This window comes from Tenacibaculum sp. E3R01 (assembly GCF_003318185.1).
In the GTDB taxonomy this organism is placed as follows: Bacteria; Bacteroidota; Bacteroidia; order Flavobacteriales; family Flavobacteriaceae; genus Polaribacter; species Polaribacter halocynthiae.
Window position 1 is genome coordinate 1 of the sequence record NZ_QOCC01000019.1, and the last position, 115,343, is coordinate 115,343.

97 protein-coding genes, 2 tRNA genes and 1 riboswitch (1 of these 100 running past the window's edge) are annotated in these 115,343 nt (G+C 29.8%); of the genes, 36 read left to right on the forward strand and 63 right to left on the reverse strand.

The genetic code is table 11. The features are described 5' to 3' along the window. From DS884_RS05135 to DS884_RS05150, 5 genes are all read right to left on the reverse strand, one after another. A partial coding sequence (locus DS884_RS05135; RefSeq protein ID WP_233487114.1) for a cysteine peptidase family C39 domain-containing protein occupies positions 1-336 on the reverse strand: 336 nt, incomplete at its 3' end. Positions 337-427: 91 nt separating this feature from the next. After that, entirely contained in the window at positions 428-652 is a 225-nt protein-coding gene (locus DS884_RS05140) for a hypothetical protein (protein ID WP_143032767.1), read from the reverse strand. Positions 653-936: 284 nt separating this feature from the next. Continuing rightward, entirely contained in the window at positions 937-1,101 is a 165-nt protein-coding gene (locus DS884_RS18395; protein WP_158530817.1) for a hypothetical protein, read from the reverse strand. 116 nt (positions 1,102-1,217) lie between these two features. Then, positions 1,218-2,807, reverse strand: coding sequence for a vitamin K epoxide reductase family protein (locus DS884_RS05145; protein ID WP_158530818.1), 1,590 nt, complete (start codon positions 2,805-2,807; stop codon positions 1,218-1,220). Between the two features lie 117 nt (positions 2,808-2,924). After that, positions 2,925-3,611, reverse strand: coding sequence for a response regulator transcription factor (locus tag DS884_RS05150; RefSeq protein WP_093869910.1), 687 nt, complete (start codon positions 3,609-3,611; stop codon positions 2,925-2,927). 327 nt (positions 3,612-3,938) lie between these two features. Between DS884_RS05150 and DS884_RS05155 the strand changes: the two genes are divergently transcribed. Both DS884_RS05155 and DS884_RS05160 read left to right on the forward strand, forming a co-directional pair. Continuing rightward, on the forward strand, positions 3,939-5,474 hold the full coding sequence (locus DS884_RS05155) for a YifB family Mg chelatase-like AAA ATPase (protein WP_113786025.1): 1,536 nt from the start codon (positions 3,939-3,941) through the stop codon (positions 5,472-5,474). Positions 5,475-5,557: 83 nt separating this feature from the next. Then, the gene (locus DS884_RS05160) at positions 5,558-6,568 is read left to right on the forward strand and encodes a TlpA family protein disulfide reductase (protein ID WP_113786026.1); all 1,011 of its coding nucleotides are present in this window, start codon (positions 5,558-5,560) and stop codon (positions 6,566-6,568) included. A gap of 201 nt (positions 6,569-6,769) precedes the next feature. Here the strand turns inward: DS884_RS05160 and ahcY are convergent, their stop codons facing one another. Beyond that, a complete protein-coding gene (gene ahcY / locus DS884_RS05165) occupies positions 6,770-8,086 on the reverse strand; it encodes an adenosylhomocysteinase (protein ID WP_093869905.1) in 1,317 nt (438 codons plus the stop codon). Positions 8,087-8,147: 61 nt separating this feature from the next. On the opposite strand from ahcY, the gene DS884_RS05170 reads away from it, so the two are divergent. The 5 genes from DS884_RS05170 to arfB all read left to right on the forward strand — a co-directional run bounded on the left by DS884_RS05170 (position 8,148) and on the right by arfB (position 10,755). Beyond that, complete coding sequence (locus DS884_RS05170; protein ID WP_113786027.1) at positions 8,148-8,777, forward strand: 4'-phosphopantetheinyl transferase family protein; 630 nt, start codon at positions 8,148-8,150, stop codon at positions 8,775-8,777. Between the two features lie 83 nt (positions 8,778-8,860). After that, complete coding sequence (locus tag DS884_RS05175; RefSeq protein ID WP_113786028.1) at positions 8,861-9,121, forward strand: hypothetical protein; 261 nt, start codon at positions 8,861-8,863, stop codon at positions 9,119-9,121. Further along, positions 9,105-9,737, forward strand: coding sequence for a nicotinamide riboside transporter PnuC (gene pnuC / locus DS884_RS05180; protein WP_113786029.1), 633 nt, complete (start codon positions 9,105-9,107; stop codon positions 9,735-9,737). Before DS884_RS05175 ends, pnuC begins: the two co-directional genes overlap by 17 nt. Then, on the forward strand, positions 9,698-10,354 hold the full coding sequence (locus DS884_RS05185; RefSeq protein ID WP_093869900.1) for an AAA family ATPase: 657 nt from the start codon (positions 9,698-9,700) through the stop codon (positions 10,352-10,354). The genes pnuC and DS884_RS05185 overlap by 40 nt, the downstream gene beginning before the upstream one ends. Continuing rightward, positions 10,354-10,755, forward strand: a complete 402-nt coding sequence (arfB, locus tag DS884_RS05190) for an alternative ribosome rescue aminoacyl-tRNA hydrolase ArfB (RefSeq protein ID WP_113786030.1) — start codon at positions 10,354-10,356, stop codon at positions 10,753-10,755. Before DS884_RS05185 ends, arfB begins: the two co-directional genes overlap by 1 nt. A gap of 44 nt (positions 10,756-10,799) precedes the next feature. Here the strand turns inward: arfB and DS884_RS05195 are convergent, their stop codons facing one another. The 3 genes from DS884_RS05195 to DS884_RS05205 are packed head-to-tail and all read right to left on the reverse strand — an operon-like array spanning position 10,800 to position 14,269. Then, positions 10,800-12,341, reverse strand: coding sequence for an acyl-CoA carboxylase subunit beta (locus DS884_RS05195; protein WP_113786031.1), 1,542 nt, complete (start codon positions 12,339-12,341; stop codon positions 10,800-10,802). Beyond that, positions 12,331-13,779 carry an acetyl-CoA carboxylase biotin carboxylase subunit gene (gene accC / locus DS884_RS05200; RefSeq protein ID WP_113786032.1) on the reverse strand — a complete coding sequence of 483 codons (1,449 nt, stop codon included), beginning with the start codon at positions 13,777-13,779 and terminating at the stop codon, positions 12,331-12,333. The genes DS884_RS05195 and accC overlap by 11 nt, the downstream gene beginning before the upstream one ends. A gap of 1 nt (position 13,780) precedes the next feature. After that, on the reverse strand, positions 13,781-14,269 hold the full coding sequence (locus tag DS884_RS05205) for an acetyl-CoA carboxylase biotin carboxyl carrier protein subunit (RefSeq protein WP_093869896.1): 489 nt from the start codon (positions 14,267-14,269) through the stop codon (positions 13,781-13,783). A gap of 100 nt (positions 14,270-14,369) precedes the next feature. Continuing rightward, positions 14,370-14,471, forward strand: a riboswitch (TPP riboswitch). A gap of 146 nt (positions 14,472-14,617) precedes the next feature. Between DS884_RS05205 and DS884_RS05210 the strand changes: the two genes are divergently transcribed. Then, the gene (locus DS884_RS05210) at positions 14,618-16,969 is read left to right on the forward strand and encodes a TonB-dependent receptor (protein WP_113786033.1); all 2,352 of its coding nucleotides are present in this window, start codon (positions 14,618-14,620) and stop codon (positions 16,967-16,969) included. A 34-nt stretch (positions 16,970-17,003) separates the two neighbouring features. Here the strand turns inward: DS884_RS05210 and DS884_RS05215 are convergent, their stop codons facing one another. From DS884_RS05215 to DS884_RS05225, 3 genes are all read right to left on the reverse strand, one after another. Beyond that, complete coding sequence (locus DS884_RS05215; RefSeq protein WP_147239375.1) at positions 17,004-17,426, reverse strand: hypothetical protein; 423 nt, start codon at positions 17,424-17,426, stop codon at positions 17,004-17,006. 74 nt (positions 17,427-17,500) lie between these two features. Then, positions 17,501-18,472, reverse strand: coding sequence for a zinc metalloprotease (locus DS884_RS05220; RefSeq protein ID WP_093869893.1), 972 nt, complete (start codon positions 18,470-18,472; stop codon positions 17,501-17,503). A gap of 157 nt (positions 18,473-18,629) precedes the next feature. Next, the gene (locus tag DS884_RS05225; RefSeq protein ID WP_113786035.1) at positions 18,630-19,685 is read right to left on the reverse strand and encodes a zinc metalloprotease; all 1,056 of its coding nucleotides are present in this window, start codon (positions 19,683-19,685) and stop codon (positions 18,630-18,632) included. Between the two features lie 405 nt (positions 19,686-20,090). Between DS884_RS05225 and DS884_RS05230 the strand changes: the two genes are divergently transcribed. Then, positions 20,091-20,792 carry a Bax inhibitor-1 family protein gene (locus DS884_RS05230; RefSeq protein ID WP_093869891.1) on the forward strand — a complete coding sequence of 234 codons (702 nt, stop codon included), beginning with the start codon at positions 20,091-20,093 and terminating at the stop codon, positions 20,790-20,792. Positions 20,793-20,892: 100 nt separating this feature from the next. Here DS884_RS05230 and DS884_RS05235 read toward each other — a convergent pair whose 3' ends face one another. Then, entirely contained in the window at positions 20,893-22,104 is a 1,212-nt protein-coding gene (locus DS884_RS05235; RefSeq protein ID WP_113786036.1) for an aminotransferase class V-fold PLP-dependent enzyme, read from the reverse strand. Positions 22,105-22,194: 90 nt separating this feature from the next. On the opposite strand from DS884_RS05235, the gene DS884_RS05240 reads away from it, so the two are divergent. The 5 genes from DS884_RS05240 to DS884_RS05260 all read left to right on the forward strand — a co-directional run bounded on the left by DS884_RS05240 (position 22,195) and on the right by DS884_RS05260 (position 26,851). Continuing rightward, on the forward strand, positions 22,195-23,532 hold the full coding sequence (locus DS884_RS05240; protein ID WP_093869889.1) for a serine hydrolase domain-containing protein: 1,338 nt from the start codon (positions 22,195-22,197) through the stop codon (positions 23,530-23,532). A gap of 3 nt (positions 23,533-23,535) precedes the next feature. Further along, on the forward strand, positions 23,536-23,877 hold the full coding sequence (locus DS884_RS05245) for an SdpI family protein (RefSeq protein ID WP_113786037.1): 342 nt from the start codon (positions 23,536-23,538) through the stop codon (positions 23,875-23,877). Positions 23,878-23,892: 15 nt separating this feature from the next. Next, the gene (locus DS884_RS05250; RefSeq protein ID WP_113786038.1) at positions 23,893-24,975 is read left to right on the forward strand and encodes a helix-turn-helix domain-containing protein; all 1,083 of its coding nucleotides are present in this window, start codon (positions 23,893-23,895) and stop codon (positions 24,973-24,975) included. Between the two features lie 86 nt (positions 24,976-25,061). After that, positions 25,062-26,357: a hypothetical protein gene (locus DS884_RS05255; protein ID WP_113786039.1), complete on the forward strand. Its 1,296-nt coding sequence runs from the start codon at positions 25,062-25,064 to the stop codon at positions 26,355-26,357. A 2-nt stretch (positions 26,358-26,359) separates the two neighbouring features. Beyond that, entirely contained in the window at positions 26,360-26,851 is a 492-nt protein-coding gene (locus DS884_RS05260; RefSeq protein WP_147239376.1) for a hypothetical protein, read from the forward strand. A 1,104-nt stretch (positions 26,852-27,955) separates the two neighbouring features. Here the strand turns inward: DS884_RS05260 and DS884_RS05275 are convergent. Then, entirely contained in the window at positions 27,956-28,633 is a 678-nt protein-coding gene (locus DS884_RS05275; protein WP_113786043.1) for an SCO family protein, read from the reverse strand. Between the two features lie 161 nt (positions 28,634-28,794). Here DS884_RS05275 and rseP point away from each other — a divergent pair, with 161 nt between their 5' ends. Next, positions 28,795-30,144: an RIP metalloprotease RseP gene (gene rseP / locus DS884_RS05280; RefSeq protein ID WP_093869886.1), complete on the forward strand. Its 1,350-nt coding sequence runs from the start codon at positions 28,795-28,797 to the stop codon at positions 30,142-30,144. A 72-nt stretch (positions 30,145-30,216) separates the two neighbouring features. Next, positions 30,217-31,299, forward strand: coding sequence for a DNA polymerase IV (gene dinB / locus DS884_RS05285; RefSeq protein WP_113786044.1), 1,083 nt, complete (start codon positions 30,217-30,219; stop codon positions 31,297-31,299). Here dinB and DS884_RS05290 read toward each other — a convergent pair. From DS884_RS05290 to DS884_RS05305, 4 genes are all read right to left on the reverse strand, one after another. Beyond that, a complete protein-coding gene (locus DS884_RS05290; protein ID WP_113786045.1) occupies positions 31,296-33,218 on the reverse strand; it encodes a tetratricopeptide repeat protein in 1,923 nt (640 codons plus the stop codon). The two genes, dinB and DS884_RS05290, sit on opposite strands and share 4 nt — an antisense overlap. A 6-nt stretch (positions 33,219-33,224) precedes the next feature. Further along, on the reverse strand, positions 33,225-33,959 hold the full coding sequence (locus tag DS884_RS05295; RefSeq protein ID WP_093869883.1) for a LytR/AlgR family response regulator transcription factor: 735 nt from the start codon (positions 33,957-33,959) through the stop codon (positions 33,225-33,227). 337 nt (positions 33,960-34,296) lie between these two features. Further along, complete coding sequence (locus DS884_RS05300) at positions 34,297-35,445, reverse strand: cystathionine gamma-synthase (RefSeq protein ID WP_113786046.1); 1,149 nt, start codon at positions 35,443-35,445, stop codon at positions 34,297-34,299. A 12-nt stretch (positions 35,446-35,457) separates the two neighbouring features. Next, entirely contained in the window at positions 35,458-35,913 is a 456-nt protein-coding gene (locus DS884_RS05305) for a DinB family protein (RefSeq protein ID WP_093869881.1), read from the reverse strand. A gap of 47 nt (positions 35,914-35,960) precedes the next feature. Between DS884_RS05305 and DS884_RS05310 the strand changes: the two genes are divergently transcribed. Next, the gene (locus tag DS884_RS05310; RefSeq protein WP_113786047.1) at positions 35,961-36,308 is read left to right on the forward strand and encodes an arsenate reductase family protein; all 348 of its coding nucleotides are present in this window, start codon (positions 35,961-35,963) and stop codon (positions 36,306-36,308) included. Positions 36,309-36,343: 35 nt separating this feature from the next. Here the strand turns inward: DS884_RS05310 and DS884_RS05315 are convergent, their stop codons facing one another. From DS884_RS05315 to DS884_RS05330, 4 genes are all read right to left on the reverse strand, one after another. After that, positions 36,344-36,823, reverse strand: coding sequence for a DUF4252 domain-containing protein (locus DS884_RS05315; RefSeq protein WP_113786048.1), 480 nt, complete (start codon positions 36,821-36,823; stop codon positions 36,344-36,346). 86 nt (positions 36,824-36,909) lie between these two features. Continuing rightward, a tRNA-Gln gene (locus DS884_RS05320) sits at positions 36,910-36,981 on the reverse strand. A 95-nt stretch (positions 36,982-37,076) separates the two neighbouring features. Continuing rightward, entirely contained in the window at positions 37,077-39,521 is a 2,445-nt protein-coding gene (locus tag DS884_RS05325; RefSeq protein WP_113786049.1) for a DUF4114 domain-containing protein, read from the reverse strand. Positions 39,522-39,689: 168 nt separating this feature from the next. After that, positions 39,690-39,760 (reverse strand) — tRNA-Gln (locus DS884_RS05330). 170 nt (positions 39,761-39,930) lie between these two features. Between DS884_RS05330 and DS884_RS05335 the strand changes: the two genes are divergently transcribed. Both DS884_RS05335 and DS884_RS05340 read left to right on the forward strand, forming a co-directional pair. Next, entirely contained in the window at positions 39,931-43,047 is a 3,117-nt protein-coding gene (locus DS884_RS05335; protein WP_093869877.1) for a DUF2723 domain-containing protein, read from the forward strand. 4 nt (positions 43,048-43,051) lie between these two features. Next, positions 43,052-43,696 carry a polysaccharide deacetylase family protein gene (locus DS884_RS05340; protein WP_113786050.1) on the forward strand — a complete coding sequence of 215 codons (645 nt, stop codon included), beginning with the start codon at positions 43,052-43,054 and terminating at the stop codon, positions 43,694-43,696. Here DS884_RS05340 and DS884_RS05345 read toward each other — a convergent pair. Continuing rightward, complete coding sequence (locus DS884_RS05345; RefSeq protein ID WP_093869875.1) at positions 43,693-43,986, reverse strand: thioredoxin family protein; 294 nt, start codon at positions 43,984-43,986, stop codon at positions 43,693-43,695. The two genes, DS884_RS05340 and DS884_RS05345, sit on opposite strands and share 4 nt — an antisense overlap. Positions 43,987-44,071: 85 nt before the next feature. Then, on the reverse strand, positions 44,072-45,295 hold the full coding sequence (locus DS884_RS05350) for a metallophosphoesterase (protein WP_113786051.1): 1,224 nt from the start codon (positions 45,293-45,295) through the stop codon (positions 44,072-44,074). A gap of 160 nt (positions 45,296-45,455) precedes the next feature. Between DS884_RS05350 and polA the strand changes: the two genes are divergently transcribed. Then, positions 45,456-48,284: a DNA polymerase I gene (gene polA / locus DS884_RS05355; RefSeq protein WP_113786052.1), complete on the forward strand. Its 2,829-nt coding sequence runs from the start codon at positions 45,456-45,458 to the stop codon at positions 48,282-48,284. On the opposite strand, the gene DS884_RS05360 is transcribed toward polA, so the two are convergent. The 14 genes from DS884_RS05360 to DS884_RS05425 form a co-directional block, all read right to left on the reverse strand. Next, positions 48,281-48,844 carry a uracil-DNA glycosylase family protein gene (locus DS884_RS05360; RefSeq protein ID WP_093869872.1) on the reverse strand — a complete coding sequence of 188 codons (564 nt, stop codon included), beginning with the start codon at positions 48,842-48,844 and terminating at the stop codon, positions 48,281-48,283. The genes polA and DS884_RS05360 overlap by 4 nt on opposite strands. A gap of 660 nt (positions 48,845-49,504) precedes the next feature. Beyond that, positions 49,505-49,867 carry a Na(+)-translocating NADH-quinone reductase subunit F gene (locus tag DS884_RS05365; RefSeq protein ID WP_093869871.1) on the reverse strand — a complete coding sequence of 121 codons (363 nt, stop codon included), beginning with the start codon at positions 49,865-49,867 and terminating at the stop codon, positions 49,505-49,507. 2 nt (positions 49,868-49,869) lie between these two features. After that, entirely contained in the window at positions 49,870-51,225 is a 1,356-nt protein-coding gene (locus DS884_RS05370; protein ID WP_176974366.1) for a DEAD/DEAH box helicase, read from the reverse strand. 702 nt (positions 51,226-51,927) lie between these two features. Beyond that, complete coding sequence (locus tag DS884_RS05375) at positions 51,928-54,027, reverse strand: hypothetical protein (RefSeq protein WP_113786053.1); 2,100 nt, start codon at positions 54,025-54,027, stop codon at positions 51,928-51,930. Positions 54,028-54,031: 4 nt separating this feature from the next. Continuing rightward, on the reverse strand, positions 54,032-54,511 hold the full coding sequence (locus tag DS884_RS05380) for a T9SS type A sorting domain-containing protein (RefSeq protein ID WP_113786054.1): 480 nt from the start codon (positions 54,509-54,511) through the stop codon (positions 54,032-54,034). 157 nt (positions 54,512-54,668) lie between these two features. After that, complete coding sequence (locus tag DS884_RS05385) at positions 54,669-55,400, reverse strand: LytR/AlgR family response regulator transcription factor (RefSeq protein ID WP_113786055.1); 732 nt, start codon at positions 55,398-55,400, stop codon at positions 54,669-54,671. Next, positions 55,401-56,147, reverse strand: a complete 747-nt coding sequence (locus DS884_RS05390) for a sensor histidine kinase (RefSeq protein WP_113786056.1) — start codon at positions 56,145-56,147, stop codon at positions 55,401-55,403. After that, on the reverse strand, positions 56,140-56,790 hold the full coding sequence (locus DS884_RS05395) for a hypothetical protein (RefSeq protein WP_113786057.1): 651 nt from the start codon (positions 56,788-56,790) through the stop codon (positions 56,140-56,142). Before DS884_RS05395 ends, DS884_RS05390 begins: the two co-directional genes overlap by 8 nt. A 129-nt stretch (positions 56,791-56,919) precedes the next feature. Further along, positions 56,920-58,233 carry an NADH:ubiquinone reductase (Na(+)-transporting) subunit F gene (gene nqrF / locus DS884_RS05400; protein WP_113786517.1) on the reverse strand — a complete coding sequence of 438 codons (1,314 nt, stop codon included), beginning with the start codon at positions 58,231-58,233 and terminating at the stop codon, positions 56,920-56,922. Between the two features lie 2 nt (positions 58,234-58,235). Beyond that, a complete protein-coding gene (nqrE, locus tag DS884_RS05405) occupies positions 58,236-58,970 on the reverse strand; it encodes an NADH:ubiquinone reductase (Na(+)-transporting) subunit E (protein WP_093869864.1) in 735 nt (244 codons plus the stop codon). 60 nt (positions 58,971-59,030) lie between these two features. Next, the gene (locus DS884_RS05410) at positions 59,031-59,675 is read right to left on the reverse strand and encodes an NADH:ubiquinone reductase (Na(+)-transporting) subunit D (protein ID WP_093869863.1); all 645 of its coding nucleotides are present in this window, start codon (positions 59,673-59,675) and stop codon (positions 59,031-59,033) included. 2 nt (positions 59,676-59,677) lie between these two features. After that, a complete protein-coding gene (locus tag DS884_RS05415; protein ID WP_093869862.1) occupies positions 59,678-60,418 on the reverse strand; it encodes a Na(+)-translocating NADH-quinone reductase subunit C in 741 nt (246 codons plus the stop codon). 2 nt (positions 60,419-60,420) lie between these two features. After that, a complete protein-coding gene (locus tag DS884_RS05420) occupies positions 60,421-61,626 on the reverse strand; it encodes an NADH:ubiquinone reductase (Na(+)-transporting) subunit B (RefSeq protein ID WP_113786058.1) in 1,206 nt (401 codons plus the stop codon). A gap of 4 nt (positions 61,627-61,630) precedes the next feature. Next, positions 61,631-62,983 carry a Na(+)-translocating NADH-quinone reductase subunit A gene (locus DS884_RS05425; RefSeq protein ID WP_113786059.1) on the reverse strand — a complete coding sequence of 451 codons (1,353 nt, stop codon included), beginning with the start codon at positions 62,981-62,983 and terminating at the stop codon, positions 61,631-61,633. A 160-nt stretch (positions 62,984-63,143) separates the two neighbouring features. On the opposite strand from DS884_RS05425, the gene DS884_RS05430 reads away from it, so the two are divergent. The 3 genes from DS884_RS05430 to DS884_RS05440 are packed head-to-tail and all read left to right on the forward strand — an operon-like array spanning position 63,144 to position 65,915. Then, complete coding sequence (locus DS884_RS05430) at positions 63,144-64,364, forward strand: DUF5103 domain-containing protein (protein ID WP_113786060.1); 1,221 nt, start codon at positions 63,144-63,146, stop codon at positions 64,362-64,364. A gap of 51 nt (positions 64,365-64,415) precedes the next feature. Then, the gene (gene apaG / locus DS884_RS05435) at positions 64,416-64,802 is read left to right on the forward strand and encodes a Co2+/Mg2+ efflux protein ApaG (protein WP_113786061.1); all 387 of its coding nucleotides are present in this window, start codon (positions 64,416-64,418) and stop codon (positions 64,800-64,802) included. Continuing rightward, entirely contained in the window at positions 64,803-65,915 is a 1,113-nt protein-coding gene (locus DS884_RS05440; protein WP_113786062.1) for a DUF3667 domain-containing protein, read from the forward strand. It begins immediately after the preceding gene. A 4-nt stretch (positions 65,916-65,919) separates the two neighbouring features. On the opposite strand, the gene DS884_RS05445 is transcribed toward DS884_RS05440, so the two are convergent. The 4 genes from DS884_RS05445 to DS884_RS05460 are packed head-to-tail and all read right to left on the reverse strand — an operon-like array spanning position 65,920 to position 70,411. Further along, the gene (locus DS884_RS05445; protein WP_113786063.1) at positions 65,920-67,260 is read right to left on the reverse strand and encodes a hypothetical protein; all 1,341 of its coding nucleotides are present in this window, start codon (positions 67,258-67,260) and stop codon (positions 65,920-65,922) included. 5 nt (positions 67,261-67,265) lie between these two features. Continuing rightward, entirely contained in the window at positions 67,266-68,978 is a 1,713-nt protein-coding gene (locus DS884_RS05450) for a hypothetical protein (RefSeq protein ID WP_113786064.1), read from the reverse strand. Positions 68,979-68,986: 8 nt separating this feature from the next. Next, positions 68,987-69,658: a hypothetical protein gene (locus DS884_RS05455; RefSeq protein ID WP_093869854.1), complete on the reverse strand. Its 672-nt coding sequence runs from the start codon at positions 69,656-69,658 to the stop codon at positions 68,987-68,989. Between the two features lie 45 nt (positions 69,659-69,703). Beyond that, positions 69,704-70,411, reverse strand: coding sequence for an NRDE family protein (locus DS884_RS05460; RefSeq protein WP_113786065.1), 708 nt, complete (start codon positions 70,409-70,411; stop codon positions 69,704-69,706). A gap of 109 nt (positions 70,412-70,520) precedes the next feature. On the opposite strand from DS884_RS05460, the gene pruA reads away from it, so the two are divergent. From pruA to DS884_RS05485, 5 genes are all read left to right on the forward strand, one after another. Further along, positions 70,521-72,146: an L-glutamate gamma-semialdehyde dehydrogenase gene (gene pruA, locus DS884_RS05465; protein ID WP_093869852.1), complete on the forward strand. Its 1,626-nt coding sequence runs from the start codon at positions 70,521-70,523 to the stop codon at positions 72,144-72,146. Between the two features lie 146 nt (positions 72,147-72,292). Further along, positions 72,293-75,127, forward strand: coding sequence for a M16 family metallopeptidase (locus tag DS884_RS05470; protein WP_113786066.1), 2,835 nt, complete (start codon positions 72,293-72,295; stop codon positions 75,125-75,127). A 153-nt stretch (positions 75,128-75,280) separates the two neighbouring features. Then, positions 75,281-76,513: a DEAD/DEAH box helicase gene (locus DS884_RS05475; protein WP_113786067.1), complete on the forward strand. Its 1,233-nt coding sequence runs from the start codon at positions 75,281-75,283 to the stop codon at positions 76,511-76,513. A 90-nt stretch (positions 76,514-76,603) separates the two neighbouring features. Beyond that, positions 76,604-78,238, forward strand: a complete 1,635-nt coding sequence (locus DS884_RS05480) for a DUF1800 family protein (RefSeq protein WP_113786068.1) — start codon at positions 76,604-76,606, stop codon at positions 78,236-78,238. A gap of 34 nt (positions 78,239-78,272) precedes the next feature. Further along, positions 78,273-79,913 carry a DUF1501 domain-containing protein gene (locus tag DS884_RS05485; protein ID WP_113786069.1) on the forward strand — a complete coding sequence of 547 codons (1,641 nt, stop codon included), beginning with the start codon at positions 78,273-78,275 and terminating at the stop codon, positions 79,911-79,913. Positions 79,914-79,918: 5 nt separating this feature from the next. Here the strand turns inward: DS884_RS05485 and rsmG are convergent, their stop codons facing one another. Further along, complete coding sequence (gene rsmG, locus DS884_RS05490; RefSeq protein WP_113786070.1) at positions 79,919-80,548, reverse strand: 16S rRNA (guanine(527)-N(7))-methyltransferase RsmG; 630 nt, start codon at positions 80,546-80,548, stop codon at positions 79,919-79,921. Positions 80,549-80,672: 124 nt separating this feature from the next. Here rsmG and DS884_RS05495 point away from each other — a divergent pair, with 124 nt between their 5' ends. Together DS884_RS05495 and DS884_RS05500 are read left to right on the forward strand one after the other, a co-directional pair. Then, on the forward strand, positions 80,673-81,764 hold the full coding sequence (locus tag DS884_RS05495; protein ID WP_093869847.1) for a fatty acid desaturase family protein: 1,092 nt from the start codon (positions 80,673-80,675) through the stop codon (positions 81,762-81,764). 28 nt (positions 81,765-81,792) lie between these two features. Beyond that, positions 81,793-82,980 (forward strand): pyridoxal phosphate-dependent aminotransferase, encoded by a 1,188-nt coding sequence (locus DS884_RS05500; RefSeq protein ID WP_199488188.1) that lies wholly within the window; start codon positions 81,793-81,795, stop codon positions 82,978-82,980. An 86-nt stretch (positions 82,981-83,066) separates the two neighbouring features. On the opposite strand, the gene DS884_RS05505 is transcribed toward DS884_RS05500, so the two are convergent. The 14 genes from DS884_RS05505 to DS884_RS05570 form a co-directional block, all read right to left on the reverse strand. Continuing rightward, positions 83,067-83,333 (reverse strand): heavy-metal-associated domain-containing protein, encoded by a 267-nt coding sequence (locus DS884_RS05505; RefSeq protein ID WP_093869845.1) that lies wholly within the window; start codon positions 83,331-83,333, stop codon positions 83,067-83,069. A gap of 1 nt (position 83,334) precedes the next feature. Next, positions 83,335-83,712 carry a rhodanese-like domain-containing protein gene (locus DS884_RS05510; RefSeq protein ID WP_113786071.1) on the reverse strand — a complete coding sequence of 126 codons (378 nt, stop codon included), beginning with the start codon at positions 83,710-83,712 and terminating at the stop codon, positions 83,335-83,337. 6 nt (positions 83,713-83,718) lie between these two features. Beyond that, positions 83,719-85,128 (reverse strand): MBL fold metallo-hydrolase, encoded by a 1,410-nt coding sequence (locus tag DS884_RS05515; protein WP_113786072.1) that lies wholly within the window; start codon positions 85,126-85,128, stop codon positions 83,719-83,721. Between the two features lie 4 nt (positions 85,129-85,132). Next, positions 85,133-86,863, reverse strand: coding sequence for a SulP family inorganic anion transporter (locus tag DS884_RS05520; RefSeq protein ID WP_093869842.1), 1,731 nt, complete (start codon positions 86,861-86,863; stop codon positions 85,133-85,135). A gap of 19 nt (positions 86,864-86,882) precedes the next feature. Continuing rightward, entirely contained in the window at positions 86,883-88,169 is a 1,287-nt protein-coding gene (locus tag DS884_RS05525; RefSeq protein WP_093869841.1) for a hypothetical protein, read from the reverse strand. 3 nt (positions 88,170-88,172) lie between these two features. Then, entirely contained in the window at positions 88,173-89,195 is a 1,023-nt protein-coding gene (ruvB, locus tag DS884_RS05530; protein ID WP_093869840.1) for a Holliday junction branch migration DNA helicase RuvB, read from the reverse strand. A 154-nt stretch (positions 89,196-89,349) separates the two neighbouring features. Then, positions 89,350-91,119: a cbb3-type cytochrome c oxidase subunit I gene (locus tag DS884_RS05535; protein ID WP_093869839.1), complete on the reverse strand. Its 1,770-nt coding sequence runs from the start codon at positions 91,117-91,119 to the stop codon at positions 89,350-89,352. A 33-nt stretch (positions 91,120-91,152) separates the two neighbouring features. Beyond that, positions 91,153-92,160: a cytochrome c oxidase subunit II gene (locus DS884_RS05540; RefSeq protein WP_093869838.1), complete on the reverse strand. Its 1,008-nt coding sequence runs from the start codon at positions 92,158-92,160 to the stop codon at positions 91,153-91,155. 36 nt (positions 92,161-92,196) lie between these two features. Next, positions 92,197-93,765 (reverse strand): quinol:cytochrome C oxidoreductase, encoded by a 1,569-nt coding sequence (locus tag DS884_RS05545; RefSeq protein ID WP_093869837.1) that lies wholly within the window; start codon positions 93,763-93,765, stop codon positions 92,197-92,199. A gap of 24 nt (positions 93,766-93,789) precedes the next feature. Continuing rightward, the gene (locus DS884_RS05550; protein WP_199488189.1) at positions 93,790-94,335 is read right to left on the reverse strand and encodes a c-type cytochrome; all 546 of its coding nucleotides are present in this window, start codon (positions 94,333-94,335) and stop codon (positions 93,790-93,792) included. 11 nt (positions 94,336-94,346) lie between these two features. Continuing rightward, a complete protein-coding gene (locus tag DS884_RS05555) occupies positions 94,347-94,874 on the reverse strand; it encodes a DUF3341 domain-containing protein (protein WP_113786073.1) in 528 nt (175 codons plus the stop codon). Further along, complete coding sequence (nrfD, locus tag DS884_RS05560) at positions 94,864-96,264, reverse strand: NrfD/PsrC family molybdoenzyme membrane anchor subunit (RefSeq protein ID WP_093869835.1); 1,401 nt, start codon at positions 96,262-96,264, stop codon at positions 94,864-94,866. The genes DS884_RS05555 and nrfD overlap by 11 nt, the downstream gene beginning before the upstream one ends. A 27-nt stretch (positions 96,265-96,291) precedes the next feature. Continuing rightward, a complete protein-coding gene (locus tag DS884_RS05565) occupies positions 96,292-99,519 on the reverse strand; it encodes a TAT-variant-translocated molybdopterin oxidoreductase (protein ID WP_113786074.1) in 3,228 nt (1,075 codons plus the stop codon). Between the two features lie 31 nt (positions 99,520-99,550). Then, positions 99,551-100,843: a c-type cytochrome gene (locus DS884_RS05570; protein ID WP_113786075.1), complete on the reverse strand. Its 1,293-nt coding sequence runs from the start codon at positions 100,841-100,843 to the stop codon at positions 99,551-99,553. Positions 100,844-101,059: 216 nt separating this feature from the next. On the opposite strand from DS884_RS05570, the gene DS884_RS05575 reads away from it, so the two are divergent. Then, the gene (locus tag DS884_RS05575; RefSeq protein ID WP_113786076.1) at positions 101,060-101,422 is read left to right on the forward strand and encodes an SPOR domain-containing protein; all 363 of its coding nucleotides are present in this window, start codon (positions 101,060-101,062) and stop codon (positions 101,420-101,422) included. 25 nt (positions 101,423-101,447) lie between these two features. On the opposite strand, the gene DS884_RS05580 is transcribed toward DS884_RS05575, so the two are convergent. Then, positions 101,448-101,966 carry a CvpA family protein gene (locus DS884_RS05580; RefSeq protein ID WP_113786077.1) on the reverse strand — a complete coding sequence of 173 codons (519 nt, stop codon included), beginning with the start codon at positions 101,964-101,966 and terminating at the stop codon, positions 101,448-101,450. Between the two features lie 111 nt (positions 101,967-102,077). On the opposite strand from DS884_RS05580, the gene DS884_RS05585 reads away from it, so the two are divergent. Continuing rightward, complete coding sequence (locus DS884_RS05585) at positions 102,078-102,434, forward strand: hypothetical protein (protein ID WP_093869830.1); 357 nt, start codon at positions 102,078-102,080, stop codon at positions 102,432-102,434. A gap of 203 nt (positions 102,435-102,637) precedes the next feature. Further along, entirely contained in the window at positions 102,638-104,017 is a 1,380-nt protein-coding gene (locus DS884_RS05590; RefSeq protein WP_093869829.1) for a TlpA family protein disulfide reductase, read from the forward strand. A gap of 57 nt (positions 104,018-104,074) precedes the next feature. Here DS884_RS05590 and DS884_RS05595 read toward each other — a convergent pair whose 3' ends face one another. From DS884_RS05595 to DS884_RS05605, 3 genes are read right to left on the reverse strand one after another with little or no spacing between them, the layout of a single operon-like run. Next, positions 104,075-104,434: a YraN family protein gene (locus DS884_RS05595; RefSeq protein ID WP_113786078.1), complete on the reverse strand. Its 360-nt coding sequence runs from the start codon at positions 104,432-104,434 to the stop codon at positions 104,075-104,077. Continuing rightward, the gene (locus tag DS884_RS05600) at positions 104,434-105,417 is read right to left on the reverse strand and encodes an LD-carboxypeptidase (protein WP_113786079.1); all 984 of its coding nucleotides are present in this window, start codon (positions 105,415-105,417) and stop codon (positions 104,434-104,436) included. Before DS884_RS05600 ends, DS884_RS05595 begins: the two co-directional genes overlap by 1 nt. A 1-nt stretch (position 105,418) precedes the next feature. Then, positions 105,419-105,859 (reverse strand): GNAT family N-acetyltransferase, encoded by a 441-nt coding sequence (locus DS884_RS05605; protein WP_113786080.1) that lies wholly within the window; start codon positions 105,857-105,859, stop codon positions 105,419-105,421. A gap of 103 nt (positions 105,860-105,962) precedes the next feature. On the opposite strand from DS884_RS05605, the gene metG reads away from it, so the two are divergent. The 3 genes from metG (at position 105,963) to DS884_RS05620 (ending at position 113,450) form a co-directional block, all read left to right on the forward strand. Next, positions 105,963-108,017: a methionine--tRNA ligase gene (metG, locus tag DS884_RS05610; RefSeq protein WP_113786081.1), complete on the forward strand. Its 2,055-nt coding sequence runs from the start codon at positions 105,963-105,965 to the stop codon at positions 108,015-108,017. 208 nt (positions 108,018-108,225) lie between these two features. Beyond that, positions 108,226-110,646: a hypothetical protein gene (locus DS884_RS05615; RefSeq protein WP_113786082.1), complete on the forward strand. Its 2,421-nt coding sequence runs from the start codon at positions 108,226-108,228 to the stop codon at positions 110,644-110,646. Positions 110,647-111,026: 380 nt separating this feature from the next. Then, on the forward strand, positions 111,027-113,450 hold the full coding sequence (locus DS884_RS05620; RefSeq protein ID WP_113786083.1) for a hypothetical protein: 2,424 nt from the start codon (positions 111,027-111,029) through the stop codon (positions 113,448-113,450). A gap of 94 nt (positions 113,451-113,544) precedes the next feature. Here DS884_RS05620 and DS884_RS05625 read toward each other — a convergent pair whose 3' ends face one another. Next, positions 113,545-114,645, reverse strand: a complete 1,101-nt coding sequence (locus DS884_RS05625) for a serine hydrolase domain-containing protein (RefSeq protein WP_093869823.1) — start codon at positions 114,643-114,645, stop codon at positions 113,545-113,547. Between the two features lie 89 nt (positions 114,646-114,734). Further along, positions 114,735-115,343 carry the 3' portion of a LytTR family DNA-binding domain-containing protein gene (locus DS884_RS05630; protein WP_113786084.1) on the reverse strand. Its footprint extends 189 nt past the window's final position, so 609 of the gene's 798 nt are visible here — the last part of the coding sequence; its start codon lies beyond the right edge, outside the window; the stop codon is at positions 114,735-114,737.

Below are 115,343 nucleotides of genomic sequence, written 5' to 3' on the forward strand. Positions count from 1 at the left end.
AAAAGTAATAAGTCCATGAGCAGGATCCGATACGTATACAGTATCTTTCTTTATTTTATAAAGAACCACATAGTGGTTTTTATTCCAATGAATAATACAAGGTAATGGAGCTTCTCGAAGTTTGCTAAAAGCAAGTTTAATTCCTAAAGATTTAAACCCCATAGATTCAACTGCCTCACTCAAACCTAATAAACTACTTCCCTCTCGGGTTGTTTCACTTAGTTTTCTTAGTTGTTGTGTGTTGATTGTTTTACCATAATGCTTTGCAATTATTTTTATACACGTTGGGCCACAATCTTTTGCCTCGGTTTGCTTATAATTTGGAAATTTCTTCAAGTGGAATGTTAATAAAAACTGGGATGCATTATACCACCCCAGTCATTGATTTTTTAAAGTGGTTTCTATTTTTTAATAATAACGAAAATGTTTAAGCCCAAACATCTCCTCCTCCACCAGAGCCTCCACAATTAGGATGGTTATAAATTATAGATGGAAAGTTTAAGGTACAATAAGAACCTTGCCCACCATCTAAAACCCATGATGTTCCATTACAATGGTAACTACAAAGTCTTAAGCCTTTTCCTCCTCCATTAACTTCTTTTTGTTCAGTAATATTTAACTTTTTCCCTAAATTTAAAATTGATTTTTTCATAAATAATTGTTTTAATGTTTTATTAAAATAGTTTAACACAAACTCCTAAAGAGTTACAATAATCAAAGCCAAGCTTTTACACTCATCTTCAGAACCTGGATCACACATAGCAGGAAAACCTCCTATCACTTCCTTTTGTTCAATAGTATTTAACTTTTTCCTAAAAAAATTCGATACTTCATATCTATATTATTCTCTTATCATAAGTAATTATTAGAAATTTTTCTAATTTCATCCTCATAAAAAACACCTGTATAATAACAAGACTTAATTATCTTATTTTATTACCCACCAATAACAATACATTGTTGATTGCGTATTACAATACAATATCTATCAGAAATATTAGGACATAAAGGGATAAAACTACAGATACCTATACCTCCTTTAATTTTTTCTTGAGCCGTCTTATCTAGTACTTTTCCTAAATTTAAAATTGATTTTTTCATAATTAAAATAATAAGATTACTTTTGCGGCGAACATTTTAAGACACTCACCGAGTGTGTCTATTCTTCGCGAGAGAATATGTTTCAAATTCAAAGCCCTTTTTAGGGCTTTGTCTTTTTATACTTTACTTATTGTAATTTGACTATTTTCTTCTAGTTCTTCGATGAAGAAAATTAAGTCTGATCTATTGTATTCTTTTGGAAATGATCTTCCATTTATTAAAATTTCTGGAGTGAAATTAATAGCATTGTTTTTACACCATTCTTTTTCTCTTTCTAATTCAGATAAAAAGTAGTCACTATTATTAGTCGCTCCCCATTTCTTTAACCATAAATCAACATTACCATCTTCGTAAATCTCACTCATAGCTTCTAAACATTCTTTTTGTTTATTGTTATTATAGAGCTCTAATAATCGACTAGTTACTTTTACTGCATTACCACTTTTATCTTCAGTGTTTATATTAAAACGTATTCTTATTTTAACCGAATCATTATATTTATGTAAAATCTCATCTACTTGTTTATGAACTGGTTTACAATGACCACAAAAAGGATTGGTTACAACAACTATTTCTAAATTTGAGGTTGGATTTCCAAAAACAATCTCTTGGTTTTTATCAAATGTTGTATCTATTTGAGGGGATTTATTTAGCATGCCTTCAAACAAAGTGTAGTTTCTTTTAAATTTAACTCCCTCTATTTTTTCTTTTCGTAATTCTGTTACTTCAGAGATAAGAGGTTTTATATAACTCCATCCCAACCATGTACTTGTTCCTATAATTGCTAAAACAACATAATCACTAGGCACAAAGCTAGAAATATAAGTATTTGTTAGTACAGGAATTAATGCTTGTACCCATAATAAACCAACAATACTCAAACACAATAAACACCACTTTTTTACTACTGCATATTGATAATAAATTGAATATAATGTTATTGGAACAGCAACTAAACTTATTGTATAAGAAACAGTTGGTGTGGCTATTTCTAAAAAGGTTAAAAGGGTTAATGTTGAAAAGTATAAAATACTGAAGTCGCTTAGTTTATATCCTTTTATTATTTCTGCGCCTTTTGAAGTAAGAACTGCATCACAATCTTTTTTATCATCTGCTCCAGAACAAAAAGCATCGCCAATAGAAGTTTGCAAGCCTAATTCTTGTTTTACGATAGCTACACTAACCACAATTCCTACTATAGATAGCAATAAATGAGAAATACTAAAAACTGAACCAGTTGTTTTTAACACTAAGAAAACTGCTAACATACTTATGATTCCAAAACCTACATATTGAGGAATCTTACTAGTTTTTTTACTAGTTTGTATCGTATCTGTTTTCTCAACAGCTACTATAATCCCTGTAAACTTCTTTAAAAACTCTTCTTCTGATATCTTTTCTTTTTTACCTTCTGTGGTATATAAAATATAATCACTTTTCTTTTTTTCAACTACACTTAAGTTCTGCCCAGAACTATCATTTACTTGTACGATATAACAAGAAGGTAATTGCTCTAGTGTTTCTGAGTTAACAGGAACATCTGCTGCTACATTTTCTATATTAAAATGGTCTAACACTCCTGTTATGGCATGTAAACTAGGATACGATGGATGACTCTGTATTTGAAATCTTAACTCTTCTTTATCAAAAGAGATTTTATTTTTTCTAAGTAATTGCTCTACTAAGGAACTTAATGAATTCTTCAAAACGGTAGTTTTTAAGCTATTTTTAAGATTATTATCAAATTTATCTTTAAAAAAATATAAACTTGATTTTTTTTTGATAAAAAAAGTAAGGATAAACATTACTTTCAATTATTCAGATTAAATAAAGCCATTTTCTTTGGCTTTTAATATCAATTCTCTATGTCCTTTTTCTTTCACATTGAATATCTTTTTTAAATGTCTCTTTCTTTTTTCGATAGCTGCTATTGATAAAGGAATATATCCAAGCATATCTTTTACTTTTGCTCCGATAGATAACTCATACAATATTTTTCTATCAACATCGTCTAACAAAAAGTCAGTTGAAACTTTCTTTCTTAATAATTTTAAAACTGTTTTACTATAAAAAGGAGGATCACTTACTACTTCATTAATAGCTTTCACCAACTCTTTAAATGTAATATCACTCTTTATTAAAAAACCTTCAGGATTTATACTCCTAAAAACACTATGAATTCTATATTTATTATCATTAGTAGTAGATAAAATCACTTTACAACTGGGAAACATATCTCTTATTAAGATTCCTAAATCTTCTCCTGATATTATCTTTTTATTATTAGACGGAAATAACTTTAAATCTAGAAAGACTAAATCAATTTTTTCCTCCCTATCATAAAATGTTTTTATGATTTCACATGCATCATCGCAGTTGTGGATCGTAATAAAATCAAAATCATATTGATTATCATTATAATTACTCACATTAATGAATGCCCTTTTATATGCCTCACACATTAATGGGTAATCATTAACTATTAGAATAGTCAATTTTTCTTTTCTCATAAAATAAAAATTTAAAATAAGTACAATAGCAATTGTAAACCTAGATAATAGAGAGTAATCTCTACTTATAGGAAGTTATAGTTTCTTGAAATGAAACTTAAAAATAAGATATAACCGAACCTTAATATCTTTTTAAATAAGTTATCAAAAAAAGAAAGAAGGTTTGTAAAGTTAGAGATATTACTGATTAATTCAAAAAGCAATAAGGCTATTACATATTATTTAACTTTTTAAATTTAAAAAAATTATATCAATCACCTCTTTTTTAACCTAATAAGAAGTTAAAACTTGTTTAAAAAAATATATCTTTAACAAAAAAGAAAAAAAATGCTAGTAAAAATCTATGGATCTGCCGTATTTGGCATTGAAGCAACTACAATCACGGTTGAAGTAAATATTGACAAAGGTATAGGATATCATTTAGTAGGCTTACCTGATAACGCTGTTAGAGAAAGTTCTTATCGAATTTCAGCAGCTTTAAATAACAACGGTTACAAACTTCCAGGTAAAAAAATTATTATAAACATGGCTCCTGCTGATATACGTAAAGAAGGAGCATCGTACGATTTAACTCTTGCTATAGGAATTCTTGCTTCATCTAATCAAATACAATCTAAAAAAATTGACCAATACGTTATAATGGGTGAACTTTCATTAGATGGAAGCTTACAACCTATAAAAGGTGCATTACCAATTGCGATAAAAGCAAGAGAAGAAGGCTTTAAATATTTAATTCTTCCAAAAAAAAATGCAAAAGAAGCTGCAATTGTAGATAATTTAGAAGTCTTAGGAGTTGGCAATATTTTAGAGGTTATCAATCATTTTGATAATAACAAAAAAATTGAACCAACTATTGTTGATACAAGAGCTGAATTCTATAAACATATTGATTTTCCTGAATTTGATTTTTCTGATGTTAAAGGTCAAGAAAGTATAAAACGTTGTATGGAAATTGCTGCAGCTGGTGGACATAACATCATTTTAATTGGTCCTCCTGGATCAGGAAAAACAATGTTAGCAAAGAGATTACCATCCATTTTACCTCCAATGACTTTACATGAAGCATTAGAAACTACGAAAATTCATTCTGTTGTTGGTAAAACCAAAAATGAAGGGTTACTTTATAACCGACCTTTTAGAAGTCCTCATCATACTATTTCAAATGTTGCCTTAGTTGGTGGTGGTCAATATCCTAGGCCAGGAGAAATTTCACTTTCTCATAATGGTGTGTTGTTCTTAGATGAACTTCCAGAATTTAAAAGAGACGTTTTAGAAGTTATGCGGCAACCTTTGGAAGACAGAGAAGTGACAATTTCAAGAGCAAAATTTACAGTTACCTACCCTAGTAGTTTTATGTTAGTTGCAAGCATGAACCCTAGTCCTTCAGGGTATTTTAACGATCCAAATGCTCCAATTACTTCATCTCCAGCAGAAATGCAACGCTATTTAAGCAAGGTTTCTGGTCCTTTATTAGATAGAATTGATATTCATATTGAAGTTACCCCAGTTCCTTTTGACAAACTATCAGATGAAAGAAAAGGAGAGAATAGTAAAAGTATAAGAGAACGAGTTACTAAAGCTCGTGAAAAACAATCTACGAGGTTTAACGATTTTGAAAACATTCATTACAATGCTCAAATGAATGTAAAACAAATTCGAGAATTTTGTAAACTATCTGAAGAAAGCAAACAACTTCTTAAAACTGCTATGGAAAAACTAAACCTTTCTGCTCGTGCTTATGATAGAATTTTAAAAGTATCTCGTACTATTGCTGATTTAGATGCTGCTAATAGTATAGACTCAAACCATATTGCTGAAGCTATTCAATATAGAAGCTTAGATAGAGAAGGTTGGTTAGGGTAATTATACTTATATACATTTACTTTTCATCAATATTTATTACCTTAGTCGTCTACTATAAACTATTAATTTTAAATTAAACTAAAATGAAAAAATTAATTTACCTAGCAATTGCCTCTATTGCTATAGTTTCTTGTAAACAAGAAGCGAAAGATTATGTTACTTTTTCAGGAAAAATAACAAATAAAAATTCTGACTCTATTGTTGTTGCAAATCGAGCAGGCTTTAAAAGAGTAATAAAAGTTGACGAAAACGGTGCTTTTAAAGACACTATGAAAGTAGTTAATGGAGTTTATTCTGTTTTTGACGGTAAAGAATTTGCTACAACATTTTTAAGAAATGGTGATGATATAAAATTAACATTAGACGCTAAACAATTTGATGAAACTATTTCTTATACTGGTAAAGGTGCTGGCGAGAGTAATTTCATAGCAAAAACTGCTTTAGCTCAAGAAGAGTTTTTCAAGGATGAATCTCTTTTCAAATTACCTAAAGCTGAATTTGACGCTAAAATAAAATCATATATAGATGGTTTTAATTCAAGACTTGTAGCAAAACCATTAGATTCTGCTTTTACAGCGAATCAAACAAAAAACATTTCAGGTCTTAAACCGTATTTAGACAGTAGATATGCTCAAGAAAAATACATGGCTGAAACCTTAGCTAAAGGATTAGTTTCTCCAAAATTTACAGAGTATGAAAACCATAAAGGAGGAAAAACTTCTTTAGATGATTTAAAAGGAAAATACGTTTATATAGATGTTTGGGCAACTTGGTGTAATCCTTGTAAACAAGAAATCCCTTATTTAAAGACCGTAGAAAAGAAATTTCATGATAAAAACATTGAATTTGTAAGTGTTTCTATCGATCAACAAAAAGACCATGCTACTTGGGTAAAAATGGTTAATGATAAAGAATTAGGTGGAGTTCAATTATTTGCTGATAATAACTGGAATTCTAAATTTGTAAAAGACTATGCTATTTCTGGAATTCCAAGATTTATTTTAGTTGATCCAGAAGGAAATATTGTAAATGCAAATGCTCCAAGACCTTCTAGTCCTGAATTAGTTAAGTTATTTGAGTCTTTAAAAATGTAATAGACACAACTAATAAACACAAAATATGCAAAAAACTCGCCAATAGGCGAGTTTTTTAGTTAATCTAAATATTTTCAAGCAAATATAATAGCCTTAAAAATCTTGTGTTAAATCAACAAAAATTTTAGTTATAAAAAAGATTAACTCCATAAAAAAACCTCTCAAAATGAGAGGCTTTAATTTAATAAAATAAATTATTAATTAGTATCTATAATGTTCTGGTTTAAAAGGACCTTCAACAGTAACACCAATATAAGAAGCTTGATCTTCACGTAATTCAGTTAACTCTACACCAATTTTAGCTAAATGTAATTTTGCTACTTTCTCATCTAAATGCTTAGGTAACATATATACTTCATTTTCATAAGCATCACGATTAGTCCATAATTCAATTTGAGCTAATGTTTGGTTAGTAAATGAGTTAGACATTACAAAACTAGGGTGTCCAGTTGCACATCCTAAGTTTACTAAACGACCTTCAGCTAAAATAATAATGTCATTTCCGTTTACATTATACTTATCAACTTGCGGCTTAATAGTATCTTTAGTATGTCCATGGTTTTCATTTAACCAAGCCATATCAATTTCATTGTCAAAATGTCCAATATTACATACGATGGCTTTGTCTTTTAATGCTTCAAAATGACGAGATTGAACGATGTCTTTGTTACCTGTTGTAGTAATTACAATATCAGCATTACCAATAACAGTTTCTAATTTTTTTACTTCAAAACCGTCCATTGCAGCTTGTAACGCACAAATTGGATCAATTTCAGTAACAGTAACAATACTTCCAGCTCCTTTAAATGAAGCAGCAGTACCTTTACCTACATCACCATACCCACAAACAACTACACGTTTACCAGCTAACATAATATCAGTTGCTCTACGAATTGCATCAACTGCAGACTCTTTACATCCGTATTTGTTATCAAACTTTGATTTAGTAACTGAATCATTTACGTTAATCGCTGGCATAGGTAATGTTCCAGCTTTAACTCTATCATATAAACGGTGAACACCAGTAGTAGTTTCTTCTGATAAACCATTAATTCCAGCAGCTAACTCAGGATACTTATCTAATACCATATTAGTTAAATCACCTCCATCATCTAAAATTAAGTTTAATGGCTTTTTATCTTCTCCAAAAAATAAAGTTTGCTCAATACACCAATCAAACTCTTCTTCTGTCATATCTTTCCAAGCATATACTGGAGTTCCAGCAGCAGCTATAGCAGCAGCAGCTTGATCTTGAGTAGAAAAAATATTACACGAACTCCAAGTTACCTCAGCACCTAAAGCTTGTAATGTTTCAATTAAAACCGCAGTTTGAATTGTCATATGTAAACAACCAGCAATTCTTGCCCCTTTTAAAGGTTGCTCGTCTTTATACTCTTCACGCAAACTCATTAAACCTGGCATTTCAGCTTCTGCCAATTCTATTTCTTTTCTTCCCCAATCTGCTAAAGAAATATCTTTAACTTTGTATGGTACGTATGCAGCGGTATTTGTGCTCATATTTTTGTATATTTATTATCAAATTTTCGAACTGCAAAGTTACAAAATAACTTTTTAAATTATGCCACTTTACAAAATAGTAACAATTAGTAATAGCACTAAAGCCTTGATTTGGAAGATTGAAGAATCATTTAATGATTTGTTAAAAGAAATTCAATTAACCGAAAAAAGCGCTGACAGACTAAATGGAATGAAATCTGAACTGCATCAAAGAGGTTTTTTAAGTATTCGTCACTTATTAAAAGAGGTAGGATATACAGATAATGATTTAATTTATGATGAATTTGGAAAACCGCATTTAAAAGACGGAAAACATATTTCAATTACCCATTCTTTTACTTTTTCTGGTATTATTATTTCTGATGAAAAACCTGTTGGTATTGATATTGAGAAAAGAAGAGATAAAATTGTAAAAATTGCTCATAAGTTTACTCCAATTGAAGAATACAAATCAATTGCCAATCACGATGCTTTAGTAAGTAAACTTACCATTGTATGGGGTGCCAAAGAAAGTTTATATAAAATATACGGGAAGAAAAAATTATTGTTCTTGGAAAACATTTACATTGAAGACTTCCCTTTTAACAGTAATAAACAAACCACTGGTAAGATATTATACGAAGGTATAACCTCACATTACGATATTCATTTTTTAGAAATAGATGATTTCACCTGTGTTTATGCGTATTAGTACCTCTTTTTATAAAAAATACTTTTAAGAATTTTTCAAGTAGTTAAGTTTGTAACTTTACAACTTATTGTAACACGTAGTATATGAAAATATCTGTTGAATTGACTTTAACCCCACTTCAAAATGAATTTGAAGAACCAATAATAAACTTTATTAAAAAACTAAGAGCATCTGGTTTAACTATACTTGAAAATCCATTGAGTACTCAAGTTTATGGAGATTATGATAAAGTAATGCAGTTAATTACTTCCGAATTAAAAAATTCATTTGAACTCATAGACAATGGAATCTTATTAATGAAAATTGTAAAATCTGACCGTAGTAACTATGAACCAAATTTTTGATTTTCTTTTTAGCCAATACGCTAACTCTTCTACACTTGACATTTCTCTTGAAATTATAGCTGTTTTTTTTGGTTTCTTATCTGTTTGGTGTTCTAAGAAGAATAACATTTGGGTATTTCCAACAGGAATGATTAGTACTTCCATTTTTGTATACTTATTACTAAAATGGGGATTACTTGGTGATATGATGATAAATGGTTACTATTTTGCTATGAGTGTATATGGTTGGTATATATGGACACGTAAAGTAGATGCATCTCATGTTACTCCAATATCAAGAACAACCTCCAAAGAAAAGAAAATAAGTATCCTTATTTTCTTCACTACCTTAATTTTTGTGTATGCTGTGTATACTTATTTCGACAAATGGAATAATTGGACCGCATATGTTGATACGGTTACAACAGCAGTATTCTTTGTAGGTATGTGGCTTATGGCAAGAAGAAAAATTGAGAACTGGATTTATTGGATTATAGGAGACCTTATATCTGTTCCTTTATATTGGTATAAAGGCTTTACATTTACTAGTATACAATATTTCTTTTTTATATTCATTGCAATTTTAGGTTATATAGCATGGAAAAAAAATATAGACAACAACAAATCAACCTTGTAAAGGTTGTATTATTTGGACCAGAAAGCACCGGTAAAACAACACTTTCTGGGCAATTAGCACGTCATTACAATACAGTATGGACACCTGAATTTGCACGTGAATATTTGCAAGACAAATGGAATAACGAACGTAAAACTTGTGAACAAGAAGACATACTTCCTATAGCTGAAGGTCAAATAAAATTAGAAAATGAATTAGCTAAAAAAGCAGACAAAGTATTAATTTGCGATACTGATTTATTAGAAACTAAAGTATATTCTGAAGAATATTATGGAGGATTCGTTGATCCTGTTTTAGACAGCGCTGCCCTATCTAACACCTATGACATTTACTTCCTAACATATATAGATACTCCTTGGGAAGCCGATGATTTACGTGATAAACCCGAAGAACGAGAAGAGATGTTTAAAGCTTTTGAAAATACATTAAAGAAATACAACAGACCTTATGTTTTATTAAAAGGAGACAAAGAAACTCGTTTAAAAAAAGCAATAACTATTATTGATAATTTACTTTCTAAAAAAGAAAATTTATATTCTTTTTCTGATAGTTTAACTGATTTAGATATGCATTTTATGCATCAAAATATTGATTCTAATAATTTCTCTTTACAATAGTGAATATTACTGAGTTAATAAGAGAGCTTACCTTCAAAGCTACAAGAAGTTCTGGTGCTGGTGGACAACATGTAAATAAAGTTTCATCAAAAATTGAACTATCTTTTGATGTAAAAAATTCTATAGTACTTTCTCCTAGAGAAAAAGAATTACTTTCTAAAAACTTAGCACATCGATTAACTAAAAATCATTTCCTTATTTTATTTTGTGATGATACTCGTTCACAACACCGAAATAAAGAATTAGCTATTAAAAGATTTATTGAATTAATTAAGCTCAATTTAATTCGTCCTAAAAGTAGAAGACCTACAAAACCTACTAAAAACTCTATAAAAAAAAGGGTAGAAACTAAAAAGAAAAATTCTTTAAAAAAAGCATTACGTAAAAAACCTAAAATATAATATTGCATGAGTTTATTAAAATAAACTCATGCAATTACTATTTATTACAAAGGAATATTCCCGTGTTTTCTTTTGGGTCTTTCCACTTTTTTACCTTCTAACATTGCAAAAGCTTTTATTAACTTTCTTCTTGTTTCTTCAGGTAATATAACTTCATCTACAAATCCACGTTCAGCAGCTGTATAAGGATTTGCGAATAACTCAGCATATTCGGCTTCCTTCTCTAATAATTTAGCTTCTTTATCTTCAGCTTCTGAAATTTCCTTTTTAAAGATAATCTCACTTGCTCCTTTAGCTCCCATTACAGCAATTTCAGCAGCAGGCCAAGCAAAATTCATATCAGCCCCAATGTGTTTAGAGTTCATTACATCATAAGCTCCTCCATAAGCCTTACGAGTAATCACACTAATTCTTGGAACAGTAGCTTCACTTAAAGCATATAATAATTTTGCTCCGTTTGTAATAATTGCGTTCCACTCTTGATCTGTTCCTGGTAAAAACCCAGGTACATCAACCAACACTAATAAAGGAATATTAAAACAATCACAAAAACGCGTAAATCGAGCTGCTTTTTTAGAACTATTAACATCTAAACATCCAGCTAAACTCATTGGTTGATTTGCAACAATTCCGATACTTCTACCACCTAAACGAGCAAAACCAACTACAATATTTTCAGCATAATCTTTATGTATTTCAAAAAAAGAGTCAGCATCTGCAATTCCATTAATAACCTCTTTCATATCATACGGTTTATTTGCATTCTCAGGAACTATACTCGCTAATTCTTCTCTAAACTCATCTCCTAGCGTAAAAGGAATTTTCTGAGTCGTTTCTTGATTGTTTTGTGGCATATAACTCAACAATGTTTTGACATCTTCTAAACATTGTACATCATTAACAGCTGTTAAATGAGTTACTCCTGATTTTGTTGAATGAGCACTTGCTCCACCCAATTCTTCAGATGTTACTTCTTCGTTCGTTACAGTTTTAACAACATTAGGTCCTGTAACAAACATATAACTAGAATTCTCTACCATAACAGTAAAATCAGTCATCGCTGGTGAGTAAACTGCTCCTCCTGCACAGGGTCCCATAATAGCTGAAATTTGAGGAATTACTCCTGAAGCTTGTACGTTTCTGTAAAAAATATCTGCATATCCTCCTAATGAGCGAACTCCTTCTTGAATACGTGCGCCTCCTGAATCATTTAACCCGATTAAAGGAGCTCCTATTTTCACAGCTAAATCCATTATTTTACATATTTTTTCAGCATGAGTTTCAGATAATGACCCTCCAAAAACAGTAAAATCTTGTGCAAAAACATATATTAAACGTCCATTTACTGTACCATATCCAGTAACTACACCATCTCCATAAAACTTTTGATCTTCCATTCCAAAATCTTTAGTTCGGTGTGTTACTAAAATACCTACTTCTTCAAAAGAACCTTCATCTAATAAATAATGTATTCGTTCTCGTGCAGTAAGCTTTCCTTTTTGATGCTGACGGTCGATTCTTTTTTGACCTCCTCCTAACTTTGCTTCTGCTATTTTTTCTTGTAATTGTTCTATTTTAGATTTCACGAGTTGGTACTTTTAAAATTTGTTGTTCTTTTAAATACTGTTGTAATGCTATTTTAGCTGCAATTTTAGCCTCAATCTTGAAGTTTTCTTCTAAACTTTCAGGTGTATAAAACTTTTTCACAAAATGTGTGTCAAAATTACCTGAAATAAAAGCATCATGTTCACAAACAAACTTACCAAAAGGTAATGTAGTTTTTATTCCTTTTATTTTATAGTTAACAATGGCTTCTTTCATTAACTCAATGGCTTCTTCACGGGTTTCACCATAAGTAATCAATTTTGAAATCATAGGGTCATAATAAATAGGAATTTCCATCCCCTCTTCAAAACCATCATCTACACGAATGTTTTTTCCAACTGGTGCTTGGTACTTTTCCAAAACCCCAATACTTGGGCTAAAACCTTCTAATGGATCTTCTGCATAAATACGTAATTCCAATGCATGGCCTTTAATTTTTAAATCTTCTTGAGTAAACGACAGTGCTTCTCCTCTAGCTATTTTTATTTGCTCTTCTACCAAATCTACTCCAGTTATCATTTCTGTTACTGGATGCTCTACTTGCAAACGAGTATTCATTTCTAAAAAATAGAAATTCTTATTTTCATCTAACAAAAATTCAACGGTACCAGCTCCTAAATAATCACATGCCTTCGCTACCTTTATTGCAGCCTCTCCCATTTTTTGACGAATTTCTGGTGTTAATACACTAGAAGGTGCTTCTTCAACTACTTTTTGATGACGTCTTTGAACTGAACATTCACGTTCAAATAAGTGTACTACATTCCCATGACTATCTGCGAGTACTTGTATTTCAATATGGCGTGGAGAGCCCACATATTTCTCAATAAAAACTGAACCATCACCAAAAGAAGATACTGCCTCAGATATTGCACGTTCCATTTGCTCTTTAATATCTGCTTGTTTTTCAACAACACGCATCCCTTTTCCTCCTCCTCCAGCAGACGCTTTAATAAGAATTGGATACCCTATTTCATTTGCTACTTTTTCAGCATAAGACACATCGGTAACGGCTTCATCTATTCCTGGTACCATAGGAATGTTATATGCTTTTACAGCTTCCTTAGCTGCTAACTTACTACCCATTACTTTTATAGCTTTTGATTTTGGACCAATAAAAGTAATTCCACTTGCTGCTACAGCCTCGCCAAATGCGGCATTTTCGCTTAAAAAACCATATCCAGGATGAATTCCATCTACACCTAATTCTTTAGCAACTGCAATAATTTTATCTCCTAACAAATACGATTCATTAGAGGGTGCTGGCCCTATACAAACTGCTTCATCAGCAAACTTAACATGTGGTGATTTTCTATCTGCTTCTGAAAAAACAGCTACAGTTTTAATTCCCATTTTTTTAGCTGAACGCATTACTCTTAACGCAATTTCACCTCTATTTGCAACTAATATCTTCCTCATTTTACGCTTCCATTTCAATTAAAACTGTATTTTTTTCTACTTTATCTCCAACTTTAATGTCTATCGATTTAATAATCCCGTCTCGTGGAGCTAATAATGTATTTTCCATTTTCATAGCTTCAAGTACCAAAATACCTTCATTTTCTTTTACTTCCTGGCCTACAACTACATCAATAGAAACAATAAGTCCTGGCATTGGAGCCTTAACATCATTCTCTTTCTTTTCTAAAGAGGCTTCCATTCCTAACTCATTAATTAATATATCTAACTCATCAGAAACTTTTATTTCGTACACATTTCCATTAATTTGAATTGAGTACTTTTTCTTATTAAAATCACTCTTAAGAAGCGCTGCTTCAAAAGTTTGATTATTCTCTATAACGTGATAACTTTTATTTGATTTTTCAACAATATCTAATGAGTTTATTTCATTCTCATTAAAGTTAAAATCATATAATTCATTAACGTTTATTTTAAATGGTTTATTCATAAATAAAAATAGATTACGACTACTAAAGTATCAAATTAAATCTTGACCTAATAATTCTTTTTAATCATTTCTAATTCAAAAATCCGTCATACATTTGTGCCGTTCTCATAAAGGGGTGCCTTAAAAATTAAAATTAGGCTGAGATCATACCCATTGAACCTAGAACAGGTAATGCTGTTTAGGAAAATGAATGTCATATACAAGTAATTAAAAAATTACGATACTAATTATTGGTGAAGAAAATTACACTTCATCAATGTTATAAAATGGCAGCTAATTATTCAATAACAAACCATAGAATAATTACCTCTTTTTATTCCATTTTATTTTAACAAAAAAATGAGACCGATGTCTTTTATTAAACAAGTGAAGAGAGTAGCTTTTTTAATGGTATTATTTGCAACCTTAACTGCAAATGCACAATCTTTTATTTTATCAGGTAAAGTAGTTGATAGTAAACAAAAGGGCTTAGAAGGAGCAACTGTTGTTGTAAAATCTATCAAAAAAGGAACAATTACTGATTTTGAAGGTGGTTTTAAATTAAAATTAGCAAAAGGTACTCACTCTATTGAAGTGTCTTATGTTGGTTTTAAAACATTAATACAGAACGTTACGTTAACAAGTAACGAAAATTTTATTTTTCAATTAAACTCAGACACTGATCTTTTAGATGAAGTTTTAGTATCAGCAGTACGTGTAAAAGCAGACGCTCCTGTTACTCACTCTAATTTATCAAAAAAAGAGATTGCTAAACGTAATTTAGGACAAGATATTCCTATCTTAATGAATTACTTACCTTCTGTAGTAACTACTTCAGATGCTGGTGCTGGAATTGGTTACACAGGTATTCGTGTGCGTGGTTCAGATGCAACACGTGTAAATGTTACTATTAATGGTATTCCTTATAATGATAGCGAAAGCCAAGGAACTTTTTGGGTTAACATGCCTGACTTTTCATCATCTACACAAAGTATTCAATTACAAAGAGGAGTAGGTACATCAACGAACGGTGCTGGTGCATTTGGTGCTAGCTTAAACGTACTAACTGATAGTGACTCTGATGAAGCTTATGGTGAAATAGCTACTTCATTTGGTTCATTTAACACACAAAAATACACTGCAAAAGCTGGTACTGGAAAATTAAATGACCATGTTAAGTTTACAGGACGTATTTCTAGAGTTAGATCTGATGGATTTATTGATAGAGCTTCTTCAAATTTAAAATCTTATTTCTTACAAGGAAGTTATGTTGATGATAATACGTTAATTAAAGGACTTGTTTTTGGAGGTCATGAAATTACATATCAATCATGGAATGGTGTTGATGCAGCTACTTTAAAAACTAACAAAACTTTTAATTCTGCCGGTGCTTTATATGATACTAACTGGAATGTAATAGGATATTATGACAATGAGGTTGATAATTATAAACAAGATCATGCTCAATTGCACTGGAACCAAAAGTATAATGATAACTTATCATCAAATATTGCGTTGCATTATACTTTTGGAAGAGGATTTTACGAACAATACAAACAGGATGCAAATTTTTCAAGTTATAATTTATCACCTATTACTATTGGAGGTCAAACTATTAACTCTACTGATTTAGTAAGAAGAAAATGGTTAAGAAATGACTTCTACGGAATTACCTATAATTTAAATTACAAAAATGATTATTTAGATATTCTTTTTGGAGGTGCATGGAATCAATATAAAGGAGATCATTTTGGTGAAGTTATTTGGGCTCGCTATGCATCATCAAGTGAAATAAGAAATCGCTACTATGATAACTATGGAAATAAAGAAGATTTTAACCTTTTTGTAAAAGCTACCTATAAAATGAGCGATCAATTATCTTTATTTGTTGATCTTCAAAATAGAAACGTAAACTATAAAGCTAACGGAGTACAGCCTAACTTAGTAAACGATACATTTAATTTTTTCAATCCTAAAGCAGGATTCAATTTTAAATTCAATGATAATAACAGCTTATATTTTTCATTTGCACGTGCACAAAGAGAACCTAACAGAACAGATTACGAAAATGGAAATCCAAAACCTGAAAAGTTAGATGATTATGAATTAGGATGGCGTTTTAACTCAGGTAACATTAAGGTTAATACAAACGTTTACTATATGGCGTATACTGACCAATTAGCGTTAACTGGTGAAATTGACAACGTAGGATCTTTTATTAGGGCTAATATTGGTGAAAGCTATCGTTTAGGATTAGAAGTTGATGCTTCTATAAAAATAACTGATTATCTAAACGTTACCCCTAATTTTACAATTAGTAAAAACAGAAATGTTGATTTCAAAGAAACTACAGGAACTATTTTAAATAACTTAGGGAATACTAGTATTTCATATTCTCCTGAATTTATTGCTGGTAATGCTATTAATGTACAACCTATACAAAATTTAAACATAGCTTTTTTATCTAAATACGTAAGTTCTCAATTTATGAGTAACAATGAATTTAAAGATTCAAAGTTAGATGGTTATTTTGTGAATGACTTGAATATTAATTATACTATAAATACAACTTCTATATTCAAAAATATTGTTATATCAGGATTGATTAATAACATTTTCGATACAGAATATAGCTCTAATGGATACATGTGGGGAACAACTCCATATTATTTTCCACAAGCTGGCACAAACTTTTTACTTGGAGCCACGTTAAAATTTTAATCATAAAAAAACCGAGCAAATTGCTCGGTTTTTTTTATTCTGCTTTATTCAAACTAAAAAGCAGTTTTACTATTTTTTTTAATTCATTAGGCGGATACCCTTCATCAAATGTTGAAGATTTGTATGATGCTTCTCCAGTTTTTACAGCTAAGTTAGCATGCAAAACACGATCTGTAGCTCTTTTATTACTAGGTGCCTTTAATGAGTTTATATTCTTAAGTGATAAATCACTTAACATCTGAACAAGCTTATCTCTATTTACTTTAGATAAAGGAACTTCTTTTGTTTCTTGATTGTTTTTAAAGTATACACTATTTTGAGTTACTTTAATAACATGCTCACTTCCTCTTGTTCTTGCTTCGTAAGTAATTTCAGTAAAATCATTTACTTTTTCTTGTGCAAAACTATTCATCGCCATAAAAAATATGATTGATGTTATTTTTAATAAATACTTCATGTTCCTTTTATTTTGTGATAAATATAAAAAAAGGTGCCTAAAAAGACACCTTTTTAATAAAATAAATATTTTTATTAGTCAGCCATAGTAGCTCTAAATCCTCCTGGAGCAAAAACTGCATCCATTCTTGTTTTTTGACCTTGCGTAAACATGTACATACAATTATCATCAGAATAGTCCATGAAATTCATTGTCATATTATTACTACCACACTCATTTGTAGGATAAGAAGGACAACCTCTACTTGGACCATCTGCATCTGGTGTATCAGCAACAAAATCACTAGCACCACATCCTCCATCGCCCCAAATATGACGTAAGTTTAACCAGTGTCCAACCTCATGAGTTGCTGTTCTTTGGTTTCTTCCAACAAAAGGAGCAGCTAAAACAACTCCATCAGTAGACCAGCTACCTCCTGGAAATTGTGCATATCCTAAAATTTGACCTGTTTGATATGGCATATAATTAACTATCCAAATATTTAAAAATTCTTGTGGATTAACTACATCACTACCTCCTGAAGAAGCAAATTTCATAGAATCATCTGGTCTCCAACGTCTTTTCTTTTTATTTTGAACTCTAATTACACTTTCAATTACAAAATCAACTTCAACATTCGCTTCAACACCTGCAAATTCAGCTGGTAAAGATCCTCTGTTTGGATTTTGAAGGTTAAAATCTTCATTCATTGCTGTTATTTGATCTTGCAATACTGCCAATGACACGTTTTCACTAGAACGCTTATAGATTACGTGAAACACCACTGGTATTTGAATTTTTCCATTTACTAATCTTTGAGAAAACTCACCTTTTTTTACTTTAGAAACATATTCATTAGTAAAACTTTCAACAGCTTCCATTTTACCTTTTAAAGATGGATCATTATTCATGTTTTTACCTAAAACATCCATTGTAAAACATTGCTTTTCTGCTTTTTGCAATGAAGTTGTCTCAGTAAATTCGCTTTCAATAGGGTTTTGCTCATTGGTTTCACATCCAATTAAAACACTAGCAACTACTGCTAGAGATAAAATAAGTTTTTTCATCTTTTAAAATTTTAAATTTTAATTAATATTAGTTAAGAGTTTAAAAAACACTAATACTTTAATGATTACTTAATAATTAAGACAAGAGGGAAACTTAATAAGTATTATTAAAGAAGGGATATAAAAAAAGCGCTATTTTCATAGCGCTTATATATTTTTAGTTGATCATTGAAGCTCTAGCTCCACCAGATTGAAAGATAGCTCTCATTCTTGATTTTTGACCTTCTGTAAACAAACTCATACATGCATCATCCGTATAATCCATATAGTTCATTGTCATATCATTTGAACGACAGTTTACAGTTGGATATGATGGACATCCATAGTTAGGAGCATCAGAAGAAGGAGTATCAGCAACGAAATCATCTTGACGACATCTACCATCACCCCATATATGACGTAAGTTTAAATAATGACCTACTTCATGTGTCATAGTTCTACCACCATCAAATGGAGAAGAAACATAACCTGTTGTACCAAAATATTGTGGTGCACAAACAACACCATCAGTAGAAGAGTTTCCTCCAGGAAATTGTGCATAACCTAAAATTCCACCACCAATATTACATACCCAAATATTTAAGTGAGTTTCTGGTGTTACAGGAGGATAAGCTGACTTTACAGCATCATTAGTTCCCCAAGAAGTTCTAGAATTAGAATATCTAAACGTACCTGCTAATGAGAAAGTAAATTCTGAATCAGCAGCAACCCCTGCAAATTCTGAAGGAGTATTACTAGCATCAGAATTAGTTTTTCTAAAATCATCATTAAGCACACTCATTTGAGAAGCTATTTGAGTATTACTAATATTTTCGTTTGAGTTACTATACACAACATGTACATAAACAGGAATATTGATAACACCTAAGTTGTCAGGTGTAGTTCCACCGCCACCGCCACCGGTACCATCGCCGCCGTTTCCATTTCCACCACCGTTACCACCTTTCTTACCAGCGATTAACTTTCTTGTAGCGTACTCAACATCGTACATTTTTTTGTAAAGCTTTGGGTTTTCTTTAAGCTGTCTGTTTAGAACTTTCATTGAATGACATTGATCATTTCCCCCTCTATGTTGAACTTCATCAGTTTGAACATAGAAATCACTCATGTCAACCGGCACTTCTTGACCTAAAACTTCGTCATTCTTTGACTCATCTTGACACCCCATTAGAACAGCAGTTGCTACTGCCATTGTTAAAAAAATTTTTCTCATGTTAATAAATTAAAATTAATTATATACTGTTTGTCAAAAAACCATCTATAAAACCTAAAAGGTTAAAGAAATGTTAACTTATTACCGAAAAGATAAAATTAGAAGGGTTTTCTTAACGATTTGCAAGATGTAATCTTTTTTTAATAATAAAAACACTTTTTTTTAACAACAAAAATGTATAAGAATCCTTTTAAATATCACTACTGAGCTCCTTTTAACAAATTCATAAAACCAAACGTTAAAATCAAAAAAGATTGAAAAAACGTCAAATAATCACTTAAATAATTAAAAAATTAAACAAATTAATGCAATTCTGTTGCATTTTAAACATTAAAAACAACAAATAATAAACTAACTTTTTAGTATTAGTTATTTATAAATATCTTTACAGAAAATTAAATATTTATGGAAAATTCATTCAACAACAAAGTATTAGTATCTCAATTATCAGGAGCAGAAAGAATCGCTTTTTACAAAAAGACCTATGCGCATGTAGCTGGTGGTGTATTACTTTTTGTTTTATTCGAATACTTATTACTACAAAACGCTACCATTGTAGAGTTTACGTTATCTATGACTCAAGGGTATAAATGGTTACTTTTATTAGGTGGTTTTATGCTTATTACAAACTATGCTGAAAGTACTGCTTTAAAAACTACAGATAAAAATTTACAATATTTAGCATATGCAGGTTATACTTTTGCTCAAGCTTTTATATTTATTCCGCTTATTTATATTGCAATTTCTTATACTAACAATTTTGACTTATTAAAACAAGCGGCTATAGTAACATTAGGGTTGTTTGCTGGTATTTCTTCTATTGTTTTTATTACAAAAAAGGATTTTTCTTTTATTAGTGCAGGATTATCTATTGGCTTTTTTATTGCTATTGGTTTAATGATAGCTGGTATGTTATTTGGATTTAACCTTGGATTATGGTTCTCTGTAGGAATGTGTGTATTAGCTGGTGGTTCAATATTATATCAAACATCAAACTTAGTTCATAAATTTTCTAATGAAGATTATATTCCTGCTGCAATGGGATTATTTGCTTCTTTGATGCTTTTATTTTGGTATGTATTGCAAATTTTCATGTCAAGAGATTAATAAAAACTTATAACAAAAAATAAAAAAGCAATGTAATTTACATTGCTTTTTTATTTATATCATTTTTTGATTTCAAACAAATCTTATCTAAATCAATTAGTTAAGACAACATCATTTTTGCTTTTTTAACAGCATTCACCAAAATATCAATTTCTTCTTTTGTATTGTAAAAAGAGAAAGAAGCTCTTATTGTTCCAGGAATACAATAAAAATTCATTATAGGTTGAGCACAATGATGCCCAGTTCTAACTGCCACTCCTAATTTATCCAAAATAGATCCAATATCATACGGGTGAATACCTTCTATATTAAATGAAATAACAGATGCTTTATTGGTAGTTCCATATATTTTTAATCCATCTATTTTTTCTAACTCTTGAGTTCCATAAGCTAACAATTCGTTTTCTTGTTTAGCAATGGTATCAAAACCTATTGAATTCATATAATCTATAGCAACTCCAAAAGCAATACCTCCACAAATATTTGGAGTCCCTGCTTCAAATTTATGAGGTAAACCTGCATACGTAGTTTTTTCAAAAGTTACTGTTTCAATCATCTCTCCTCCTCCTTGATAAGGTGGTAATTTATTCAATAGCTCTTCTTTTCCATACAAAAGTCCAACACCAGTAGGTCCACACATTTTATGAGCAGAAGCTACATAAAAATCAACATCCAACTCTTGAACATCTGGCCTAATATGAGGACAAGCTTGTGCACCATCAATCAAAACATAAGCACCAAATTTATGAGCGGCATGAATCATTTCTTTAATTGGATTAATGGTACCCAAAGCATTAGAAACATGATTACAAAACACCAATTTTGTTTTAGAATTTAATAGCTCATGATAAGCTTCCATTTCTAATGAACCATCTTCAGCCATAGGGATTACTTTTAAAACTGCTCCTGTTTTTTCACATAGCATTTGCCACGGAACAATATTAGAGTGATGCTCTAAAGATGAAACAATTATTTCATCTCCTTCTTTTAGTAATGAAGCAAATCCAGATGCAACAATATTTACACTATGTGTTGTTCCAGCTGTTAAAATTATCTCATAAGAATGTTTAGCATTAAAGTGCTTTTGAATTTTAAGACGTGCCTCTTCATACTTATCAGTAGCTTCTTGACTTAAAGTATGAACTCCTCTATGAATATTTGCATTGTAATTAGAATAATAATCAACAATTGCATCTATAACTATTTGTGGAGTTTGTGAAGTAGCACCATTGTCAAAATATACTAATGGCTTTCCATGAACCTCACGATTAAGAATAGGAAAATCTGCTCGAATTTTTTCTATACTAAACATATTATCATCTAATTTAAAACAAAGGTAATACTTGGTTTTTAAAAATGAGAACAATCAATTAAATTATTACATTTGCTAAAAACATTGATAATGAAACTCCTAAAAAGAATACTTCTTATTATTTTAGTTATAGTAATAGCTGTAGTTTTTTATAATTACTCTAAGTTAAACATATTAGCAGGGTATTCAGCAAAAAACACCGCTTCTTCAGTTTTTGTTGCAGGCCGAAATTTAGCTTTTACTGATAGTACAGACAATAATTTTTCTCCAATTAATTTAACTTCAGATAAAATTAATTTAGAAGAAAAATCAGCAACAGGTTCTGCTTTTGGCTTATTAAAAAGAAAAGCTATATACAGAAAAGGGTTAGGAGCTGTTTTAATTACTGACGATTTTGACACCTCTGCACCGTATTTAACACCTAATAGAGAAACTTCAGATAACTTAACTCCATACCCTTATGGAAACGCACCTCAAAAAGATTCGGTTTTTGCAAATATTGACTACAATAAGCTACATAATACTGTTAGCTCTATATTTAACGAAACCAATAAAACTAGAGCTGTAGTTGTTCTTTACAAGGATAAAATTATTTCAGAAAAATACGATAAAGGTTTTACTAAAGATTCAAAGTTATTGGGTTGGTCTATGACAAAAAGTATAACCTCAACCTTGTTTGGAATTTTACAATGTAAAGGTGGAATTAATGTCATGGATAAAGCTCCTATAAAAGAATGGCAAAATGATGATCGTAAAAACATAACCATACATAACCTGCTTCAAATGAATTCAGGATTAGAATGGTTGGAAGATTACAATACAATTTCTGATGTAACAAAAATGTTATTTTTAGAAAAAGATGTTACTAAAACCCAAATAAACAAACCATTAGTTGGTAAACCAAATGAAACTTGGAATTACTCCTCTGGAACCACAAATTTACTATCTGGTATTTTACGTAGTCAATTTTCTTCACATCAAGAATATTTAGATTTTTGGTATAGTGCTTTAATTGATAAAATAGGAATGAATTCTATGATTTTAGAAGCTGACATGAGAGGGAATTATATTGGTTCTTCTTATGCTTGGGCTACCCCAAGAGATTGGGCTAAATTTGGATTATTGTATTTACATAATGGGCATTGGAATGGTAAAAATTTATTTGATAAGGATTGGGTTACCTATGCAACCACACCAACACCTACCTCTAATATAAAAAAAGAAGGTGGTTACGGTGCTCAAATATGGTTAAACACAGCTAAAAGATATCCTGATGCTCCTACAAACATGTATTCTTTTAACGGATATAAAGGACAAAATGTATTTATTTTACCTGATCAAGAATTAGTAATTGTTAGAATGGGATTGACTAAAAACGCAGATATTAATGTATTTTTGAAAAATATAATTTCATCTATAAAAAACTAATACATGAATCCTTACTACTACGTATTATCAATTAATGGATTACTATTTATATTTAGTATTGTCTTTTATTTTTTTCCTCCTAAAAAGATAAATTCTTTTTATGGGTACCGTACTAATAAAACAATGAAAAATGAAGCTGTTTGGAATTTTGCTAATACCTTTTTTACCAAACAATTTTTAATATATGCCACTATTTCTTTAATAGCTTCTTTGTTACTTGTTTCTATTAATGCTAAAATAAGCTGGCAACCTATGGCTATTATGTTATTATCGTTAGCAGTTTCTGTAATAAAAACAGAACAAGAAATTACTAAAAATTTTGATGAAGAAGGGAATAAAAAGTGATAATTTTTAATTGCTATGGATACTAATTTTAATTTTTTTAATAGCTTAATAATAGGGGGAGTTATACATGGAGTTATTTTTGCTTTTATTATTTTATTTAATAAAAAACATAAATCTATATTAAATTCACTACTGGCTCAAGTAGTATTATATCTTTCATTAAGTAATTTATATTATTGGTTTATAGACACTAATTTATCTAGTCAGATCCCTTATTATGATATTTTATATATCCCATGGTATTTACTAATTCTTCCGACATACTACACTTTCGTTTCAAAATACTTAAATAACACACCAAAACAATATATTCCTTTTTTTATTCCTTTTTATGTAAGCTTATTTATTAATTTATGTATATTAATTTACATTGTTTTCTATAAAACTAACACTTCTTATACTCTCTTTTATCATATAGAGGAATATTTATCAGTTGTTTTTACAGTTCTCATAATTTATAAAACTTACATTCTAATAAATCAATATACTACTAAACATAAGAAATATATTATTAATGAAGTAAAAAAAGAAACTAAATGGCTAGTACACTTATTACTTTTTGGTATATTTATTTGTGTTTTTTGGTCGTTAACTATAGGTAAACTTAATTCTGAAATCAGGTACATCTTATGGTTAAGCATCTCTTTATTGGTATATTGGTTAGGGTATAACGGTATTTATTATAATGGCATTTTTAATCAAAGAACTGCGTTGAGAGAAGCTACAACAAATAAAATTATTGAGCAGCCAAAAGAAGACAAAGAAAAAACTTCTTGGATAAAAGGTATAATTGAAAATCAAAAATTATACTTAAATCCTAATTTTGGGTTACCTGAACTTGCAAAAGAAACTAATTTAAACGAAAGTTATCTTTCTCATGTTTTTAATAAAAACTCTACTATCAATTTTACCTCTTATATTAATAAATTACGGGTTAAAGAAGCTGAAAAATTATTAAAACACTTAGACTATAAAGAATATACAATAGTAGCAATAGCTTTAGAAGCTGGTTTTAATTCTAAATCTGCGTTTTATACTAATTTTAAAAAAGAAACTAGTAAAACCCCTATTCAATTCAGAAAAGAAAACTTGTCCTAATTTTTTAGAAACTAAAAAAACAAGACACCTATACACTCTTAAACGTATATGTTTGCTATGAAATTAAAAACATACTATAAAAATTTATGAAAACAACAAACCTATTAAAAATTGCAATTGTACTATTCGGACTTTCATTTTTACTATGGAATTGTCAAGATGAACAACCTCTCACTTCACCAGATAATACAATTAAAACAGTTGCTATTAACGAAGCTTTAGAACACCTAAATTTATTGACTGTTAGTCAAAGGTCAAAAAATCAATACTTAACTGATATAAACACTAAAAGTATTAATTATCAAAAAATAAAAAAAAGCAATGAATTATTAGCTGTTATAAATGCTAAAACAATATACAAAGGAAGGTATAGTAGAGTTTTAGTTTTAAAAGTTAATGATAAGATAGAAAGTGTTCTTTTTAGTATGACACCTAATACTGAAAAAGAAAACAAATTATACACCGGAGAACTTTTAATTACCGATTTATCAGGTAACTTTATTAATGGATATAGAGTTAAAAAGAGTAAATTGGTTGCACAATTTGTAAAAAGGGGCAATACTAAGTTATTAAGCAGAGGGGAAACTTGTCCTGATCATGGTGAGTGCACTGAAGGCTCAAACTGTGTCTTTTGTACTCAAGAACTAGAAGAAGTTGTAATTAATAGTAACAGTGGTTCAAACACTACACAACATGTACCTGTTACTGGGTTATACGACTATACAGGTACTGAACAAGGAGGAAACTCTGGAGATGGAACTATGAGTTGGAATTTTGGCTCAGATGGAGGGGGTGGCAGCACCGAAAGTATTGTAATTGAATCCCCTGAATCATCAATAGAAGACATTGAAGAATACTTAAAATGTTTTAACAAAACAAAGTCTGCTAAATTGACTATTTATGTAAACCAACCAATAGCAAATAACGGATCAGCATTCACTACTGGAACAGACAAAGCTGGCCACGCATTTATAAGTATAACTCAAGGAGATATAACAAGAGTTTACGGATTCTATCCTGAAGGAAATGCTAGTCCATATAGCCCCAACGGAACATTTATTTTTGGAAACAATGAGAACAATCTATTTGACGTTAGTATTTCTTTTAACATCAACTCAGTTTCTTTAAACAATATTATTAATGATGCAAATAATTATACCTCTAACTATGATCTAAACACGAACAACTGTACTGACTTTGTTATACAAACTGCTGGCCTTTGTGGAGTTAACTTACCTGATCCCCAAAGTTCATGGCTAAATGGTGGAGGAAGTAATCCAGGTGCTTTTGGACAAGCATTAAGAAATATGAATCTCCCATCTGGTATGACTAGAAATACTAGTGGTGGTAGTGCTAATTCTAATAATGGAAAATGTAATTAAAAATGAGAAAAACAAGTATTTTTTTTATCATGATATTTTCATTACTTTTTGTTTCATGTAAAACAAAAAGTAATGAAAAAGCAAAAGCAGAACTGACTTTTAAATCAATTTCATTTATGAGTGCCTATGGTGCAACCGATAAAGAACTAAATGATTTAAACAAGAAAATAGATGATGTACTATTAAATAAAAGAAATGAAATTATTTCAGAAGAAGAAAAATTATATCAGTACTTTGGAAAACTAAGAAATTTAAACCTATTAGAAAAACCATATATCTTTCTCCGATTTAATAAAGATTCTATACTACCAGTTTATTTATCAGAAAATGAATTTAATAAAGTAAAAAACTTTAAACAAATAGATTTATTCAAAGAGGGAAAAAAAGTAATAATAGAATTAGACCTAGTGAAAAAAAATAACACTATTTATTATTCAAACAATATTGTTTCAATAATAAAAGTAAATGGTCGTTCGCATTCTAATGGTAATTAAATAAATCTTTTTTATTACATCATAACAAAACATGCTTAAATTATAAGACTAAGCATGTTTTGTTGATTTAACATCCCTGCTTCTGAATATGTTGAAAGCTATGGTATAGGGTAATCAGGTCCAACACCTGCTAAACTTGGTCAATATATGAGAGACGATCCTACCTAGCGGAACTATACGAAACCCCAATGGTGGTAACTCTCCTACTAGCAATGAATGTCAATAAATTATTTTAAAAATAAAAAAAATATGCAAAATAAAATATCAAATTATTTAAAAATTACTTCAATTTTAGCAATTTCTTTTATTCAATTACCGTCTCAAAAATTCTCTTTACCATTTGGTATAGGAATCTTTCTTACTATATTCGAGAGAATAAGCGAGTTTGATATTTCATCAGACTTATTATTAAGTTTATTATTTATATTGGGTTTAATTTTGTTATTTTTCAGAAATAAATGGGGTATATTAACTGGTTATGTACTTTTGATTTTTCCACTATATTTTTATATAAAAAACCTATCACATCAAAAATTTGAGATGTCTTTTTGGATACCCTTACTTATCTTTATAACGACATCTATAACTGTATGCTTTTACAAATTCAAAAAAAAAACAAATAGCAGGAATAATTAATGGAAACTTTTAAAAAAAATAAAGAATTTATTTTTGATAATATAAAAATGGGAGATTTTACCTTTTTTAATGCTTTTTTTAATAGTCAAAAAATCATATTATGAATTTAAAAACAAACTTTATTCTGTTCATTATTTTAATTTTTGCTCACATTTTTGGAAGTAGAAATATAACATTGAATATTTATAGTACTTATTATGTAATTAATTTGATGCAACTTATTGTTGCTTCTCTTGTAATTTTTACTGGTATACAATTGTTAATTAATATATTCAAAAAAAATAAAAAAATTAACTAAAATTATTAATACTGATTATTTCTTTTGAAGTAAATAAAAAAAAGAAACTGTTTTTATCACTAAACAGTTTCTTTTTACTCTACTTATTATTATTTATAGCCTTATAGCGCTTCAGACACAAAAATTAAATAAGCCTAAAGAGTATTTTTGAAAAAATAAAAAATAACAATCTATTTTTTATACTCTTCTTTTAGCAAAGTAATATCGTTAATAATTTTTTGCATATTCTCTTTTTTGGTACCATCATAAATACCACGAATACGACGTTCCTTATCTATTAACACAAAATTCTCGGTATGAATCCAGTCATTCTCATCACCATTACCTTCATCTAATACAGCAAAGTAATGTTTACGAGCTAAGTTATAAATTTCTTTTTTTTCTCCTGTAGTTACATTCCACTTCCCATCAATAACCCCTTTTTTATTAGCATACGCTCTTAAAACAGGAACACTGTCCATAACTGGTGTTACCGAATGTGATAAAAACAAGACTTCTTTATCATCTTTAAAATGACTTTGTAATTCAGTCATATTTAAAGCCATTATTATACAAATAGTTTGGCAACGGGTAAAAAAGAAATCGGCTACATAAATTTTATTTTTATAATTCTCTTGAGTAATTGTTTCTCCATTTTGATTTATTAAAGAAAAATCTCCAACTGTATGATTTTTAGATTTATTTCTAACAGAGGCGTCTACTAACTTCGGATTTATATCAACTGGATTATAAATTGGTAATTTCTTATCAACTTTTACTAAATGATAAAAAACAGGAAGTGCTATTGCTGAAAAAACAAGTAAAAAAATTAATGTGCTTTTCGATTTTTTAAAGAATTTTAAGTCCATTCTTCTGAAATTTTATACAAAAATACGACTAAAAACAAGTATTCTATATTCATACTACAAAAAGTTTGTTAAATCAATGAATCCCTCCTATTGCAAACTTTTAGAACTCTTTTTAAAAACGTACATTTGTCAAATTTTAAATTTTAGAAATAAACCTATTTATGGAAATTTTAATAAAAGCATCACAATTTATTTTAAGCTTATCGCTTTTAATTGTTCTTCATGAGTTAGGCCATTTTATACCAGCCAAACTATTTAAAACCAAAGTAGAAAAGTTCTACTTATTTTTTGATTACAAGTTTTCTTTATTTAAAAAGAAAATTGGTGAAACTGTTTATGGTATTGGATGGATTCCTTTAGGTGGTTATGTAAAAATTGCTGGAATGATTGATGAAAGTATGGATACTGAGCAATTAAAAGAAGAACCTAAACCATGGGAATTTAGATCAAAACCAGCATGGCAACGTTTAATTATTATGTTAGGTGGTGTAGTTGTTAATTTTGTGTTAGGTATTTTAATATATATATGCCTAATGTGGGGATATGGTGAGAAATTTTTACCTAATGACAGCGTAAAAGATGGTGTTTGGGTTCAAGACCAACTAGCTGCCGATTTAGGATTGCAAACTGGAGATAAAGTATTGTCAATTGATGGTGAAAAAGTTAATAAATTTAGAGAACTAACAATACAATTTATTAATGGAAATACATATACTGTTGAACGTAACGGAGAAACAATAGAGAAAAAAATCCCTACAGATTTTATTTCTAAATTAGTTGATAGAGGAAAAGATGCTGGACCTTTTTTAGCTGTTAGATATCCATTTGTTATTGCTAAAGTTCAAAAAGACTCTTTAAATGCTGGGGTTGATATTTTACCAAAAGATATAATCACAGCCATTAATGGTACTTCTATTACTTATTATGACGAAGCTAAACCTATACTAAAAAACTTAAAAGGTCAAGATATATCGATCACTTTAAAAAGAGGTGAAGAAACTAAAAATGTTCCTGTTAAAGTATCAAATCATGGGAATTTAGGTGTAATGTGGACTAGTGTTTCTATGTCTAATTTAGAAAAATTAGGATACTACAAATTAGCGAGTAAATCTTATACATTTACTGAAGCAATTCCTGCAGGAACAAATAAAGCTTGGAGTACCTTAACAAACTACATCAAGCAAATGAAAAAAATAGTAAACCCTAGTACTGGAGCTTGGAAAGGCTTAGGTGGTTTTAAATCGATAATGGATATCTTTCCTGTAACATGGAGTTGGCAAGCATTTTGGAATATTACAGCTTTCTTATCAATCATGTTAGGTTTTATGAATTTATTACCTATTCCAGCATTAGATGGTGGTCATGTAGTATTTACCTTATGGGAAATGATTACTGGTAAAAAACCAAGTGATAAATTTTTAGAATATGCACAGGTAATAGGTTTTGTATTTTTACTAGCATTATTACTATTTGCAAACGGAAATGATATTTTTAGGTCAATTTTTAAATAAGTTACCATAATACTCCTATAAAAACTCCCAAAGAAAGTTAACTTTCTTTGGGAGTTTTTATATTTTTACTGTATAGACTTACAACCTCCATATAAAAAAATAATTCATGTTGATATGGATGCATTTTATGCTTCTGTAGAGCAGCTTGACAATCCCGAGTTACTGGGTAAACCTGTTGCTGTTGGAGGTAATGAAATTAGAGGTGTTGTATCTGCTGCTAGTTATGAAGCCAGAGTATTTGGCGTACGATCAGCAATGAGTGGCGCTTTAGCAAAACAAAAATGTCCGCATTTAATTTTTGTAAAACCAAGATATAGTCGTTACAAAGAAATATCATCGAAAATAAGAGCTATTTTTTATGACTATACTGATTTGGTTGAGCCTTTATCTTTAGATGAGGCCTATTTAGATGTTACTGAAAATAAAAAAGGTATTTCGTCAGCTAGTTTAATTGCACAAGAAATTCGTCAACGTATCTGGGAAGAATTAGAATTACGTGCTTCTGCAGGTATTTCTATTAATAAATTTATAGCCAAAGTAGCTTCTGATATTAACAAGCCTAACGGACAAAAAACAATTAAACCTAATGAAGTTATTGACTTCTTAGAAAAACTCCCTGTAAATAAGTTTTATGGCGTTGGAAAGGTAACCGCAGCTAAGATGCATAACTTAGGGATATTTACTGGTTTAGATTTAAAGAGAAAAAACTTAGAAGAACTCATTAAACTTTTTGGGAAATCTGGCTTACACTACTATAACATAGTAAGAGGTATGCAGAACAGCAAAGTAAAACCTAACAGAATTCGTAAATCTATAGCTGCTGAAAGAACTTTTAATGAAAATATTTCTTCAGAAATATACATGATAGAACGGCTTGATGCAATAGCAGAAGAGTTAGAAAAAAGAATGCTTCATTCTAAAACCAAAGGAAAAACATTAACCTTAAAAATTAAATATAGTAATTTTACTCAACAAACAAGAAGTAAAACTGTTTCTGAGTATATTCATTTAAAAAAAGACTTTATGCCTATTATTAAAGAGCTCTTATATCAAGAGGAATTAAAAGAATCTGTTAGGCTGTTAGGTATATCATTTAGTAACTTAGATACTGATAAAAAAGATCCAGTTTGGATACAGTTATCTTTTGATTTTTAACTAAGTGGTATTTTCAATGATACTTTTGTCCCAGCTGGAGAATTATTTTTATCAGTTAAATCAGTATAAACTAATGAATAACAATTCTTAAACTCATCTGTAAAGTTTTGCAACCGTTGTTTTGTTAACTCAATACCTATTGACTTTCTTTTAAGTGATTTGTTCTTTTTTATTCTTAAAGCTTCCTCTCTCCCTATCCCATTATCTGATATATCAATTTGTATAAAATCATTGGATACTTTAAGTACAGATAAGCTTACTTTTTTTATTCCTTTTTTTGAAGACAAACCATGCCATATTGCGTTTTCTAAAAACGGTTGTAAAATTAAAGGAGGTACTTTTACTTTGTCTAAATTTATTCCTTCATCAATATTTTCATGATAAACAATTTCATTTGAAAACCTAATATTTTCAATACTCATATATAGGTTCATTGTTTTTAACTCATCACTTAGAGGAACTTCTTTTGTTTTTGATGATTCTAAAATACTTCTAATTAGTTTTGAGAATTTATTCAGGTAATAAACTGCATTTTTCTGTTCATTATTTATAATATAAAGTTTTATCGAATTAAGCGCATTGAACACAAAATGAGGATTCATTTGATTTTGTAGTGCTTCTTGCTCTAGCACCAGTATTTTTTTATCATTACTTAACAAACGTTGGCCATAGATAGCATACAGTAAAACACCAAATAAAGCAATTGAAACTAAAGCTATTATTAAAATATTTCTATTTCGAGTAAGCTTTAATTTAGTAATCTCATTTTCTTTCGCTAAACTTTTTATTTTATTATTTTTTACTTCATTATCATACTTATTAATCAAGTTATTCACATAAAGAATATTCCTATCATTAAATGTTTTATGAGTTCCTACAATAGATTTTTTATAAAAAACATACGCTTTCTCAAAATCTCTCTTTAACCTATAAATTTCTGATAAATATTCATATGATTTATTTGTATTAGTAGGAATACCATGCTTTAACGAAATACTTAAAGACTTGTTTACATTCTTTTTACCTTCATCAAGTTTCCCTAATTTTATTTGACAATAACCAAGGGTGTTGTAAATTCTAGATATGTAAAATTTGTTTCCTATTTGTTCAGATAAAACTTTTACTTCTTCAATATATTTTAAAGCCTTTTTATATTCACCTTTTAAAATTAAAACATTACTAATACTATTATGACATATAACCTTACCTATTCTAGATTTATTTTCTAAATTGTATTGTAACGACTTATTATAATTAACCAATGCACTGTCTAATTTTTCTAAATTTTGGTATGCAAATCCAATATTTTGGTGATTAATTGCTAGTCCTCTTTTATCTTGTAACTCTTGTTGGGTTACAATTGCTTTTTCAAATTTTTCTAGCGCTAATTTATATTGCTTCAGTTTTAAATATATATTACCAATACTATTTTCACATACACTTTTACTTATTTTTATGTCTTTAGTAGGATTGGGTATTTTATTTACTAACTCAAGAGCAAATTGATGATAGTTTAAAGCACTTCTTATTTTATCTTGTCTTCGATAAACAACCCCTATTTGATTTAATACAACAATTTCTGCATTTACCTTTTTAAACTCTCTTGATAAATTAAGCGCATTTAAATAGTTTTCAATTGCTTTTTCATAGGTTGTTTTATTTCTATGATACCTACCTAATAAGGTATAAGAATAAATTTTTCCTAGAATATTTTTACTCCCCTTACTTTTTTCTAATAGGAAATCTATTTCACCTTTTCCAAACTGCGTCTTATTAAAATAATGCTGTACTTGAAAATAGTCATTAAAGTCTTCTTTAAAAAAAGCTTTAATCATAGTTTCACTCTCAACAGGTTGATCTTGAGAATATCCACTGAAGTTTATACAAAAAAAGAAAATATATAAGGGAAAGAGTTTCATTAAATTTTAAAATTTGTCTAAAAAATCTGATTTTTTCTGCCTTGAAACAGGTATTTTATGATTGTTTTCTAAAATAACATAGCCATCTGATTTTAAAAACTCTTTTATCTTATTAAGGTTAATAATAAAAGAATTATGAATTCTAAAAAAATGATCGTCAGGCAACAAGATATTAACTTCTTTTAATTTTTTAGTTATTACTATTTTTTTATTATTTATTGTATGTATTGAACAATAGTTTCCATCAGATTCAACAAACAAAATTTCTGATTCCTCTAAAAAAACAAGTTTTCCATCGGTATTAATTGTAATTTTACGTCTATTAAACTTCTCATTAAAACTTGATAATATTTTATCAAACTTACTTGTACTACTAGTTTTAGAATAGTAATTTTTTATTCGACTTAATGTTTCTTCCAAGTCATCAGAATCAACAGGCTTTAACAAGTAATCAATTGCTTGGTTTTTTAATGCTTTTATAGCATACTCATTATAAGCAGTTGTTATTACAACCGCAAAATCTTTTCTCTCTAGTTTTTCTAACAATTGAAAACCATCCATAGTTGGCATTTCAATATCTAAAAATAAACAATCAAGAACATTTGAATTGATATATTCAATTGCTTTATCAGCCTCAGTAAAAGTTTTAATAATTTCTAAGTCATTATTAAAATTAGACAATTCCCAGGTAAGACCTTGAATTGCCTTAGGCTCATCATCTACAATAACTGCTCTTATCATATTATAGTATTTGTATCAAATGTAACCTTTAAAAAGCTAAAATTAAAATTGAAAAAACCTCATTTTAGTGCCCTCACATCATAAATAATACATCTCATAACAAATTATATGCAAATTATACATGAAGATATGCAAACTATACATTAAGCCTATATTAAATTATTTTTTAATCTCATATTTGCAGTGTAATATACAAGGGGAATCATTTTGATAATTGGGGGATTAATCAACAATGATAATTAAATTGAAAAGCACTACAATGTAGTGCTTTTCTTTTTTTATAATTCTGATAAAAACCTATAAAAAGATTCTTTTAAAAGTAAGTTTAAAATATTTCTTACTGCTTTAAAGCTTGTGACAAATCATCTAATAGATCATCTATATCTTCAACACCAACACTTAATCTAATTAAAGATTCAGTAATTCCTATTTTTAATCTTTCTTCTTCTGGAATTGAAGCATGAGTCATTGTAGTTGGATGATTCACTAAACTCTCTACTCCTCCTAAAGATTCTGCTAACGTAAATAACTTAGTGCTCTCTAAAAATTTAAACGTTGCTTTTTTACTTTCATCCTTCAAACGAAAAGAAACCATCCCGCCAAAATCATCCATTTGATTCTTAGCAATTTCATGATTAGGATGACTTTCTAAACCTGGGTAATATACGTTACTTACTTTGTTATGCTCTTTCAAAAATTTAGCTACAGCCATTCCATTTTCGCAATGGCGTTGCATACGTAAATGCAATGTTTTTATGCCTCGTAACGCTAAAAAGGAATCCATAGGGCCAGCTATCGCCCCAGCTGCGAATTGTATAAAGTGTAACTCTTTAGCTAACTTTTCATCTTTTACCATTAGAGCTCCCATTACTATATCTGAATGACCTCCTAGATATTTAGTAGCTGAATGCATAACAATATCTACTCCTAAATCTAATGGACGTTGTAAATAAGGGGTTGCAAATGTATTATCAACAGCAACTAAAATATCAGGGTTTTTATTTTTTACAGCATTAGTTACTCCTACAACATCAACTATTTTCATTAATGGATTGGTAGGCGTTTCTAACCAAATTAACTTTGTTGCATCAGAAACCTCATCAACTACATTAGTAACTTCACCTACATCAACAAATTTAAACTTTAAACCATATTTTTGAAACAGTCTGGTAAACATTCGATACGTTCCACCATACAAATCATTTCCTGTAATAATCTCATCACCTGGTTTTAATAAACGTAGTACACAATCAATAGCAGACAACCCTGAAGAAAAGGCAAACCCATGAGTTCCATTTTCTATAGATGCAAATGCATTTTCTAAGGCAGTTCTTGTAGGATTAGCTGCACGTGAATACTCGTAACCTTTATGCACACCAGGACTAGATTGAGCATATGTAGAAGTTTGAAAAATCGGGGTCATTACCGACCCTGTTGCTTCTTCATGCTGTTGACCACCATGTATAGCTTTAGTATTAAATTTCATACTACTAAAAATTTACACTAACTTTCTCATTGCCATAATTACTCCTAAATGCATTCCTTCATGCATATTATTAAAAGCTAGAGCAGTTTTAAAAGAATCTAAAACAAAACCTGTACTTGTTTTATAAGACGTATAATCTGTAAAAATACCAGCTTCAAAATCTTCTTTTAAAGTATCAGGTAATCCCAACAACAATTCTTTCACCTCTTCTAACTCTTCTTCAGTAAAAGTTTCTGATGGCTTAGTTCCTTTTCTATAATTATCTATCAATTCATCTGACACTAAACACTGTAATCCAGATAATTTATAATGTAACAATTGTTGAGTTACTACCAAATGAGCAACATTCCAAGCTATATTATTATTAAACCCTTCTGGAATCTTATGTAACTGCTCAATAGTTAGTCCATCTATAAGATTAAACACTAACTCTCTAGATTTTTTTAGAACTTCAAATTGTGTATCCATTTTTCTGTTTATTTTAGCTCAAATATATTATTAAACATTTACATAAAATGAAGAAAGTTTATTTTTTACAAACCTGTGATACTTGTCGAAGAATTTTAAAAGAAGTAAACTTAGATGGTTTTGAAAAACAAGAAATTAAATCAACTCCAATTACTATAAAACAACTAGAAGAAATGTATAGTTTAAGCGGAAGTTTTGAAGCGTTATTTAATAAAAGAGCAAAACTGTATAGAGAAATGGATTTAAAAAATCAAACATTAACAGAAGCTGATTACAAACAATATATTTTAGATGAATACACTTTCTTAAAACGCCCTGTTTTCATCGTAAACAATGAAATTTATATAGGAAATAGTAAAAAGGTTATTGAAAGTTTAAAAAAGGCAATTCAATAAAAAAAGGCGGAAATAATTTTTCCGCCTTTTTTATTTTATTTGGAAGCAACATCTTTATTATTTGATGAACTAATAATTGAAGCTAACTCTTCTTTTGTTAATTTGGTTTTAACCCCCAACAAAACAAGTTTATCATCATCAGCACTTGCTTTAATAATAATTTCTCTCACTAAATTGTTTTTTTCTATAAAAAGAATTTCTGCTTTCCCTCCTTTATCCTTAGCCCTTATCAAAGTTTTCAATTTATTCCTTCTAGAAAATCTTTTAAAATCTTTAACTACATCGCTTCTATTCTTATCAAAAATCATAAGTTTAAAATCACTTGATTTTTTTATTAGATTTTTAATTTCGTCATCATCTTCATCATCAAAAAATGAACCAGCAAAAGAACTTGATAAATTTATTGAGAAAGCTGTTTTGTTTTTATTCGCCTTATAAAAGCTTTTAAATTTTGCTTCTTGTGCATTAATACTAACTAAAAATAAGCAAAAAAATGCAGTTAAAAATCGTTTCATAATATTTGGTTTTAAAAAGAAGACGACTCGTTTTAAAACTTGTTACAAAAAAAAGTCTTAACTAAAATATAGTTAAGACTTTTAAGTTGGCCTACAAGGACTCGAACCTTGAATGTCGGTACCAAAAACCGGTGTGTTGCCAATTACACCATAGGCCAATAATTTGTGAGTGCAAATATAAAAATAAAGTTTGTATTAAAAAACACAAACTTTATTAAAAAATCATAATTACTTTTTTTAACGCTTCATTTAACTATTTAGCTACTATAAAAGTTCCATTATATTTATTTTCTTCATCATCAATTACCATATATTTATATATTCCTGATGTAAATCCTGGCTCGTTAAACACTACTTGCTTTCTATTACTAAATGATGTTTGTACTTTTTCTGAATAAACCACTCTACCTAATAAATCAAAAACCTTAATATTTGCAAAAGATGATTCTCTATTTAACCTAATCATTGTGGTATTTTTAAATGGATTCGGGTAATTTAAGAGCTTATCATTAGATGCTGTGTCTGCAAAATCTTGAACACCTAAAGCAACTCCACTTCTAAAAACTACGTCTTTAATACCTACAGAATACTCAACCTCATTAATATAATCTCCTATCACAGAAAAAACAATTGTTTTAACATCTTTCACATCACCTTTTACGCCATTCTGATCTACAAAATCATTAAAATTTATCTCATATTTTGTTTCTTTAGAGTTTCCTTTTATTTTATAACGTAACCTAGAATTCCAATCTTCCAAACCTTCAGGCATTAATACTATCTCGATATCTTTATTTGTATTAACAGTAAAAGACAAATAATCATACTCAGCAACATCTAATGTTTGATCTCCAGCTAAAAGGTGTCTAAAAATATTCATATTTCCTTTTACCTTACCTTCCACTTCTATTTCTCTATTCACCTCATAAATTCCTTCTACATCAGTTACATCATTATTCGTTACTTCAAACCTACTTACACTTGCGTATTCTTTTAAGTAATCTAAACCCCATGGTCCATCAGCTAAATACAATGCATCTATTTGATCGTTTCCTGACACACTTAAAGAAAAACCAATATCAAACAACACTCCAGTTTCTATAGTTAAAGTTTCATTCCATTCTCCTGACAACTCTATTGCTGTATTCATATTAAATGAATTAGAAGTTTCAGTTGGATATATATTACCGTCAAAAACTACTTCTTTACTCTTACTTTTATTAATAATATCTATCGTTATTTTTCCATTAGAATAGCTCCCAGACTTTACAAACACTGTTGGTATTGATGTTTCTTCAGGATTGCTAGTCAGCGTTTTTTCTTCAATAAAAGAATCTAAAATATGATTTACTACTGAAAATACTTGAGAATATGTGCTTCCCCATACTTGAAAATTCATATAATTTCCTTCCGGGTATTTATCTATATTCCAGTAACTATGCAATTCATTTCCACCATCTTCAGTTTTTATTGAAAAACTTAAAGCATACTCAACAACACCATTTGCTCTTCTTATTTTTGAACTTACAATTTTATGCTCTCTAGTAATTACTGTTCTTACATCTTCAATTTCAGAATTATTTAAACGATCACAAATAGCTTTAGAGTGATCATATACTTTACCTTCTGTTCTAGTTGCTAACACAGCTGAAACTCTTTCATTACCATTATAATAATCTACCGAAAACACTTCTTTTGCATTTGTTATCCCTATCAGGTCTGTTGGGCTAGATACATTTGAAGTTTCATTTCCATACATACCTGTTGTAGGTAAATAATCTACTAATGTTTTAGTTCCTTTTTTTAATAATTTTGATTTATTAAAAGGCTTTTGAAATTCTTTAAGATTTTTAAACGTTTTATTTCTACTTCTCTCAAGGTTTCTTTTTGCTATTAATTGAGCTAATTTACCATTACTTTCTAATCCTCCATCATATGACGAAGTAACATTACTTGCTGAACTTACATCAGCAACATTAGTTGTTTTTAATGCTGAAAAAGGAGTAGCTGTTACATAAAATATAGCATCATTAAAATCATTATCACAACTACCATAATCCCTTCTAATATCTTCAAAACCTAAAATCACTCTTTCGTTATCTGGATCAGACAATAATACATTATGATATTGTAAACTTGAAGAACTTTCAGGATTAAAACTTGGTTCAGAAAATAACGTCCAATGTCCGTACCCAACAGTTTGATATGTTGAACTCCATGCATTCGCCATTAACACCCAACCAATTCCTGTATTTGCGGGAAAACTTCCAATTTTAACTTTATCTCCAGCCTGAAGTCCTCCTCCACTTCCTAATGCAGATACATTAGGAAAAATTATGGTGATATCTTCATCACTTGGTTTTGTTGTAGGAGGGTTATTAATATCATACGTATAGAATCCTAATACATTTCTATACCCTGCACCCTCAGAAACAAAAGTAACAAATACGTCTGCTTGTGCATTTAACTCAATACTTGTATCATAACCAGCCGTTATATATTGTGGATTGTAATCTGGAACTGGATATGATTCTGGCAAAGAATTACTTATCATTTCTAAAGTCTCTACCGAAACATTATCTCCTGGGGCTTCCAAATAATCTGGTTTTCCATTAGAAGAATATGTTCCTAGATAATTATAATTCTGAGCTATTGTAACTTGCCCTATAAATACGATAAAAAGTAATAATTTTTTCATAATTCCTTGATTTATAATATCAAAATTATGATGATTCTTACCTTTTTAACATATTTTTCGATTACTGGTAGTTATCTCAAAGATAAGTTGACTTAAAAAGAAGATTAAAGGTTCTATTGATTTAAAATAAAACACAAATAAAAAGCTCTTACTTTCGTAAGAGCTTTGTTGGCCTACAAGGACTCGAACCTTGAATATTGGTACCAAAAACCAGTGTGTTACCATTACACCATAGGCCAATTGCTTATTGCGGGTGCAAATATAAAACAGAAATTTATTTTGACAAAATAAATTTTACTTTTTTCTTTTAACAGAACTTTATTCTGAAAAAATAAATCAAAATTATATTTTTGCTATACTTAAAACACACTAGTTATTAGTACATTCGCAACAACTTATTAAAAATTATATGAACGATTTTAACTACAAAAAATGGAATACTATTTTAGGATGGGCTTCATTTGCCGTGGCGTTAATAACCTATACCCTAACTCTTGAACCTACAGTAAGCTCTTGGGATTGTGGTGAATACATTTCAACAGCCGTAAAATTAGAAGTTGGTCATCCACCTGGTGCACCATTATTTCAAATGCTAGGGGCATTTTTTGCTATGTTCAGTAATGACCCAAGTCAATGGGCAAAAATGGTTAACTTCATGTCTGGTTTAGCTAGTGCTTTCACCATATTATTCATGTTTTGGACAATTACCAATTTGGCAAAGAAAATGGTAATTAAAAACGGTAATTTTAACAAAAACGAAGCGATTGCTGTTTTAGGTAGTGGATTAGTAGGTGCTTTAGCCTATACTTTCTCTGATAGTTTTTGGTTTAGTGCTGTAGAAGGAGAAGTTTACGCAATGTCATCTTTTTTAATGGCTTTATTATTCTGGTTAGGTTTAAAATGGGAAGAAGCAATCCACTTACCTAGGGGTAATAAATGGTTAGTTATCATAAGTTTTGTGGTTGGGTTATCATTTGGAGTTCATATTTTATCTTTATTGGTTATCCCTTCTATTGTAATGTTATACTTCTTTAAAACTTATAAAAACATTACTATAAAAACGACTGCAATTGCTACTGTAATTTCAATATTGGTTTTAGCTTTTGTTTTTAAATTTTTATTCCCTTTCACATTAAAATTCTTTAGTGTTTCTGAGCTGTTTTTTATAAACCAAATAGGATTACCTTATAATTCTGGAACTATCATTGCTGGTGTTATTTTAATAGGTTTGTTTTATTTCGGATTAAACTATACTCGTAAAAAGAATTTAATTACAGGAAATACATTAATACTATCTGTTTTATTTATCATGATTGGTTTTTCATCATGGTTAATGTTACCTATACGTGCTAATGCTGATACTGTTATTAATGAAAACAACCCATCAAGTGCTCGTGAACTTTTAGCTTATTACAATCGTGAACAATATGGTGATGCTAATGTTTTTTATGATAAATATTATTCTATAACTTATAACAGAGAACAAGACGCTAGTCAGCCTTTTAAAGATGACAAACCAAAATATGAGAAAAGAAATGGTAAATATGAAATTGTAAATAAATACAAAAACGTAATACCTAACTATTCTGATAAACATAAAGGTTTTATCCCTAGAATGGTTGACCCAGGTTCTGAAAAACATTATAAAAGAATTGCTGGTATTCCAGCTCGTAGTAAAAGAAGACCAACATTCCTTGAAAATATAAAATTCATGGTAGATTACCAGTTTGGTTATATGTATGGGCGTTATTTTATGTGGAATTTTGTTGGACGTCAAAACGATATTCAAGGTCATTTAGATTTTGAAAATGGTAACTGGCTAAGTGGTATTAATTTTATTGATGAAATGCGACTTGGATCTCAACAAAATCTCCCTGAAGTAATTAAAAATAATAAAGGTAGGAACACTTACTTTTTTCTACCTCTTATATTAGGTTTTATAGGGTTACTTTATCAAATAAACAAAGACAAGAAAAACTTATATGCCTTAACTTTATTTTTTGTTTTTACTGGTTTTGCAATTATATTTTACACAAACCCTAAACCTTTTGAACCTCGTGAACGTGATTACGCGGTAGTAGGTTCTTTTTACGTATTTGCTATCTGGATTGGTTTCGGTGTACTTGCATTATATGATTACTTTAAAAAGTATGCAAACAAACAAACTGTAGCAATTGCTGTTTCTGTAGTTTCATTATTAGCAGTTCCTGTATTAATGGGTGCTCAAAACTGGGATGATCATGATAGAGGAGATCGTTTTGTAGCACAATTAAATGCACAGACATATTTAGAAAGTTGTGATCCAAATGCAATTATTTTTACTATTGGTGATAATGATACATTCCCTTTATGGTACATGCAACAAGTAGAAGGTATTCGTCCAGATATAAAGATTGTTAATACTAGTCTTTTTCAAACAGATTGGTACATTGACCAAATGAAAAAGAAAACATACGATGCTGATCCTATTCCTTCAACATTAACACATGATCAATACAAATATGGAACTTTAGATTTAGCGTACCATATTCCGCATCCTAGATTTAAAGACTCTATTATGTCTATAAAAAACTTTATGCGTTGGATTGAAAGTGACAATAAAGTTACTTATTATATTGATGAAGAAAATAATGTAAAAGAAAAGTTTTACCCAACTAATAGAATTCGTATTCCAGTAAATAAAGAAAATGTATTAAAAACTGGTTTAGTTGCACAAAAAGACGCTACTAAAATAGTAGACTACATTGATATTACTATTGACAGACAAGGCATTGCTAAAAACCGAATTTTAATGCTTGACATCTTAAATAACTTTGACTGGAAACGTCCAATTTATTTCACTGGAGGTGCAAATGCTGATGAAGAATATATTTGGTTGAAAGATTATTTACAATTAGATGGTATGTCTTATAAGCTAGTACCTATAAAGACTTCTAACAAAGGAAAATCTATGTTTGATATGGGAAGAATTGATCCTGAAAAGATGTATGCTAATGTAAAAAAATGGGACTGGAAGACTATTAATAATGGAAAAATATACTTAGACGAACAAAGTAAGCGAAATGCTATATCATTACGTAATAACTTAATGCGTTTATCAGAAGAATTTTTAAAATTAAACGATTCAGTTAATGCCAAGGATGTTTTAGATTTATCTCTTTATAAAATGCCTATTAAAGATTTTGGCCATTATAGTATTTCTCTTGGATATCCTGAATTATATTACAAAATAGGTGATAAAGATAAAGCACGTGAAACTGCTGAAACATTAATAGATATTTTTCAACAAAATCTTATTTATTACACTACCTTTAAAGGTGCTGATGAAAAATTAGTTTTTGAAAATATTGATACTAATTTATATATGTACCAGAATATAGTGCGACAAATTACTCAATACGATTTAGATAAAGATTTTACTGACAAGATTTTTAAAGCCTATATTGATCATGCAAAATTATTTAAGCATTTAATGGGTGATGAACAAGATTCTTTACCTGAAGAATTAGACTCTATTAAACCTTAGTGCATTGAAATTTTACACAATTAAAACACCACGTATAATCAAGAAATTATTTTCAAGATATACGTGGTGTTTTTCTTCTACTAAAAAAGAGATTTATTTAACTTTTGATGACGGACCTATTCCAGTAGTAACTGAATTTGTGTTAGATCAACTAAAAATACACAATGCTAAAGCCACTTTTTTTTGCATTGGTGACAATATTAAAAAGCACCCTATTGTATTTAATCAAATTTTAGAAGAAGGTCATACCATAGGAAATCACACTTTTAATCATTTAAATGGCTGGAAACACTCCTTAAAAAATTACATAAACAATGCAAAGAAAGCTGAGGGAATTATTCAGAAATATAGTAAAGAAAAAGTTACCACAAAGCTTTTTCGCCCACCGTATGGTAAAATAAAACGTTCACAAGCTACTGAACTTATAAATAAGGGGTATAAAATTATAATGTGGGATGTTCTTTCAGCAGATTTTGACAAAAATATATCTAAAGAGGAATGTTTTGAAAATGTTATAAAAAACACCAATAATGGAAGCATAATTGTTTTTCACGACAGTATAAAAGCTAAAGAAAAGCTTTACTATGCATTACCAAAAATTCTTGAAGAATATACTAAGAAAGGATACCTTTTTAAAGCTATTCCTTAAACGTATTGTTGAACTAAACCTATAAGCGTATTTGCATCTTGCTCTCCAGTTTGGCGCCACTTCATTTCTCCATTTTTATAGATCATAAATGTTGGATTTCCCTTTACACGAAGTGCATCTGCTAAAATCTCATTTTTTCTAATGTCTATTTTTATAACTTTTGCTCTATCACCTAAAGCAGCAGCAACATCACGAAGTGTGTCTATACTTGGCTCAAACTCACTCCAATCAGCATAAAAATCAATTAACACAGGTTTATTAACACTTATGATTTCACCAAATTTTGTCATATAACATAATTTTTTTCTGTAAATCGCCTAAAAGTACTAATTTTTTAGCACTAAAATCTTAAATTAAGATTAAAAACGCTAAAAGCTAGGCTTTTTTCAACTCTATAACAGTTATTTCAGGCCAAATACCAACTCTACCAGGAAAAGCATGATATCCAAAACCTCTATTCACATTAACATATCTACCAAATTCTTCATATAATCCAGCCCACTGTTTGTACACATATTGAGACGGACTCCATTTAAAAAAACCAGGGATTTCAATTCCAAATTGCAACCCATGAGTATGACCACTTAATGTTAACTGATAATTAAAATCATCTTTTTTTACTTTGTATTCCCAATGACTTGGATCATGACTCATTAAAACTTTAAAATCCTCTTTATCAACTCCTACAGACGCCTTTTTTAAATCTCCAGCTTGGTTAAAACCTTTACCCCAGTTTTCAACTCCAACTAGTGCTATTTTTTGTCCTTCTTTTTCTATATATCTATGCTCATTTAGCAATAAATCAAACCCTATTTTTGGATGAATATTTTTAATTGCTTCAAAATTCTCTTTTTTATCTTCTTTATTTTTCCACTTTGAATAATCACCATAATCATGATTTCCTAAAATTGAATATTTTCCCATTGGAGCTTTAAGTTGAGAAAAAACAGGAATCCAATCATCCATTTCATGTGCAAAATTATTTACTATATCACCTGTAAATAAAATAACATCTGACTGTTGTTTATTAACTAAATCAACGGCATATTCAATTTTTTCTTTATTATCAAAACTTCCAGAATGAATATCTGTTATTTGTGTTATTGTAAAACCATCAAAAGCTTCAGGTAAATCATCAAAACTTAATTCATATTTTAATACCTTATAATTATATTTTCCTTTAAAAATCCCATACAATAAACTTGCAAAAGGAATTGCAGCCAAACCCAATGCCAATTGAGCTATAAACTTTCTTCTACCTCCTAATACTTTTGTTTCTTCAGATGAAAAATAAGAAATCCCCTTTTTTATCAACCTTACTATATCTTCTCCTAACATAAAAAGAATCATTATCAATTTTGGTAATAAAATTAACAACAAAAAACCTACTGCCCATTGAAATTGGCGAGTTTGCCCTGAGCTTCTGTCTGTAGAAAAAATTACATAAAAAAAATTAATATATGCTAAGGCACCTACAAATAACCATACATACCTGATCATTTTATTTTTAGTTAGCATTTTAATTGCTTGAAAAGCATAAGCTTCAAAAACAATAATTATTAAAGAAGCAATAATTAAGAAGGAAATCCTACGAGGCATATATCTAATTTTAGAAGAATGTAAAGATAGTGGTAAAACTAAAAATCAATTTTTAACATCTTGTTAAAGTTTCGTAGCTTTACTGCTTAGTTAAATGTGACATTTACTTTAGATTTATTTCTAAACAATTAAGATATTTCAATAGCTTTTATATAACAACATGGCAAATAGAAAACGACTTTTTTTACTGGATGCATACGCTTTAATTTTTAGAGGATATTATGCTTTTATCAAAAACCCAAGGATAAATTCAAAAGGGCTGGACACTTCAGCAGTTTTAGGCTTTACAAATTCTCTTTTAGATGTAATAAAAAGAGAGAAACCTGACTATTTAGCCGTTTGTTTTGATAAAGGAGGAAGTGTTGATAGAGTAGAAGCTTTTCCTGAATACAAAGCCAACAGACAAGAAACGCCTGAAGCAATAAAAATAGCAGTTCCTTATATTGAAAAAATATTAGAAGCCATGAACATCCCTGCTATTGTAAAAACAGGATATGAAGCTGATGATATTATAGGAACTCTTGCCAAAAAAGCTGAAAAAGCTGGTTTAGAAACTTACATGGTTACGCCAGATAAGGATTTTGCACAACTTGTTTCTGAACATATTTTCATGTACAAACCACCTAGAATGGGAAATGGATATGAAAAATGGGGAATTGAAGAAGTTAAAGACAAATTTGGAGTTGAACACCCTGAACAAGTTATTGATTATTTAGGAATGATGGGGGATGCAGTTGACAACATTCCTGGATTACCTGGAGTTGGAGATAAAACAGCAAAAAAATTCCTTGCGGCTTATGGTAGTATGGAAGGCTTATTTGAAAATATTGATCAGCTAAAGGGTAAAATGAAAGAAAAGGTAGAAGCTAATCAAGAATTAGGCTTACTTTCAAAACAACTAGCTACTATTATGCTAGATGTTCCTGTTGATTTAGAAGAGGATAAACTTATTTTTGAGCAACCTAATTTTGAAAAAACTACAGAAATATTTAGTGAATTGGAGTTTAGAAGATTAGTTGAAAACTTAAAAAAAACTTATAATATTTCTGTCGAGACGAAAAGTCAAACAGAAACCACCACTACAAAAACTACACAAACAACTGATAATCAACAATTCAATTTATTTGCTACACCTGGAAGTGGAACAGTTTCTGAAGAAAACAATATTAACGGATTTAAAACGATTGAAAACACTAACCATCTTTATCAATTAGTAAATACTCCGTTAAGCAGAAAATTATTACTTAAAAAACTTGAACAACAAACTTCAGTGTGTTTTGATACTGAAACTACTGGTTTAAAATCTTTAGAAGTAGAATTAATTGGTATTTCTTTTTCTTGGGAAGTTGGAAAAGGATATTATATAACTTTTCCAGAAAACCAGGAAGAAACTCAAACTATTATTGAAGAGTTTTTACCTTTCTTTGAAAACGAAAAAATCGAGAAAATTGGTCATAATTTAAAATATGATATTAAAGTTTTATCAAATTATAACATTCCAGTAAAAGGAAAATTGTTTGATACTATGATTGCACATTATTTGATAAATCCAGATATGCGTCATAATATGGATATACTTTCTGAAACCTATTTAAATTACCAACCAGTTTCTATTACTGAGTTAATTGGTAAAAAAGGAAAAAACCAACTTTCTATGCGTCAAGTTGAACTTTCAAAGCAAAGTGAATATGCTGTAGAAGATGCTGATATTACTTTACAACTTAAAAAGCATTTTACTAAAGAATTAGAAAGTGGCAACGTAATAAAGTTATTTAATGATGTTGAAACCCCTTTAGTTTCCGTTTTAACCGCCATGGAAATTGAAGGTATTAATTTAAATATTGATTTTTTAAATTCTTTATCAACTGAGTTAACAAATGACATTCAAGAATTAGAAAAACGAATTTTTGAACAAGCTGGTGAAGAGTTCAATATTGGTTCTCCAAAACAACTAGGAATTGTTTTATTTGAAAACATGAAACTAGTTGACAAACCTAAAAAAACTAAAACTGGTCAATATTCAACAGCTGAAGATGTATTATCAAACTTAGCTAAAGACCATAAAATAATAGAAGACATTTTATTATATCGTCAATATAAAAAACTACAAAGCACTTATGTTGATGCATTACCAAATGAAGTTAATCCGAAAACAAAAAGGGTTCATACAGTATACGCACAAGCAGTGGCAGCTACAGGAAGACTAAGTTCTAACAATCCTAACTTACAAAATATTCCAATTAGAACTAAAAGAGGACAAGAAGTACGTAAAGCTTTTATTCCAAAAGATAAAAACCATGTATTATTAGCTGCTGATTATAGTCAAATAGAGTTACGTATTATTGCTGCTTTAAGCGAAGAGGAAACAATGATTAAAGCTTTTAAAGATGGTGAAGACATTCATGCTTCAACTGCTTCAAAAGTATTTAATATACCTATAGAAGAGGTAACTCGAGAACAACGTAGTAATGCGAAAACAGTAAATTTTGGAATTATCTATGGTGTTTCTGCATTTGGATTAAGTAATCAAACATCTTTAAGTAGAAAAGAAGCTAAATCTTTAATTGATGCTTACTATGAAACGTATCCTAAATTACGTAATTATATTTCTAAGCAAGTAGATTTTGCTCGTGAACATGGATATGTAGAAACTATTTTAGAAAGAAGACGTTACTTAAAGGACATAAATTCTCGTAATGCCATTGTACGTGGTGCTGCTGAACGAAATGCCGTAAATGCACCTATTCAAGGTAGTGCAGCTGACATTATTAAACTAGCAATGATTAATATCCACAACCGTTTTAAGCAAGAGAACTTTACTTCTAAAATGTTACTTCAAGTGCATGATGAACTAGTTTTTGATGCTCATAAAGATGAATTAGAGGTCATAAAACCTATAATAAAGGAAGAAATGGAGAATGCTTTTAAATTATCTGTTCCTTTAGATGTTGAAATTGGTATTGGAGATAATTGGTTAGAAGCTCATTAAAGTAATTTATTTATTTGATTTTTAAGTTCAGGGAGAATGTTTTTTTCAAACCAAGGATTTTTAGTTAACCAGAAACGATTTCTAGGAGATGGATGTGGTAATACAAAATAATTTGGAAGATATTTTTGATAATTACTAACTGTATTGGTTAACGTTTTTTCAGCTTTATCTTTTAAATAATATTTTTGAGCATACATTCCTATTAATAATACTAGCTCTACATTTGGCATTTTATTTAACAATAATTTATGCCATTGTGGAGCACATTCTTTTCTAGGCGGTAAATCTCCCGTTTTTCCTTTACCAGGATAACAAAATCCCATAGGAATGATTCCAAAATTATCTACATTATAAAATTGATCATTAGTAACGTCTAACCATTTTCTGAGTTGTTTTCCACTAGCATCGTCCCAAGGGATACCAGAAGCATGAACTCTGGTTCCAGGTGCTTGCCCAATAATTAATATTTTAGATTTCTCATTTGCAAAAACTACTGGCCTAGGTGTAATATAATTTTTACAAATATCACAACCTCTAACCTCTTCTAGTAATTCATTCATTTTATAAAACTAACAAAAAAAACACTCGCTTTATCTTAAAACGAGTGTTTTCTATTCAAAAAAATTTTGCTTAATGATTTATAGCATATCCAGCGCCCTTGCCAAATTCTGCTAATACCAATAACATGTTTTTTAAAATTTTTTGAATCCCCTTAAGTAATCTTTTTTTCATTGTTAGTTAATTTATTAATTTTTCCCATGGTAAATATAAATCATAACCAACTGACAATCAAGAGTGTTTTCCCCCTTTATGATTTAGTTTAAAAAACATATAAGTATTATAAAATAAAATTATGCAAGAAATTGAATAAATAAAACACTTTAAATTAAGTAAATAAAAAAACACTCGCTTTATCTTAAAACGAGTGTCTCTTCTTCAAAATATCTTTATTATTTAGTGGTTTATAGCGTATCCAGCTCCTTTGCCAAATTCTCTTAAAACCAATAATAAGTTTTTAATAAAGTTTTGAATCCCCTTAAGTAATGTTTTTTTCATTGTAATGTTTATTAATTAATTTCCCTATTGCAAAAATAAAACATAAACACCTGATTATCAATATAATCAGGTGTTTTCTAATATTAAATTAAAAAAAATGTATAAATGGTATAGAATTAATTATAATTGGTTTTGGAATACTTATAAATAGTTCTAATAAATTATTATAAAATGGTTAAAAAATCATTAAAAGCAACATAATATGGTTGGTTTTTAAACACTGGCAAGTCAACACTTTCAGCATTTGCTATTCCTATACCTGCATACCATATTTTCGCATTTTGCTTTTTTGCATGCTCTTTAAATGTTTCCATCCATAAAACATCGTAGTCCTCTGGGTTTTGTATATTTTGAGTTACGTTTACTAATACAAAGATTGTTGGCTCTCCTTTTTTAAACAATACAAATTGAGGATGTTTTTTTAAAGTGCTATTAATTGCAACAAATTCATACCCTTTTTCTTGTAGTTTTTTCCCTACAATATTCATCCCTAAATTGTGCAATTCTTGCTCGGTAAGTCTTTGCATTTTTATTTTTTCTTATTGCGCTTATTGTAATTCTTATCCCCTCTCGTTTTAGGTTTCTTATATTTTTTTACTATTTCCCTTCTATAAGACCCACCTAAATTGACTTTCTTATTTTTTTCCTTCTTTTCATGAAAAGCAGGACCTGGAACATACTCTTGTGAGGTTCTATTTTTTGACTGATCTCTATCTTCACTTGGTCTTTCTTCTTCAGTTAATTCTTTAGATATTACTACTTGTTCAGGAATTTCAACTAGTGGTATTTTATAATCCATCAGTTCTTCTATCGCTAACTTTACCTTTTGTTCATTTTCAGTTGCAAATAAAATAGACTTCCCTTTACGCTCAGCACGACCTGTACGACCAATTCTATGCATATAGTTTTCAGGGTATTGAGTTGGATTAAAATTAATTACATGAGTAATCTCATTTAAATCTAACCCTCTAGCTATCACATCAGTAGCGATTAAAATCCTATGATTTCCATTATTAAATTCTTCAATTGATCGTAAACGGTAATTTTGAGTTTTATTAGAGTGTATTACACAAGATTGATTTGGAAATTCATCTTCAACTAAATTAAATATCCTGTCAGCATTCCTCTTATTTGGAGCAAAAATTAACACTTTACCAAATTCATTTTTATCGAATAGTAACTCCAACAATAAATTAATTTTAGTATAAAAATTAGGTACATTATAAGCTACTTGCTCTATATTATCTAGAGGTGTTCCACTTACTGCAATTGCTATTTTTTTAGGCCCAACAAAGTAATCGTCTATTAACGCTTCAACATCTTCAGTCATTGTTGCTGAAAACATTACATTTTGACGTCTTACTGGCAATAATTCAAAAATATTCAACAATTGAAAACGAAAACCTAAATCTAACATTACATCTACTTCATCTATAACTACTTTTTGAATAGATTTTAGTTTCAACACTCTGCTTATTGCCAAATCATATAAACGACCTGGTGTTGCAACTATAATATCAGTTCCTTGTAAAACTGCTTCTTTATGACGATTTAAATTTACACCACCATAAACTCCTAAAACACGTAAGTTTATATACTTTGCTAGCTTTTCAATTTCATCTACCACCTGAACTACTAATTCTCTTGTAGGTACTAACACTAATATCCTAGGATGCTGTTGTTTAGAGAACTTTAAATCCCTTAAAATAGGTAACATGTAGGCAAATGTTTTTCCTGTACCTGTTTGCGCAATACCTACTACATCTTTACCTGAACGAACAACCGAAAAAGCTTGTTCTTGTATTGGTGTTGGGTTGATAAATCCTAAGTCTTCAATGGAATTTCTTAGTGGATTTGATAAATCTAAATCTTGAAAAGAGATCATTTATAGAAAATTTTGACAAAGGTACGGTTTCTATATTTAGAAAAGGAAATCTCTAGTATGTATACCTATACAATATGAAGAGCATTTATGAATGAAATTCTTGAAAAGATTTTTTTACAAGAATGACATTTATATAATTTTGGTAGAAATAAAGTTTTTTGAAGTGTAGTTCTTTTAACCTTTTTAATCAATTTAGAGTTGCATTTAGGACATTCCATGATGGTTTTGTTTATGAAGTTGGGTAGCCTCATAAATATAACTAAAAAAGAACTTTAATAGAAGGGGGTTTTTCCTGTTTTTATAAAAAATGAGCCTAAATATTTTGATTACTAATTTGCTTATTTACTTTAGTTTTATATGGAACGATAGATTTTCCAAAAAAAGGAAAATAAAAAAACACTGTAGCACAACTAAAACATTTTAATTTTTTGCTGTTTGGCAAAATAATTTTTTGAAAGACACTTCTCTTTTTACGATTAACTATTATTGATTGGCAGTTTGGACAATTCATTATTATTATTTTTTCAAAAGTATTACTTTAACTAATATTCCAAATCACCCAAAATGGGTGATTTTAATCTTCTGCTAAGATTCTAAAAAATCACATAGAATATCCACAAAACTTTCCGAACGACATTAAATAGCTTCTAAATGTAAAAAACCAACGCATAAGCGTCGGTTTTTAATAGCTTTAATTTTATTTTAATGTAAATCTACCCATGATGATTTTCCAAACTTTACTTTCATCCATAAATCCCCTGGAAATGCAAGATTAACAGTAAAAGCTGTACCTCCGGCATATGTAGCAAATGGGTAATACGCACAAGTAGTATTTACAAAAACAGTGTATTGCTGACCAGATACTACATTTATTGCATTAGATAGTACAATTTCTTGTTCTCCAGCTCCTACTGTATATGATTGTGTATGTATTGGAGTACCCGTTACAGTATTACCACTATATATTTTTAATGTCCCTCCGGTTACTGCTGCCTGGAAGTTCAAAACTAATTTTGTGAAATTGCCAGTTTCTGTAGCTGTAAATGATTGTCCCGAAAAAGTTAAATTTCCTATAAATGTATTATGATTAATAAATAGTTCAGATTCTGGAAACCCTTGATATCCTTGAAACTTACCTGTTTCTTTATTAAAAATAATCAATCCAGGGTTTTTAGCTAATGCATCTCTTTCAGCAGTAGTTAAACGAGGTAAAAGAAGACCTCCTGTTGTTGAGTTGATCTCTACTGCTGCTCCTGAAGTTACGGTTGAAGTTCCAACACCTAATTTACTCAGATTAGTAATTGTTTTTGTGCCTGCATCACTACTTTTAGTTAGCACCTCAGCAAGAGAAGGTGTAGCCGGAGCACTCCATGAAGATGAAGTACCATCAGTAGTTAAAACTTTTCCTGAATTTCCAGATTGGGTTGGCAATTCAGAGTACTTACTTAAATCTACTGTAGTTGCTAAACTATTATTAGTAATTTTTAAATTATTATCAACTAATGATAAATCTTGAATTTCATTAGTTATACTACCATCAACTTCTGTTTGTAAATACCCATTGTTGTTTGCAAAGGCATCTACTTGTGATTCCGTTAATTGTGTATTAGTATTGTCTAAAAATTTACTTAAATCTATTGTTACTGCAGATTCATTGTTAGTAATCTTTAATTTATTTCCAACTAATGATAAATCTTGTATTTCATTCGTTACACTACCATCAACTTCTGTTTTTAAATACCCATTATTATTTGCAAAAACATCTACTTGTGACTCTGTTAATTGTGTATTTGTATTATCTAAATATTTACTTAAATCTATTGTTGTAGCTGTTCCATTTTTAGTAATTTTTAATTTATTCCCAATAAGCGACAAATCTTGTATCTCATTAGTTACACTACCATCAACTTCTGTTTTTAAATACCCATTATTATCTACAAAAGCATCTACTTGTGATTCCGTTAATTGCGTATCTGTATTATCAAGATACCTACTTAAATCTATTGTTGTAGCTGTTCCATTTTTGGTGATTTTTAACTTATTTCCAACTAACGATAAATCTTGGATTTCATTAGTTACACTTCCATCAACTTCTGTCTTTAAGTACCCATTATTATCTACAAAAGCATCTACTTGTGTTTCCGTTAATTGCGTATCTGTATTATCTAGATACCCACTTAAATCTATTGTTGTAGCTGTTCCATTTTTAGTGATTTTCAACTTATTTCCAACTAACGATAAATCTTGGATTTCATTAGTTATACTTCCATCAACTTCAGTTTTCAAATACCCATTATTATCTACAAAAGAATCTACTTCTGCTTCACTTAACTGTGTATTTGTATCAATTGTATGCTTTAAATCTGATATTTGACTTTCTTTAATAGTACCTGAGAAATTACTAGCAGTTTTGGCATGCAAGGCATAAGGAACACTCATTAATTGACTAGTACCTGTAATCTTATAATTCGTTCCTCCTACTGGATCTATTTCAGTTTTAATAAAAAAAGTATCACTAGACCAATCTATAGAATTAAACTTGCCTGTCACATTTATACCTTTTCCTATTTCTAAGCTAATTAAACCATTTTTATTAGTAGAAGGTGTTTGTGTTTCTGAATATACAGCAGAACCGTTAATACTACCTTTTAATATACTTATTTGTACACCTATTGATTGCTCTTTGATTAATGCATTAGTTGCATCTCTTATTACTGCTTGGTAACTTATTAGATCTGGAGTTTGCCCAAATACACTACTTGTAATTATTATTGCTATTAATAAGGAGAAAAATTTCTTCATGTATTTAGTTTTTAATTATTTTAAATATCTTCATTAATCTATTTTTTTCATATACACTTAATAAATAAGCACCTGTTGGTAAATTCAACATACTAATCACTGTTTTATTAGTTTCAAAATCTTCTTGCTGTATGAATTTTCCTTGGATATCATAAAGTTGATAACTTAAATTTTCATTTATATAATTCCCAACGCTAAGAGTAAGATTTTCAATAGTCGGGTTTGGAAATGCTTTTAATTGCAGCTTAACCTCCTCTAAATCGGTTCCTAAAACTGTCGATATTTCAAAAGGTTGTTGTACTCCCTCAGTTATAGAACCGTTTACATTTGAATATGTTTGATAAGCAAAGCTTCCAATCGTATAACTTAAGCTTCCATTACTACTCTTAACACTACCTCCAGAACTAATAATTGCTTGTTGTGCTTTTAATCCACTAATCATTAGTAAAAAAAACAGCATGTTTAATTTTTGTTTAGACCACATTTATGTTTTAATTAAAAAACAAATATGCTTCGCTTAAATATTTTTATAAATTATTTGTGAAGATTGGAGTGTTTTTTGTGAAGTTGAATACAATAATTATTAATATTCTTATATAGCCTCATTTTATAAGACTTACATACATTTGAAATAAAGAGTACTATTTAACGATTAATACTTGCTCTACTTCTTTTTTATATTTTAAAGAAAGTGGAATATTTTCATCATTTATGGAAACATAATCTTTTCCAACCACCTTAATTTTACTTATGTTTACTAGGTACCTTTGGTGACTTTGAAAGAATATTGTATGAGGAAGTTGTTTTTTAAATTCCATTAATTTATTTCTTACAACGTATTTTTTTTCTTTTAACTTAATTTCTAAATAGTTCCCATCAGATTTTATATAATAAATATCATTCGTATTTATTTTTACTTTCATAGCTCTATCTTTTATGAAGATAAAAACATCAGAATCATTGTTTTCTTTAAATACCTCTCTTTCTTTTTCGCTTTCTAAAAAATTATTTAATGCAATAGTAATTGTTGTTAATAATGTTGCCTCTTGATAAGGCTTCATTAAATAACCATTAGGCTTTGTTTCTAATACTTCTTTTAACGTTTGCTGATCTCCATAAGCAGTTAAATAAACTATTGGTATTTTTAATTTTTTTCTAACCTTTTGAGCCAACCAAATACCATTTTTATCTCCTGATAAATTAATATCTAATAAAATTAAATTTGGTTTTGTTTGTTGAATATCAATCCAAGCAACTTCTGCTTTAGCAGCTGAACCAGATACGATATAGTTATTTTCTAATAACATTGTTTCTAATGACATTCTTGATATAGCAATATCTTCAACAATATATACTTTTATAGGTGCTTCCAATTAATCTATTTTAAAGTTAAAAATATAAGTCAATCCTTTTTCATTTTCAATTTTTAAATCGGCTTCTATTTCTTCAGCTAGCATTTTTATCAATCTCTGACCAAGTGAATTATTATTATCTTTTTTAGCTATATAACCGCTACCATTATCAGAATACTTAAATAAATATTGATTTTTACGAACTTCTTTTAATGACAATTTTACAATTCCGTTTTGAGAAGTTAGAGCATATTTTAATGAATTAGTTATCAATTCATTTACTATCAATCCAAGGGTTGTTGCATAATCTACAGGTAAAGAAACATCTATAATATTTAACTTATAAGTTATTTTTTTTTGAGATGAAACTTGTAGTAATTGAGTTCCTAGTTCTTTTAAATACTTTTCCATTGAAACTAACGAAATAGTATCATCTTTATATAACATTTCATGAACTAAAGCAATCGAATTTATATGTTTTTGAGACTCATCTATCATTGCTGATACTTCATCATTTTTGTGTTTAACTGATTGCAAATACAAGAGTCCTGAAATTAATTGTAAGTTGTTTTTAACTCTATGGTGAATTTCTTTAAGTAGAATAGTTTTTTGCTTCGCAATTAATTCTATTTCTTTCTTTTTCTCTTCAATGTTAATTCTATCCTTTCTAGATTTAAGTATAAAAACAATGATTGCTATTAAAAAAATAAACAAAAACATGATTGAATAGGCTACAATCAAAAACAAATCTTTCTGATTATTAATCATCTAAACCATTCTTATTTATATAATTCCACTCAACAAAAATAAACACTTGATAAACGATGTAAAACAAGGTGTTAAAAATCCAAATATCTATATAAGGGTCTTCAATAAAAACTAATTCATAATTTCCAAACAAAAATATTAAAGAACTACATAAAAGATACAATATCATACCTACAGACAGGTAAAAGTATTTTTTCTTAGTACCCATTGTATTACTCAAATGAATTAACGCATAAATAATTAGTAATACAGAAGTCATAGCTATTTCAAATAAATTGAATTGCCAAAATAATTCGTTATTGTAAATATACATTCCCAGTAATATAAGAGTTACTATTACATAATTCAAAATAACTAGTTTTTTTAGTTTTTGACTCTTGAATAAGCGATAAAAAACGATACTCAATAAAATGAATTGTGCATTGAAATAGAAATGCGATAAATAAAAGTTTTGACCTGGATATAAATAACCAATTGTATTACAAAACAACTCTACTATAAATAATATTACCAAATAGGTTGCTACATAACTATATGTAGAATTATTGATTTTTTTTACTTTGCTTACAAATAATATTGAATTGATGAGTAATAAGAATAAACTAAAAACACTCAATACAAATCCTAAAAATAATGCCCCCATATTTTAACTGATTTTTATAAATATAATAATTTTTCAATAAGAATTAATATTTACCATCCTATGCCCTTTTATTATTAACAAAAAACCGAGCAAATTGCTCGGTTTTATATATTAAAAGGTTAAAAGTTTCTATCCTCCAAAATCATCAAATCTGATGTTTTCATCATCAAGACCAAAATCTTCACCCATTTTTTGTACTGCTTTATTCATTAGTGGTGGACCACAGAAATATAATTCTAAATCTTCAGGACTATCATGCTTAGATAAATATTGGTCTATTACAACTTGGTGAATAAAACCAACAAAACCGTCTCCTGCCTCATCGTTAATGTCTGTTTTAGGCTTCCAATTATCTTGTTCTAATGGTTCTGATAATGCCAAGTAGAATTTAAAGTTTGGAAAATCTTTTTCTAATGCTCTAAAGTAGTGAATATAAAACAACTCAGCTTTAGAACGACCTCCGTACCAATAAGTTACTTTTCTACCTGTTTTTAAAGTTCTAAATAAATGATAAATATGTGAACGCATTGGTGCCATACCAGCTCCACCTCCAACATATAACATTTCTGCTTCAGATTCATTTATGAAGAACTCTCCATAAGGTCCTGAAATAGTTACTTTATCTCCTGGTTTTTGATTAAAAATATATGAAGAAGCTACACCTGGATTAACATCCATCCATCCGCCTTTAGCACGGTCAAAAGGAGGTGTTGCTACACGAACATTTAACATAATTTCTCTTCCTTCGGCAGGATAAGAAGCCATAGAATATGCACGCTCTACTGTCTCAGTATTTTTCATTACCAATGGCCTTAGGTTAAACTTATTCCAATCAGCCTCAAATTTATCAGGTTCTCCTGGATGATCTTGTGGATGTGCTGAAATATCCATGTCTGAATATTTAATTTCACATTGAGGAATTTCAATTTGAATATAACCTCCAGCTTTATAGTCCATTTCCTCAGGAATTTCAACTACAAATTCCTTAATAAAAGTTGCAACATTATAGTTACGTACAACTGTTGCCTCCCATTTCTTAATTCCAAAAATTTCTTCTGGAATAGAAATATCCATGTCTTGTTTTACTTTAACCTGACATGCTAAACGGATACCGTGTTGTAATTCTTTACGTGTAAAGTGAGGTGTTTCAGTTGGTAAGGCTTCACCTCCACCTGCATTTACATGACACTCACATTGTACACAAGATCCACCTCCACCACAAGCTGATGGTAAGAAAATCTTTTCGTTTCCTAAGGTTGTTAACAATGTAGCTCCAGAAGCAACTTCAATTGTCTTATCACCATTAATTGTAATTTTTACTGGTCCTGATGGTGCTAATTTTTGCTTTACAAATAATAACAACCCTACTAAAACTAATACAATTCCTAAGAATGCTACTACAGTTACAGCTACTGTACCTCCAGTACTTACTTCCAAAAACATCATTATTCTGTAATTTTTTTAGTGTTATCAGCTAATTTAGCTTCAGCTTCTTTCTTTGCTTTTTCTAAATCTTCTTTCTTAATTTCAGCTTTAGGTGCTTCTTCTTTCTTTTCTTCATCTCCTCCTGTTAACATTCCACCAAAACTCATAAATCCAATTGCCATTAAACCAGTTATAATAAAAGTAATTCCTAACCCTCTTAATGCTGGTGGTACCGATGAGTATCTAATTTTCTCACGAATAGCAGCAATAGCTAAAATTGCTAAAAACCATCCGATACCAGACCCTACTCCATATGTTAATGATAATCCTAATGTAGGAATTTCACGAGATTGCATAAATAAAGACCCTCCTAAAATTGCACAGTTTACAGCAATTAACGGTAAGAAAATACCTAAAGAGTTATATAAAGCAGGTGCGAACTTTTCTACAATAATTTCTACCAATTGTACCATTGTTGCAATTGTTGCAATAAACATGATAAATGATAAGAAACTTAAATCATAATCTGCATATTCAGCTCCTAACCAAGATAATGCTCCTGGTTGCAATAAATATTGATCTAATAACCAGTTAATAGGTACTGTAACCGCTAATACAAATATAACTGCAGCTCCTAAACCTACCGCTGTTGATACTTTTTTAGATACAGCTAAGTAAGAACACATTCCTAAGAACGTAGCAAATACCATATTATCAATAAATATCGACTTGAAAAATAATTCTAAATGTTCCATATTTTATATTTTTCCCTCTATCAAATTATCTCTAAAAATTGAAGAGATATTGAAGAGGATTTAATCCTCGATTAATGCTTTGTTTCTACTACGTTGTACCCAAATAATAATACCTACAACAATTAATGCCATTGGTGATAATAACATAAATCCGTTATTTTCGTATCCAATAGAATATAATCCAGTTTTTTCAATTGGGTCTCCTAATACTTTAAATCCTAGCAAAGTACCTGAACCTAACAATTCTCTGAAGAAACCTACAGCAATTAAAATCACTGCATATCCTAAAGCATTTCCAATTCCATCTAAGAATGATCTCCAAGGCCCGTTTCCTAAAGCAAAAGCTTCAAAACGTCCCATAATAATACAGTTCGTAATAATTAACCCTACGAATACCGAAAGTGTTTTACTTAATTCATAAGCAAAAGCTTTTAATACTTGATCAACTATAATTACTAAAGCTGCTACTACGATTAACTGTACAATAATTCTAATTTTTGAAGGAATAATATTTCTTAATAAAGAAATTACAACATTTCCTATTCCTAATACAAACAATACAGATACTGACATTACAATAGATGCTTGTAATTCAGCAGTAATTGCTAATGCTGAACATATACCCAATACTTGAATTGTAATTGGATTATTATCTGCTAATGGGTCAGTAATTAATGCTGCGTCTTTTTTTGATAAAAGTCCCATAATTATTTTAATGTTTTAAAGTAAGGTACGTATAAACCTAGTTCAGATTTAATCATTGCTGCAACACCGTCTCCAGTAATAGTTGCTCCTGCAATTGCATCTACCTCGTTATCATTTTTATCTTCGTTCTTCGGGTCATTATTTGATTTAGAAACAGTAATTCCTTTGAAAGAACCATTACTTTTTAAATTTTCTCCGATGAAATCATCCATAAAATAGCGTTGCTTAATGTTAGCTCCTAAACCTGGTGTTTCTCCTTTGTGATCAAAGAATGCACCTTGAACTACCATATCCTTATCCATAGCAACGTAACCCCATATAGCGTCCCAAAGACCTTTTCCTCTAATTGGTGCTATATAAAACGTTTTACCATCTTTTTCTCCAATAAACAAAGGCAATTTTCTTACCTTACCAGCTTTAGCAGCTGTTTGTTCTTTTTTAACATCTATTAAATAAGCTTTAGTATCTTCAGTAGTATTATCACCTTCAATAACTAATTGCTTTTTAATATATTTAGAAAACTCTTCAGCTACCTTTTCTTTTGACACAAAGATTGCGCTACTTTCATCATTTTCATTTACCCCCATTGCATACAAAATATTTTGTTGCTTTTCAATACGCTTATTAGCGTCTATCATTGGGCGAAGTGATGAAGCTGTAAAAGCTAACAACGCTCCTACTACTAATACCATACCAATGGCAAAAAGTAGTGTATATCCATTACTATCTGTTCTCTTACTCATAATTAGGCAGTTTTAACTTTAGCACGTTTTAATCTTCTCTTTACATTACCTTGAACCACATAGTGATCAATTGTTGGAGCAAAAACGTTCATTAATAAAATAGCTAACATTACTCCTTCTGGGTATGCTGGATTGAATACACGAATCATTATTGATAAAAAACCTATTAAGAAACCGTAAATCCATTTCCCTTTATTAGTTTGTGAAGCTGTTACTGGATCTGTAGCCATATAAACTACTCCAAATGCAAAACCTCCAATTAATAAATGGTGCCAAAAAGTAGTATTCATTAAACTAAAGAATTTACTTCCTTCACCTATCCATCCTAATGTTGCAACTTGATTAAAAATTAATCCCATTACTAAAGCTCCTATTACTGCAGACAACATAATTCTCCAGCTTCCAATTTTTGCAAAAATTAAAAACAAAGCTCCCAATAAAATTAATAATGTTGAAGTTTCACCTACTGATCCAGGAATAAATCCAAAAAACATATCCCAAGTAGAAAAAGCAAATTCTTTCCCTTGAGCTAAGCTTCCTAAAACTGTTTCTCCTGAAATAGCATCAGCTGTTCCAGCTAATTCTCTAGCTCCTTCAACCCATACTTTATCTCCTGACATCCATGTTGGATATGCAAAGAATAAAAATGCACGAATTGTTAAGGCTGGATTTAAAATATTCATTCCAGTACCTCCAAATACTTCTTTACCAATTACAACCCCAAAAGCTACTGCTACTGCTAGCATCCATAATGGTAAATCAATTGGTACAATTAACGGAACTAACATTCCCGTTACTAAGTACCCTTCTTCTATCTCGTGTCCTTTTATAATACAGAAAACAAATTCTATAGCTAAACCAACTACGTATGATACAATTACTAAAGGTAAAATTTTAACTGCTCCAATAAATAAATTATCTAAATTCCAAAAGTCAGTACTAAAAAAAGACATCCCTTCTGTAAATCCATTTACCGCTGCATTGTGTTGATACCCTGCATTAAACATCCCAAAAATTAAACATGGCACTAATGCCATAATTACAGTATTCATGGTACGTTTTAAATCATCAGCTGCCTTTATATGAGTTCCTCCGTGAGTCGTTTCATTTGGCAGGTATAAGAATGTATGGAAACCATTAAATAGCGGTGCCATTTTGGTTCCTTCATACTTCTTTTTTAAATTATGTAAATTTTGTTTTAAGCCCATAATCTTATCCTAGTTCTTCTCTCATTAAATCTAATCCTTCACGAATTATTTTCTGGTGAGGTTGTTTAGATACACAAATAAATTCTGTTAATGCAAAATCTTCAGGTGCAATTTCATATGCTCCTAATCCTTCCATTTCATCTAGATCTTTATACATACAAGCTTTTAAAAGTTGCATAGGATAAATATCTAATGGAAATACTTCTTCAAAAGCTCCTGTCACTACAAAAGCTCTGTGCTCTCCATTTGTATTTGTATTTAGATCGTATTTTTTCTTAGGATTTAACCAAGAAAATGTTAACGCTCTTGAAGTTGATACTTTATTAAAAACTGGTTTATTCCAACCAAATAATTCATAATCATCTCCTTCAGGAATTGCAGTAATTTGATTAGCATAGTATCCTAAGAAATCATTACCACTTACTTGTAATCCACTTAAAACGTTTCCGCTAATTACACGAGCATTATCAGCATTTAAATTCCCTTTAACAACATCCTCTATTTGAGCACCTGCTAAAGCAGTTACATATTGAGGTTTATTAAATTTAGATCCAGTTAAGGCTATTGTTCTTCTAAGGTTCAACTTCCCTGTTAATAACAATTCTCCAATTACTACTAAATCTTGCGGAGTTACCACCCAAACAACTTCTCCTTTGTTTATTGGATCAATTTGTGCTATTTGAGTACTCGCATTCCCTACTGGGTGTGGTCCTGAAACTTTATGTAACTCAACTCCTTTCGCATCTTTAAAAGGTGATGAAGCTACATTTTCACCAACAGAAACATGTACTTTTCCAGCTGTTAACTTTGTTAAAGCTGTTAAAGCAACTTGCAATTCTGATTCTTTTCCTTTTAAGGAATAATCATAATCTCCTGCTAAAGGTGCACTAGCATAAGCGGATACAAAAATTGCTTTTGGAGCTTGATTTGGATTGGCTACCACATCATAAGGACGTTGTTTGATAAATGGCCAACATCCTGAAGCAAAAAGGTGATTTTTCACCTCTTCTCCAGACATTGCCTCAACATCTTTTTTACCAAAATCTTTGTATTCCTGCTTACCATCAGCAGTGATTTTAATTGCTAAAACTTTTCTTCGTGCTCCACGAACGATTTCTGAAATTTTTCCGCTTACAGGACTAGGAAATAACATACGCTCATCACTTTTGTTATAAAAAAGTGCTTCTCCCGCTTTTACTTCTGTACCTTCTTTTGCTAAAATTTTTGGAATAACGCCGTGAAAATCATCTGGTCTTACAGCAAAAACACTACCTAAAGAAAGTTCGGTAGTTACCTGTTCTGCTTCGCCAACGAGTTTGATATCCAAACCCTTTTTAATACGGATGTCTTTTGACATAGTAACTGATTAATTTGATTTTCTTAAAAACACGCAAATTTAAAAATTTTGAAAACCACATAAGAGCAAATCCTTTCTTATCTTCAAGAAACAGCTTTATTTATACTTATTCTAAATAAAAAATGTTTTTTTGGCTTATATTTTGATACTTTTGTTTACTATGATTAGAAATATTTTCATTTTACTTTTTTTTCTGACAATTAACCAAATTATTTCTCAGAATATCAAAACAATACAATTAAGACAAGTTAACAATTTAAATAATTTTAGTTCTATTGTTAGCTTAGGAAATGTATTAGAATTATCATTTGATGATTTAGATGCTGACAATAAAGAATACACTTATAAAATTGAACACATGACTCATGATTGGAAACCTAGTAACATGACTAGCAACCAATACATTAATGGATTTGAGCAAAATACAATTATAAATGTAACTAACTCTTTTAATACATTACAACCTTACACACATTACTCTGTAAAACTACCCAATGAAAATACTATAATAACTAAAAGTGGAAATTACTTAATATCAATATTAAATGAAGATTACGAAGTAGTATTTACACGTCGTTGTATATTTTATGAAAACATTAGCACTGTAGGTGTTTCTGTTATCAGAAGTAGAAATACCTCAAAAAACAAACAAGAGCAAACAGTACAATTTTTAGTAAATCATTCTAATCTACCAATTAACAACCCAAGTCAAGAAGTAAAATCTGTTCTCATACAGAATAACGATTGGAGTACAACTATTAGAAACATACAACCTCTTTTTATAAAACCTCAACAATTAATTTACAATCATACACAAATCACTAATTTCTCTGGGAATAACGAGTTTTTAAATTTCGATACTAAGTATGCAAGAAATACAAGTTTAAACATTGCTAAAGTAGAAAGAGACAACGTTTATAACTCGTATTTATTTACTGATGAACCAAGAGCTGACAGACCTTATACATACAATCCAGATATCAATGGACAATTTGTTATAAAAACCTTAGATGCTCAAGAAACGAACACTGAAGCTGATTACACACTTGTGCATTTTTCTCTTTTTGTCGAGGAAGAATACACAAACGAAGAAGTATACGTATATGGTGCTTTTAATAATTTTGAGCTTAAAAAAGAGAATAAAATGACTTATAATAACTCAAATAACACTTATGAAACTGCAATATTGCTTAAACAAGGGTTTTATAATTATTCTTATGCAGTTGTTAACAATTCAAAAGAAGTTAACTTAAGCAAAGTAGACGGGTCATTCTTTCAAACTGAAAATGAATACACTGCCATTATTTACTACACCCCTTTTGGTGGTTTTTACGACAGAGTAATAGGAGTTGGCAACGGATATTTTAATCAAAATAGATAATAATACTTCTACAAATTTGTGGAAATTTATATTTTGTATTATATTTATTATATGTTTCAACAAAAAACAAAAGGCATAAAAATATCGGTAAAAACAATGTACAACGGAACCATATACCGTGGTTACCTACCTTATTATGCTTTTAGTTACTTCATTACTATAGAAAACAAATCAGAAAAAACTGTTCAATTACTTGAGCGCTTCTGGACTATTTTCGATTCACTAAACAACACAGAATACATAGAAGGAGAAGGTGTTATAGGCCAAACACCTATCATTACACCTAATGGCGTGTACAACTACAAATCCAATTGTTTTCTACTGTCTCCAATAGGCTCTATGAGTGGAAAATATAAAATGATTGACACTAATTCTTCCAATGAGTTTTTTGTTAAAATACCAACTTTTCAACTTACTACAACACCAACTCTTAATTAAATGGCTAAAAAGAATAAGTTGCCAATTGTAAAAGATCCTAATTGCTTAAACTGTGGCTATCCCTTTAATCAAAACGAAAAATTTTGCCCTGAATGTGGTCAAAAAAACAAAGGAAGCAAAGTTACTTTTGGAAGTTTCATGCGTGAAATGTTTAGTGGCTTTTTCTCATGGGACGCTAAATTTTGGAGAACCTTATTCCCTTTACTAATTAAACCAGGTAAAGTTTCTAAAGACTATATAAACGGTAAACGTAATAAATACACCAACCCTTTTAGATTTTACCTAGCCACCTCTATTATATTTTTCATTTTAATAGGCTTAAAAGAGAATTACAAAAAATATCAAACTTTGAGAAGCGAGAAGAGTATGCCCTCTTCTGAATTGGCCATAAATATTGGCAAAGGAAACAAAAAAGCTCCTCTTCAAGATGAAGTAATAAAACAATTAGACAATACTAATAAACTTATAGATTCTATTGAAAAAACCAACATTCCAAAAGACTCAATAAGAACTGACTCTGTTAATCATAATTTCATCAATTATGACAGGTCTTTTATTGACGGTGAAAAACTTCAAAAATTTATCACTTTCAACAAAGACAATCCTAATACAGATATTGATGTAGCTCTTGACAGTTTAAAAATGAAAAAGAATTTTTCAAACAGGTTCTGGTATTCAAGAAGCAAAATTATTAATGGTTTTATGACTAACAAAAACGAAGCAAAGAAATTTACTCAAAAAATGGTTTCTTATACATCAATAGCTTTGTTTTTGTTACTTCCAATTTTTACGCTGTCATTAAAGTTTCTTTACATTCGACGTAAATTTACTTATGTAGAGCACTTAGTTTTTGTTTTCCATATTCAAACAGTATTCTTTTTACTCTTAATTATTTTTACAATAACTAGTTTTTTCAAAGTAATTAACAGTAATCAAATGTTACTAACTTTTTTATTCCTGTTTTTATTATACTTGTTTTTAGCTATGAAGAATTTCTACAAACAAAAAGTCATAAAAACTTTTATAAAGTTTTGCTTTGCAAATTTCGTTTTCATGCTATTAACTGCGTTTGGTATTATGGCAATTTCAACCATAACATTTGCATTATACTAGAATATCACTTTAAAAACTGATACATAAAGTTTTGAGATTTATTCTTCAAGCTAATCTCAATTGTTACATCATTTTGACTTGTAACATTGGCTTTAATGTTTTCTATTAATCGAAAGTATTTATTAGATATGTTGTAAATTCCTCTATTAACTTTATTATATTCTTCGACATTAAAGAATAAAGTAAACTTATCATTAGCGTTACTTTCCTTTTTCAAAGGCTCTTTTGAAGAATACAAGAGCACTCCTAATTTATCTTCATTTATAAATGTTGTGAATAAAGGGTTCATGGTAAACACTTTTTTTGAACCTATTGTTTTAACAGCTTTTTTTGACGTTAGATATTTATAAAAAGCATCTGTCTTATTTAAATACAAGCTTACATTCGGATTTCTTTTCTTCTGAACAGATTTCTTTTCTACCTTATTAAAATCATCATCATACTCATATGTAACTATTGTATCTATTTCTTCTTTAAACCCCTGTAAATTTAACTCAAAACCACCATTCCAAGATGTACTCAATGAGTCTAATGACATTGTAGTTAATTTCTTAAAAGATTCCTTATTTGACTTTTCTATAAGATTAGAAATAAACCCCACTTTTAACTTACCAGTAACATGAGCCATTTTTCCAGCTTTAAATCGAGTTTGATGCGGTAAAAATATATTATTCACCTCTCCAATTACCCCAGTTAAATTTAGTACCTGCTTGTTAATTTTAATTTCAAAAAAATCATCTTGCTTAGTAGCTAGAGTTAGTAATCCTTTACTTTCTCTAATCTTCTGTATAATTAAATCTTCATCAGTTAAATACTCTTTAACATTCAATACAGCTGCTAATTTTATTTCTATATTTTCAACCTTCTTTAATTTAATAAGCACCTTCAAGTTATCATCCGACAATACATAAACAATATTTTCAGATTCGTAATATCTAAAATTTTGACCTGTTTTTTCCTTGAATCCTTCTTGTTCAAAAAACTCGATTAAAGTTTTTTTCTCTTTAACTTTTATAGCACTACTTACCCAAACTCCCTTCAAATTTTGATAGTTCGTATAAAAAAACAAATCAGCAGGAATTTCAACTTGATCTAACAATGCGATTTTTCTCACTTTAGTACTAGAAGATGATGTACTCTTTTTTGAGTTAAAATAAGAAAAAGGATGACTTATAATATCGGTAACTACATTATACTCTATTGCTCTTAAATTAACACGAACAACAGCCTCCGCTGTATTCGGTATTACCTTATTAACAACAACGGTTGGGTTATATCTAAAATACCCAACCGTTATTAGTATACACCCTATAATTAAAATGGTATAACTTATTTTTTTTATCATAAATTTTATTTAGCCATGCTATTAATAAACTTAAACAACAATTTTAACGTATTTTCTTCATTCCCTTTTGTGTTTAGTTTAACCTCAGCAGACACTTGGTTTCCTTTCATTTTTGAAACTCTAAAATGCATGTCTTCTATATTTTCATTTGAAAATAAAACCATTTTACTTTCTTTTTTCCCAATAAATTCTTTTGGTACTCTGTTTACAATTTCATTAATATCTGCATATAAAACACTTGAATTTCTTTTTATTAATTTAGAATGTTTACTTGAATTATACCCACCTCGTCCAAAACTAATATTCATTGCTCTAGTTTTTGAAGTTGTAATATATAAAACTTCATTTTTTACTACTGCAAATAAACCAAAAGGAAGTTTTTGACCTTTTAAATCGAATTCGTAAATATTGTTGACTTTATCAAGAACCTTATATTTTTGACCTAATCTTAATACTTTATTTAACAATTTCTCTTCTTTAGAGCCAATCATTAAAGTAAAATCTGGCACAACAGTTTCTTTTGTTTTTATTATTTCTTTTTTCTTGTAATCTTCATCATACTTGTAAGTAGTATATTCAACTTCTTTCTTAGCAAAATCATTCAATACAAAAAGAGCATCACCTGTAACTAATCGTCCTATTGCTTCTTCATCTATTATTAATGACAATACATTCCCAGCGATATCTATTTCTTCATTAAATTTAGGAAGAATCCCTCCATACATTTTATTCATTAATTCAGGATATTGAATCAATAATTCTTTCGTACTCATAGAAACACTCCAAAATGCTAATACATTATTATGATCGAAACCTTTTATTAAATCATTATCCATTCTTTTATTATAAATCTTTTTAAAAGATTTTTTCATATCAGAATTTACAGTCATATCTAATAAAACACTTGCATTGTTTTTATCAAAAAACAAATTGGCAGTAACCTCATCTATACCGTATATATTATTATTTTTTTGAGGCATAAAATAAGACATTGATCTGTACATTTTACTACCAAAAGAACTAATAAAATTAGACATCATAATTCCATAATTACGAACCCAAAGTGATGCAGAAGCATTTTTCTTCTTTCCTCTTTGAAATTTTGAATTTAATGCAATAGAGTTAGAAGGACGGTTATTTAAAATTTCAAAAGCTTTCTTCTTCACCCACTCATTCACAATTCTTCTTTTAAAAGAATAACTTTTCTCTCCCTCTTTTTTTAACTTATTTAATCGCTCTTTATGGTCGTTAAAATAACTATATGATTTACTACCGTCAACCATTAAAAGAAACTCATCATTCCAAATGGTAAAATCACTATAACCTTCTATATAATTATAGCCATTTTCTCTTTTTATTTTTTTTACTTTCCTTTTACTTAAATTAGATTCATATTCTTTTCTATTATAAATTTCGGCTAGAAAAGAATGATAAGTAACACTATCAGTCTGTTTAAAGAAATAATATGCATTTGATTTTATATTAACTCCCGCTTTACTAACTGAACTTACTTTATTTTCTCTTTTTCTATTAATATTTTTCAATATTTCTTTACCAATCATACTATTATCCATCTCCGAAACACTAATTAACTTGAAGATATTTTCAGCATTAGCAGTAATAACCACATCAGCTGTATTAGGTATTTTAGTTTCAAGTTTTTGAGCTTGAACAACAGTTATGCTTACTAAAAGCAGGGTAGCAATAATTTTTTTCATAATAAGTTTTAATTCTGTAATTGTATTTTATTTTTGATTGTTTGTTTATTCGTAATTATATCTTGAGCTTTAACTCGTAACATAATTGCTTTTTTACTTTTTGATATTCTTGCTTGAGTATTTGTTGATGACAGTATTGGATTATCAAAACGATATATTCCTGTATAAGTAGCAGTTTCAAAAACTTTACGATCTTTCATTTTTGTTTTTTGAAACTCTTTACCAATGTTAAAATGATGACTGCGCGTGAATGTTTTATTCTTTTTATTATAAGTAAAGTGTTTATTCTTCTTTATAGCTAAAGCTTCTCTTTTAGAACTAAACGTTAACAATACTTCATTAAGGGCTTCTACATTGTCAAAATCACATGAAATAGTAACTATAAACTCATCAAAATTCAATGTGTTTTTTACATTATGAATCCCTTTTGTTTTCTCTATTTTATTAACCATCTCGGTTAATTTATTTTTAATTGTTTTTTTCGTAGGAACTTTATATCCATTAACACTATCTAACAACATAATAGAAGCAATTTTAGTTTTACTTTTACTTAGGTTAATTGTTAAAGTAGCACTTCCCGATCCATCTTTATTAAAAGTTATTTCTTCTACAAACTCGAAACAACTAGTACATAAAAAGAGAGACAGCAGAGAGAAAAATAATAATAGTTTTTTGCTCATAACATATTTTTTGCAAATATATTAAAAGTCTTTAGTACAACACTTCTATTTTAAAAGTTCTAAATTGTTTTTAGCATCTAAAAAGTCAAAATATTCCATAGTTATAGTAGTATTATTCTTCATAATTGAAGTTACACTTACAGTTTCCACATATTTTCTCTTCATTTTTAAAGAAGTTTCTTTATTCCCTTTTGATTCATCTTGATGAAAATTTAAAATATCTTCTTGCTCAAATTGTTTATTCTTTTCTAACCAATTTGCAAACCACTCTTCACGAAGCTGTTTCATTTCATTTGTATACAACATTGACGACGACCATATCTTAGGTTTTTTATCTAAGCCCTTAAAGTGTATTTTTTCTCCATCCCAAATCAATTCAAAAATAGAAAGTTTCTCTTCCCAATCAATCAAAATAACAGTAAATGGTTCAATTTCATTAAAATCAAACGCTCTAATTTCAAGAATTACATCATCCGATTTTAGTAACATTTTCACAATAACACCTCTGCTTTTCTTATAATTACCAGTTCTGTTATGTTTTACAAAAGCACCATTCAATAAACAAACTAATCGCTTTTTATTACTTAATCCAACCCAAGTACCTCCTGCTAATTTATCTTTAGGATACGTTAACTCTACTCCATTTTCAATATAGCTTTTTGGAGGAATCGTTTTCCTAATTGGACTTTCATCTCTATTTGATGTTAATATAAAATCATGATCTCCTAAAGGTAAATAAGTTACCGTACACATATAGTCTTCAATTTTGATTAATAAGACGCAAAAACAGCTTAGTTATTACTAAAAATAAATGTTAACTTTGCCCTTTAAAATTAATCTAATTTAACAAACAACATATAAAATGGCAAGAGGATTTTTTAATGTTCCAAAGGCAGTTAACGAACCTGTTAAAGGATACGCTCCAGGATCTCCAGAAAGAGAAGAGTTATTAGCAACGTATAAATCTATGTTCAATAGTACTATAGATGTACCAATGCATATTAACGGAGAGGAAGTTAGAACAGGAAATACTAGAAACATTACCCCTCCACACGATCATAAACACGTGGTTGGTCAATACCATACAGCAGATAAATCTCACGTAGATACTGCAATTAGTACAGCTTTAGCTGCAAGACAAGAATGGTCTAGCACTAGTTGGACAGAACGTGCAACTATCTTTTTAAAAGCTGCAGAATTATTAGCAGGTCCTTACCGTGCTAAAATGAATGCTGCAACTATGATTGCTCAGTCTAAAAATGTACACCAAGCTGAAATTGATGCAGCTTGTGAAATGATTGACTTTTTCCGTTTTAATGTTCAGTACATGACTGACATTTTCAAAGATCAACCTGGTTCTGCTCCTGGAATATGGAATAGAGTAGAATACAGACCATTAGAAGGTTTTGTATATGCAATTTCACCTTTTAACTTTACATCTATTGCAGCTAATTTACCAGCATCTGCAGCTTTAATGGGGAACGTTGTTGTTTGGAAACCTTCTGATCATCAAGCTTACTCTGCACAAGTAATTGTAGATTTATTTAAAGAAGCTGGTTTACCTGATGGTGTAATTAATGTTGTATACGGTGATCCAGTAATGATTAGTGATACTGTTTTATCTTCTCCAGATTTCTCTGGATTACACTTTACAGGATCTACACACGTTTTCAAAGATTTATGGAAACAAATTGGAAACAACATTCACACGTATAAAACATACCCAAGAATTGTAGGAGAAACTGGTGGTAAAGATTTTATTTGGGCTCACAATTCATCTAACCCTTTACAAGTTGCAACTGCAATAACTAGAGGTGCTTTTGAATACCAAGGACAAAAATGTTCAGCAGCTTCACGTGCATACATCCCTGCTTCAATGTGGGAAGAAGTAAAAGGTCATTTAATAGCTCAAACTAGTGAATTAAAAATGGGATCTCCTGAAGACACTAATAACTTTGTTAATGCTGTTATTCATGAAGGTTCTTTTGATAAAATAGCTAGTTATATTGATGCTGCAAAAACTGACGCAGACGCTGAAGTTATTATTGGTGGAAACCATGATAAATCTGTAGGATACTTTATTGAACCTACAGTAATCGTTGCTAAATCTCCAACTTATGCAACAATGACAACTGAATTATTTGGCCCTGTTATGACTATTTTCGTTTACGAAGATGCAGAATGGGAAGCTTCATTAAAATTAGTTGATGAATCAACTGAATATGCATTAACTGGGGCAATTTTCTCTACTGACAGATACATTGTTGAAAAAGCATCAAAAGCTTTAGAAAATGCAGCAGGTAACTTCTATATTAACGACAAACCAACTGGTGCAGTTGTAGGACAACAGCCTTTTGGTGGAGGTAGAGCTTCCGGAACAAACGACAAAGCTGGTTCAGCTCAAAACTTGTTACGTTGGACATCTGTTCGTTTAATTAAAGAAACACTTGTAACTCCAACAGATTATAAATACCCTTTCTTAGGTTAAGATATAAACATCAATAATTTTAAAACCTCATCATTTCATGGTGAGGTTTTTCTTTACAACAAACTCTACACTTACTTTAACAGTATTGAGAACCAATATTATGTATATTTATCGTCATCTAAAAACAAATGCAAATACATTAAATAATGATAAAAAACATTCTACTCTTTATAATTATAACTCTCTTTATTTCTTGTAATACTGAAAAAAAAGAGAAGGCAACCTCTTTAAATGTTCCTTTTGAAAAATTTGAACTAGACAATGGTCTTCAAGTTGTATTACATACTGACAAATCTGACCCTGTTGTTGCTGTAGAGCTTATGGTTCATGTTGGCTCAGCTCGTGAAATAGAAGGAAGAACAGGTTTTGCACATTTATTTGAACACTTATTATTTTTAGAGTCTGAAAATTTAGGAAAAGGTGGATTAGATAAAATGAGTGCACGTATTGGTGGTTCAGGAGCTAACGGATCTACTTCTAGAGATAGAACAAATTATTTACAAACGGTACCAAACGATGCTTTAGAAAAAATGATTTGGGCAGAAGCTGACAAATTAGGTTGGTTTATTAATACTGTTACCGAACCTGTTTTAGCTAAAGAAAAACAAGTAGTAAAAAATGAAAAAAGACAAAGTGTTGATAATCGCCCTTATGGATTTAATCAACAAATTATAGATCGTAATTTATACCCTAAAGATCACCCTTACAATTGGCAAGTAATTGGCTCTTTAGAGCATTTGCAAAATGCTACATTACAAGATGTAAAAACATTTTTTAAAAAATGGTATGTTCCAAACAATGCTACCTTAGTTTTATCAGGAGATTTCGAAATTGCAAAAGCTAAAGAATGGATTCATAAATATTTTGATGAAATTCCAAGAGGTGAAGAAATTAAACCTTTAACTAAAAGACCAGGAAAAGTAAGTGAATCGAAATTTTTATACTATGAAGATAATTTTGCTAGGTTACCAATGTTAACACTTGCGTGGCCAACTGTAGAACTGTATCATAAAGACGCTTATGCATTAGATATTTTAACTGAATATTTATCTCAAGGAAAAAAAGCCCCTTTAAATAAAGTTTTGATTGACGATTTAAAGCTTACTTCCTCTACAAGTATGTGGAATTGGTCTTCAGAATTAGCTGGTCAAGTTCAATTAGGTGTTCGAGGTTTTAACAAAGTAAACTTAAATGAAATAAAAGAAGGTATTAATACTGCTTTTCAAAGTTTTGAAAAAGAAGGGATTTCTAATGAAGATTTAAACAGGATTAAAGCTGGTTTAGAAACTAGTTTTTATGCAAGTTTATCTAGTGTACTTGGAAAAGGATCTAATTTAGCTTCATATAATACATATGCTGGTGATCCTGGGTTTATAAATAAGGAAATTGACTTAACCTTAAATGTAACCAAAGAAGATATAATGCGTGTATATAACACTTATATCAAAGGGCAACATTTTATTGCAACAAGCTTTGTTCCTAAAGGAATGGTGAATCTTGCTTTAAATAACTCTAAAGAAGCAATTATAAAAGAAGAAAAAATTATTATAGGAGCTGAAGAAAAATTTGATCCAAAAATCGCAGCACAATACACTAAAACACCTTCCAAAATTAACCGTTCTATAGAACCTCCATACGGAAAATCTCCTTCTTTAAATGTCCCTAATGTTTGGAACAATGAAGTAACCAATGGTATTAAAGTTTTTGGAATTAAAAACAGTGAAGTGCCACTGGTTCGTTTCAACCTGGTAATTGACGGTGGCCAATTATTAGAAAAACTTGACAAACTGGGTGTTGCAAACCTAACAGCACGCTTAATGAATAGAGGTACAAAAAACAAAACAGTAGCTGAATTAGAAGAAGCAATACAAAAACTTGGAGCATCAATTAGGGTTTCTTCTTCTAAAGAAAACATCACTATAAGTGGAACCACTTTAGCTAAAAACTATGTTAAAACTATAGCATTGGTTGAGGAAATATTGTTAGAGCCTCGTTGGGATACAACTGAATTTGAATTAATCAAAAAATCTGTAGTAGGTAATTTACGTCAACAAGAAGCTAGCCCTACAACCATTACACGAAATATATATAATGAATTGATTTACGGAAAAAACAACATAAGGTCTAAAAACACATTAGGTACAATTAGTTCTGTAGAAAAAATCACTTTAAGTGATTTAAAATCATTTTACTCAAATTACATCTCTCCTTCTGTTACAAAAATGCATGTAGTTGGTGATATTAATAAAGAAGAAGCACTTATACCTTTAAAAGGTTTAACAACTAAATGGGTTTCTAAAGAAGTAACTATTCCAGTATTTAAAACCCCTGAAGCGCCGAACAAACCTACCATTTATTTTTATGATGTACCTAAAGCAAAACAATCCGTTATTAGTTTTGGAGCGCCTGCTTTAGCTGTAACTGACAAAGATTATTATCCTGCAACAGTAATGAATTATATTCTTGGTGGTGGTGGTTTTGCTTCTCAATTAACTCAAGAGTTAAGAGAAGGAAAAGGATATACCTATGGGATATTTTCTCAATTCTCAGGAACAAAAGCTGCTGGTCCTTTCACCATTTTCAGTAGAGTTAGAACTAATGTTACTTTAGAATCGGCTCAATTAGTTAAAAAAATAATTACAGAGTACCCTACTAATTTCTCTAAAAAAGATTTAGCAACTACAAAAGGTTTCTTAATAAAAAGTAATGCTAGAAGATTTGAAACCATGGGAGCTAAACTAAACATGTTAGAAAACATTAGCACCTATAATCTAAATGCTGATTATGTAAAAGATAGAGAAAAAATTGTTAATGAAATGACTATAGAAAAAGTTCAGGAATTAGCAAAAAAATATGTTAACCCTAATAAAATGATTTGGTTATTTGTTGGTGATGCTGAAACACAATTAGATCGTTTAAATGAATTAGGTTTTGGTAAACCTATTTTACTAAATAACACCAAAGAAAAAATTAAACTTTAATTATTTCAAAATATTTTTTTTGATAAAGCAACCTCTTAAAGAGGTTGCTTTTTTTTACTTTTCTACATATCCTTACAATCGTTATAATTTTGAATTGATATATTCATAAAATTAATCTTCAGTTTTAACCTACCTTTGCAAAAAAAACAATTAATGCAATTTTCAGATTTCCCTATACATACAACCATACTAAAAGCTCTTACTGAAAGTAAATACCACACAGCTACTCCTGTTCAGCAAGAAGTTATTCCTTTAGTTATAGATAAAAAAGACGTTGTTGTAACGGCACAAACTGGAACTGGAAAAACTGCAGCGTTTGCTTTACCTATTATTCAAGGGCTGCTTAAAGAACAAGATGCAGAAAAAGGCGGTAAAAAAATTAAAGCATTAATTATTACTCCTACTCGTGAATTAACAATACAAATTCATGAAAGTTTTAACATGTATTCAAAATATACAAATTTAAGAAGTACAGCTGTATATGGAGGAATGCCTACCGCTCCTCAAAAAGATGTATTAAATAAAGGTGTTGATATTTTAATAGCTACTCCTGGAAGATTAATTGACTTACATAAACAGAGTGCTATTGATTTACGTTTATTAAAAACTCTTGTCTTAGATGAAGCTGATTTAATGCTTGATATGGGCTTCATAGATGATGTTAAACGAATAGAAGAGTTATGCCCTCGCAAGAAACAAACATTACTATTTTCTGCAACCATGCCAGAAAAAATAACAGAGTTAGCAAACTCAATGTTATACAAACCAAAAAAAGTAATAATTGCTCCTTCAGGAAGTACTTCAAAAAACATAGGGCAATTATTATATTATGTTCCTAAAAAAAATAAAACCGATTTATGCTTACATTTATTACGTAATACAATTAACGGTAAGATTATCATTTTTAGACGTACCAAAATTGGTGTTGATAAATTAGAGCAAACACTTGTAAAAAACAACTATAAAGTAACCAGTTTACATGGTGACAAAACCCAAGCATTGCGAAATAAAGCTATTGAAGATTTCAAAGAAAAAAAAGCTACAATTTTAATTGCAACAGATGTTGCTGCTCGTGGTATTGATATTAGCAAGGTAGATGCTGTTATTAATTTTGATTTACCTAACATTCCAGAAACCTATGTTCATAGAATAGGTAGAACTGGTAGAGCTGGTAAATCAGGTATTGCTTTTTCATTATGTAGTGCTGATGAAACTTCATACATAAAAGCAATTCAGGAAGTTTTAAAAAGGTCTATTACTGTTATAGAGGATCATCCTTTTCCTTTAGTAAAACCCAAACATATTAAACAACCAAATACAATTAGTAAAAATAAAAAAGGACGAAAATCTACAAACTCTAAAAAAAACAAAAAACGTTGGTATTAATATATCCAAGTATTTTTTAAATATTCTCAAATTTAGTATTTCCAAAAAAAATTAGTAAATTTATAAACTAAGTACATTATCCCCTTATTAATGGAAAGTTTAAATCAATTTACTCAAGTTTTGGGTTTACGTAGGGCTAAACACTTTTTACGAAGAACCTCTTTCAATTTTACCAGCGAAGTTTTAGATGATTTCTCTAAATTAACACCAGAAGAAGCATTTAATAAACTTACTTTACAACAAAATAATAAATGGATAGAACCCTATGATCCATTACCTACAAGTGCTCCTGATGGAAATTGGACATCATCTACTAAAAAACCTACCGATTTTTCTGGTCAATCTAGAAAACGGAGAATTGTAACCTCTTGGTGGTGGTATAATGCAATTACTCAAAATTCTTTAAAGCAAAAACTTACTTTCTTTTTACATACCTCCTTTACTGTTTCAAAAGATGGAGGAGCTGGTACTTCTACGCACTTTTTTGATCATTTACGTCTTTTAGAACATTATGCTTTTGGAAATATAAAAGCTTTATCAAAAAAAATAACATTTGATAATGCAATGTTAGATTATTTGGATAATACAAAAAACAATGCGAATAATCCTAACGAAAATTATGCCCGTGAGTTTCTTGAATTATTTACCATTTTAAAAGGTCCTCAAAAAGGAAGTGGAGATTATACAAATTATACTGAATTAGATATTCAACAAACCGCTAAAGTTTTTTCAGGTATAAAAACACAGGTAGATAGGAGTTTAATAGATACTGACACCAATTTACCCAAGGGGAGAATTGTTATAAACCAGCATGAAAAAAATGATAAAACTTTTAGTGATGCTTTTAACAAACAAATAATTAAAGGTCAAAATACTGAAGCAGGAATAGAACAGGAACTGGATGATTTTGTTGAAATGATATTCTCTAAAGAGGCAACAGCAATTTCTTTTTGCAGAAAACTATATCGTTTTTTTATAAAAAGCGAATGGAATGATGAGGTTGAAAATTCTATAATAAAACCATTAGCTACTGAATTAAAAAATGGTAATTATGAAATATTACCAATTGTTAAAAAACTACTCATATCTAAACACTTTTTTGATGTAAGTGATTCAAATCCGAGTGATGAAATTATTGGAAGCATTATTAAAAGTCCGCTTCAATTAATCAGTGAAACCATCTCTTTTCTTAAATTAGAAATTCCTGACCCTGTAAATAATAGCGGTGAATTTTATACTTTTTTCAACTTTATTCATAGTTCTTTTCTAGCTGCATCAGGAATGAATTTATGGTCACCCGATTCTGTTGCTGGTTACCCTGCACATTATCAAGAACCCGATTTTGATCGTCATTGGTTTTCTTCTAATACTGTATTAGCAAGATACAAAATGATTGAAAGCTTAATTACAGGGAGAAATAAAGTTGGAAATAATGGAAGAATTCAAGTAAGTATTCATCTTCCTTCCTTTGTTAAGGATACCATAAAAAATGCTTCAGATCCAATTGAATTAATTACTGAACTTTCTGGCTACTTATACCCTGAAGTTATTTCTGAGGAAAGAAAAAACTATTTTGCTGAAAATTTACTAGAAGGATTCCCTAATTACTATTGGACTAGTGCTTGGGTAGCCTATACCAATGGAGGTGATGATACTATTGTAAAATCGCGTTTAGATTCTTTAATAATAAGAATGGTAAATACTCCTGAATATCAATTAATGTAATATCTAAATATTCTTTTAAATACATCCCCTTACAATGAAAAGAAGAAATTTCATAAAATTAGCATCCTCAGTATCAGCCTTAGGTTTAATGCCTTTAGAATTGAGAGCTATGCTAAAAACTGTAGATATAGCAAGCTGTGGCGATCTTTCAAATAGAAAACTGGTTTTAATCAATTTAGCTGGAGGAAATGATGGCTTAAATACTGTAATTCCCTTAAATGTTTACGATGAATATGCGGCACTTCGTCCTACCCTTAAAATACCAACATCTGGGAATAAAAGCTATATTACTTTAGATAATACGTTATCAGATACTCAAAAGATTGGCCTAAACCCAGCACTTACAGGTTTTAAATCTTTATACGATCAAGGCTCTTTAAGAATACTTCAATCTGTAGGTTACCCTTCTCAAAACAAAAGTCATTTTGCTTCAAAAGACTTGTATTCAACAGGAAATGATGGTAATAGTTGGGATAACGGAAACGACTCTGGGTGGATAGGTCGATTTGTTGAAAAATATTATTCAGGAGAGTTAAAAGAAAATTACCCGTTAGGTGTACAAATAGGCTCAACTAAAACTGAGCTGGGATTTCATGGTGAAGATGAACATGGCTTATCTATAAATATTTCTGGTCAAGATCCTTCTGGGTTTTATACTGAATTAAATGGCCTTGGTGGAGTAGCACCCACAAATATTCCAAATTCTGATTTTGGAAAAGAATTAGAATATATTATCAATGTAAATTCTTTATCAAACCAGTACTCTCAATCTATTTCATCAGCCTTCAATAAAGGTAAAAACATTGCTACTTATCCTGATACCGATTTATCAAATCAATTAAAAACTGTAGCTCGTTTAATTAGCGGAGGCTTACAATCTAAAGTTTATATGGTTCGTATAGGAGGATTTGACACTCATAACAATCAAAACCAAGCTTCTGGAGATGTTGAAGGAAAACATTACAATTTATTAAAAACTGTTTCTGATGCAGTTGAAGTATTTATGAGTGATTTAACTTCACAAACTATAGCTGATGATGTGGTTGGTTTAACTTTTTCTGAATTTGGGAGAAAGGCTAAAGAAAATGGAAATTTAGGTACTGATCATGGAGAAATAGCACCTATGTTTGTTTTTGGGAAACCTGTAAACGGAGGAGTATCTGGTAATAATGTAGATTTAACTGAAGCTATATCTGGTAATAATTACCAACTAGAAACAGTTCAATTTGACTACAGACAAGTATTAGGCACCTTACTTCAAAATTTTTTAGGTGCCAGTAATTTGGTAATTGACAATGCTTTTTTTAACAACACAACCAGTCAAAGTTTCTCTGATTTAAAAATAAATGAATTATTAAAAAACTCACATTCAGTAGCAACAAATTGTTTAAGTGATACACTTTCTAACAATGATGTAATTTTAAACAACAGCAATAACAAATGGTTAGTACATCCAAATCCATTTAATACTATTATAAACTTAAACTCATTAGAAGATTTTTCAACAGTAAATTATCAATTATACAATAATCAAGGCCAACTTGTTTTACAAAATGTAGTTAAAGGTTTTAATAATAATATTAAAATAGTTGCTCCTAATTTAGCTTCAGGAATTTACTTTTTAAAAATTAAAAATAATGGTAAAACTGAAATACACAAGCTACTTAGGCTATAATCTGTCTATCCTTTAAATTTTATAGGAACATGCACAACCTTTTTGGTTTCAAAAAAATCTTCCTCATAATAATCAGGCAATTCATAAATAGTTGCACTAGGAAAATTAGTTAATTCTTCTGTTAAATCCCCTCCTTTTAAATACAAAATTCCATTTTTAAGTTGGTGATTTTGCTTTTTTTGTACTTTCTTTTTTATCCAACGATGAAAAGTTTCCATTTGAGCTACAGCCCTACTTACTATAAAATCGTACGTTTCATTAACTTCTTCAACTCTTCCGTGAGTTGTTTTTACATTTTCTAAGCCTAAGCCTTCAACAACTTCATCTACTACTTTTATTTTTTTTCCTATTGAATCTACCAAATGAAAATTAGTCTCAGGAAATAAAATAGCTAATGGAACACCTGGAAAACCTCCTCCTGTACCAACATCCATAACATTCGCTCCTGGTTGAAATTGCATTACTTTAGCTATTCCTAACGAATGTAATACATGACGTAAGTATAGCTCGTCAATATCTTTTCTAGAAACTACATTAATTTTCAAGTTCCAATCTTCATACAATTCCTGTAGTTTAGAGAATTGTTCTATTTGTGTTTCCGTTAAATTTGGAAAGTATTTAAGTATGATTTCCATAAAATTGCTAATAAGTTGCAAAAATAGTTAAATGTTAACAAACAATTCCTAACAAAAACTGACGTTTATCATAAAAAACAACAACAAAAAGCATATTTTTGCTCTTTCCTTTAACAAACAATAAATGAAGACAATAAACTTCTCAAGAATAGACAAGCAAAAGTTTTTTAGAACTTTGAATAAAAGAGTTAATACATACTTTAAAGAAAATAACATAAAACGTACTGGTAACTGGAAATTATATACCAAAGCTATCGTTATGTTTTCTTTATTTTTAATTCCTTTTGTTTTTATCTTAACTGTTGACATGTCGCAATGGATTAAATTAATTTTGACCATTGTAATGGGTATTGGTATGGCTGGTGTTGGTATGAATGTAATGCATGATGCAAATCATGAATCATTTTCAAGCAACAAATGGGTAAATAAACTAATGGGTAGTAGTATTTATATTTTAGCTGGAAATGTATATAACTGGAAAGTACAGCACAACGTACTTCACCATACATACACGAATATTAAAGATCATGACGAAGATATTGATGCTGGTAGAATTATCCGTTTCTCTAAACATTCAAAATGGTTAAAAATTCATAAATTTCAAAAATACTATTCTTTCTTTTTATATGGTTTATTAACCATTAACTGGGCTATTACTACCGATTTTAAACAAATGCATAACTATTTAAAAAGAAAATTATCGTATGGTAAATTTCCTAGTCCTGCAACAGAATGGACTAAACTAGTTATCTCTAAAGTAGCGTATTATTCTCTTTGGATTGTATTACCTATTGCAGTTTTAAACATCGTTTGGTGGAAAGTATTAATCGGTTTTTTTGTTATGCATTATACTGCTGGAATTATTTTAAGTGTAGTTTTCCAATTAGCACATGTAGTGCCCAAAACAGAAATGCCTTTGCCTGATGAAAATGGAAATATGAAAAACACTTGGGCAATACACCAATTGTATACTACAGCAAATTTTGCTCCTAAAAATTGGCTTATTAACTTTTATACTGGCGGTTTAAACCACCAAGTAGAACACCATATTTTTCCAAATATTTCTCATGTTCATTATAATAAGTTAGCAAAAATTGTAAAAGAAACTGCCTTAGAGTTTAATTTACCTTATAATGAGTATAGAACAACAAGAAGAGCAATTATTGAGCACTTCAATCATTTGGCTGAATTAGGTAAAAAGCCTCAACTAGCATAATTAAAAAACAACAACGCAATATATAACAATGTCAAACGCATTATCAGACAGAATTAACAGTTTACCTGTTTCCCAAACATTAGCTATGGCAGCTAAAGCAAGAGAATTAAAATCTCAAGGGAAAGACATTATTAGTCTAAGTTTAGGAGAGCCAGATTTTAACACTCCTGATTTCATTAAAGAAGCGGCAATTGAGGCCATTAACCAAGATTATAACTCATATACCCCTGTTGATGGATATGTAGAGCTAAAAGAAGCTATTTGCGCTAAATTTAAGCGTGATAACAATTTAACCTATAGCCCAAATCAAATTGTAGTTTCTACTGGAGCTAAACAGTCAATTGCTAATATAGCTCAGGTTTTATTAAACCCTGGAGATGAAGTTTTATTACCTGCTCCATATTGGGTTAGCTATTCTGCAATTGCTACTTTGTGCGAAGCTAAATTTATTGAAATACCTTCATCTATTGATACTGATTTCAAAATTACACCTGAGCAATTAGAAGCTGCTATCACTCCTAAAACAAAAATGATTTTCTTTAATTCACCAAATAACCCAAGTGGTTCTATTTATAGTGAACAGGAATATAGAGCTTTGGCTGAAGTTTTAGAAAAGCATCCTCAAATTTATATTTTATCTGATGAAATTTATGAGCATATTAACTATGGTAGTGAACTTTTTAGTTTTGCTGCTATTGAAAGTATGTATGATCGAACCATTACTGTAAATGGATTAGCAAAAGCTTTTGCTATGACTGGTTGGAGAATTGGATATATTGGTGCTCCACAATGGATTGCTAAAGCTTGTACAAAAATGCAAGGACAAATCACTTCAGGAACTAATTGTATTGCTCAACGTGCTGCTATTACTGCTGTATTAGCTGAACCTAGTAAAGTGCAATATATGGTTGATGAATTTAAAAACCGTAGAGATATAATGTTGGCTTTATTAGGAAAAGTTAACGGATTTAAATTAAATATACCTGAAGGTGCTTTTTATGTATTTCCTGATATTTCTGCTTTTTTCGGAAAAACTATTAAAGGAAAATTAATTAACAATGCTAGTGATTTTTCTATGTTATTATTAGAAGAAGCTAATGTTGCTACCGTAACTGGTGAAGCTTTTGGTGCTCCTGATTGTATTCGTATGTCATATGCTGCATCTGAGTTACAATTACGTGAAGCTGTTAAAAGAATAAAAGAAGTTCTTAGCTAGTTTAGTAATTAAAAAAGAACTAAAAATATAAAGGCAATGTATTTAATAATACATTGCCTTTTTTTATTAAAACAAGTTAAAATGATTTATTTACTCATTTTACCTGTAGCACAGCTTACAAAAGATTTCGCTTTATGCAGCACTGTATTTTTATCTCCTACCTCTGGATAACCTAGCTTAGATAACTTTTCCTTTACTTTTTGTAAATTTTCTAAAGGAGTATTAACAGCTATTAATGATTTTTCTACATCTACAGTAACTGTATCTACTCCATCAATTTCTAATAATCCTTTTTTTATAGTTGCAGCACAACCACCACACTTTAAGTTTTCTATATATATATCTTGTATCATTTTATTTAGTTTTTTGTTGCCATTGCATATACCCACCTTCTATATTATAAACCTCAAATCCCTTTTTCAATAACGTTTCAGCTGCAATCATACTTCTTCCTCCTGATCTGCAATATAAATATACAGGTTTAGTTTTATCTAGTAGCTTTAAAGCTTCCTTTTCAAAACTTGAAGATGTGACATCTATCTTAATTGCATTTTCAATAATCCCTTTTTGCCATTCAGCAGGCGTTCTCACATCAACTAACTGTATTCTTGAATCACTTTTTAAAACAGTTTCTAATGTATTGGTAGTAATATTTTTAATTTCTTTAGATTGTCCTTTACACCCAGTTAAAAACAATACGGTAATTATAAGTATACTATTTATAAATTTCATTTTTATTTATTTTAATGTTGACGGACACACACCAATTGTTCTTTCTATACTAGTTTCTTTTATAGCTTTATATCCACCAGCAACATCAATTACATGATGATACCCTCTTGCTTTCAATATAGAAGCTGCAATCACTGAACGATATCCTCCAGCACAATGCAAATAAAAGTCTTTATCAACTGGAAATTCATTAACGTACTCATTAATAAAATCTAACGGTGTGTTTGTTACATTAATAATATGATCATTGTTATATTCACCCGGTTTACGAACATCATAAACCGTTACACCTTCTTTTAATTTATTTTCTAAAGTTGTTGCCGAAACAGACTGTAAGGTATCTACTTCATTATTTGTTTTTTTCCAAGACTCAAAACTATTATCTAGATACCCTAAAACATTATCAAAACCTACTCTTGATAATCTTGTTATTGTTGTTTCTTCTTCTCCTTTTGGAGTAACTAATAGTATAGGCTGCTTAACATCTTTTATTAAAGCACCAACCCAAGGCGCAAATGTACCTCCTAAGCCAATAAAAATAGACTTTGGTATAAATCCTTTAATAAACTCCGATTGATGTCTAACATCTAAAATTACAGCGTCAGAATCATTTGCTAATTTTTCAAATTCATTTACTGATAATGCTTTTGATCCACTTTTTATTACATCATCAATTGATTGATATCCCTCTTTGTTCATTTTTACATTCAATGGGAAATATGCAGGAGGAGGTAATAAACCATCTGTAACTTCTTTAATAAACTCCTCTTTGTTCATATCTTCACGTAATGCATAATTAGTTCTTTTTTGTTCACCTATAGTTCCAACAGTTTCTTTACTTAAATTTTTACCACAAGCAGAACCTGCTCCGTGTGCAGGGTAAACAATTACTTCATCATCTAAGGTCATTATTTTTGTTCGTAAACTATCGTATAACAAACCTGCTAACTCTTCTTTGGTCATATCTGCCGCTTTTTGAGCTAAATCTGGTCTTCCAACATCTCCTAAAAACAATGTATCTCCACTAAATATAGCGTGATTATTACCTGCTTCATCTTTTAACAAATAAGTTGTACTTTCCATGGTATGGCCAGGTGTGTGTAAAACAGTAATGGTTATATGTCCAAGTTTAAAAACGTCTCCATCTGTTGCTATATGTGCTTCATATTTTGGTGCAGCTGTAGGACCATATACAATTGTTGCCCCAGTTTTTTCAGCAAGTGTTACATGCCCGCTTACAAAATCTGCATGAAAATGAGTTTCAAAAATATATTTTATTTCACTTTTATTTCTTACTGCTGTATCAATATAAGACTGAACTTCTCTTAATGGATCAATAATAGCTACTTCTCCATTACTCTCAACATAATAAGCTCCTTGTGCTAAACAACCTGTATAAATTTGTTCTATCTTCATAATATTACTCATACGCTTGATGTATGTATTGTGCGTATTTTTTTTGATTTAAATTATCTCCTGTTTTAAAAAATTGTACGGCGCCATTAGCTCTCATGAAAAATTGATCTAAACTTACTACTTCTAACAAACCGCTTCTAAAAAGAGCATCTCTTACCGGCCCTTTAACACCAGCAAAATAAAAATTAACTCCTCTTTTATTATAATATAATATACGCTCTTTAAGCATATCAACACCTGTACTATCAACTCTATTAATACTTTCAGCATCAAGTACTATTAATTTCAATTTCGTTCCTTTTTCTTCAACCAATTCATCTAGCTTATCTCTAAAATAATTAGCGTTAGCATAAAATAATTGGGCATCAAATCTAAAAACTAAAACTTCTTGATCAACAACAACTTCTTTAAATCTATTTTTATTTCTATAAAAATCAGAATTTGGAACTTTTCCTAGTTCAATTACATAAGGCCTAGATGTCCTAAATATTAATAAAATAAGCGACATCCCTACTCCTGTTAAAATACCATACTTAATACCGAAAAAAAGTGTTGAGAAAAAAGTTGCTACTAATAACCAAAAATCAAGATTATTAGCACTCCATAATCGTTTAGCTTCTTTAACATTAATTAAATTAAATACAGCTACTACAATAATTGCCGCTAATATTGTTTTAGGTAAAAAATAAAACACTGGTGTTAAAAACAATAACGTTATGATTACTAACACCACTGATATAAATGCAGCAATTCCAGTTTTTGCACCAGATTCTGCATTAATAGCTGAACGTGAAAAACTTGAAGCTGAAGGATAGGCTTTGAAAAGAGAACCTATAATATTACTTAATCCTAATGCTATTAATTCTTGATTAGGCCTAATACGATAATCATCTTGTTTTGACTCAAGAGTTTTCCCTATAGAAATGGTTTCTAAATATCCTACCATTACTAAAGTTAATGCTATAGGCATTAATTCTTTTATTAATGCAATATCTATAACTGGCATTGCAAAATTTGGTAAGCCAGAAGGTATATTTTTAACTATCTCTACATCTGACCAACTTTTTCCAAAATATTTAACTGTAATAATACCTAATATCACTACAATTAAAGCATTGGGTATTTTTTTATTTACTCTTCTAAAAAATACTATAATCAAACATGCAGTCAGTCCAATTATAGTTGTATTTTTATTATAGTATTGTATTTTATCAAAAATATCTTCTAATAATATATGTATTTGATCACTTTGTAAAAAATCAACTCCTAATAAATTTCTAAATTGATTTAATCCAATTATAAGTGCAACCGCTGAAGTAAATCCGGTGATAACAGGTCGTGAAAGAAAATTAACTATAAAACCTAATTGAAAAACTCCCATTAAAAACTGAATTGTTCCTACAATTAAAGCCAATAATATAGCTATAGCAATATAACTTTCAGAGCCAGCCAATGCAAGAGTTGATACTCCAGTTGCCACAATTAAAGAATCCATGGCTACAGGACCAATAGCTACTTGACGAGAAGAACCAAATATTGCATAAATTAATTGAGGAAAAAGTGCGGCATATAATCCATAGATTGGAGGTAATCCGGCAATTAAAGCATATGCTATTCCTTGAGGTATTAAAACTATAGCAACAGTTATACCAGCAATTACATCTCCTTGTAGTTGTGATTTTTTATAGTTAGGTAACCATTCTAAAATTGGTATCAGTTTTTTAAGTAACTTCATTTTATTTAAAAAAAGTTAATTATTTTAAATTATAGAAAGGAATTGTCCATTCTAAAAAACTCTCTTTCTTATTTTTCTTTTCAATTTTAATTTCATGTACACCTTCAGATAAATTTTTAATATTTATAAAACAAAGTAGTCCAAATTGGTTAGTACGCACATGATTATCATATCTTATAAAATCTACATTCACTTTTTCTCCATCTAGTAGAACTATGTTGTATTTTTTATAACAAGTTGACAAATAATTTGCATAATCATTCTTTTGTTCTTTCTTAGATTTTTCATGATCTTTTACAAATTCACCACAAACTTTATTTCTAATTTTACTTTCATAAGTATATATAGGGATAAAAACTTCTAAAACGTTAGACTCTATTTTATCAGATTGAATTTCAGGAGCCAATAAAAAAGTATTATTTACATTAGCGTCTTTATAATAATTTGAATAAGTTTTATGAACATCGAAAAAATTATTTTCACCTGAAATAACTAAATAAAATATGTTTGTTTTTGCTATTTGTACACTCGTTACAATTCCTCCAGATACTATAAACAAGAATATTAAATATACTAGTGCCTTTTTCTTTTTAAAATTAGATCCAAATACCATTGATACTTGTAAAATACTTTTATAAAGTGGCCCAAAAGACAACATAGAAACGAATTTTACAATCTTAAAGTTAAATGTTTGTAATTTTTCTTTTTCTCTGTTTCTTTTCAAGTTTGCATACAAACCTACAAGAGCTTGAAATATTGAACTTGTAAATATGAATATAGCTGGAATTAAAAGAATATAATGGTTCACATAATCAGAAAGCAAATTATAAACAAATAAATATAAACTTGAAAATAATGCCATATAACCATACATTAATAAAAATGTAAAAGCAACAGAAAAAATAACACTACATAACTCATCAACTTTTTGAATTGAGTCTTTAAGTTTTGGTAAAATTGAAAGAATTTTTTCTGTATAAATTTTTGAATACGCACTATCCTCTATACTATAATCAGGAAACACAGAATTTAAACCTACTAATCCAACCCAATATGCACGTAAGAAAAAATGAATTACAAACATGGACGCTAAAATACTTATAGCTATAAGACCAAAAAGAACTATAAAATAACCGATATAGTATTGTGATGGACTTAAAAAATCTATAAATAAGTTTGTGCTCCAACTTATAAGATCGAAAAGTTTAAAAGAACCAAAAATGGCAATTGCAGAAACTAACAATTCAGCTTCCCAACTTTCATCCTTTAGCCTTTGTAACCAACTTTTAGTATCTTTTTTTTCCATAAATTAAAATAATTCACCTTGGGTTTTTCCTTTTATTCTTCCTAAATGTTTGTAAGCTAAATCTGTTACTTCTCTTCCTCTTGGCGTACGCATTATAAACCCTTGCTGTATTAAAAAAGGCTCATATACCTCTTCTATAGTTTCAGCATTTTCGGCTACTGCAGTAGCCAATGTAGTAATACCTACTGGACCTCCTTTAAACTTATCAATGATAGTAGTTAAAATTTTATTATCCATCTCATCTAGCCCATGAGCATCGACATTCAATGCCTTAAGAGCATATTTTGCAATCTCAATAGTTATTTTACCATCTCCTTTAATTTGAGCAAAATCTCGAACTCTTCGTAATAATGCATTTGCTATACGAGGTGTTCCTCTACTTCTACCTGCAATTTCTATTGCTGCCTCCATTGAAGTTGGTACTTTTAATATAAGTGCACTTCTAAGAAGTATATTACTTAATAATTCAGTTGAGTAATAATGCAGTCTACTACTAATACCAAAACGAGCTCTCATTGGAGCTGTAAGTAAACCTGATCTGGTAGTAGCACCAACTAAAGTAAATGGTTCCAAATTGATTTGTACTGTACGTGCATTTGGCCCAGACTCGATCATTATATCAATTTTGAAGTCTTCCATTGCAGAATATAAATATTCTTCAACAATTGGGCTTAAACGGTGTATTTCATCAATAAATAATACATCTCTTTCATCAAGATTGGTTAACAACCCAGCTAAATCTCCAGGTTTGTCTAAAACTGGTCCTGAAGTGACTTTAATTCCTGCATCTAATTCATTTGCTAAAATGTGAGCTAGGGTAGTTTTACCTAAACCAGGAGGGCCATGAAACAATGTATGATCAAGTGCTTCATCTCTTTGATTAGCTGCTTCAACAAAAATTTTAAGGTTTTCTATTGCTTGATCTTGGCCAGTAAAATCGTCAAATGACAACGGACGTAGTTTTTTTTCTACATCTATTTCTTCATTTGAATAATTACTATTTTCCGGATTTAAGTTCTCGTTCATATGTTTCACAAATATACTTCAAATAAAATGTTTGTTTTGTGATAAAAGTTACTAAACAAACAATGGCTGTATTGCTAAGGTACTCATAAGAAATGATAATTTTAAACAAAAAAAAAGCCTTTCTTTCGAAAGGCTTTTTTTTGTTTATATATTTTTAAGATGGCTCTTCGCCCTCTAATAATGGTGTAGTTTGTAATACGAAATCTTTACCGTGAACATACTCTCCATTTTCATCAGTTTTACTATAATCATAAGCCCATCTATGAACTTCAGGAATTGCACCTGGCCAGTTACCATGTATGTGTTCAACTGGTGTAGTCCATTCTAATGTATTAGAATTCCATGGGTTTTGAGTTGCTTTTTTACCTCTATAAATTGAAATAAAGAAATTAGCTAAGAATATTAACTGAGCAAGTCCTCCTATTATAGCCATTACAGTCATAAATACATTGATTTCAACTAAATCATCAAACATTGGAAAGTTTGTATTTGTATAATAACGACGAGGTAAACCAGCTAATCCAACAAAGTGCATTGGAAAAAATACTCCATAAGCAGTTATAATAGTTAACCAGAAATGCCAATAACCTAATGTTTTATTCATCATTCTACCATACATTTTAGGGAACCAGTGGTAAACACCTGCAAACATTCCTAATAAAGCTGATACTCCCATTACTAAGTGGAAGTGAGCTACCACAAAGTAAGTATCATGTACATTGATATCTAATGCAGAATCACCTAAAACTAATCCTGTTAACCCTCCTGTTACAAATGTAGAAACTAATCCGATAGAAAATAACATTGCAGGATTCATTTGTAAATTACCCTTCCATAAAGTAGTTACATAATTAAATGCTTTTACTGCAGATGGGATTGCAATTAATACTGTTGTAAATGTAAACACAGATCCTAAAAATGGATTCATTCCAGAAATAAACATATGGTGACCCCAAACAATCGTAGATAAAAAGGCAATAGCCATAATTGATCCAATCATTGCGCGGTAACCGAAAATTGGTTTACGTGAATTAGTTGAGATTATTTCAGAAGTTAATCCTAATGCTGGTAATAAAATAATATATACTTCAGGGTGTCCTAAGAACCAAAATAAGTGTTCAAATAATACTGGTGATCCTCCCTGATAATGTAATACTTCTCCTGAGATAAAAATATCTGATAAAAAGAATGATGTTCCAAAACTTCTATCTAATATTAATAATAAAGCGGCAGATAATAATACTGGGAAAGAAATAACACCGATAATTGCTGTAATAAAGAAAGCCCACATAGTTAATGGCAATCTTGTCATTTTCATTCCTTTTGTACGTAAATTTAGTACAGTTACAATATAGTTTAATGAACCAATTAAAGACGATGCAATAAAGATAGCCATAGAAACTAACCATAATGTCATTCCAGTTCCTGATCCAGGTATTGCTTGTGGTAAAGCAGAAAGTGGTGGGTAAATTGTCCATCCAGCTGATGCAGGTCCAGCTTCAACAAATAATGAAATTACCATTATTACTGAAGATAAGAAAAATAACCAGTAAGAAACCATATTTAAGAAACCAGATGCCATATCACGAGCACCAATTTGTAAAGGAATCAATAAATTTGAGAAAGTACCACTTAATCCAGCTGTTAATACAAAGAATACCATTATTGTACCGTGAATTGTAACCAATGCTAAGTACATATCTGGGTCCATAACTCCATCAGTTTGATGGTTACCTAAAAACGCTTCAATAATTGAGAATGATGTATCTGGCCATGCAATTTGTAAACGAAATAACATAGACATAAAACCTCCTATAACCCCCATGAATATTCCGGTTACAAGGAATTGCTTCGAAATCATTTTATGATCTTGACTGAAAATATATTTCGTTACAAATGTTTCTTTGTGATGGTGATCTGACATAATCTATATCTTTATATATATTTTAAAAATATCTTATTTAATAACTTGAGCTAATGTTTTTTGTTCTGATAACCACTTTTTATATTGTTCTTCTTCAACAACTGTGATTTTCATTTGCATGTTGTAGTGAGAAGCACCACAAATTTTGTTACATAATAACAAATAATCAAACTCGTAAGGCTCTTCCCCTTTAGCTTTTCTAATCTTATTTATACCTTTAGTCTTTGCTATTACTTCAGAGTTTTGACGCATCTCTTCAGTTGTATACTTAGGTGTAAAAGCAAATTGAGTAACCATCCCTGGAACACAGTTCATTTGGGCTCTAAAGTGAGGCATATAAGCTGAGTGAAGTACATCTTGAGAACGGAACTTAAATAACACTTTTTTACCTTTAGGTAAGTACATTTCAGTAACTTTCTTATCATCTTGAGCACTTGGGTCAGACATATCAACTCCCATTGAGTTTATACCTTTAATAAAGTTTACGTTACCTAAACCTAACTCATTATCATCACCAGCATATCTTGCTTGCCAGTCAAACTGTCTTGAATAAACTTCAATTACAATAGGATTTTCGTCATCTCCAACATACATAATGTTGTTCCATGCCCATAAACCATATCCAATTAAAATAACAATTGTTACAGCAGGTATAGTAGTCCATAATAACTCTAACTTATGACTGTCAGCATAGAACAATGCTTTGTTATTTTTATTTCCTCTATACTTATAAGAGAAAAAGAAGATTAAGAATTGCATTCCAAATTGAACAATTCCAATTAACCAAAAGGTTATATTAAAAAGGTTATCGTCATGTTCTCCTTCAAATGAAGCAGATTCTGGCAATAAATAAACGTTCATTGCAATTAAGCAATAAATCATCATAACATAAAGGAACACTAAGAATCCTATTGCTAATTTACCTTGTGTGTCATTGTCTTTATCTGTAGCAATTACAGAACGAAAATTCATAATACGAGTAATTTGCCAAAAGCTAACTCCTATTGCAACTGCTATAAAAATGTAAAATAAAGCGAGCATAATATCTAAACTATTATTAGTTATAATTTTATTTTATTAATGGTGATTACTATCTTCTCCTCTGTGTTCGATGTTATAGTAATGGTGTGTTTCACTTTCATGTAAGAAAGGACTTCCTTTTGCTAATGGATTTACTTTTGCAAATGCACTAAAGGTTGCAAATATAAACAATCCGATGAAGAATAGTATACCACTTATTTCTCCAATTCCGAATCCCCATTGACCTCCAACTGTTCCAGGCATAATCATTACAAATAAATCAATATAATGACCAATTAAAATAACAACTCCACCTATAATTACTAACCAAGGAATACTTTTAAAATCACTATTGATTAATAATAATACAGGGAAGATAAAGTTTAATACTACCATTAATAAAAATGGAAGTTTATATTCATTAAAACGTTGTGCAAAATATGTAGTTTCTTCTGGCATATCAGCATACCATATTAACATGAATTGTGCAAACCATAAGTAAGTCCAAAACACAGAGAAACCAAACATAAATTTAGCTAAATCGTGAATATGACTATCATTTACAAATGGTAAAGCACCTTTTTGACGTAAATATATTGTTACTAAAGCGATTACGGTTAATGCTGATACTAAGAAAGTAGCTAACACATACCATCCAAATAATGTTGAGAACCAGTGAGGATCAATCCCCATAATCCAATCCCAAGACATCATTGATTCAGAGATCATGAAAAACACGATAAATCCAACACCTATGTTGTATAAGTTTTTGTGTAATTTTAAATCTCCATTATCTTGTTGTATAGATTTTTTTCTAATGATAAATCTGAAAATATTCCAACCTAAAAGATAAATAACACTTCTTATAGCCCAACCTGGAAGATTCATAAACCATTTTTTTCCATCAATAATAGGATCGTAATTATCACTTAAAGGATCAACAATTCCTTCTGCCATCCAAGGGAATAAGTGATTTTTATGCATTACAGTTAAGATAATAAATACTAACATAAAACCACTTACATAGTGTAAGTTGTTTGTAATAGCTTCCATTACTCTAAATAATACAACTGACCAACCAGCGTTAGCAACTCTTTGAGAAACATAAAAAGCAAATACTAATAATGTTACCCCTAAGAAAAATAACATAGCTACATAAAAAGCAGACCATGGTCTATTTTGCATTTGGTGAAAAACATGTTCTGCATGATGATCATCATGAGAACCTGCATGTGCATCTTCTGATGCTACTTTAGCGTGAGTAGTTTCAGCAACTGTGTGAGCTTCTTTTTTTACTTCTTTAGTAGTAGAAGTAGAAGCATGAGTGGTATCTTTAACTTCCTCTACATGTTTAGCTTCACCATGACTTTCAGTCGTTGCTTCTTCTTTATGTGTAACTTCACCATGTGCTTCAGTAGTTTTTGCTTCTTCAGCATGATGTGTTTTAGCTTCTCCATGACTATCAACCTCTCCATGCCCTCCATGATGAGCAGCCTGTTTTGCAATAATCTCTTTTGCTTCTTTAAGAGAACTAGGCGTAGTCATAAAACTCCACGCTGTACCTAAAAGACCAATTACCATTAAAGCAAGCGCAAGTATTTTTAATTTTCCTGTAAACTGATACATATCTTTATACTATCTATTATAGACTTATTTTAATTCGCTTCTTAATTTCTCAACATACTGAACAACTTGCCAGCGTTCTTGATATCTTAATTGTGAAGCATGAGATCCCATTAAGTTTTTACCATACATAATAACATGATAAATATTTCCTGAATTTAAATCTCTATCCTTATAGTTTGGAATACCATTAAACTTATCTCTTTGTGATAATACTCCATTTCCATCACCTTTCTTACCATGACAAGAAGCGCAATAGATATCATATAATTCTTTCCCTTTTTCTAAATTCTTTTCATTAGCTTCTAAAGGGTTTTTCAATTCTGCTTTAGCTTTTTCATATCCTTCATTAGTATCAGGTATATCATAAGCTACTATTCCATTTCTACTAACAGTACCAGCAACTGGTATTCTGTTAACAACTACTCCTCCTGCAGATTTTACTCCATTAGCATCATAAGGAACAGATACGTACATATCTGGCATGTATTGTACTTGCGGAGTTCTTTTATTATTACAAGAAGCAAAGCTTGCAACTATAACTAAAGCTAAAATTATTTTTAAACTTTTCATACTTTCCTTAATTAATGCTTTTCTACTACGTTAATTTCAACTGCTCCTGTTGTTTCTAACAACGCCTTCAATTCTTCTTCATTATCATGAACTGGTATTTCCATTAAGAAATGGTCATCTGTAGTTCTTGGATCAGGATTTTCAGCTTCTTTAAAAGGCCAAATTCTACTACGCATGTAAAATGTTATAACCATTAAGTGAGCTGCAAAAAAGACCGTTAATTCGAATAAAATAGGAACAAAGGCAGGCATGTTAGTAGCCCAAGAGAAACTTGGTTTACCACCAATATCTTGTGGCCAATCAGCTATCATGGTATACCATGTTAACCAAGTTGCTACTGCAGTACCGGTAATTCCATATAAAAAAGCTGTAATAGCTAAACGTGTTGGAGCTAACCCCATTGCTTTGTCTAGTCCGTGAACAGGAAATGGACAAAAAACCTCTTCTATATGATGATGATCTGCTTTTACTTTCTTAACAGCATCCATTAAGATATCATCATCATTGTATAATGCGTGAATTACTTTATTAGTGCTCATTGTTCTCGTCTCTTAATTTTTTAAAGTTCTCTCCTGAAGATTTTAAAATCGTCTTAACCTCTGCTGTAGGAATTACTGGGAATGTTCTTGCATATAATAAGAATAACACAAAGAAGAACCCTATTGTTCCGATAAATATACCAACATCTACAAACGTTGGTTCAAAACGCCACCAAGTAGAAGGTAATTGACCTTTACTTAATACAATTGCAATAATATCAAAACGCTCAAACCACATACCAATGTTAATTGCTATAGAAATTAAGAAAGACCAAATAAAACTTCTTCTTACTTTCTTTATCCATAAGAATTGAGGTATCATAATATTGAATATCATTAATGACCAGAATGCCCATCCATAAGCACCAGCTTCTGCTCCAAATGATAAATATGTATAATTTTCATAAGGTGAACCTGTATACCAAGCTATAAAAAACTCAGTTGCATATGCTACAGCTACAATACCACCTGTTAAGATAATTACAATATTCATATACTCAACATGTAAACGAGTAATATACTCTTCCATGTTAGTTACCTTACGCATAACACCTAAAAGTGTTTGTACCATTGCGAAACCAGAGAAGATTGCTCCAGCTACGAAATAAGGAGGAAATATTGTTGAGTGCCATCCTGGATTTACAGAAGTAGCAAAGTCCATCGATACAATTGTATGTACAGAAAGTACTAATGGTGTTGCTAAACCTGCTAACACTAATGATACTTCTTCAAAACGTTGCCAATCTTTAGCTCTACCAGACCATCCGAAAGAAAGTAATGCATAGATTTTCTTTTGGAAAGGTTTAACAGCTCTATCACGAATCGTAGCGAAATCAGGAAGTAAACCTGTCCACCAGAATACTAATGATACAGATAAATAAGTAGAAATTGCAAATACATCCCATAATAACGGCGAGTTAAAGTTAACCCATAATGATCCGAACTGGTTTGGAATAGGCAATACCCAATATCCATTCCAAGGACGTCCCATGTGAATAATAGGAAATAAACCTGCTTGGAATACCGCAAAAATTGTCATTGCTTCTGCAGAACGGTTAATTGCCATTCTCCATTTTTGACGGAATAACAACAGTACAGCAGAAATTAAGGTTCCGGCATGACCGATACCTACCCACCATACAAAGTTGGTAATATCCCATGCCCAACCAATGTTTTTACTTAATCCCCATACACCGATACCTGTTCCAACAGTGTAAAAGATACATCCAAATCCCCATAACATTGCTGCTAAAGCGATATAGAATGCTATATACCAATTTTTGTTTGCCTTACCTTCAATAGGTCTTGCAATATCCTCTGTAATATCATGGTAACTTTTGTTACCAAGTATTAAAGGTTCTCTATAAGATGATTCGTAATGAGACGACATAAATCTATATACTTATTAATTTTATTATTAAGCTTCGTTTGTATTTCTTACTTTCACTTGATACACTACATTTGGTTTTGTACCAATATAATCTAACACATGGAAAGCTCTTTTATCTTCTTTTAAATGCGCTACAGTATCTTCTGAATTATTAACATCACCAAATACCATTGATCCAGTTGAACATGCTTGAGCACAAGCCACTTCGAACTCATCCTTCTTAACTGCTCTTCCTTCTTTTTTAGCCTTTAAAATAGTTGCTTGTGTCATTTGAATACACATAGAACATTTCTCCATAACTCCACGAGAACGAACAACCACGTCTGGGTTTAACACCATCTTACCGTACTCATTATTCATATTGAAGTCAAACTCATTGTTTTCAGCATAGTTAAACCAGTTGAAACGACGAACTCTATATGGACAGTTGTTTGCACAATATCTTGTACCAACACATCTGTTATAAGCCATTTGATTTTGACCTTGACGACCATGAGAAGTTGCTGCTACTGGACATACTGTTTCACATGGTGCGTGATTACAGTGCTGACACATCATTGGTTGGAAAGTAACCTGAGGGTTTTCAGCAGGATTTTCTAATGCATCAAATAAATCACCTTTACTTAATCCTAAAACATCTTCTGTATACTTTCTTTCAAGCTCTTGATTGGCAATTTTACCAAACTCTTTATTAACCTTTCCTTGAATTTCCGTTGCTGGTAAATCAGGATAATTAGCTTTGTATTTTTCAGTTAATTTAACTTTATATGCAGCTTTAAACTCATCTAAAGTCATATCACCTTGCACTCTTGAAGAATAGTAACGATCAATACGTAACCAGTGCATATCTCTACCAACACGTACTTCATCTTTACCAACTACTGGCACATTGTTTTCAGCGTGACAAGCTACAACACATGCTCCACAACCTGTACAAGATGTTAAGTCAATAGACAAATTGAAATGATGACCGATACTTCTATCATGCTCATCCCATAAATCAATTGTACTACCTTCTTTTTCTTGGTGATCATAAGAAACCATAAATGGTTTATTCCAAGTATGCTTTGGGTCTAATTTATTATTAGAAACTTCTTTTAAAGAAGCTTCTCTTAAAATATCATGACGTCCAGCTAATGTACTTTGAACTTGTGTACAAGCAAACTTATGCCATCCTGCTCCTTTTTCAATAGTAACATTGTATTGTACATTGTTTCCATCTTTATAGAAAGGATATGCATTTATACCAACTTGCATTTCTTCTTTTAATCCTTCAACTCTACCATAACCTAATGCTAATCCAACAGATCCTTTTGCTTGACCTGGTTGAATCATTACTGGAATATTTTTAATACTTACTCCATTAACAGTTACATTAGCGTAATTACCATCAATAGCTCCGTTATCTTTAACAGGGTTATCAAAACCTAATTCTTTAGCATCAGCCATAGAAACAGTTAAGTAGTTATCCCAAGACGCACGTGTTATTGGATCCGGTAATTCTTGTAACCAAGGATTGTTGGCTTGTTTACCATCACCTAAGGCAGTTGATGTATATAAGTTTAATTCAAATCCTGAAGATTTAACAGAACCTGCTAATTGAGAACCTGCAACATTGATATCAACAACTGTTTCTGTCTCTGTAACTTCAGTTGTAGTTGCCTCTTCAGCTACAACCGTTTCTCCTTTAAAGAATCCATCATGTAATGCTTGGTTCCAAGATTTTTCACCTAAAACATTTGCACTCCAAAATTCTTTTAAAGTATCATAATAGTTTTTAGTACTCCCTGACCATTTTAATAAAACATCTTGTAATTGACGTGTATTAAATAATGGTTGTATAGTAGGTTGCATTAAACTATAAGTACCAGCATTTGCCATAACATCTCCCCAACTTTCTAAATTGTGAGGTGCTGGCAATGTATATTCTGTAGCATTAGCTGTTGCATCATTCTGAGTAGAAATTGCAACAGATAATTTCAAGTTCTTTAATCCGTTTACTAAATCAGTAGCATTCGCTAAAGTATAAACTGGGTTTACATTATAAGTAACTAAACCTTTTACTTTACCTGATTTTACATCAGCTACTAATTGAGTAATTTGAGCATCGTTACCTTGACGAGTTAAATTAACTCCTTTCGTATCGATTACTTTACTATTTAATGCTTTGTTAATTGCTAAAGCAATTAATTGAGCATTTTTGTCATTTATTCCTGTAACTACTACTCCTTTTGACCCTGCCTTTTTAAGATCTGTTGCTAAACTTTTTATTTTAGCATCAAATGGAGTTGCTTTTGAAGGAAGACTACCTCCAACTACAGCATTGTATAAATTGATTAATGCATATACCTGATCAGATGGCTTAGCAACAATTCTTCTGTCGGCATTTGCACCAGCTAAAGACATGTTACTTTCTATTTGAACATGGTATGACATGTTTCCTGTTTCTGCTCTACGACCTTCTGCATATGACTTTTCATATCCACCTTGCCAATCTCCTAAGAAATCTGCACCGATAGACACAATAACTCCTGCTTTACTAAAATCGTAATTTGGTAAAGCACGCTTACCATACATCGCTTGAAAAGCATCAGCAGTAGCACTTTCAGATACTGCATCATAAATTACATGCTTTACATTTGGATAAGCAGTAATAAAATCAGCAATCACTTTTTCAGTAGAAGGACTTGCTAATGTTCCAGTTAGTAAAACTACAGGTTCGTTAGCGTTTTTTAATTGAACTAATTTTGCTATAATTTCTTTATCAGCATCAGCCCAAGATATTTGAGCTTTTCCTTTTTTAGGTTCTTTTAAACGTAATTTATCATCATATAATGATAACACAGATGCCTGTGTACGTGCATTAGTTACCCCACCCGCCTCTTTATTAGGCATAATTTGGATTGGACGACCTTCGCGTGTTTTTACTAGTACGTTTGCAAAATCAAAACCATCAGCAATTGTAGTTGCGTACCAATCTGCTACACCTACTACAATATCATTTGGTTGTACTACATAAGGGATTGATTTTCTTACTGGACCTTCACATGCAGCTAATGATGCAGCAGCAGTTGTAAATCCAACATATTTCAAGAAATCTCTACGTGAAGTTGATGAAGTTTCTAATGTTTCTTTATCACCTAAAAACTCATCTGTAGGAATATCTTGTACAAACTCATTATTACGTAGCGTTTCAACAACAGAACTATCTTTTAGTTCTTCAACACTTTGCCAGTATTTTTTGTTTGAAGCCATTTATATACGTGTTTTTCTACTTTCTAATTGATTAATAGTGGCACTTACCACACTCTTTTCCACCTAACTGTGCAATAGTTACTTGCTCAACTCCATACTTCTTAGCTAATTCTTTATGAATTTTAGCATAGTACTCGTTACCTTTCAAGTCAACTTTTGTCTCTTTATGACAATCAATACACCAACCCATTGTTAATGGAGAATGTTGCTTAACTTCATCCATTTCCTCAACAGGACCATGACATTTTTGACATTTTACACCTCCAACAGTTACGTGCTGTGAGTGATTGAAATATGCGAAATCTGGTAAATTATGTACTCTAATCCATTTTACTGGTTTCGTTTTACCTGTATATTCTAATTTATCAGCATCCCAACCTGCTGCGTCATATATCTTAGCTATCTCCTTATCTAAGTCAGCCTTAACTAACGTTTCGTCATTGTGTTCAACTTGTAAACCATCAGCAACCTCAGAAATATTTTTATGACAATTCATACAAACATTAACAGATGGAATTCCTGAATGCTTACTATGTTTTGCCGAAGAGTGACAGTATTGACAATCAATCTTATTATCTCCTGCATGAACTTTATGTGAAAACGCAATTGGTTGTACTGGTTGATACCCTTGATCTACACCAACTTTAAACAATGTTCCAAATAAAACATATGCTGTCATTAACACTCCAAAGATCACAAATAAGACATGTAAAAATGTATTCTTCTTTATTCCTTCCCAAAGCTCAGCAGCTTGACCTAATAAACCTGGTGTTTTTGGAGCACCTTTTAACTCACTAATTGTTTTTAGTAAACTTCCTATAATCAAGAAAGCAACAATAATAGCAGCAGCTAAAATGTACAATATCCATTTTGGAGCACTTCCCTTTTGACCTCCGTTATCACCATCTATTACAGGACCTCCAGCAGGCTTAAGCTCACCAACTGTAGTATAATAAAGAATATCATCAATATTCTTATCTGTTAACTGAGGAAAAGCGGTCATGTTAGACCCCTTATACTCTTCAAAAATTGCAATTGCATCTTTATCTCCAGATGCTCTTAAAGCCGCATTGTCTTTAATCCATGCCTTTAACCAATCATTTTCTCTTCTTTCTTCAACAAGACCTAATGCTGGTCCGATAAGCTTTTTATCCAACTTATGACAAGAAGCACAAAGAGATTTGAATAATTTTTTCCCTTCCTTTTGACGAGCCTCATCAACATCTTGTGAATAGGTCGAAAAACTTACTAAAAAGATTAAAAAGAAAGCTAAACTCTGTAAGAGCGTTTGAGTCAATTTACTGTGATGTTTCACACTTTTCATACTATAAAATATAAGTTTTGTATCTATTTTGGTACAATTTTTTCTATACCCTAATTATAAAAACAGGTTACAGAAAGTTGCACAAAAGTACTACTTATCTCTAAATTGTGAAATGTTAAGAGTTTCCTAATTCATAATTTATACTAATTCTAAATAAAGTTTTTAAACAATCTATTATTTAACAAGTCGTTACTTTTGTAAAAAGTTTAATATCTCATGAAAAATAAACAATCATTTATGCTTTTCTTATTTTTAGTAATTGGTAGCGTTTTTACCATAAACGCTCAGTCAGACTATAAAAATGAAGAAGCAATAAAAAAATTAATAGAAAAAAAGAGAGAGTATAACAAGTCAAATAAAACTGGTTATAGAATTCAATTATACAATGGTCTTGAAAAGAATGCTAAACGAATTAAGTATAGATTTCAAGTTGAGTATCCAGGAGTTACTACACATTTAGGATACAAAGCGCCTGAATGGAAAATTCAAGTTGGCTATTATAAAACTAGGCTAGATGCAGATAGAGCTCTAAATAAAATTAGAGAAAAATTTTCTGGTGCTATTGTAATCCCAATGTAAAATATTTTAAAAAAGAAGAGACCGTTTAAACGGTCTCTTCTTTTTTTTCTTCTACTAAACCATCATCTTTTATGATGGACGGGAATATGGTCGGAGCTATTTTTTTAACTGGTTTATACAATATAGATTCTTCTAAATTTTCTTGACTTACAAAAGGTATTGTGTCATTCATTTTACCAAAGAAAATAAATAAAACGCTTAATATCAAGCCAATTTTTAAAGCTCCAAACACGCCTCCTAAAATTTTATTCAATATACCTAAAGCTGCAAAATCGGCTATTTTTGTTAAAACTTTACCCATTAACGCTACTACAACAATGATAGCCACAAAAGTAACTGCAAAAGCAACTAATGAAACATATTTCTCATCCCAATCAACACTATCTTTAAGCCAGTCACCTGCAAAGTATGAAAAGTGTATAGCGCCATAAACACCTGTAATTAATGCAACTAAAGAAGCCACTTCTACAAAAAGTCCTTTCATCAAACCTCTTACAAAACCAAACAATAATAGTGCAGCAATAATTATATCAAATGTATTCATGAGTTTAATCTTGTATTTATTCTTCAACCAAAACAATTCTACTTTGTTAGGTTTATAAAAGTTTACGACAAATATAAACAACTCGTTTGTATCTTTGCTTTTTTTTAAAACATGGATAAAAAAACAGACTTAAAAGAGAATTGGAATTTATTAACTGATAAGTTATCAAAACAATTTGCTGACGGTGATACTTTAGATGTTGATAGTATCATTTATTTAATAGGAGTTCAAGAATTAGGTAAAGGACACCAAACATTTAAAAAAGATGAAAAGATAAATCTTATGCATATTGCTATATGTAAACTTTTAGAACCTTATGGGTATTATGAGTTTGATTATTTTGATAATGATGGTTGGCCACATTATAAAACACTAACTGAATTGCCAAATTTAAAGCCTGGTGAACAGTCGGTTCTTATAAAAGAAGCCATTGTTAATTATTTTATTGGCCTAGGTTTTATTAACTAAACAGTTTTTATCTTCTTTTTTAATTTGTTTTATTGTTAAAATAACAAATCTCTTGTTTTTCAAATAAACTGTTATATATTTACTGAGTAATAGTCTTGTTTATTTGTAATTAAGAAGTTAATAAAAGACTTTGGTACGCTTCTTGAAAAGACAATAACAAACAACTCGTTTTAAACCCTTAATAATAACTTTATCAAAACATTATGATGAAACAATTACTAAGCCTACTAATAGTATTAATGACTAGCTCAATAGTTAATGCACAATACTCTATTAAAGGTACAATGACTCCGCCAGAAAAAAGTGACTGGGTTATGCTACATAGATTACAAGGAATAAAACCTAAATTTATATCACACACTACTATTAAGTTTGATACTATTAAAGTAGGTGCTGACAAACAAGTAATAGGTAGATTTTCTTTTGAATTACCAGAAACTGCTCAAACAGGTGTATACCGTGCTACTTATAGAAATAGTGGATCAGGTTTTGTTGATTTTATATTCAATAAAGAAAATGTTGAATTTATTTTTAACCCAAAATACCCTGAACAATCTATTACTTTCACTAGCTCTAGAGAAAACAAAGTATTTAGTAAGTACCTTGAACAATCTGCTAATGCTCAAAAAGAAATCAACTCTTACCAGGTTAACTACATACAAAACCCTGTTAGGGATGTAAAAAAGGCTTATAAGAAAGCAGTAGAAAAATTAGAAGACTTGCAAGAAGCTAACGAAAACAAATCTGAAGGAATGCTTTCGCATCACTTTATAAAAGCCTCAGCTCAATATAATTCTTCTAGTCCAATAGATAATATGGAGAAATATGTAGCTTCAAAAGTTGATAATTTTTTCAAATATGTTGATTTTGAAAGTAAGCCTCTTTACCAATCTTCTTTTTTAATTGATAGAATTAATGATTTTGTATTTTACTTAAATTACTCTGAAGATCAAGTTACTCAACAAAAATTATATAAAGAATCTATTACTAAAGTTTTAGATGATGCACTATCAAGTAAAAGTTTTAAAAAGGAAGCTATTGAGTTTTTAGTTACTTCTTTTACCGATAAAAGAAATTCAGAAGTAGTAGACTGGTTATTTACCGAATTCTATGACAAACTAGATAATAGTGACCAAAGCTTTAAAGCAAAAAAACTAGGTCAGTTAAGTGTTTCTGTTGGACGAGTTGCTCCTGATTTTTCATGGAAGGAAAACGGAACAGACTACAAATTATCTACATTAAATGATGGGCAAACTTATTTATTAATTTTCTGGAGTACTGCTTGTCCTCACTGTGTTAAGGAAATTCCTGATGTTCATAATTTCATGAAACAGTTTAGTAATACGTCTGTAATTGGATTTGGAATTGAAAGTGACGACACTAAATTTAATGAATTTAAAAAACAATTAGATGGGTGGCATAATGTTTATGGAACTCACCCTGATAACAAATTTGACAATGAAACTGTAAGAGCATATAAAATTGATGCAACACCTACTTACTTCGTTTTAGATAGCAATAAAAAAATTATTGCAATCCCTAACACTGTTGAAGACGTTCACAAATACTTTAAAAGTTTATAACTGAACAATACATATTTTACAAAAGCCAATATTATTACGATATTGGCTTTTCTATTTTTAAAAATATAAAAAGGCATCTTCAATATGATCAACAACTATTTTATCATTCTTCTTTAGAATAGCAATAATATCAAATTGCACCTCTATATCAATATCCTTTTCAACCACATAGTTATTAATTGCTGCTACCAATAATTTAATCTTTTTAGGATTTACAAAGTCTTGTGGATTTCCATAATAATCTGTTGAACGGGTTTTCACCTCTACAACAGATAATACATTATCTTTTTTAGCAATTATATCTACTTCAGCTTTTTGGTAACGGTAATTCTTTTCTAGTATGGTATAGCCTTTGTTTTTTAGGAAATCTTCAGCTAACTCCTCTCCTTTTTTTCCTAATTCGTTATGTGCTGCCATTATTTAAAAATAACTAAAGCCTTTTTAGTATCAATAGATAATTGAACGTTTCTACCAAAAATTAAAGCTCTATTATCAGGTTCGTGACCCGCTGGAAAATTAAACATAACTGGTATATCTTTAGGTAGCACCTCTAATATTAACTGTTCAATTGAATTGCCCCAAGGAGTACTATTCTTCTTTACTTTCGTCATTCCACCAACTATGACTCCTTTTACCTTAGTAAAATAATTAGCTCTTTTTAAACTTTGCAACATCCGATCAATTGAATATTTATATTCACCAATTTCTTCAATAAACAAAATTTTACCTTCAGTAGAAATTTGACTTTCTGACCCCAACATTGAAGCTAGAATAGCAATATTTCCACCTACTAATTCACCTTCAACATTACCTCTTCTATTTTTTTTAGATGAAGAAACACTATACTCCAACTTTTCTCCAAATAATGCTTTCTTAAAAGTGGTTATAGTATGTGCTATTTTTTCAGGTGTATCTTGCATACTAGTTCCCATCATTGCATGCAATGTTTCTATTCCTAAATTATGAATATGATTATGAAACGCAGTAATATCAGAATATCCTATTACCCATTTAGGATCCCTTTTAAACTTTGAAAAATCTAATTTATCAAGAATTCTTACCGAACCATACCCCCCACGTGCACACCAAATAGCTTTTATATTAGGATTATCAAGTGCATTTTGAAAATCTTGGCAACGTTCATCATCTGTACCCGCAAAATGGTTATTCTGATGAAACATGTTTTTACCATACATAACTTTCAAGCCCCAACTTTCAGCTAATTCTTTTGCTTTATCAATAACATGCTTTCTATTTTTTAAAATTCCAGCTGGAGCTACAATTGCAATAGTATCTCCTTTTTTTAAGTAAGAGGGTGTAATTAATTTCATTGGAATATTTTGAGCATTAACTATTGAAAAAATAAAAAATAACGCAACAGCATAATATTTCTTTCTCATTTTATATTATTTTAGATAGTAAAAGAACCTTTTCACTATAATTTTCTGGTGAATTACACCATTCTAATTTTCTTAAAATCTCTTTGGGAGGTAAACTAAGATTTGTTGTAAACCCAAACTTATTATAAAAACCTTTTAGTTTCTCAAAAGGCAAACACCAAATAACAGATTTTTTATCAGTGTTAGCTTCACATAAAAAACTCACTATTTTATCTGCCACTCCTATACCTCTATACTTATCAAACACATATATTCCGCCAAGTTCTAAATTATTTTCATCTATATACACTAATCTTCCTAAACCAGCTTTTTCGCCATTAACCTCAACAACAACTATAAGCTCATTTTTATAATCAGAAAACTTAAAGTTAATCTCTTTATATTTAGAATTAACCCAATCAATTTCTGTTTCTTTTACTTTTCTAACCAGAATGTTATTCATATTAATGGTACAGATAAAATATATACGTAAATGTATCTAATTTCTATCAGTTTTAAAAATTGCTTTTTTGTACTTTTGCGCTTTAATTTTTAGCATAAAATTCATGAATACACCAAAAAGATATACAATCACAGCAGCATTACCTTATACAAACGGACCAATTCATATTGGTCATTTAGCAGGCGTATATGTTCCTGGAGATATTTATGCTCGCTTTTTACGAGCTAAAGGTAAAGATGTAGCCTACATTTGTGGTTCTGATGAGCATGGAGTTGCCATACCTATGCGTGCTAAAAAAGAAGGCGTTTCTCCACAAGACATCATTGATAAATATCATGGGATTATAAAAAAGTCTTTTGTTGATTTTGGAATTACTTTTGACAACTACTCAAGAACATCTTCAGAAATACATCATAAAACAGCTTCTGATTTTTTTACAAAAATGTATAATGATGGTGAGTTTATTGAAGAAGTAACAGAACAATTATATGATGAAGAAGCAAATCAATATTTAGCGGATAGATTTGTAATTGGTACTTGTCCGAAATGTGGAAATGAAGAAAGTTATGGAGATCAATGTGAAAAATGTGGAACTAGCCATAATGCTACAGATTTAATTAATCCTAAATCAGCTATTACAGGAAACGTTCCTACTTTAAAAGAAACTAAACATTGGTTTTTACCTTTAGATAAACATGAAACCTTTTTAAAAGAATGGATTTTAGAAGGTCATAAAAATGATTGGAAACCTAATGTTTTAGGTCAAGTTAAGTCATGGATTGATGATGGTTTACGTCCTAGAGCAGTAACACGTGATTTAGATTGGGGAATTCCTGTACCCGTGGAAGGTGCCGATGGTAAAGTTTTATATGTATGGTTTGATGCTCCTATTGGTTATATTTCTGCTACAAAAGAATGGGCTGAACGTGAAGGTAAAAACTGGGAAGACTATTGGAAAAAAGACGACACTAAATTAGTACACTTCATTGGTAAAGATAATATTGTGTTTCACTGTATTATTTTCCCTGCAATGTTAAAAGCACATGGAGACTATATTTTACCAGAAAATGTTCCTGCTAATGAGTTTTTAAACCTAGAAGGAAATAAGTTGTCTACCTCTAAAAACTGGGCCGTTTGGTTACACGAGTATTTAGAAGATTTCCCTAATCAACAAGATGTATTACGTTATACGTTAACAGCCAATGCTCCTGAAAGTAAGGATAATGATTTTACTTGGAAAGATTTTCAAGCAAAAAACAACAATGAATTGGTTGCTATTTTTGGAAACTTCATTAACCGTGTGGTAGTTTTAACAAACAAATATTATAATGGTATTATTCCAACTCCTAATGATTTTAGCGAAATTGATGAAGATACTTTAGCTCAATTAAAAGAGTTCCCTAATATTATTGCAAAATCTATAGAACGCTACCGTTTTAGAGAAGCATCTCAAGAACTAATGAATTTAGCACGTTTAGGTAATAAATATTTAGCTGATGAAGAACCTTGGAAGATAATTAAACAAGATGAAGAACGTGTAAAAACTATTATGTATGTAGCTTTACAAATAGCTTCTGGTTTAGCAGTATTATCTGAACCTTTTTTACCTTTTACTTCTACAAAACTAAAATCAATATTAAATTTAGACAACTCACTTACTTGGGCTAGTGTTGCTGAAAAAGATGTTTTATTAAATTCTGAACATCAAATTAACAAAGCTGAATTGTTATTTTCAAAAATAGAAGATAAAACTATTCAAGCTCAATTAGACAAATTAGAAGCTACCAAAAAAGCAAACGAAGCAGCCAACAAAGTAATTGAGCCTCAAAAAGACACCATAGAGTTTGACGATTTTACTAAAATGGACATCCGTGTAGGAACCATAGTTGAAGCTGAAAAAGTTGCTAAAACAAAAAAACTATTAAAGCTTACTGTTAATGTAGGTATAGATACACGTACAATTGTTTCTGGTATTGCTGAAAGCTTTAAACCAGAAGATATAATTGGGCAACAGGTTTCTGTTTTATGTAATCTAGCTCCTCGTAAATTACGTGGTGTTGTAAGTCAAGGTATGATTTTAATGACCGATACTCCTGATGGAAAACTAGCATTTGTTCAACCTTCTGAAAAAGTAAACAATGGAGAGTTTATTGCTTAATGTAAAAAACATACTATCAATATAATTTAACTTATAAAAAAGACATCAATTTTTCTTTTAACGCTCAATAGACATCTACTATTGAGCGTTTTTAGTTATGCACAATTTATAATGAAAAGTTATTTTTTTTAACAAAAAAATAACAAATTACTGTTTTAGGTATAGTTTTTGATAATTTTTAAACACTAATTGCTAAAAAACAAAACACATGAAAACTAATCACTTACCCTCAAAAAAAACATTAAATCTTGTATTAAAATTACTTCTTTGCTTTAATTGTGCTTTTACAACTTCGTTCTCTTCTGCACAACAAAAAAAACCTAGTTCTATAATTAAGAACTTTCAGGAATATACTTCTAACTACCGAGAAACTGCTTATTGCCATCTTAACAAATCAACTTACATAAAAGGAGAAATGTTAGGATTTAGTAGTTACGTAATAGATAAAACACAAAAAAAAGCATCACAATCAACCAAAAATTTATATTGTGTTATTACTGACAAGAATAATAAAATTATTAAAAGTCAACTTCTAAAAATTAACAAGGGAGTTGCTCACAACATCTTTAGAATAGATAGTCTTTTTACAACAGGACAATACACTTTTAAAGCCTATACAAATTGGATGAAAAATTTTGATGAACCCAATGCGTATATTGAATCTTTTAATGTAATAGACCCTAAAAAAACCACTTTTGAAGAAAAAAAGAAAATTTCTAATGTATTAGATGTTCAATTATTACCAGAAGGTGGTCATTTTGTTAGAGATGTAAAAACAAATGTAGGTGTAGCTATAAAAAATGAATATGGATATGGTGTTCCTGATATTGAAGGTAGCCTATACGATTCAAACAATCAAATAATAACAACGTTTAAAACAAATTTTTTAGGTATAGGTAAATTTTTATTTGTTCCTAAAACTAACAAAAGTTATACTGTTAAAATCAATCATTTAAATAAAGAACATAAGTACGCTATAGCTGGTATTAAAAACAAAGGAATTACAATTCGTCTTAATCAATCAAATTCAAAAGTTGCAATAGAGTTAAATACGAATAGAAAAACTTTGAAAAATATTAAAAATAAACCTTTTAAATTAATAATACATAATGGAAACATTATAAAAGAGGGAACTATTAAATTTAAAAAAACAAAATTTGTTAAAGTTATTGACTACAAAAATTTACTCCCTGGTGTAAACGTTTTTACTCTTTTTGATACTAATAACAATCCTATATTAGAACGTATTTTTTTTAATTATAACGGTATTAACATCGAAACTTTAGGGAAATCTAGTTTTTCAAAAGTTGGTGATTCTTTAAAAATTAGTATTCCTTTTGCTAAATCATTAAATGAAACTAAAAATAATATTCATTTAAGTGTTTCAGTACTACCCAAAGAAACAAACTCTTATCAAAAAAATCATAATATAATTTCATACACACACTTGCAACCTTATTTAAAAGGATATATAGAAAATGCAGGTTACTATTTCTCAAGAATTAACAGAAAAAAGAAATATGACTTAGACAATTTATTAATTACTCAAGGTTGGAGTAGTTATGAATGGAGTACTATTTTTAATAGTAAGCCTATTAACAGTTTTCCTTTTGAAAATGGTATTGTTGTAAAAGTAAATAAAAACAACTTAAACAATTCAACTTTTTTCCTTTCATCACTGAAAAGCAATAATGCTACGCTAATAAACTTACCCAAAGACAAAAAAAGCTTTTCTGAAATTGGCTTGTACCCTCAGGATGAAGAAACTATAGATGTAAGTGTACTTAATAAAAAAGGTAAACTTATTAAACCTAATTTGTACCTCCAATTTTATCCAAATAAGGTGCCAAAATTCGATAACCTTTTTACTTCTACATTATCGCCAAAATCACCTTTATTTACCCTAGAAGAGAATACGATCCCTTTTACTAAGTTTGAGTTAAACGACCAACAAAACCTTGATGAGGTTACAATTAAAGGAAATATTGAACAAAAAAGAATTGACAAAATTGAAAAAAATAGTTGGGGAGATGTTTATATTGTTAACGATTTTTTCAGAGATTCAGGATTAACACTTGCACATTACATAAATGCATATATACCAGGATTTTCAGCTAATGAATACCTTGGTGAATTTATTATAAGCTCAGGATCTAGTCTTTCTTTTAATGGTAGTGCCCCTCCTCTTGTATTGCTAGACGGTATGATTCAATCAAGCAATGATTTTTTATATCATTTTAATATGAGTCATATAGATTATATTATAGCTAATCGTCATGGAATGGGAGAAGGTGTTAGAGGAGCTAACGGTGTTATAAAAATTTATACCTTAAAAACATTAAAACCAAAAAAATCAACTGAAAATATACGAAAGTTTCAATTTCCTTTAACTTTTTCTAGTAGTAAAAAATTCTATGTTCCTAAATATAAAACTTACCATGATACTTTTTATAAAGAATATGGAGTGATAGATTGGATTCCAAACCCTAAAATAGACCAAAACGGAAACTTAACTTTTAAAATACACAACCCTGCAAATACTAGTATCACTTTTTTCATAGAAGGAATGACACAAAAAGGTACATACATCGTAAGTAGTAAAACTTTAAATACAGGTCAAAATCAATAATAAACTAAATAACATCACTAAAAGCAACTAACCAACTATTATTACCAGCTTTTATACTGTTCACCCCTTTACTATAAAGTGAAGGGGTGTTTTTATTTAACCACTAACCGCTTTTTTACTTAAATAATTTAAGATTACATTTTTTAATAAAACATATTACTTCCTATTTTGACATTTCAAAAAAGATCAATTTAAAATACTGTTGAATTGCTCAATTAAAATTGTATCATTCCTTTTTTAGTTAAAAAATAAAGAATTAAAAACACATACAATTACTTAAGTAAAACCTCATTATTTTTTTTAACAAAAAAATAACAAAACACTGCTTTAGGTATAGTTTTTGATAATTAAAAAAAACTAATTACCAACAAACAAAACAAATGAAAACCAATCACTTACCTTCTAAAAAAACATCAATTCTTGTATTAAAATTACTTCTTTTCTTTAATTGTGTTCTTATAACTTCATTTTCTTCTGCACAACAAAAAAAACCTAGCTCTATAATTAAGAACTTTCAAGAATATACTTCTAACTACCGAGAAACTGCTTATTGTCATCTTAACAAATCAACATACATAAAAGGAGAAGTATTAGGGTTTAGTAGTTACGTAATAGATAAAACACAAAAAAAAGCATCACAATCAACCAAAAACTTATACTGTGTAATTACTGACAAGAATAATAAAATTATTAAAAGTCAACTTCTTAATATCAATAAGGGTGTTGCATACAATACTTTTAAAATAGATAGTCTTTTTACAACAGGACAATACACTTTTAAAGCCTATACAAATTGGATGAAAAATTTTGATGAACCTAATGCTTATATTGAATCTTTTAATGTTATAGATCCTGAAAAGAATGCTTTTGAAAAAAGAAAGAAAATATCTAATGTATTAGATGTACAACTATTACCTGAAGGTGGTCATTTTGTTAGTGATGTAAAAACAAATGTAGGCGTAACTATAAAAAATGAAAATGGATATGGTGTTCCTAATATTGAAGGAAGTCTTTACAATTCAAGCAACCAAATAGTAACAACATTTAAAACTAACTTTTTGGGTATCGGCAAATTTTTATTTACTCCAAAAACTAACAAAAGTTATACAGTTAAAATAAACCACCTAAATAAAAAATACAAATACGCTATAACCGGTATTAAAAACAAAGGAATTTCAATTCGTCTTAATCAATCAAATTCAAAAGTTGCGATAGAACTAAACACGAACAGAAAAACTTTGAAGAATATAAAAAACAAACCTTTTAAATTAATAATACATAATGGTAATATTATAAAAGAGGGAACTATTAAATTTAAAAAAACAAGGTTTGTTAAAGTAATTGATTACAAAAATTTGCTTCCTGGGATAAATGTTTTTACTCTTTTTGACACTAATAACAATCCTATACTTGAGCGTATTTTTTTTAACTACAAAGGTATTAATATAGAATCCTTAGGGAAGTCTAGTTTTTCGAAAATTGGTGATTCTTTAAAAATTAGCATTCCTTTTACTAAATCATTAAATGAACCTAAAAATAATATACATTTAAGTGTTTCAGTATTACCAAAAGAAACAAATTCTTATCAAAAAAACCATAATATTATTTCATACACTCACTTGCAACCTTATGTAAAAGGGTATATAGAAAATGCAGACTACTATTTCACCAATATTAACCGAAAAAAGAAGTATGACTTAGACAATTTATTAATTACTCAAGGTTGGAGTAGTTATAAATGGAGTACTATTTTTAATAGTAAACCTATTAATAGTTTTCCTTTTGAAAATGGTATTGTTATAAAAGTAAATAAAAACAACTTAAACAATTCTACTTTTTTCATTTCACCACTAATGAATAATAATGCTAGTATTATAAATTTATCGAAAAGTAAAAAAAGTTTTACAGAAGCAGGCTTATACCCTCAAGATGATGAAACTTTAGATGTAAGTGTGTTAAATAAAAAAGGTAAACTTATTAAACCTAATTTGTACATTCAATTTTACCCAAATAAGGTACCAAAATTCAATAACTATTTTACTTCTACATTATCTCCAAAATTTTCAGTGTATTCTGCAGAAACAAAAGCAGAAGCTTTTACTAATTTTGAATTAAACAATCAACAAAATCTAGAAGAAGTTGAAGTTAGCGGTAATATAAGACGAAAAAGAATGAACCGTATTCTATCTAAACATTGGGGAAATGCTTACCTAATTAGTGACAATATTAGAGATGCTCACTTGTCATTAGCATATTATGTAAACGCATATGTTCCTGGTTTTAGTGCAGATGAAACTTCAGGAGAATTTATTTTAAACGGATCTACTTCTATGTCTTTTAGGAACGAAAATGCTAGTCCTCTTGTATATATAGATGATATAATGCAAACAGATTATTCTTTTTTATACAATTATGATATGAGCTATGTAGATTATATAATTGCCAATCCAAATGGTTTAGGAGAAGGCTTTAGAGGAATAGCTGGTGTTTTAAAAATTTACACGTTAAAAACACATAAAATGAGAAAACCTATTGATAATACTAGAAAGTTTCAATTCCCTTTAACTTTTTCTAGCAGTAAAAAATTTTATGTTCCTAAATACAAAACCTATCATGATACCTTTTATAAAGAATATGGAGTTATAGATTGGATTCCTCATTGTAAAATAGACGATAATGGTAATTTAACTTTTAAAATATACAACCCTGCTAAAACTAGTATATCTTTTTTTATAGAAGGTATGACACAAAAAGGCACATACATCGTAGGTAATAAAACTCTAAATACAGGTCAAAATCAATAATAAACTAAATAATATCACTAAAAGCAACTAACCAACTATTAATACCAACTTTTATACTGTTCACCCCTTTACTATTAAGTGAAGGGGTGATTTTTTAAATACTCACAGCTTCTTTTACTTTTGATAAAAACATTTTACCAGATGATTTACCTAAACGAATAATAATTAAATCTTGACTAGGCACAATATATATTATCTGCCCTAAAATACCTAGAGCATAATAATCATCTGAACATTCATTGCTATACCACTGATATTGATAACAATCATTCATTTTATTAGGAGTAGTTAATTTATTTATCCATTTTTCTGAAATAATTTGTTCCCCATTAAATCGTCCTTTATTCAATACCAATCTAGCTAATTTGGCTAAATCAATTGCAGTTGTATTTAAACAACAAAATGCTTTAGTGTTTTTACGAGTTTTATCATCTAAACTCCAGGTAGCATTATTTTCCATTTGTAATGGTTTCCATAATTTTTCCTCTAAATATTTACCCAATTGTTTATTTGATACTCGTTCAATAGCTATACCTAATAGCGTAGTACAAACACTTTGATAATCATGATAAGTACCAGGCTCATGAATAAATTCCATACTTGAAATTTGTTTCATTTGATTTTTCCCATAATACAACTTACTAACCTCATCAAAAGGACTACTGTATGTTTCATTAAACTTTAAACCAGATCGCATATTTAATAAATGTTCTATAGTTAATTTATTAAATGTTTTATTAGCTTCTGAAAGCTCAGGGATATATTTGGTAATTGGATCGTTTACATTATTAATTAGACCTTCATCTAAAGCTATACCTACTAATAAAGACGTTACAGATTTAGATACCGAAAAGATATTAGATATTGAATCTCTTTTATATCCTTCGTAATACTTTTCAAAAAGTATGGCATCATCTTTTATAACTAAAAAAGCTGTAGCTTCTGTTTCTTTATCTAAAAAATCATCAATAAAATGTTCTCTTTCATTTTCTAAAACCTTTATGTTCTTTATTTTTTCTGATAGTTTAGAATTAGTACTATCTTTAAAATAAAACACTTCTTCTCCTTTATTCACTTCAGTATAAGGGAATATTTTGTGATCATCAATATCTGCTTTATAATACCGAATCATTCTTCCTATGTGGCAAGATTGTAAAGTTAAAAACATTAAAAACAGTAGCACTTTTTTAATCATTCTAGTAAGTTTTAAAATTAATTTATAGTTTCAAAATTAATTTCAAAAACCTTAAAAATGTTTGATTTTACTAGCTGTGTGGTGAAACGCTACTTATTTGTGGTAATTGGTAATTTAGATTTTATTGAAGTTTGTAAATTTCTAGATACAGGAATTTTTTTTCCGAAACCTATATCAATATAAAGTTTTTTATTTTCTATTTTAAATTGTTTAAAATGATTGGGATTTATTAAAAAAGAACGATGAGTTTTCATTAAAAACGTAAATGATTTTTCTAACCCAGATAGTGTTTCTCTAAGTGTTTTTTTCTTTAAAATATTTTTTTCAATGAAAAAAACGTCAACATAATTATCAGATGAATGAATAAAAACTAATTCATCCATATGTAAAGTAATAAGATCATACTTTCCCTTTCCTTTAATGATTATCTTTTTCTTATCAGTTTTAATTTCATTCTCAAAAAATTTACCCATTACATATCTTCCTATAATTATAAAAGGAAGAATTATAGCTAAAGCTGGAGCATAAATCCATTTAAAATAATGGTAATACTCATAAGTATCAGGTTCATTATATGCTACAATATTTTTGTAAAACAAAAAGTTAATTCCAAAGCCAACAACAATCATAAGTACAATAAAAATCAATTCATTTTTTACACGCCAAACACTATTTTTAAATTTGTTTTGATACAAAAT

What these genes read in the sequence shown, in the direction of transcription:
- DS884_RS05140 (WP_143032767.1), bottom strand. Translation starts at nt 652, where the DNA reads ATGAAAAAATCAATTTTAAATTTAGGGAAAAAGTTAAATATTACTGAA.
- DS884_RS18395 (WP_158530817.1), bottom strand. Translation starts at nt 1,101, where the DNA reads ATGAAAAAATCAATTTTAAATTTAGGAAAAGTACTAGATAAGACGGCT.
- DS884_RS05150 (WP_093869910.1), bottom strand. Translation starts at nt 3,611, where the DNA reads ATGAGAAAAGAAAAATTGACTATTCTAATAGTTAATGATTACCCATTA.
- DS884_RS05155 (WP_113786025.1), top strand. Translation starts at nt 3,939, where the DNA reads ATGCTAGTAAAAATCTATGGATCTGCCGTATTTGGCATTGAAGCAACT.
- DS884_RS05160 (WP_113786026.1), top strand. Translation starts at nt 5,558, where the DNA reads ATGAAAAAATTAATTTACCTAGCAATTGCCTCTATTGCTATAGTTTCT.
- ahcY (WP_093869905.1), bottom strand. Translation starts at nt 8,086, where the DNA reads ATGAGCACAAATACCGCTGCATACGTACCATACAAAGTTAAAGATATT.
- DS884_RS05170 (WP_113786027.1), top strand. Translation starts at nt 8,148, where the DNA reads ATGCCACTTTACAAAATAGTAACAATTAGTAATAGCACTAAAGCCTTG.
- DS884_RS05175 (WP_113786028.1), top strand. Translation starts at nt 8,861, where the DNA reads ATGAAAATATCTGTTGAATTGACTTTAACCCCACTTCAAAATGAATTT.
- pnuC (WP_113786029.1), top strand. Translation starts at nt 9,105, where the DNA reads ATGAACCAAATTTTTGATTTTCTTTTTAGCCAATACGCTAACTCTTCT.
- DS884_RS05185 (WP_093869900.1), top strand. Translation starts at nt 9,698, where the DNA reads ATGGAAAAAAAATATAGACAACAACAAATCAACCTTGTAAAGGTTGTA.
- accC (WP_113786032.1), bottom strand. Translation starts at nt 13,779, where the DNA reads ATGAGGAAGATATTAGTTGCAAATAGAGGTGAAATTGCGTTAAGAGTA.
- DS884_RS05205 (WP_093869896.1), bottom strand. Translation starts at nt 14,269, where the DNA reads ATGAATAAACCATTTAAAATAAACGTTAATGAATTATATGATTTTAAC.
- DS884_RS05210 (WP_113786033.1), top strand. Translation starts at nt 14,618, where the DNA reads ATGTCTTTTATTAAACAAGTGAAGAGAGTAGCTTTTTTAATGGTATTA.
- DS884_RS05215 (WP_147239375.1), bottom strand. Translation starts at nt 17,426, where the DNA reads ATGAAGTATTTATTAAAAATAACATCAATCATATTTTTTATGGCGATG.
- DS884_RS05220 (WP_093869893.1), bottom strand. Translation starts at nt 18,472, where the DNA reads ATGAAAAAACTTATTTTATCTCTAGCAGTAGTTGCTAGTGTTTTAATT.
- DS884_RS05225 (WP_113786035.1), bottom strand. Translation starts at nt 19,685, where the DNA reads ATGAGAAAAATTTTTTTAACAATGGCAGTAGCAACTGCTGTTCTAATG.
- DS884_RS05230 (WP_093869891.1), top strand. Translation starts at nt 20,091, where the DNA reads ATGGAAAATTCATTCAACAACAAAGTATTAGTATCTCAATTATCAGGA.
- DS884_RS05235 (WP_113786036.1), bottom strand. Translation starts at nt 22,104, where the DNA reads ATGTTTAGTATAGAAAAAATTCGAGCAGATTTTCCTATTCTTAATCGT.
- DS884_RS05240 (WP_093869889.1), top strand. Translation starts at nt 22,195, where the DNA reads ATGAAACTCCTAAAAAGAATACTTCTTATTATTTTAGTTATAGTAATA.
- DS884_RS05245 (WP_113786037.1), top strand. Translation starts at nt 23,536, where the DNA reads ATGAATCCTTACTACTACGTATTATCAATTAATGGATTACTATTTATA.
- DS884_RS05250 (WP_113786038.1), top strand. Translation starts at nt 23,893, where the DNA reads ATGGATACTAATTTTAATTTTTTTAATAGCTTAATAATAGGGGGAGTT.
- DS884_RS05255 (WP_113786039.1), top strand. Translation starts at nt 25,062, where the DNA reads ATGAAAACAACAAACCTATTAAAAATTGCAATTGTACTATTCGGACTT.
- DS884_RS05260 (WP_147239376.1), top strand. Translation starts at nt 26,360, where the DNA reads ATGAGAAAAACAAGTATTTTTTTTATCATGATATTTTCATTACTTTTT.
- DS884_RS05275 (WP_113786043.1), bottom strand. Translation starts at nt 28,633, where the DNA reads ATGGACTTAAAATTCTTTAAAAAATCGAAAAGCACATTAATTTTTTTA.
- rseP (WP_093869886.1), top strand. Translation starts at nt 28,795, where the DNA reads ATGGAAATTTTAATAAAAGCATCACAATTTATTTTAAGCTTATCGCTT.
- DS884_RS05290 (WP_113786045.1), bottom strand. Translation starts at nt 33,218, where the DNA reads ATGAAACTCTTTCCCTTATATATTTTCTTTTTTTGTATAAACTTCAGT.
- DS884_RS05295 (WP_093869883.1), bottom strand. Translation starts at nt 33,959, where the DNA reads ATGATAAGAGCAGTTATTGTAGATGATGAGCCTAAGGCAATTCAAGGT.
- DS884_RS05300 (WP_113786046.1), bottom strand. Translation starts at nt 35,445, where the DNA reads ATGAAATTTAATACTAAAGCTATACATGGTGGTCAACAGCATGAAGAA.
- DS884_RS05305 (WP_093869881.1), bottom strand. Translation starts at nt 35,913, where the DNA reads ATGGATACACAATTTGAAGTTCTAAAAAAATCTAGAGAGTTAGTGTTT.
- DS884_RS05310 (WP_113786047.1), top strand. Translation starts at nt 35,961, where the DNA reads ATGAAGAAAGTTTATTTTTTACAAACCTGTGATACTTGTCGAAGAATT.
- DS884_RS05315 (WP_113786048.1), bottom strand. Translation starts at nt 36,823, where the DNA reads ATGAAACGATTTTTAACTGCATTTTTTTGCTTATTTTTAGTTAGTATT.
- DS884_RS05325 (WP_113786049.1), bottom strand. Translation starts at nt 39,521, where the DNA reads ATGAAAAAATTATTACTTTTTATCGTATTTATAGGGCAAGTTACAATA.
- DS884_RS05335 (WP_093869877.1), top strand. Translation starts at nt 39,931, where the DNA reads ATGAACGATTTTAACTACAAAAAATGGAATACTATTTTAGGATGGGCT.
- DS884_RS05345 (WP_093869875.1), bottom strand. Translation starts at nt 43,986, where the DNA reads ATGACAAAATTTGGTGAAATCATAAGTGTTAATAAACCTGTGTTAATT.
- DS884_RS05350 (WP_113786051.1), bottom strand. Translation starts at nt 45,295, where the DNA reads ATGCCTCGTAGGATTTCCTTCTTAATTATTGCTTCTTTAATAATTATT.
- polA (WP_113786052.1), top strand. Translation starts at nt 45,456, where the DNA reads ATGGCAAATAGAAAACGACTTTTTTTACTGGATGCATACGCTTTAATT.
- DS884_RS05360 (WP_093869872.1), bottom strand. Translation starts at nt 48,844, where the DNA reads ATGAATGAATTACTAGAAGAGGTTAGAGGTTGTGATATTTGTAAAAAT.
- DS884_RS05365 (WP_093869871.1), bottom strand. Translation starts at nt 49,867, where the DNA reads ATGCAAAGACTTACCGAGCAAGAATTGCACAATTTAGGGATGAATATT.
- DS884_RS05370 (WP_176974366.1), bottom strand. Translation starts at nt 51,225, where the DNA reads ATGATCTCTTTTCAAGATTTAGATTTATCAAATCCACTAAGAAATTCC.
- DS884_RS05375 (WP_113786053.1), bottom strand. Translation starts at nt 54,027, where the DNA reads ATGAAGAAATTTTTCTCCTTATTAATAGCAATAATAATTACAAGTAGT.
- DS884_RS05380 (WP_113786054.1), bottom strand. Translation starts at nt 54,511, where the DNA reads ATGTGGTCTAAACAAAAATTAAACATGCTGTTTTTTTTACTAATGATT.
- DS884_RS05390 (WP_113786056.1), bottom strand. Translation starts at nt 56,147, where the DNA reads ATGATTAATAATCAGAAAGATTTGTTTTTGATTGTAGCCTATTCAATC.
- DS884_RS05395 (WP_113786057.1), bottom strand. Translation starts at nt 56,790, where the DNA reads ATGGGGGCATTATTTTTAGGATTTGTATTGAGTGTTTTTAGTTTATTC.
- nqrF (WP_113786517.1), bottom strand. Translation starts at nt 58,233, where the DNA reads ATGTTTTTGGAAGTAAGTACTGGAGGTACAGTAGCTGTAACTGTAGTA.
- nqrE (WP_093869864.1), bottom strand. Translation starts at nt 58,970, where the DNA reads ATGGAACATTTAGAATTATTTTTCAAGTCGATATTTATTGATAATATG.
- DS884_RS05410 (WP_093869863.1), bottom strand. Translation starts at nt 59,675, where the DNA reads ATGGGACTTTTATCAAAAAAAGACGCAGCATTAATTACTGACCCATTA.
- DS884_RS05415 (WP_093869862.1), bottom strand. Translation starts at nt 60,418, where the DNA reads ATGAGTAAGAGAACAGATAGTAATGGATATACACTACTTTTTGCCATT.
- DS884_RS05420 (WP_113786058.1), bottom strand. Translation starts at nt 61,626, where the DNA reads ATGGGCTTAAAACAAAATTTACATAATTTAAAAAAGAAGTATGAAGGA.
- DS884_RS05425 (WP_113786059.1), bottom strand. Translation starts at nt 62,983, where the DNA reads ATGTCAAAAGACATCCGTATTAAAAAGGGTTTGGATATCAAACTCGTT.
- DS884_RS05430 (WP_113786060.1), top strand. Translation starts at nt 63,144, where the DNA reads ATGATTAGAAATATTTTCATTTTACTTTTTTTTCTGACAATTAACCAA.
- apaG (WP_113786061.1), top strand. Translation starts at nt 64,416, where the DNA reads ATGTTTCAACAAAAAACAAAAGGCATAAAAATATCGGTAAAAACAATG.
- DS884_RS05440 (WP_113786062.1), top strand. Translation starts at nt 64,803, where the DNA reads ATGGCTAAAAAGAATAAGTTGCCAATTGTAAAAGATCCTAATTGCTTA.
- DS884_RS05445 (WP_113786063.1), bottom strand. Translation starts at nt 67,260, where the DNA reads ATGATAAAAAAAATAAGTTATACCATTTTAATTATAGGGTGTATACTA.
- DS884_RS05450 (WP_113786064.1), bottom strand. Translation starts at nt 68,978, where the DNA reads ATGAAAAAAATTATTGCTACCCTGCTTTTAGTAAGCATAACTGTTGTT.
- DS884_RS05455 (WP_093869854.1), bottom strand. Translation starts at nt 69,658, where the DNA reads ATGAGCAAAAAACTATTATTATTTTTCTCTCTGCTGTCTCTCTTTTTA.
- DS884_RS05460 (WP_113786065.1), bottom strand. Translation starts at nt 70,411, where the DNA reads ATGTGTACGGTAACTTATTTACCTTTAGGAGATCATGATTTTATATTA.
- pruA (WP_093869852.1), top strand. Translation starts at nt 70,521, where the DNA reads ATGGCAAGAGGATTTTTTAATGTTCCAAAGGCAGTTAACGAACCTGTT.
- DS884_RS05470 (WP_113786066.1), top strand. Translation starts at nt 72,293, where the DNA reads ATGATAAAAAACATTCTACTCTTTATAATTATAACTCTCTTTATTTCT.
- DS884_RS05475 (WP_113786067.1), top strand. Translation starts at nt 75,281, where the DNA reads ATGCAATTTTCAGATTTCCCTATACATACAACCATACTAAAAGCTCTT.
- DS884_RS05480 (WP_113786068.1), top strand. Translation starts at nt 76,604, where the DNA reads ATGGAAAGTTTAAATCAATTTACTCAAGTTTTGGGTTTACGTAGGGCT.
- DS884_RS05485 (WP_113786069.1), top strand. Translation starts at nt 78,273, where the DNA reads ATGAAAAGAAGAAATTTCATAAAATTAGCATCCTCAGTATCAGCCTTA.
- rsmG (WP_113786070.1), bottom strand. Translation starts at nt 80,548, where the DNA reads ATGGAAATCATACTTAAATACTTTCCAAATTTAACGGAAACACAAATA.
- DS884_RS05495 (WP_093869847.1), top strand. Translation starts at nt 80,673, where the DNA reads ATGAAGACAATAAACTTCTCAAGAATAGACAAGCAAAAGTTTTTTAGA.
- DS884_RS05500 (WP_199488188.1), top strand. Translation starts at nt 81,793, where the DNA reads ATGTCAAACGCATTATCAGACAGAATTAACAGTTTACCTGTTTCCCAA.
- DS884_RS05505 (WP_093869845.1), bottom strand. Translation starts at nt 83,333, where the DNA reads ATGATACAAGATATATATATAGAAAACTTAAAGTGTGGTGGTTGTGCT.
- DS884_RS05510 (WP_113786071.1), bottom strand. Translation starts at nt 83,712, where the DNA reads ATGAAATTTATAAATAGTATACTTATAATTACCGTATTGTTTTTAACT.
- DS884_RS05515 (WP_113786072.1), bottom strand. Translation starts at nt 85,128, where the DNA reads ATGAAGATAGAACAAATTTATACAGGTTGTTTAGCACAAGGAGCTTAT.
- DS884_RS05520 (WP_093869842.1), bottom strand. Translation starts at nt 86,863, where the DNA reads ATGAAGTTACTTAAAAAACTGATACCAATTTTAGAATGGTTACCTAAC.
- DS884_RS05525 (WP_093869841.1), bottom strand. Translation starts at nt 88,169, where the DNA reads ATGGAAAAAAAAGATACTAAAAGTTGGTTACAAAGGCTAAAGGATGAA.
- ruvB (WP_093869840.1), bottom strand. Translation starts at nt 89,195, where the DNA reads ATGAACGAGAACTTAAATCCGGAAAATAGTAATTATTCAAATGAAGAA.
- DS884_RS05535 (WP_093869839.1), bottom strand. Translation starts at nt 91,119, where the DNA reads ATGTCAGATCACCATCACAAAGAAACATTTGTAACGAAATATATTTTC.
- DS884_RS05540 (WP_093869838.1), bottom strand. Translation starts at nt 92,160, where the DNA reads ATGCTCGCTTTATTTTACATTTTTATAGCAGTTGCAATAGGAGTTAGC.
- DS884_RS05545 (WP_093869837.1), bottom strand. Translation starts at nt 93,765, where the DNA reads ATGTATCAGTTTACAGGAAAATTAAAAATACTTGCGCTTGCTTTAATG.
- DS884_RS05550 (WP_199488189.1), bottom strand. Translation starts at nt 94,335, where the DNA reads ATGAAAAGTTTAAAAATAATTTTAGCTTTAGTTATAGTTGCAAGCTTT.
- DS884_RS05555 (WP_113786073.1), bottom strand. Translation starts at nt 94,874, where the DNA reads ATGAGCACTAATAAAGTAATTCACGCATTATACAATGATGATGATATC.
- nrfD (WP_093869835.1), bottom strand. Translation starts at nt 96,264, where the DNA reads ATGTCGTCTCATTACGAATCATCTTATAGAGAACCTTTAATACTTGGT.
- DS884_RS05565 (WP_113786074.1), bottom strand. Translation starts at nt 99,519, where the DNA reads ATGGCTTCAAACAAAAAATACTGGCAAAGTGTTGAAGAACTAAAAGAT.
- DS884_RS05570 (WP_113786075.1), bottom strand. Translation starts at nt 100,843, where the DNA reads ATGAAAAGTGTGAAACATCACAGTAAATTGACTCAAACGCTCTTACAG.
- DS884_RS05575 (WP_113786076.1), top strand. Translation starts at nt 101,060, where the DNA reads ATGAAAAATAAACAATCATTTATGCTTTTCTTATTTTTAGTAATTGGT.
- DS884_RS05580 (WP_113786077.1), bottom strand. Translation starts at nt 101,966, where the DNA reads ATGAATACATTTGATATAATTATTGCTGCACTATTATTGTTTGGTTTT.
- DS884_RS05585 (WP_093869830.1), top strand. Translation starts at nt 102,078, where the DNA reads ATGGATAAAAAAACAGACTTAAAAGAGAATTGGAATTTATTAACTGAT.
- DS884_RS05590 (WP_093869829.1), top strand. Translation starts at nt 102,638, where the DNA reads ATGATGAAACAATTACTAAGCCTACTAATAGTATTAATGACTAGCTCA.
- DS884_RS05595 (WP_113786078.1), bottom strand. Translation starts at nt 104,434, where the DNA reads ATGGCAGCACATAACGAATTAGGAAAAAAAGGAGAGGAGTTAGCTGAA.
- DS884_RS05600 (WP_113786079.1), bottom strand. Translation starts at nt 105,417, where the DNA reads ATGAGAAAGAAATATTATGCTGTTGCGTTATTTTTTATTTTTTCAATA.
- DS884_RS05605 (WP_113786080.1), bottom strand. Translation starts at nt 105,859, where the DNA reads ATGAATAACATTCTGGTTAGAAAAGTAAAAGAAACAGAAATTGATTGG.
- metG (WP_113786081.1), top strand. Translation starts at nt 105,963, where the DNA reads ATGAATACACCAAAAAGATATACAATCACAGCAGCATTACCTTATACA.
- DS884_RS05615 (WP_113786082.1), top strand. Translation starts at nt 108,226, where the DNA reads ATGAAAACTAATCACTTACCCTCAAAAAAAACATTAAATCTTGTATTA.
- DS884_RS05620 (WP_113786083.1), top strand. Translation starts at nt 111,027, where the DNA reads ATGAAAACCAATCACTTACCTTCTAAAAAAACATCAATTCTTGTATTA.
- DS884_RS05625 (WP_093869823.1), bottom strand. Translation starts at nt 114,645, where the DNA reads ATGATTAAAAAAGTGCTACTGTTTTTAATGTTTTTAACTTTACAATCT.